The organism is Solibacillus kalamii (assembly GCF_002174535.1).
GTDB classification, from domain to species: domain Bacteria; phylum Bacillota; class Bacilli; order Bacillales_A; family Planococcaceae; genus Solibacillus; species Solibacillus silvestris.
Genome location: NZ_NHNT01000002.1, coordinates 519,043 through 634,385, shown reverse-complemented (window position 1 = coordinate 634,385; position 115,343 = coordinate 519,043). Strand labels below are relative to the sequence as shown.

Below are 115,343 nucleotides of genomic sequence, written 5' to 3'. Positions count from 1 at the left end.
CTTCTTCCTCGTTTTTCACAATCATACAAAGAGTGACTGTGTGCATAATTTATCACCTACAACTTTTGATGAAATTTTCATTTTATAAACTCCCTTAAAGTAATTTGGATATACTGAACAGTGCCAAATAAGGCATAGGCACTGTTCAGTGATTAAAAAACATCAGCGCTATAACATCAAGTTGAAGATGGATAATTTTGTAATTTGTGACTAATCCAATTTTTTAATAACGATAGAAGCGTTTACGTTAGTTTGTGTGCCTCCTGCCAAAGTTTGGAGGGTAACTGCTGCTGCAGAACTATGATTTCTAAGGGTAAGAACATCGCCTGCTGCAAGAGTCAGTATTACCTGACCGTTGTTTTGCTGTGTGCCGGCACCCGACCCGTAGACTGTTCCCGCAACCTGCGCACCATTTAAAAATAGTGCAAATTGGTTGGGTTCTACACCCGACACGGAGAAAGTAACCTCGTAGTCTCCCTGTGTGGTAACTAATATTTGAGAGGTTCCTGGTGCATGCATAATTCCAGGTGTAATTACTCCATTCGAATCAAAAATGACATCAGCCTCTATAGGCACTACTTGAGCACCTAGGTTGTAAATATACCCGTATTCGGCTAACCCTGTTCCTGTTGCTCCTGTTGCTCCAGTGTCACCTGTTGCTCCTGTTGCTCCTGTTGCTCCTGTTGCTCCTGTTGCTCCTGTTGCTCCTGTTGCTCCTGTTGCACCAGTGTCACCTGTTGCTCCCGTTGCTCCTGTTGCACCAGTGTCACCTGTTGCTCCCGTTGCTCCTGTTGCTCCTGTTGCACCAGTGTCACCTGTTGCTCCCGTTGCTCCTGTTGCTCCTGTTGCACCAGTGTCACCTGTTGCTCCCGTTGCTCCTGTTGCACCTGTTGCACCAGTGTCACCTGTTGCTCCCGTTGCTCCTGTTGCACCTGTTGCACCAGTGTCACCCGTTGCTCCCGTTGCTCCTGTTGCTCCTGTTGCACCAGTGTCACCTGTTGCTCCCGTTGCTCCTGTTGCTCCTGTTGCACCAGTGTCACCTGTTGCTCCCGTTGCACCTGTTGCACCAGTGTCACCTGTTGCTCCCGTTGCTCCTGTTGCACCAGTGTCACCTGTTGCTCCCGTTGCTCCTGTTGCTCCTGTTGCACCAGTGTCACCTGTTGCTCCCGTTGCTCCTGTTGCACCTGTTGCACCAGTGTCACCTGTTGCTCCCATTGCTCCTGTTGCACCTGTTGCACCAGTGTCACCTGTTGCTCCCGTTGCTCCTGTTGCACCAGTGTCACCCGTTGCTCCCGTTGCACCTGTTGCACCAGTGTCACCTGTTGCTCCCGTTGCACCTGTTGCACCTGTTGCACCAGTGTCACCTGTTGCTCCGGTTGGGCCGGTTGGGCCGGTTGCTCCCGTTGCTCCTGTTGCTCCAGTGTCACCTGTTGCTCCCGTTGCTCCTGTTGCTCCTGTTGCTCCAGTGTCACCTGTTGCTCCCGTTGCTCCTGTTGCTCCTGTTGCTCCAGTGTCACCTGTTGCTCCCGTTGCTCCTGTTGCTCCTGTTGCTCCAGTGTCACCTGTTGCTCCAGTGTCACCTGTTGCTCCCGTTGCTCCCGTTGCACCTGTTGCACCAGTGTCACCTGTTGCTCCCGTTGCTCCTGTTGCACCAGTGTCACCTGTTGCTCCCGTTGCTCCTGTTGCTCCAGTGTCACCTGTTGCTCCCGTTGCTCCTGTTGCACCAGTGTCACCTGTTGCTCCCGTTGCTCCTGTTGCACCTGTTGCACCTGTTGCTCCCGTTGCACCTGTTGCACCAGTGTCACCTGTTGCTCCCGTTGCTCCTGTTGCACCTGTTGCACCAGTGTCACCTGTTGCTCCCGTTGCTCCGGTTGCACCTGTTGCACCAGTGTCACCTGTTGCTCCGGTTGCTCCTGTTGCACCAGTGTCACCCGTTACTCCCGTTGCACCTGTTGCACCAGTGTCACCTGTTGCTCCTGTTGCACCTGTTGCACCTGTTGCACCAGTGTCACCTGTTGCTCCCGTTGCTCCCGTTGCACCTGTTGCACCAGTGTCACCTGTTGCTCCCGTTGGGCCGGTTGGACCTGTTGCTCCCGTTGCACCTGTTGCACCAGTGTCACCTGTTGCTCCCGTTGCTCCTGTTGCACCAGTGTCACCTGTTGCTCCCGTTGCTCCGGTTGCACCTGTTGCACCAGTGTCACCTGTTGCTCCCGTTGCTCCGGTTGCACCTGTTGCTCCTGTTGCACCAGTGTCACCTGTTGCTCCCGTTGCACCTGTTGCACCAGTGTCACCTGTTGCTCCCGTTGCTCCTGTTGCACCTGTAGCTCCGGCTGGTCCTGTTGCTCCGGCTGGTCCCGTTGCTCCTGTATCTCCCGTTGCTCCTGTATCTCCTGTAGCTCCGGCTGGTCCTGTTGCTCCCGTTGCTCCTGTAGCTCCAGCTGGTCCTGTTGCTCCGGCTGCTCCTGTAGCTCCAGCTGGTCCCGTTGCTCCGGCTGGTCCCGTTGCTCCGGCTGGTCCTGTTGCTCCTGTAGCTCCGGCTGGGCCGGTTGGACCAGTGGCTCCAGTGATACCTATTTGTTGAGTTTGTAATACTTTTACAGTAAGATTCATAACCAGTTTTTCGGTCAACGTGCTAAAAGTTCCCTCAGCAGTTGTCGGTGGCGTTGTGGCAAAATCAAGTTCAAAGAAGTTTGCGGCTACTAACTCACCGAATGGCTGTTCATTGTATTTGACAAGATTTTGAAAGAAATATTTATCCAAGCGAGCATCTAAGTTGGTTTGATCATTAAGGAAATTAGCCTCGGTGGTTTCAGAAATACCTATTATTGGGAAGTCAAGGAAAGTTGTAATATCTGAAAAACCACTAAATGGAACATCGGCAATTCGATCTTGAAGTGGTGCATTACATAAACCCGTAGCATATTCAATATTTTTGCGGATATGCCCTGATACAAATAATTTAGCTCTTGTAACGTTGAATAAGTCAGATCCGTCAATAGGTTCAAATGCAACGGGAACAAGTTTTATCTGATCTAGAAATACATTTTTTTTCACACGCTTTATTTCTGTTGCTGCTGGAGAAAGCGGAATATTAGCTTCTACAACAATTTGCAAGGTTGGTTCTGCTAATACAACTGGTGTTTTAATGGTTCGGGTAACACTTTGTGAAAGTGTAGTGTTTAATGGGATTAGTTCTGTTGATGACAGATTGGAACAAGCTGGGTCAAAATCTTGGTTAGTGCTGTTAGTCTTTTCGTTATCACTCATAAAACTCACTCCTTATTTTATTTTAACTACATGAATATAGTATTCATTCATAGTAAATAAGACAGGGCAACTGTAATAGTCATATTTCTCTTTTTAAAAATTTGTTTCCTTTTTTTAATACTATTAACATATATAACAGGATTCATATTGTATAAGATAGGACGTAAAATCGCGTATAAGAAGACGGGACCATATCAAGTTACCCTTTATAAAACGGCTTTCCATAATCAATCCACAACTTTTACTGTTACTGGATTTTGTAGATATTACTCATAAGAAAAATCGAGAAACATGATTTAACAGTATTTCATGTTTTTGCCGGGTTAGACAAATGTAATTTTTTGTTATATACTGTATATAATAAGAAACAACAATAAATTCACCTATTACAAAATGTATTCGTGTTTTATTTAGTACTTTTTGTAATATGTGAATTTTTTTCTTTTTGAGGAATTGTGATCTTATTAAATTTAATTAAATGGAGGTCATTTAAATGACACAAGGTACAGTAAAATGGTTTAACGCAGAAAAAGGTTTTGGATTTATCGAAGTACAAGGCGGAAACGATGTATTCGCTCACTTCTCAGCAATCCAAGGCGACGGTTTCAAATCTTTAGACGAAGGTCAAAAAGTTGAATTCGGAATCGAAGACGGTCAACGTGGCCCACAAGCTACAAACATCGTAAAACTTTAATTTTAATGATGTAACTATAAAAAAAGAGAGGTATCCTTTTATTAGGATAGCTCTTTTTTTATTTACTGATAACAATTAATTAAATTAGGTAAATGTATGATTCAATTGTTATCTTTGCTAATAAAAAGAAGCAGCCATCATTCCTTTAGGAACAATAAGCTGCCTTTCCTCCATGTATTTTTATTGAAATCTTGTTCTACTTTTCTTTCTCTATAGCCTCTGATTCTGCTTAAAAGTTCTAGAATTTTATTCCCCCACCATACCATCATTATCTCGATCATCCATATAAGGATATAACCAATGATCACTTGTTATTGGCATTTTGAAACCGGCTGCTTTTGCTTCTTTAATTGATACCTGTCCGTTCGTTTGTATCAACACTTGAAATATCATTGTTCGTGTTTGAATTGAACTAGTTGAATTGGATGGTGCACTGCCTGTTAAACCTAGTGATGCGTTTACTTCATCAGGGTTCACATTATCAAAATTATCAATGATTACGTTGCCATTTAAAGTGTAGGTATACTGATAATTTGAAGGAATCTGTGTGTCTGTATTCGGATATGTGATAATTGCTTCAAAATTAGTTGCTCCACCGGCTTTACGGTATTGTCTTCCATATAAGCCTGATTACCGTGTCGGTTAAGCGTACTATTTTGTGGGGTAATATTATAAGCATTCGATACCCCTCCAAGTGAATCAGCAATGACATGTCCTTCATCTAAAACATCACTTTCGACACCAGGAACCTTTGCTTCATCAGGATAATATCTTCCAGACGATAATACAGGTTCGTTATGGTCATCTTGTAGAATGATTTCGTTAGCAATGAGGTTCATCCAAATTAATCCAAAAGCCTTTTAATAATTTACAATAAGTCCTTTGAATTCTTATCCAAGAAAAGCGCCCGATCATGGAATAAGGGATCGTCATATTCGTGTGGTTTCCTACCTTACATACAAAGAAGTTCCCAAATACGATATTGGGAACGGAAATGGACTGTAATTAATGTTACCAAACGACTCTTTGGAAAGGTTATACTTTAACTAATGAAGCAGCTTAATTAAACTAGAATAACGCTAAAGGGTAGATGATTTTTAACATGGAGGTTAAGTTATGTGGAAGAATTATTTGAGCAGTATTATAAAAGACACTCAGTTTAAAGCACCTGCAACAGAAAAAGAGATAATTTCGATAATAAAAGAATTAAACACTGAATTACCAAAGAAATTGACTGAATTATACAAGGAGACAAATGGAGTAGATGGCGAATACTACTCTTATATTTGGTCAACGGATCAAATGGTAAGAGAAAATTTATCTGTTTGGGATATTGAAGAATATGAAAACTATAAGAAGCCAGATAACTTATTATTCTTTGTTGATGCAGGTAATGGCGATTTATTTGGTTATTTAATAGTGGATGGGAAAGTTCAAAATGAGGACATTTATGTTTGGAATCATGAAGATGGTAGTCAGAAAATTATTGCATCTTCATTAGAAGAGTTTATTAAAGGATGGTATAGTGGAGGAATTTCTATCTAAATATACCCTAACGGATGCTTTAGTGTAACAAAATCATTTCCAAACATCGCTTTGGCTGCATTTTCATTATTCTAAAATCGTGCAAGATTGTGGAGCAAAATAAGTAAACGGAGGAAAAAATGAGTACACTCGTATATTTAACAAGACACGGAGAAACCGTGTGGAATACAAAAAAACTCATGCAAGGCTGGAAGGACTCATCTTTAACAGATAAGGGGATAAAACAGGCAAAACAATTAGCTCAAAGCCTGTCTGAAGTACCATTTGACGCTATTTATTCAAGTACGAGTGATAGGGCAGTGAAAACTGCTGAAATAATTAAAGGGAAAAGACCTTTGCAAGTAATTCAAACTGATACTTTAAGAGAACTTTCTTTTGGAAATTGGGAAGGAAAAACATTTGATGAAAACGAAAGGGAAAGCCCGAAAGAATGGAGTGCTTTTTGGGAAACTCCCCATATTTTTTCAAGCAATACAGTAGAATGCTTTAGTAAAGTGCAAGAAAGAATGGTTAAAACAATAAACTACATAGTTAAACAACATCCTAACGAAACCATTTGTGTAGTTTCTCATTCTATTGCCCTGAAATTACTGTTAGACTTCTTTGAAAACAATACGCTTGAAAATTTATGGTCTTCTTCACCTATTCCTCCAACAAGTTTAACTTTGCTTAAAATAGACAGTGTAACAAATGAGATTATATTTAAATGTGATACTTCTCACTATACTGCATAAAGACTTTTTTCAGCAAGCAGGCGCTATTATTAAAGGGTTTCTATTTTCATTAAATACATTTTGCAATATAAATTTAAATAATGTTCCTAAATGAAAGTTGGGGGGCATAAGAAAAATCGGTAAACGTTGTTGTAGCAGCGTTTACCGATTTTTTATTATGGAAATGAAAACCCCCCTGCTATGCGGGGGGTTCTAAAGAACTTTTAGCTATGAACAAAATCAAGGATCAGACACTGCGCTTTTCATAATTCATTTTCTTAGAGCAAAAATCGGTTCTAGTTCAAGTCAGGAACAAAATACCTCTTCCTGCTTTTTGGATAGCTCAATTTCAAAGCCTAAATCCTCTAACATACGATAATCTCTATTTGCTTCTTGCCCTTCTGTCGTTAAATAGTCACCAACAAAAATACTGTTGGCTGCATACATGCCCAGTGGTTGAAGTGAACCAAGATTCACCTCACGACCACCTGAAATACGAATTTCCTTCGTAGGATTCATATAGCGAAATAGCGCTAATACTTTTAGGCAATAGCGAGGATTTAACTCCTTCGTACCTTCTAACTTTGTACCATCAATTGCATTCAGGAAATTGACCGGAATGGAATCTGCATCTAATTTGTTTAGCGCTCTTGCAATATCCACTACATCCTCTTTTGTTTCCTTCATACCAATAATCGCTCCAGAGCAAGGTGAAATACCATGCTTTTTAGCAATTTCCACAGTATTTACACGATCTTCATACTTATGTGATGTTGTAATGTACGAATGGTGGCGCTCGGATGTATTTAAATTATGATTATAACGGTCGACACCTGCCTCTTTTAATTGCTGCGCCTGCTCTTCCTTTAATATTCCTAAACATGCACATACCTTTAAACCATATTTTTCTTTTATTTCTGTCACCGCTTCACTTACTGTATTCACATCTTTCCGTGTTGGGCCACGTCCACTTGCTACGATACAATATGTACCAATCTTGTTTTCAAATGCACGCTTTGCCCCTTCTAGAATCTCATCCTTTGTAATAAAAGGATATTTTTCAATCGGTGCCGTTGATTTTGAAGACTGTGAGCAATAGCCACAATCCTCAGGACAATAGCCACTCTTCGCATTCATAATCATATTCAGCTTTACTTTTTTACCGTAATAATGCTTGCGGATAGCGAAAGCCCCATCCATCAATTTTAATAGCTCATCATCCTCACTATTTAAAATTGCTAGTGCCTCTTCATTATTAAGTATTTTACCTCCAATAACCTCTTGCGCCAATTGTAACCAATTCATTAAATATGCTCCTTTTCTACTCTGACAATTTTTAATGTTCGTGCAGTTTGGAATACCGGGTACAGTCGCTGTGCTAATAGAGCAGCAAGTAGTGATAAGCAAAAATCCGCTACAATACTATTTAAGAAACCTACTACCAAAATATGTGACCAGCTGGCTTTTACATCTAGCCAAAAATTTAATGACACATACAAGTACGGTACAGCAACTGCATAAATCAGAAATAATCCCACAATATTTGCGCCGATAAAATGGTTTTTTGTCGGTGCTTCTACCGTTGCTAATCGGTATCTGTACCGACAATCCAAAAATTTAGCAGCATTACTACCTCTCTTTTACGTTAACCAAACACAAAATTAGGTTAACACATAAAATCTATCTTTGTAAATAAATTTTGAAAATTCAACATAAATGAGAGGTTTCTATACGAGTCTACTAGGTTTTGAGAACCTATAAACATTTCTGGATTACAACACTCATTCGAATGAGATATTAGCGGGGTAACTTCATTTAATTAATGCAAAAGCTTCAGTCTATAATATTATTAACAATAAAAAGGTAAGCCCGAATTATAAATCCGGACAGATATCGTATAAATCTAAGTCGATTGAATTTCGATATGAATACCCCCTCGTAGTTCTTAAATCAGCTCCGATTCTTCAAATATCGTGGCCATTCCTCCACCGATGAATCAAGCCTTATCCGCTTTTACGATGCACTATTATTCCAATAAAGCAAAAAACCAGGTACGCAACAGCACCTGGTCAAGCCTTCAATATAAGAATGGTTTGGTCATCATGAATATCCGATGGCCTCAGTTCGTTTACCCTCTCTAACACTTGCTTGGCGAGCAATTCCCCTGGCAGCGAAAGGTCGGCTTTCATTACTGCTCTATGCAGCAAGTCGATCCCATCGGATGCATCGTCTTCCTTGCACTCGGTCACCCCGTCTGTATAAAGGATAATGAGGTCATTTGGCTCAAGTTCCACACTGTGTGTGGTATAGATGCTGTCCGCCATGATTCCAAGCGCAGGGTTTCTCGTGTGCAAGTTAATAAATTCATCGATGCCAGCCTTGTACCATATAATCGGCTCATGCCCACCGGTAGAATAGGAAAAAAGTCGGGTTGCCTTATTGTAGTTCGCCATCGTCAATGTGACAAAGGAATAGTCGCTCGTATAGTCATGTACAAAGCTGTTCATACTGGTCAGCACATCATGCGGCTCCTCATAGCGGCTATTGAAATCCTCCAGCGCATAGACCATCATCGATTTTTGTATAGCTGCGGGAACACCTTTACCTGAAATATCGGCAATAGCCATCATCAGCAAATCCCCCTGCGGCACGATGCTGTAAAAATCGCCATTCAGTGCACGATAAGGAACGCTCACCGCACCAACATCTTCGAGCAGCTTCCATTTACGTTGCTGCATACTGAGCGATTCCTGGAGTTTAACGGCCAGCTGCAGTTCCAGATCTATTTCCTTTTTCTCCCGCTGCAATGCATCAAAAGCCAATTCCCGAGAAAGATCGTAAAAAGTGATGACCGTCCCCCTCTGCTCTCCATTTTCAAGCATCGGCTCCGTTTTCATCGATACAGGGAACACATGTCCATCCCTATGCTGGAAAAATTGGTCCTTTGAGATGCGCGACTTTCCGTCATAGGACGTTTGCCATGCAAGGCAAGCAGTTTTCGATAAACATTGGCCTTCGGAGGTACAGTGAATGAGATCATGCAAATCCAAGCCCACAATTTCCTCCTGCCTGTAGCCCAACATCTTTATAGCGGAGTCGTTGATGAATGTCACCTTGCCTTCCTTGTCTATGCCATAAATTCCCTCAGCCACCGAATTCAATAAAAGTTTATGCCTTGCACTCAAATTATGCAATTCTGTATAAGGCTTTTCAATTTCACGGTGATATATATGCTTCAGCAAATAGTAATAGCCCAGTACTTTAAAAACATGCCCGGCCATATTCCGATATTCTGTTACAGCCTCATAGGAAGTAAAAAGCCATGAAGACAGGATCAAGTAAAACGAAGCAAAGGAAAAATCCCTGAAATTCATGTCAAATTTGCTCGACATCACTTTTATCAGCACCGCCGCATGAATAATCATCGTCACATATTCAAAGCCGTTCTTCAATGACGTCGGACCCCTTTCCCCGATAAGAAGCGGCAGGTCCGCATGATATTTAAAAATGATGAAGGCCATAGACGCTGCATACAATAGCGCAAGCAGATAAACGTAATTTCGAACAAATAGCTTCACTCTGCTTTTTAATGGAAAAAGTACGACCACCAAGAAAATGATGCTCTCAGTCAAGCGTGCAGCAATCCAGAACCAAGCAGCCACCAACGAATTGCTGTCAATAATAAAATACGGCATCCCTTCAAAAGTGACCGTATGCAGTGCATCCAGCACCGCCACCGCCACAAACATCGCCGAAAACAGCAGCCAGTTTGCCGACATCGTTTCCCTAAAGGAAATCCAGCCATGAAGCGCAATGGCGAGCGCCACAAAAATGCTAGCCACCTCAAGAATGCTGTGAATCGCTACATGGTTGGCGCGAAATGGCTCATAGAGCGTCGTAAAAAAATCGACCTGCAGATTCAGGGCGGTAAAAAAGAAGACAGAAATTAGCACAAGTAATCTTGTAGACAGTGTCAAACTTTGAAAAAAGGCTATCATAGTTGTCCTCCATTTTTTTGGGAAAGCAATTCATTATAATTTTCTTTGGATAATTTAGACCGGTCTGCATTGCATAAACGAATTCGTGCATACTGCAATTATTGAACATTTGTTCGCATTAATTAATCTATTATACTACGCTTTGGAGGGAAAATAATATGGAAAAAGAAGAAAATGGATATATTTTCATAGATAGTTGTATTCTCCTTTCTGCAAGGCATAACACGCTGTAAACGAGACATAAGCCCCCTTCTCCTTTGGAATGAATTCTACCGGCGTTAATTCGCTCCTTCCAGATATGGCCCTATAATTGAATAAAGCACTTTTCTTATTAAAGAAAAATGCCAGATTGTTGAAGGTAGATTTTAAAGTAAGTCCTTTTTTAATTGAAAAGATCATAAATTTTCATAAAAGCCATTATAAAGATTACAACCCAAAGTATTAATATTAGCGAGCCGACTATCCAATTCTTCGGCTTACCCAATTTCATCATTTCCTCTGCCTTTACTTCACAGTCAGAGATTACATCTTTTGGAATCATTTTTAATGAAATCATAACTCCTAATGGAACAACAATAATATCATCTAAATAGCCAAGTATTGGTATAAAATCAGGTATTAAATCTATTGGACTAAACGCGTATGCTACAATACAAGCCGTAAAAATTTTAGCAGACAAAGGTACTCTTTTATCTTTGTAAGCAAAGTAAAGCACAAATATCTGTCGTTTTAAATTTTTCGCCCACGCTTTTATTTTTTTATACATTTTATCTCCTACTCTATCAACTAGAATTTCATTTCATTATAACAAACCTTCTGTTCCTTTAAGTACTTTCCTCCACAATATGGCCCGGTTACTTAATAAGGCACATTTCCTATTCAAGATGGTACGCACCCCAAAAGTTAGAGTAAAAACTACTCTTGAGGTGCGGTAACGAATTGCTCCCAATTGTGGAATAACGATTAGCTTCTATTAGTTGGTTTTGTGGAAAATCGATGTAATTCCTTTTTAGCAGTTTAATTATATTTTTAGCTGCTCGGGCTCAAATGGATTTCATGCATCACAAAAAGCAGACATGCTGAGTATGCCTGCTTTTTAATCTGGTGTGCGGAGTTGGTACTCCATTATTTCATTATATGAATTTAAGTTCGACTGATTTTAAAATAATAACTTCCTTAAACTAAAAGCACCAGCTCTTAGTTTAAGAAAGTGTATAGTTATATACTTACTCTAAAGGGAGAATTGCCTTAAGTCTCAATTGATTCACTTACAATAATTACCTCGGCCCATTTCGATCTAAAATGGCGGATGTATTATCTTCATGTAAGTTGTTCAAAGTAGTTGTAGTACTATCCCTTGCATATACATCATCTTTCTGTAAAGGAATATCCGTAGTTTGAACTTCAGATGCCTGTGCTAATAATGCTTCGCTATCGTTTTTTGACATGCCAAATGCTTCACTTATTAGTTCGACTCCTGTCTTTCCATGATTCGCCTTCGAAACTTTCTTCCCCATATTCACACCTCCTCTATATAGAATGTGTGATGGTTCATTATTTATGTAAAATATCTAGGAGGTTTCATTTGCCAATCATCTGATTTTGAAGCAACTTAAATTTGTAATTTTAAAAATAAACAACTAATGCAGCTTCCCTAGTATATCTGGAATTCCGTAAAAATATAGCTTTATTAAAATATTAGAATCCTTATGGCGATAAAATTTATTTTTTATCTGCTGGTGTTAGATACTTCATTCCTAATATACGTTTCATTTCCTCGCTCACCCAGTTTCGTAAAGCAATGTTCCCATAGCTTCTTGTTTCATCGTATCCCCTAAACAATATAAAATAGTAGGTCATAAAGTCATCAGATTTTTGCTTTTCAATTTTACACCCTTGCTTATATAAAAAATCCCTTAACTTTTTAAATTCATGAAATGTTTCATTGATTTTGGCATCATACCATTCTTCCAAGACGTCCTTCATTTTTAGTTCGGATATGCAATCTCTATCGCGCTCCAGTGTTTTTAAAAATAATTCCAATACGATGTACCGGTGAATATCATCGCTAAGCTTCATGAATTCTTTATGCATTTAGTCCACTCGCTTTACTGATAGCTGGATATATTGTTCGTTTAGGTGGAAAAATAAGATTGTTCTTTACCGCCAAATCAATTTTGTTTATATAAATAATTTCTTTGATATGGTTAAGTTGAATCGCTTTACTCAGTTTCTTTCTCAACTTAATTTCCCCCCATCGTTTTTCTTCACCTATTTGTAAGTGATTTTCGTTAGATATCGTCATAAAGTTTTATCTCTATCTATTCTATACATGAACACTTGTTTGTATACGTACTTTACGTTTGTATATTTGCTGCAAAAATTAGAATCGATTATTCCGCTGGATTTAACTTGTAATAAAGAGCTTTAATTTTGAATTTATCTGGCTGAAGGAAAAACTTTCAACTGAATATCGAGTATTTTTCCTAGCAGTTTAAGCCATTCTAACTTTTGTTAAGGAGGTGAGCAGCTGTGGAAAATAATAACCTTAATATTAAACGTCAGCGTAATAACAATAACAATAACAATAAGAACAATAATAATGAATTTGAATTCGGTGAAGATTTCAACTTCGACAATTTGAATGATCAAAATCAAATTAACCGTAACAACAATAACAACAACACTAACTTTAATAAGAAAAACAACAACAACAACAACAACAATAACAATAATAATAAATAATATTACTAATACAGTCTCCCTTTAAGGGAGATTGTATTTTTCCCTTTCACCACAACACTTATAATCGTAAGTCCAAAATTCAAAAGTGACATTTAATATTCTTCAACATTATGTATTCTAAGTAGCCCTTTACCTTATAACTGGTAAAGGGCTACTTAGTCCTTCAAAAAGTACTCTATATAACTGACGATTGATATATCTATTAAGGGTCTGCTAAATAAAAAATATTAGAAGTAAAAATTCACGTAAACCCTGATGTTATTGAAATACAATTCTTTGAAAGAAATTCTTATATATAGTTGTACGAGTCGCTCTCTTTGAATAAAATGCGAAGACATCATTTTAAGGAGGGCTATTTTTGAACTCAATAGCTGCTTACATTTTTTTAGGTGTATCTTTAGCTGCGCCTATTGGTCCTGTCAACGCAGCGCAGCTAGATACAGGGATTAAAAACGGTTTTTTTCATGCTCTAATTTTTGGCATTGGCGCTTTAACAGCGGATATTTTGTACATGATAATGGTTTATTTCGGGATTGGCCAAGTTATTGAATACTCACCAGTTAAAGTATTTCTCTGGTCATTTGGATGTTTTGTACTTATATATTCCGGTATAGAGAATTTACTATCTCTACATAAAATTGAGACAGCGTTAAAAACAAACAAAAAAACTAATCGTCTAAGACATTCCTTATTAACTGGTTTTCTCATGTCACTATTGAATCCGCTTACTATCCTTTTTTGGCTGGGAATCTATGGTTCGGTTCTTGCGGAAACAAACAAAGTCAGTACAGATAACCAAATATTTATTAATAGCCTTGCCATCATCCTTGGAATTATCCTGTGGGATACGATAATGGCCACTATATCCAGTGGAGCCCGCAGATTATTATCAACCGGGTTCTTAAATATTATTTCCATCATCTCTTCCCTTGCAATGATCGGGTTCGGTATTTATTTTGGGATTCAAGCTTATAACGCATTATTTTGAGGTTCTTCCTTCTTCCATCTTTTTCGCATAAAAAAGACTATACTACCGATAACTGCCAGAAAAACTAAACTGATAAAAAAACCTGGACGACTTGTATGATGAAAAAGAGTTCCACTTACTGCTAAACCGATTAGTATAATTCCAATAATTCTTTTCACTTTATCGGTTGTGGTCGTTTCAATTAACCGCTGGGACATGATTAAAATAAAAAGCCAGTTGTAAAGTAGCATTAGTGCCGCAGCAGTCGTTATATATTCGTACACTTTATCCGGCAGTAATAAAGAGGTAACGATAGAAAGTACAAGCCCCGTTGATGTTAAAGCAATTGCAGGTAATGGCATTTTGAGCTTCTTTTTCTTTTGTTTACTGAAGATTTTAGGAGCATCTCCGTCTTCTGATATTGTCACAAGTATTGTAGTAACCGAAAACAGGGATGCAGACATTGTTGAAAACCCTGCAATAATAATAGCTGCTATAAATACATGCGGGAAAAAATCAATATTATGGACACCTGATAAAGCTTCGACAAACGGGCTCTTGTTCTCCCTGAACTTATCATATGTTTTCAGTAATAGTGCCAACGTAAGCGCAATCACATAAATGATTCCAAGCAGCCCTAACATAACTTTACCTGATTTAGGCGCATCCTCTTTATTTTTAAGATGGATCGCCATTATGCTCATTACTTCGATCCCTCCATGGGCATAAAACGCGAATATAAGAGCGCTCCAAAATCCAATCAAGCCTTTCGGGAAAAATTCATTTGCAGAACGGGGGATATCAGGAGTCGAATTTCCGCCAATAACCCCTGTCAACGCTAAAATTGCAATTACAATAAACATAAAAATAGCTGCAATTTTCATTACAGCAAATACGCTTTCCAATTTCCCAAATGCTTTGGCTCCAATAAAAAGAACTAGGAGACCGAGAACTGCATAAATGGCTGCGAATATCCACAATTTAATATTAGGAAACCAAAACTTTGTTAATAATGAAATTGCGGTGAGTTGACTTCCAATAATTAACATTTCTGAACACCAGTACACCCACCCACTGCTAAATCCTGCCCAACGTCCATATGCTTTTTTTGCATAGGTACGAAAAGACCCTTTCTGTGGATCTGCTGCATTCATTTTAGCAAGAGCCTCAAAAACAATATATGTTGCAGTAGCAGCCATTATAAAGGCTAAGATAACAGAAGGACCTGTCATTTTAATTGCTATACTTGAGGCAAGAAAAAACCCTGTTCCAATGGTGCAACCTACTCCAATAAGAGATAATTGCCACCAGGTAAGATTTGCAGTTTCGTCGTTTGCACCCGACGTTTTTTTTCCCATCTCTACACCTCCACATGAAAATAGCCTTCCACAAAAAAGTGGATTTATGTGCTAAAGAGAAGATGAAAAATTAAAGCAGTTACCTGACTATCTGGCCATTTAATTGAATACAAAATATGTGTAGAAAAGAATGGATTTACAGAATTAGTTCTAATGATTAGAGTAGCAATTGAACAAAAGCATTTAATCCATGATAAAAATATCTATTATAAATAAAACCCTTATTCCGAAAGCCTCCTCTTTAAACAGGAAAAGACACTTTCCTTTAAGAAAGTGCCCAGATGTTGAAGATTCTTTGTTTCAAAATCATTGTACTTAGATTATTTTTTCACTAAATGAACATGCTTAGAAAAGTGCACTATTTTCGCTCTTCATATCAGTGATAGTAATTAAACACTATTGAATTAGGTATGGAAGCCCCTTAATTTTAAGCACCTTGACTTTACCCATTACTGCCACCCTTCACTTCTTCGCCGACTTCTTTCACTTTCCCGCCGATGTCTTTTAAATCAGTTGTAGCTTCTTTGGCATGGGAAAGAATTTCACTTGACTCTTCCTTTACCATAGTAACTGGGAGAATAATGTTCTCATTTACTTTTTCATAAAGATTTTGAGCATCACTTATTGCTTCTTTTAATACGGAAGAAGCGGATTTCAACCGCTCTTGCAAGTCATCCTTCACTTCTGAAGGATTGTTTTTGACTTGACTGTACATATCCATTGTCGAATCTTTCATATTTTTGGTCGTCTCCGTTACTTTGTTTCTTGTGTTTGAGTCAAGCATTGAGAGAGCACCACCAATAACCGCCCCTATCACCATGCCTCTTAAAAGCTTTCCGTTATTATCGTTTTCAGATGTTGTCGATACATTATTATAATTAGTTTGTGTCATAATTAATGGCTCCTTTATATTTGAATTTGTCATCTTACTCATTAGTTGCCCGATATTTTTTTCATTCAAACTATTTAAGCTAATTCTTTTTTAGCTATTCGAACAAGCATTAACAATTTAGAAGCTCCCTTATCTTTTTCCAACATTCTTTAGTAAAGGTCAAAAAAGCGGCAACCCAATAGCTCAATAGGATTGTCGCCTTAAAAATTTGTCATATTAATATTTAAATAACATTGCTACCATTTCGTGACCTGCACCAATAGTCCAGAACAATACAATGTCACCACGTTTTATACGGCCTGTGATGTCGAATCTCCTTTATCTATAACTTAAAATAGTTATTTAGAATTAAAAAATGATTTTACATTAATAATATAGACTCACCATCTGAACGTCCTAACTGCTTACTTGTTTATAAAACAGTAATTATTAACCTGTTCTTTTTCATAATTAATGAACGATAAAATTTGTTGATGCTAGCCTTTACTTAAAGGTAAAAGTGAGGTTAGTCGAATATAATAAACTACTGTTTTGAGGAGAAATACTTTTATGGATAAAACCTCTTTTAAATGAATATTAGATGTTACAGCCAAAATGTCTATAACTTTCATCGATTACCTAAACTGAGGCAATTTTATATTTCTTGTATGCCATTTAATGATAGCCTGTTACATTACTTTGGACTGGACTCACGGTTTTTATCGGTTTGAAGTAACACTTACCTTGTTAAAATTCTCTAGTTGCTGGTCAGAAAATTCATAAAAAGGAGAAATAAAATGAAAACGAAATGGCTTTTGAGTAGTAGCGCTGTATTGATGGGTTTGTCGGGGTTGGCAGGAACCTTTATTCCTGAAGAAATTTCAAATATATTAGGGATTGACCCTTTACCTATTACTCTAATTCTGCTGCAAATTATCGGAGGACTATATTTAGGGTTTGCAATGTTAAATTGGTTTACACGTTCTGCCCTGATCGGTGGCATCTATAACAAACCTGTCATATTAGGAAATCTGATGCATTGCGTCGTTGTCTTTTTTGCCCTAATCCGGCAGTTGGCAGAGCAGTTTCAATTCATATTCGCTATTTTGACATTAGTTTATTTGGGGTTTGCCGTCTGGTTTACATTAGTTATGCGCTCTAATCCTTTAAGCAATCAATCAAAAAGTCTGTATAACACATAATAAAAGGGGTATTACAGGTATCTATAATACATCGCTTATTTATACTTTTGGTACAATTTTTTGTGCTGATTTAAAAAATCTCATTTGTTATGTATTAATTTTATTGTCAATCAAATCTAAATCGAGAGAATTTCATTATGTAAAAATAAACTATATGAAGTAATAAGTCGGTTGGTGGTATCCTTAATACGAAGTTAGACTACTCAACGCCAAAATAATTTGGTCGCCAAGTAGCCTAAATAAAAGTAATTTATGTTTAAAGTTGAATAAATTGTTGTGTCCAATAGTAACCATTTTCAACAAAACCTACACCAATATGCGTGTAATTTGCATTCATGATGTTTTGACGGTGTCCTGGTGATTCCATCCAGGCTTGTACCACTTGTTGTGGTGTTCTTTGACCTTGTGCAATATTTTCACCGGCAGAACGGTATGAAATTCCTGCAGATTTAATTTGATCAAATGGGCTTCCGTAAGTTGGGCTAGTATGTGAAAAATAATTATTTTTCGCCATATCTTCTGATTTTGCCTGAGCTACTTCCATTAAAGGAGAATGCATTTCAAGCGGTTTTAGTCCTTCTTTTGCACGTTCTGCATTTGTTAAGTCTATTACTTGTTTCTCGAATTCAGAAACCGATTGACTAACATTGTTAGAAGGTGTTTTTACAGGTGCCTCTACTTGTTGGTTTTTCGAGTTTGAAGGTGCTTTTGTATTATTGTTATTTGTAACCGGAGTAGCTTTTTCTTTTGCCGGTGTTTGAGGTGCCTTAACCTCTTTTTCTACTTTTTTATTAGTAGATTCTTTTTGTGTTTCTTTATTAGTATTAGTGTTTTCTTTATTAGTTGTAGCCTTTTCTTTATGCACTACTTTGCCTTCAATTACTTTATTATCTTTTGAGTTATTAATCGTTTTGTTAATTAAACCTTTAAATTTATTTAAATCGAACTCTCCATTTGATAAGGCGATTGGATCGATTATTTTTAAACCAAAGCCTTGAATGTTATCCCCTTTAATAACTTGGGCATTTTGAGGATTTGAAACACTCTTCACCTCTATATTTAAACTTGCTGCATCTGCTGCAGTAATAGATGTTGCAAATAATGTCGCTACACATAATGATGTTGCTAACCATTTTTTATTCATTTTGTATTCCTCCTCTACAACACCAATGTTACAGTACAAAAGTTGTAATAAAGGGCCCATAAACTGGGAGGAGTAACAATTCACTACTAAACTCCGTTAAATCAAAGGTTTAATAACTAATAATTTCATAAAATCATCCAGTCTAAAATTATACTACCACTGAAAAACTATTGACAGATTTTAAGCTTATTAAATTAGCGCTTTACTATTACATTTGTTACAAAACAATTACAAAATAATGTAGTGAGCTGAACCTTTTTTATAGCCGTAATTCATCTGTATATAAGAAAGGCTTATCAGTGTTAAGTGTTACAGAATGCTTAAAAAGGAAGAATCCTGAATACAGGTTCCTTCCTTTTTGTTTATTAAAAGAACAAAAATAATGCGTAATCCTTAATATCAGCAGTCAATTTTTTATACTCTTACAGCACTATTACTAAATTCCGTTACAATATACGTTCCCGTTGTATTAAAATTACTCATTTCCTCGAATATATTCGTTACATCCGATAATGCAATTTCTGCAGTGATCATTTTCCCCGGTGTAATTTTCCCTTGCTTAACTAATGGAAGCAACGATTCAAAACGATGATTTGGCATTCCCAATGTCCCGATAAATTGGATTTCTTGCATGACCATTTGATCGATAGGTAAAGCAACTTTTCCGCCTTCCACTTTTGTCGTTACACCTATTTGCAGATGACGACCTCGTTTCGCCAGGCTATTGATTCCATTTAAACAAGTATCGGCAATACCTAATGCATCAATTGAAACGTTCGCACCACCACCAGTAATTTCTCTTACCGCTTCTACTGGATCTACTTCTTTACTGTTAATGACAATGTGTGCACCCATTTGTTTTGCAAGTTCTAAATTCTTAGGGTTGATGTCGACGCCAATTACCGTAGCACCAATGGATGAGGCGATATTAATAGCGTTAAGCCCAACACCACCACACCCATAAACGACTACCCATTCACCAGGCGCCACATTTGCTCGATCAACAATACCATGGAAAGCAGTCATTAAACGACAACCTAATGCTGCACCATCCAAGAAACTAATTTCTTCTGGTAAATGAATGATATTTCGATCTCCTAATGGTACTCCCACATATTCCGCATAGCCGCCATCATAAGTGGAACCAGGAATAAATGAAGTGTTGCAAAGGTTTGAATGACCTTGTTGGCAATATGGACAAGTACCGTCACTGCCGGAGAATGGTACGATTACGTTATCGCCCTTTTTAAAGTTCTTTACATTTTTACCTACTTCTTCGACTATCCCTGTAAATTCATGTCCTAATATTTTTTGTGTGATTGGAATGTCCCCGGCCCAATAGTGCCAGTCACTACGACAAACACCATTTGCTTTTACTTTGACGATGACCCCATTTTCATCGATTGTTGGGTCTGCTACCTCTTTAACAAATGCTTTTTTTACACCCTCTATTACTAATGCTTTCATTTGTGTACACCCCTTATCCTAATTTAATGGCAACACTTTTTACTTTTGTATACGCTTCAATACCTGCTAATCCCAGTTCAGAACCAACCCCACTTTGCTTAAATCCTGTAAGTGGTATATTATCATCCGTTAAATAATATTCGTTGACCCAAACGGAACCTGCATCTAAAGATTCAATCATTGTGTGCGCTGTTTGTAAGTTTGTTGTCCATACACCAGAAGCCAGTCCATATTCTGTTGCATTGGCACGTCCTATTACTTCTTCAATTGAATCAAATGGCAGGATGCAAAGTACTGGACCAAAAATTTCTTCATAAACGGCCTGGCAATTTTCATCTAGTCCTTCGATAATAGTAGGAAGATAGAAGTTCCCTTTTTCTAATTCTGGATTTTCAGGGCGTTTGCCACCTGTTAAGATATTGGCACCATCTTTTTTTGCTTGCTCAACATATTTTTCAACTGTTTCAACTTGTGCTTTTGAAACGAGTGGTCCCATTTGAGCGTTCGGATCTAAAGGATCACCTAAAACAAAGCTTTCAGCAATTTCCACAAGTTTTTCTTTTACTTCGTCATATACAGAACGTTCTACATATAGTCGTGATCCTGCCGCGCATACTTGCCCGGTATTCATCAGAATTGCAGTAATGGCACCAGGAACTGCTTTATCTAAATCTGCATCTGCGAAAATAATATTTGGTGACTTACCACCTAGCTCAAGAGTAATTTTTTTCAATGAATCCGAAGCTTTCTCCATAATCCGTTTGCCGACAACCGTCGAACCAGTAAAACCAATTTTATCGATATCCGGATGAGATGTAATGGCTTCACCAAGTTTACCGCCTGCACCCGTTACAATATTTACAACACCAGGCGGGAATCCAGCTTGCTCTACTAACTTACCAATATATAATGTAGATAAAGACGTTTGTTGGGCAGGCTTTAATACAACGGTATTTCCTGCTGCAAGAGGGGCTGCTAATTTCCAGCATGCAACTAATGCCGGGAAGTTCCATGAAGTAATTTGTCCACATACACCAAGTGGTTCACGCTTTGTATACGCATGAATATTGCCGCCACCCGTTAATTCGACTGTCTGTCCATACAATTTTGTTGCCCAACCTGCATAATAACGCAAATGATGGACTGCATTTTTTGCAAAGCCACCTGCTACAGCGAGTGTCCCACCGTATTCAAGCGAATCCAGTTGTGTAATTTCTTCCAAGTTTTCTTCCACTAGGTCTGCTAATTTGTTTAGTAGTCGAGCGCGTTCTCTCGGTGCCGTTTTTTTCCATCCACCTTCAAATGCACGTCTTGCTGCTTTTACTGCAAGATCAACGTCTTGTTCATCTCCTTCGTAAATTTTCGTTAAGACTTCATTTGTTGTTGGATTAATGGATTCATATAGAGTCCCATTAACTGCAGGAACCCACTTCCCATCGATAAACATTTCTTTAGTACCCTTCAGAAACACTTGCACTTTTTCATTGATCAATAAAGTAGTATTCACCATTCATACTCCCCCTGTTTATGCTTTAATTTCTTCGTACTGTAATTGGTAACCTTTATAGCCATGTTCAGCGACTTCATTGCAAAGTTGACGATAATTATCCAATCCATTTAAGTAAATTAAGAAGTCACGCGATTTCCCATCGATATTAGAACCTGTATACCAGGATTCCGTTTTAGTAAATAATGTACCATTGGCAATCTCTGTACATTGTTTACTCCACTGCACTTCCGCTTCTACTGTTGGCTCAATTGTTTTCACATTGTGTTCTCTTAAATAGTTCAGACAATCCGAAATCCATTCCACGTGTTGTTCGATTGCTGTTGGTACATTTGTTAAAACCGATGGACTTTGTGGACCAGTTATCGTGAAGAAGTTTGGAAATCCTGCTAGCCCAAGCCCTAAATATGTTTCAACTTTTGCCCCATTTTCCCATTTTTCCTGAAGCGATACGCCATTGCGTCCTCTAATATCAAGTTTTAATAAAGTACCTGTCATCGCATCGTAACCTGTAGCAAATACGATAATGTCTAGTGGATATTCTTTTTCTGTAGTCTGTATACCGTTTTCTGTAATACACTCAATTGGCTGTTGTCGTAAGTTCACTAATGTAACATGGTCCTGGTTATACGTATCATGATAATTTGTATCTAAAATTGGACGTTTCGTTGAGTAATAGTAATATGGAAGCAGATGTTCGACTACATCAGATTTTTTCACTTTTTCACGAATCTTGCCTCGAAGGAATTCCGAAACCAACTCATTTGACTTTGGATCAATGACAATATCATAGAAGGCATTATTTAAAATCATGCCTCCTTTTTCCCAAGCATCTTCTAAAATTGCGACACGCTCTTCTTCTGGTGTATCTACTACTGATCTTGTCGATCTTGGAATGGGTAATCCAGAAGGAGAATTTAACATAATTTCTCGCGCATCTAAGAACGCTTCTTTAAATTGAGCGATTTCTTCTTCTGTAAATTGACGATTCCGTGTTGGAACGGAATACTGTGGGGTACGTTGGAATACATATACTTCCTTCGCTTCTTCGGCAATTACAGGAATTGATTGCACACCACTTGAGCCTGTCCCGATCACGCCGACACGCTTCCCATTTAAGTCTACTGGTGTATGTGGCCAATTACCTGTGTGATAGCTCTCCCCTTTAAAGCTTTCGCGACCTTGGAAATTTGGAATACTTGAAGTTGATAAACATCCAACGCCCGAAATCAAGTAAGTAGCTGTAAACTCTTCTCCTTGTGCTGTTATGACAAGCCACTTCGTTTGATCCTCATCCCAAATAGCGGACTTTACTTCTGTATTAAATTGCATTTCTTTTTTCACGTCTAACTCATCAGCAACAAAGTTTAAATAGCTTAAAATTTCATCTTGAGCTGCAAAACGTGATGACCATGACCATTTTTTATATAGTTCCTCTGAGAAAATGTAATTGTAATAAATACTATCAGAGTCGCAACGAGCACCTGGATAACGTGCTAAAAACCATACCCCACCAACACCAGCTGCTTTTTCGAGGGTTTTAACCGTGAAACCTTCTTCCCGTAACTTATACGTCATATAAATTCCAGAAAAACCAGCACCAATAACGATTGCATCAACATGATTTGCCATAAGCATGATCCCCCTTTGTTTATGCTTATTTATAAAGGAAATGAGGAAGTTTTATCCTCCATGAATTCCCATAATCTCGTTTTAAGCTTTTTGTGCGACTTTGTTTATGAAATTGACAATTAGTTGTGCCGTTTGTTTCGTTTCATCCGCAAAGAAATCCATGTTACTGTAATAACCATGAACAACACCTGGGATTAATTCATACTGAACGTTCACACCGTCTTGTTTTAATTTTTCTGCATAAGCGACCCCTTCGTCTTTTAACACATCATTTTCTGCAGCAATAATAATTGCAGGAGGTAATCCCTTTACAGAATCATATTTTAAAGGAGAAACATCTGGCTCATTGTATAGTTTTTCGTTTCCAACATAGTGAATGCCAAACCATTTCATAAGATCGCGATCAAGTCCGAACCCTTGAGCAAATTCATTATATGAATCTGTGTCAAATTCTAAGTTCGTTACTGGATAAATAAGAACTTGAGATTGGATTGCGGGCCCCTTATTATCCAATGCTTTTTTCGCAATAACAGTAGATAGATTTCCTCCTGCACTATCGCCCCCAACTGAAATTTTTGCTGGATCTACATTGATATCCGTTGCATGTTCGGCTACCCATTCAAGTGCAGCGTAACAGTCTTCAATTGGTGTTGGATATGGATTTTCCGGTGCTAAACGGTAATCAACCGATACGACAACAGCATTAGCTTCTGTGGCAACCAATCGGTTTGCAGCTTCAAACATCTCAACAGCACCAATTACCCAGCCACCGCCGTGATAGTATACAAGAGCCGGGAAGGGACCCTCTCCTTCTGGTGTATAAATGCGAAGTCTAATTTCTTCACCATCTTTTGCAATAATAAAACGATCTTCTGTTTGATGAATGCTTGGTAGATTATTTTGAGGGGGTACTGGAGATTGTGCCATAATTGCCTTCAATTCCACCGGATTAAAAGATTCCATTTTCGGCCCACTGTAAAAGCTCTCTAAATATTGTTTTGCTTGTTCAGTTAAATTTGCCATTTTAATTCCTCCCTTTTCATATATAAAAATTTAAGACACTTTTATTTTATTCGCTGCTCGGTTTAATAGATATTCCTACTTTTAGGGAAAATAATATATACTTTTGGGCGAAGAATGGATTTTTTATGATTTTTCGGAGTATGTGAAGCATATATAAAACTAATAAACCGTTTTTATATAAAGGGGTGCTCTTTTTGGTGATTGAAAGGAATAATTGGGAACAAAACTTAGCTAAAATCAATTCCGTAGAAAACGTAGATAAAAAAATTAAAATGATAATAGAATGTTTCCTATCGACCTTTTCAATAGAAGAAACAATGCTTTTCCGATATTCTCCCATTGATCATTTAGCGGAAGGTATTGTCTGTGCTAATACAAATGAATTTAAATGCATTTCATCCATTCGTGATGATGTAACTACGATTCCAGCCATTTTTGAGGCAATCCAAAAGAAAAGTGCGCAATATTTTGAAAGCAATGATTTTCATTTAAATATCCCAAGGAAATATATTATTGCTGAAAACCAAAATTCACTCTTGGTTGTACCGATTACTTTTAATCATGTAGTTGTTGGATACTTTTTGGGTACCCATTTTCATAAAAACTTTGACCCTCAATTATTAATGGAAGCAAATTTATTTAGTAGTCAAGTAGGAGAAATGTTATTTAATCATCCATGCTATGTAGAAAACAATGAAATCAAACTATCCAAAAGAGAATTTGAGGTCATGAAATGCGTTGCGTTTGGCTATAGTTCAAAACAAATCGCCCACCTATTAGAAATTAGTGAAACGACCATTAAACAATATATTAAAAGTGTCATGTCAAAAACAAATACGTCAAATCGAACACATGCAGTGGCGTTTTTATTCCAAAAGAGGATTTTGACTTAGACAATTAGATTTTAATGAACGAACAATTCTCGTATCCATTTGTGAAAATAAGGTCTTTGGTGGGCCAATTTCTATACATTTAAAGTTAATGTGCCAAGCGAAGTACTGAAACCGTTTGTATTCGGTTTTTCAACTCTGATACTATCATAAAGTAAAATCCCCGAACCTGGAGGTCTACCTCTCACATAATATTGGAGCCAATTCCACCTCAGCCCCTTCGAAGGGCTGAGGGCTGAAAAGTTTGAGAGGGCAAGTTTAGTTATTATAATGGAGAAGGTGCAGCAGGTTCAGACGGAGAAAATCTACGTTTTATGTTTGTGTTGTCGGATTTATCTATAGATATCTTTAAAAAGGGACGACTACCTATACCGCTAGCCTAAAATCTGTTACCCCTATTTCAATGGGATTATTGTGCGTTATTAGCCCCTGTAATATTTGATGGGATACGTATAATGAATCATATCTTAAATGTTTGAATTAAACATTGCTCACCATCAATTAATTCTTGTCTTTCATTAATCTTAATATTTAATTCAATATATAAATTTCTCCAAAATGAAACAGCACGTTTATTTTCAATAACTTGTATCACAAAATATTGTCCTTGTTTCGCTTCAAATAATTTTACTGCGGCTTTTGCTGCTACTCCTTTACCCTTGTACTTATTAATTATAAAAAAATCATTTATCCCTAAATCATTCTCCTCAGTCAAAAATGGCCGTTCCAATAGTAATATAAAACCTATAATACTCTCCTCTAATTTAATAAAATACGGTGAAATTCCTTCAATGTCCCAAAATTTATCCAGGCTTTCATATTTGAAAGAACCGTCTATTCCAAGGTCAATCATTGAAGAGAACTTTGAAAGATCATGTAGATACAATGAGTAAAGATTTCTTAAAATAGTTTTTTCTGATTCTAAAATTGGCACTAGAGTAATTGGCATTTTATAAAAACTCCTTCCCTATTTCTATTATTTTTGTACTCATGAAAGTAAATCAATAAAAGCAGCCCAACAAATATTACAATTACGATTCTATTTATAATTTTGATAAAGTCTCTTGGTTTATTAATGAGATTCCTTCAACGTCACATCGTATTTTATAAAAGTCTAAAATTAATGGATGTGTGTCCTCGATGTTAAAATTCAATTTTTTTATCCTTCTTTTGCCTAGCCTTCTATCCAGCATTGCATATGCCCGTATTATTTATTATATTTTCGGAATTTAATGCTTCATCAATGGTCAAAGAACTATATTTCATAAAAGATCCATAAAAGTGATAACTGTTAAAAATATTTTGGTTTATCATCCATTTTTCTACATTATCAGATGCTGTTAACAATTCTTTTCGTTCAGGAGAATTGAACATTACATGCCAATTTTCGTTGAATGGAATGTCTTTTAGGTTTTCTTCCTTTTTGATCTTATGATACAATTCTTCGTGTTTTTTTTCATAAGTAATATCAGATGCACTAATAATTTCTTTGTTATCAAATGTAATCCAGACTCTGCTTGGACTATCATGAAATTTCCGATATACAGTTGCGTATATTTTGATTCTTCCTTGTAACTTATTACTGAGAAAACTTTCAAGTAATGATTTAGTCTTACTCCATTGCATATCAGTCAAACCTTTCTACAGGTAATCAAGAATCCCTGTCGAGACATTGCTAAAAGCCTATAAGCATTGGTTAATAGGCTCTTTTTTTTGAATGGCACAACTACTTCTAAAAAATTGCATCTGAACAAGCTCTTTTTCAAATTCTTATAATAATTCCTCTGTTCTATCTAACCATTCGTTTACTAAAGAACTAAATAGTTGAGGTTGTTCAATTTGTAAATTATGGCCTGCAATATCCAATATTGCAAATGACCCTCTTGGATAATAATCCATTATGTTAATTGCATCTTTGTAACCAACAGAAGAATCTTGTTTTCCTAAAAGAAATAAACTGGGACTGTTAAAAATAGTCCGATTAACATTAAATGAAAATTCGTATTTGTTCTTAATCTTCGCCAAAAATTGTTCATCTACAAGCTTACAACCTGCTAAAATTTCTTTGTTATAACGTATCCAGTTATATTCATCCAGTACAACTTGATTGCTGCTAAAGTCGACTAATTCTACTTTCGACAATTTTTTGATAAATTCATCATCTCTTCTTAATATTCTATGTTTCTCAATCATTCTAACGTCTTGCTGAGGAATGATAACAGGGCAAATAAATGCCGCTCCAATTATTCGTTCCTTTTGCATTTTAATAAGTCCGCTTGCTAAATAGCCACCATAAGATTCTCCTACAATTATGTATTCTTGTTTTGGAAGTACAGCTTCGATAAAATCAGTAAGCGTACTTAACATATCTTCAGAGCTACTAATTTCGTTATAATTCTTTGTTAACCCCATTCCAGGTAGGTCAATATAAATCCTCCGCCATCCTTCCCTTAAAGTAAATATTGGCTCCATACAACCACTCATTAGTCTGTGATCAGGTGTAAATCCGTGTATCATTAAAATAGGTTTACCTTCACCTATTTCTTCATAATAAATCTCTGCCTGACGAACTTTACAATACGGCACTGTTTTCCCCTCTTTCCTCTATCTTAGACCCATACTGCATTGAATATATCCACATTTTTAAACTGTTATCTTTTTTATAATAGTAACTATAAATGCAAGAATAAATACGATAAGACTATTTATTAGTAAGTAACCGGCAAGATTCAAACCGTAAAATATCGCAAAGGCATCCTTAATAATAAATAATGATAGTGCTATTCCCAATCCACCAAATACACCTGCTAGTAGTATCCACTGATTAATCAAAATGTCAACTCTCTATTATTTCAACTAATATTATTCTTAAGATAATCTTCTTGAAGACTTCCCCAAACAGCACAGTCCTTATATTGATTTTTTGAATTACGTATCATAAATGTTCTTATTTGCTCCTTAGTCTACTGGTTATTTTCAGGTTCTAACTTCATCATTGCACCAAAATATTGTGAAGCAGTCGTAAAAGAAATAAATGCACACAACTCACTTATTTCCTCATCACTGAAACATTCTCTCAAAACATTAAAACTTGATTCATCTATTTCACTCTTTTGTTTTAAAAAGACTTCTGCAAATCCTACTGCAATAGAAGTTTTTTCTTCAAAATTTACTGGATTCGGTTTTCCTTTGGCCTTACAATACTCACATCCGTTGCCTTGAGCTAATGTTCTTCTTACTTGTTCCTTTAATTTAGATGTTAGTAGTCCATCTTTTTCAAACACATCACCTAGCTGACTCCATTCCTCCATAACATCCTTGTTATGCCCTAATAGTCTTTGAAAAGGTGTTTCCCCGAATTGAGATTCAATAATTCTTGCCATATAACTCCCTCCTTGTTATTTTTAATTATAGAAAACACAATAACAAAATCACATTAAATTCATAACGAATAGCAAATAAATATCATTTAAAATTAACGATTACTGGGGGAAAACTTTAAAAATGAAAATAGATGAAATTGATAGAAAAATATTAGATGAACTACTTAATAACAGTCGTTTATCGATGAGCGAGCTTGGAAGAAGGATAAATCTGTCTTCCCCATCAGTAACTGAACGAATAAGACAGATGGAGTCATTTGGAATTATAAAGAAAAACACACTAGTGGTCGATTATGAAAAATTAGGTTTACCGATCCAATGTATAATAGAAGCAACCGTTAAGAATGGTGACTATAAGTCTTTTAGGAGCTATATTGAGAAACTTCCTAACGTAGAATTCTGTTATCGGATTGCAGGGAATGCTTGTTACATGATTAAAATGCAGTTTGAAACGTTTGCTAACGCAGAAAAATTTATTGATGAAGTTAGTCCCATCGCACAAACGGTCACTCATTTTATTTTTTCACAGGTTCCAACTAATTTAAAATTGCATAAAAGTTACTCATAAATTTATTGAAATAAAGTACCTATACTTACTTACGTTGAACACAATTCTTGCTATTTTACAAACTGGCTCCTTAGCTAGAGAAAGCTCAGTTCATCTTAAATTACAACAGATTATTGAGTATTAATAATTTCCAAAATTGAATATTAATATTCCCTCATCCCTTTAAAGAAATCTATCTCAGAACATTTTACACCATTTATTACCAAATAATAAATAGCTCTCAATAATATAATGATCCTTTAATAAAAAACATAAAAGAGCACCGAAGGAAATATTTTTCCAAACGGTGCTTCAGTTTCTTTAATCATTTTTACTCAACAAAATGCTCAGAAATATGTATTATATAAATCTCGAATTTAACTCGTCTGTTTATGAGGACCTTCAAATTCACGGCTAAAAATTTCTTTAACATCCAATGGCTTGAATGACGGAACTTCCTTGGAACTTTTAGTCAGCTCTTTATGGATGGCTAATAGCACTTCTTCATTCGCTACGATGCCAAATAAGCTCTCTCGCTTAATCTCACCTGTTGTATAGATTGATAGGTCATCATATACTACAAAATCGATGTAGCGAACAACATTGAGGAAACTGCCCCCATGTGTCATACCAATTTGTAATGGATCCTTTAAAGAAATGATCTTATTTTTAAATCCAAACTGGATGCCCCCAGCCGGAATATAAATGATTTTATTTTTATCTGTTTCTACGATTTTTTCAACTTTTAAGAATTCAAGTTTCATCTTTACTCCCCCTATATTACATATTACATATACCCTGTTTTCGAAATTAATAAATATGATCGGCTATAAAGTTTTTCACTTATGCTCGTTTTTGCCATTTCAACATCACACAAGCAGAATATAGATAATAAGAAATACAAATAATAGGTGAAAATGAAGAAATCTTATATCTAATAATGTATAATTTTTTTGATTTGTTTTACCATACGCAAAAAAAATGACAAGTTCTAGGCAGAAGCTGCTCGGCTGTTGGCTGTTGCATCGCTTCCTCTATTAAGAGCCCGTAAACGTTGAGTACAAACGTTTACGGGCTCTTTCTTTTTGGGAAACTACCCTTTATTTAATTTTGATATATAAGCAGTATAAAATAAGCAATTTTGTAAAAGCTTATCTAAAGATGGAATGTTCGTAACAAGAAAAATTATATCTAGCGAATAAGTATAAAAGGAGAGATTGCGATTCGAGCGGAGAGTGACGTATAGTGAAACGTTTGTTTGATATAAAACGAATGTTGTTGGTCATTATGGTGTTGAATCTCATAGATGGCATATGTACAGCTTGGGGGCTCAGCAACGAATGGATTGAAGAAGCAAATCCCCTGTTGAGTTCGCTTTCGCCCTTAATGATTCTCGGCACAAAAGTTATCTTATCTGGTCTAGTTTGGTTATTATGGAAGTCAAATTTCCCTACAAGGTTAACAAATGTTTGGCGTGTAGTCCTTTCTTTCGTTATGTTCTTATATAGCGGGATATTCGTTCTACACATGACCTGGATAACAATGTTGTTGTAAAAAAGCAGAATTAATTCTGCTTTTTTATTATGGCTAGCCATAATAAGTGCTCCTATAACTCTCTCCCTAATCGCCAATTTCCCTTGATTTGTTATAACAAAAATATAATGGAAATACCCTGTATCCTATTTAGACAAATTTCGACAATTCCAAAAAATAACTTCATTATAAAAAAGCGAATTTTCAACTAAAACCTAGACACTAGTTAAATATATTCAGATACGTCAAAAGGCTTTCTTCCCCCTCAAATTTATCGATAAATTAGTTAAAAATAATATTATTATCACTTAATTGTTCAATCGCCAATAGTCAATTCTTTAACTCGCCTTGATTTCTGAATTTCCCAACAAAATATCGAATGAATATTTACCATCTTTTCTGAATAAAGAATAACAATTAAATATTAGTTAGGTGAACAATAAGTCCCTCTTACAACCTAAAAGAAAAAATTGACCTTTAGACCTATTGCCCTTTTTATAGGTTAAACTAATCTTTTTTCATAAAAGAAGATTAGTTTATTTTTTTTACGAAAACTCAATAATCAGCTAAACCTTACTATTACTGATTTCCACTATTCTCCAACTATGTCTCATTACCCTCTTTCCCCATAAAAAAATAGTCAATTAACTCCAAAAATATTTTTCATCTAAAATCTTCGACATAATACGATAAACAAACCATTTTCCATAATCTAACATAGTACTTACATCTAGAGAATTTAAATTCACAAATTAGTCATTTCTACCCTAAAAAGCATAAAGAAAGGAGGAAAGGTTGTTCTTAAAGTACAACCTACAGCTTCAAATTAACTATTAGAGGGATAAAGTGAATTAAAAATCGAAGGAGGAACACAATTGAGGAAGAAAAAAAATTCTAAAAAAGCACTTAGTATTTTTGCTACTGCAGCGATGACGTTTTCTTTATTGACACCAGGTGTTGCTAGCGCTCAAACAGCTTCCAATCAACTCTATGAATCATTTAGAGATTCGAGTTCGAGCGGTACTTTTAGTTCTGCACGTGAAAAATTGAATAAACGCTTACTTGAAAATTTCAAAGAGGATAACAAAGTAACATTCTTAGTCAAATTTAAAGATAAGGCGAATTCTTCCGAAGTTGCTACGGCTGCTCGCCAAAAGGCGGATGAATCAAACTTATCTGCTCTGAATGCAAAGTTGATGCAACGTTCTGCTGTTGTCTCTGAATTAAAGGCGACCTCTATTGAATCTCAGCAATCAGTAATGCAATTCCTTGATCAAGAAGCGGCTAGTGGCAATGCAACAGATATTACATCCTTTTATATCGTAAATGCAATTGCTGTTACAGCAACTCAGGAAGTGGCAGAAAAAATCGCTACATTCGAAGAAGTGGAGAAAATTTTACCTAATGAAACACGTCAGCTCTTTACAACCAAAACTGAAAATGCTGTAACCCCAAATGCAGAAGTTGCAAACGTTGAGTGGAATATTGAACGGGTCAATGCACCTGAAGTTTGGGAAATGGGCATAGATGGTTCAGGTACAGTAGTTGCAAGTATTGATACGGGCGTTCAATGGGATCATCCAGCTTTAAAAGAAAAATACCGCGGCTATAACAAAGCCACTGGAGAAGTTTCTCATGATTATAGCTGGTATGATTCGACTTCTGCAGGAAGAGCTACTCCATATGACGACGTAGACCATGGAACACATGTTACTGGTACAATGGTCGGTAGTGAACAAAATGGCTCAAATCAAATTGGAGTTGCACCTGGGGCGAAGTATATTGCTGTTAAAGCTTTCACTGCAAGCGGTGGTACAGATGCCGATCTATTAGAGGCAGCTCAGTGGATTTTAGCACCAACAGATGCTAACGGAAACCCGCGCGTTGATATGGCGCCAGATGTCGTGAATAACTCTTGGGGCGGTGGGGCTGGATTAGACGAATGGTACCGTGATGTTGTTATTAACTGGCGTGCAGCAGAAATCTTCCCCGAATTCTCTGCAGGTAATACAACGTTCACAAATCCAGGTGGAGCTGGATCTGTTGCTGCACCAGCCAACTATCCGGAATCTTTTGCTACAGGCGCGACGGACATTAATAACTTAGTTGGTAATTTCTCTCTACGTGGTCCTTCCCCTTATGCTGAAATTAAACCAGATATTTCTGCACCTGGTGTTAACATTCGTTCATCTGTTCCGGGTGGAGGTTATGAAGGCGGTTGGAATGGTACATCGATGGCCGGTCCTGCTGTATCAGGTGTGGCTGCCCTCTTACGTCAAGTGAATGCAAATTTAACAGTAGATGAAATGGAACAGATTCTACTAGACACTGCCAATCCACTAACAGACAGTCAATACCCTACTACACCTAACCATGGATATGGTTATGGGTTGGTGGACGCATATGAAGCGGTTTCTTCAATTATTTCCGGATTAGGTACACTTGAAGGTCAAGTCACAAAAGCAGGAACTGATACTGAAGCACCTCAATTCGATCATACAGCCCCACATGAAACTTATGCAGGGATGGATTTAAATTTAACTGTTGCAGTCAGTGATAACATTAGTGTTTCATCAGTAGTACTTAACTACAAAGATGAAAATAATACATGGCAACAAATCCCGGCTGGACGAAAATCGGGCGATCATAAAGCTGGTGAATTCGCTGTAGTTATACCGGGCGAATTAATCTCTGGTAATTCATTTACGTACAAATGGACAATTAATGACTTTGGTAACAATGAAGTAAATAGTGATGAGTACGTTGTAGAAGTAAAACCAGGGATCACTGTTGGTTATTCTGAAAACTTTGAAACACAACCGATTGGCTGGTACTCATTTGGTACGAATGATAGCTGGGATTGGGGGGTACCAACATCTGGCCCAGTAAATGCAGCTTCAGGTGAAAAGGTTTATGCAACAAACTTATCTGGCACATATGCAAATAGCATGAATGCGACACTTGTTGCACCTCCAATTGACCTGCCTGAAGGAAACTCTTACCTACAATTTAAACAATGGCATAACTTCGAACAAGCTAGTTCTGGTAGAGCGTATGATTATGGACATGTATTTGTTTCAACAGACCAAGAAAACTGGACACAATTATTAATGGTTCAAGGTCAATCAAATGGTTGGTTGGATGCAGAGGTTGATTTATCAGACTATGCTGGACAACGTATCTATATCGGTTTCAATGCATTCTCAGATTCTAGTGTACAACGAGATGGCTGGTATATTGATGATGTGGCATTAACTAACGTATCTCAAACTGGTAAAGTCTCTAAAGGGAAAAACAATAATAATGGAAACGCGAATGGTAAAGGAAATGAAACTGGTAATAAAGGTAATAACAACGGGAATAACGGAAACGGAAAAGATAAAGAGGCATTAAAAGAAGCTGTAGATCCAAAGACAATTAAACCTGATATACTTTCAAAAGAAAAGGTACCTGAAATTGAAGTAATCAACAATCCAACACTTCTTCCATTAGGAGCTCAAGTAAGTGTCCTAGAATCAGGACGTTCGGTATATTCAAGCCCGGCTGACGGTTCATACAAACTCACACATGGTACTGGAACATTTAATGTAAAAGCGGAAGCTTACGGTTTCACATCTGAAGTACAATCAGTCACAATCGAGGCGGATAGCACTTCTACTGCGAATTTCACATTAGATGAAATTGAGCATAATACAATAAGCGGTACAATTACTGATCAATCAACAGGAGAAGCAATCGAAGGTGCAACAGTTATTCTAGTTGAAGACGCAAATATCGCCCCTGTCCAAACAGACGCTAACGGTAATTTTACCCTTACAGCATATGTAGGTACGTACACATTAAAAGTAATTGCTCGTGGCTACCACGGAAAAGAAATCCCTGTAACGCTTACAGGTGAACTATCACCACAAAACATTTCACTTGAGCCGTTCTACACATATCCAGGTGGTGAAATCGGCTATGATGATGGCACTGCTGAAAATGCACGCGCATTCAATGCAGCTGGAAATGCATGGGCCGTAAAAATGACTCTTCCAGAAGGTAAAGAAAACGGTATTGTGACAGATGGTGTATTCCGTTTTTGGACAACTGAATGGCCTAACCCAGGTGGAACTGCCTTTGCAGTTGAAGTTTGGGATGCTACCGGTGCAGACGGTACGCCTGGCAAACAATTAGCTGGCCCGATTGATGCAACTGCTCTTCGAAATGGTGAATGGACAGTTGTAGACCTTACAGAACACAATATTGTTGTCAATGGTGACTTCTATATGATTTACCGTCAAACAGTTGCAAACCCGAATTCGCCAGGTCTTGCAACGGATGAAGATGGCAAAAATGCAGCAAGAAGCTATCAGCATGTTTCAGGGGCTTGGGCTACAGCACCTGCCAGCGAAGGAAACTATATGATTCGCGCACGCGTTAGCTATGAAGTAGTTGGCCCAGTAATCACTTCTCCTGCTACAAATTCCATCACAAATGAAGCTGAAACAACAATTACTGGAACAGCCTCTCCAACAACAACAATTGAGTTAAAACAGAATGGAGAAGTCGTAACAACAGCAGTAGTCGGTGACGATGGCAAATTTGAAATTAAAGCAAACTTAGTTGAGGGTGCTAATGAATTTTCAGTTCTTTCAAAATTAGATGGTCGTGTAACAGGTGAATCAACTCCGGTTCTAGTGACTTTGGATACGGTAGCTCCTGAACTAACAATCGACAAACCATCTAATGGTGAAAAAGTAAATCGTGAAACAGTAACTGTAGAAGGTTTAATTACTGATGAAAATATTGACACAGTAACTGTTAATGGCTTTAACGCAAAGATTAGTAACGGAAAATATTCGCACCGTATTATTCTTGATAATGGAGCGAATGAAATCACAGTAGTAGCTACAGACAAAGCTGGCAACAGTGTTTCTAAGACAGTTACTGTAACTGCTGATTTCGATGCACCAATAATTTCAAACTTAAAACCAGCTACAGACATTACAATTACAACGGGTAAGACAGTTAAAATTGAGTTTGATAGTGAGCCAGGATTAAAACCTACTTTTGTGATCCATATGCCATTAACAAACGTAGTTCAAAATGCAACTGAATTACCAATGATGGAACAAGGAAATGGTCATTATGTGGGCTATTGGACAGTTCCTGCTGATACTGTTGCAAACGGTGCAGTGATTGAAGTAATTGCAATCGATGGTTTCAATAACGAAACTCGTCAAAAAGCTGCAGGTAAATTATATATTAATTTACCAGTAATTACAGAAGGAGCTGGCGATGCAGCAGCTGAGGAACAATCTTCTAAAGAAGAATTAACAGAAACACCGTAATAAAATATGAGTAGCACCCAATTTTAAAGTGACCCATTAAAGTATAACTGGGTTAATTCAATTAGAAATATTTAAACTGAGTTCGGTACTGTACCGGATTCAGTTTTTATTTGCCTTTATTTGTTTCGCGTTGCTCCATCCTTGCATTCCTCTAACACAAACACGGTCTGCAAGAAGATCCTCCATTTTACATCCACCATTTTATTTTTATGACTCACGATATTTCTATAATAAAAACGGGCATGATTCTTTTTACAGAATCACGCCCATTTGTTCGATAAGGTACTATTGACTCTCATCTAAAGATATTTGCTCGAAAAATATGTAATTATTTCCCGCTAACTAATGATTTTTTTATTTTTTTATAAACATTTGTGTCCAGTAGTTCCCATCTTTAACGTAGCCTACACCAATATGCGTAAATTTCGCATCCATAATGTTTGCTCGGTGGCCTGAACTATTCATCCATCCATCCATTACTTGCGCAGCGGATTTTTGACCTTTTGCAATATTTTCACCTGCTGCTTTATAGCTGATACCGAATTGTTTCATCATATCAAATGGTGAGCCGTAAGTTGGGCTTGTATGGCTAAAATAATTTTTGTCGTGCATATCTTGTGACTTATATTTTGCAACCCGTGCTAATTCCCAATCGATTTTAAGTGGTGCTAATCCTTGTTGCGCGCGTTCCTTATTTACTAGGCTAACTACTTGCTCTTCTACTGCTTGTTGTTCATTTTCAGAAATATTAATTTTATCTCCGACATAGATCATATCTGGATTTTTTAATGTAGGGTTTAAAGAAATTAATTCGCTTAGACCGATTTGATTTTTAGAGGCAATCTTCCAAAGCGTGTCCCCACTTTTTACTGTATAAGTAGCTGCAGATGCAGTAGCTGGTAACGCAAATAGCATCATACTAAAGAACAACACGATACTTTTTTTCAACATTATTGAATCAATCCTTTCTAGTTGTCTATTACAAGCTTACTAGAGAGAGACTGTAAAATCATTAGGGAATGAATGGCGCTTCTTTTGCAATTGGATAACGAATGTAACAATTATGACAATTGTTTACTTAAAAACCCAATTGCCGTATTATAAAAAAAGGTGTTTCATTATAAAAAAGCTGTAAGAAAAGCTCCATCGCTTTTCTTACAGCTCTCTTCGAAAATCATCATTGTTTTTAGATAAGAAATTAGGCCATGACATTCACTAGACTCATAGAAAGTTCACTACACTATTTAAATGTCTGTGCCGCCTTTACCGCTTTGCCCCAGCCTGTATATAAAGCTTCGCGCTCTTTTTCGTCCATCTCAGGTTCGAATTTGTGGTCTAAATTCCAGTAGTGAGAGATGTCATCTAATGTCTCCCAATATCCTACTGCTAAACCTGCCAAATAAGCAGCACCTAAAGCCGTTGTTTCATTTACAACCGGGCGATCTACTGGCACATTTAAAAGATCTGACTGGAATTGCATTAAGAAATTATTTTTCACTGCTCCGCCATCTACACGTAATGTGCTTAACGGAATTCCTGAATCCGCTTCCATTGCACCTAATACATCACGTGTTTGATAGGCAAGTGACTCAAGAGTTGCCCGTACGAAATGCTCTTTTTCCGTACCACGTGTTAAGCCAAATACTGCACCGCGCACATCTGAATCCCAGTAAGGAGTACCTAATCCAACGAATGCCGGCACAACATAAACACCTTCTGAAGATGTTACACGAGCTGCATATGCTTCACTTTCCTCAGCTTTACGGAACATACGTAAGCCATCACGAAGCCACTGGATAGCAGAGCCGGCTACGAAAATACTTCCCTCGAGGGCATACGTTACTTTGCCGTCTAGGCCCCATGCAATTGTCGTTAATAAACCATGATCAGATTTTACCGCCTTTTCACCTGTGTTCATTAACATAAAGCAACCAGTGCCATATGTATTTTTCACCATTCCTTGCTCAAAGCAAGCTTGCCCGAATAATGCTGCTTGTTGGTCGCCCGCGATACCTGCGATTGGAATTTCTTGACCGAAAAGATTATCCGCATCTGTATGACCGTAAACTTCTGAAGAAGAACGCACTTCTGGAAGCATCGAAGCTGGAACTGTTAAAATATCAAGAAGCTCTTCATCCCACTTCAAATCGTAAATATTGAACATTAATGTTCGGGATGCGTTTGAATAATCCGTTACGTGCACTTTACCGTTCGTTAATTTCCAAATGATCCAAGTATCGATCGTACCGAATAAAAGATCCCCATTTTCCGCTTTTTCGCGAGCGCCTTCTACATTGTCTAAAATCCATTTCACTTTTGTACCCGAGAAGTACGCATCAATAAGCAAGCCTGTTTTATCTCGGAACATATCATTTAAGCCTCGCGCTTTTAAATCTTCACAAATTTCAGCAGTTTGTCGCGATTGCCAGACAATTGCATTGTAAATCGGATGACCTGTATGTTTATCCCATACAACCGTCGTTTCGCGCTGGTTTGTAATACCAATCCCTGCAATTTGACTTGCGAGTATATTTTTCTCCGATAACACAGCCGCGATACATGAAAGCACAGAAGACCAAATTTGTTCCGGGTTATGCTCTACCCAACCTGATTCCGGGAAATATTGCGGGAACTCCTGCTGTGCTGTATGAAATACCGTGCCATTTTTATCAAATAAAATTGCACGAGAACTTGTTGTACCTTGGTCTAGCGCCATCATAAATTTTTCTGTCATCCTCAAATCCTCCTACTCTTCTACTGTTGATACTGTCATTTGTGCAGCTACGAAAATCGCCGCTACCACTACACTGAAAATCCAGAACAATGTTGCATCTGCTCCATTCCAGATGAAGCTAAAGAATACTGCACCGTAAACACCGCCGATAATTGGGGCAACTACAGGTACCCATGCATACCACCAAGCTGAATCTCCTTTACCTGGAATCGGTAAAAGCGCGTGTGCAATACGTGGACCTAAGTCACGGGCCGGGTTAATCGCATAACCAGTTGGACCACCCAATGCCATACCAATTACAACAATTAAAATACCAACTAAAAATGGATTTAATCCTGCTGTTATTTCGTTTGTCCCTAACGCTAATATCCCCAGCACTAACGCGAATGTGCCGACCATCTCGGCAATCATGTTGGAAGGAATATGCTTTACTGCCGGTGTTGTAGAGAATACGCCCAGTTTTGCGCCTTTGTCTTTTGTGCCTTTCCAGTGCGGTAAATAAACAAAATACACTAACACAGCCCCTAAAAACGCTCCGAGAAGTTGTGCAACGATAAACAATGGTACATCTGCCCATGCAAAGTTGCCAATTGTTGCGAGAGCGATTGTTAATGCCGGATTTAAGTGCGCCCCGCTAATACCTCCTACTGCATAAGCTGCCATCGCTACGGCAAAGCCCCATGCAAATGTGATAACGACCCAACCGCCACCTTGACCTTTTGATTTGTGCAATGAAACTCCCGCTACAACGCCTCCACCGAATAATATTAGTAGCATCGTACCGACTAACTCGGCTGTAAATGTTGACATTCCATAACCTCCTTAGCTCATGTATATTCCGATCATAAAATACTTAGAAGAAAAAAAGTCCGCAAGTAACAATTGTTTTACGTTATCACGTAAAACAAAGCTACATGCGGACTCCTTCACTCAACCACGTATTTATTGACTTAGTAATCATAATAGTTTGAAATTATTCATTAGTCAACAACTTTTTGGAAACGTTTCCACAATTCTTTATTGGATGTAGTAATGGCAATTGCACCTGCATCAAATGCCTGCTTAATTTGATCATCCGTCCGAATTAAGCCCCCTGTAATAACCGGGATGCCTGTATGCGTTGATACTTCTTTTATCATGTCAGGGATAACACCTGGAAGTAACTCAATAAAATCTGGTGCCGTTTGTTCAAGAAGTGAATAGCTTTTTTCAAGTGCAATTGTGTCGATTAAAAAGACACGTTGAATCGCTAAAATACCGCGAGATTTCGCCTTTAAAATCATATTGGAGCGTGTTGAAATAATGCCTGCCGGACGAATATCGTTACATAAAAAATCCGCAGCAAAATTGTCTGTCTTCAAGCCGTGAATTAAATCCGCATGAATAATTAATTTTTTCCCATGACGTTCGGCCTCTTGTTTAAGTGCACGCAAATGACTTAAATGCACTTCAAGCAATACGATATATTCAAATTCACTTTTTACTACTTTATCAAACTGTTTAATTGTTCGGGCAGCAGGTATGATTTTTTGGTCATTAAACGGCATAACATCCTCCTATAATTAGAAATCTGTTTATATTAATATGGCTCATCGGCTGCGTTAATTCAAATCTCTCACGCATTCGATGAGCCAAAATTATATCACAATATTATTTTACATTATTTTGCGGTTGTTGCACGCTTAATTTCAATGTTTAACAGTTCTGTAAACTCCGATAATTGGGCATCCGTCCAATTTAACTGTTGAGCCATATGGGTAATGACTGCCTCTTTGTGTGCCAATACCGATGCGATATTAAAGAACATATTACCAGTACGGCGCACAAAGAAATCGACAGGCGTCGTCACAAGTTCATGCTCAATGCCATATTGCAGCTGTGCAAATAAAGCTTTTGGCATCGTGTCGTTTGCGTTAGCCACATAGCTAAATACTTTTTCAACATTAGAACCGTAATGCTGAGCTAAATAATCCGCATCTTCATGCGTTAAGCCCGCTTTTACACCTACCTCGATCTTTTTCGAAATAAACGTTTGGATATGCTTCGATCCGCCTACTTCACCACCAGAAATCGGGATGTTTTTTGTTATACATGGCTTGCTTGCTACACCAAATTCTGTATTTAAGCTAGCCGCAATTTTATCTACAACAGCTTCCGCCATCTTACGGTAGCCTGTTAATTTACCACCCGCAATTGTAACTAAGCCTGAAACGGATTCCCACACTTCATCGTGGCGGGAGATTTCTGACGGTCCTTTCCCTTCTTCATGAATTAAGGGACGTACACCAGCCCAACTTGATTCAATATCTGCATCCGTTACTTTTACATTAGGAAACATATAGTAAATAGCGTTCATAATGTAATCACGATCAGATTGTTCAATATCCATATTACGAGGATCACCTTCATAAAACGTATCTGTCGTACCAACATACGTTTTACCGTTACGCGGAATCGCAAAAACCATGCGGCCATCTGGTGTATCAAAATAAACTGCCTGCTTTAACGGGAACTTCGATTGATCAAATACGATATGCACACCTTTTGATAAAATTAAGTGTTTACCGCTTGTTTTCCCTTCAATGCTACGTACATCATCCACCCATGGACCTGCTGCGTTCACGACTTTTTTCGCATGAATTTGAATTGTCTCATTAGATAGTAAATCTGTCGCTTCAATGCCGATAATCTTTTTCGCATCATTATATAAAAAACCTGAAGCTTTTGTATAGTTTGCTAAAACGGCACCTTTTTCAATCGCAGATTTTGCCACTTCAATTGTTAAACGTGCATCATCAGTACGGTATTCAACGTAAACCCCGCCGCCTAATAAATCGCCTTGCTTCACTAAAGGTTCTTTTTCTAATGTTTGCGCACTCGTTAACATGTAGCGGCGCTCTGATTTTTTTACACCCGCCAAGAAATCGTACACCCGTAAACCAACAGATGTTGTGAATTTACCGAATGTACCGCCTTTATGGAACGGCAATAACATCCATACTGGTGTCGTTACATGCGGTCCATTTTCATAAACGATTGCCCGTTCTTTTCCCAATTCGGCTACTTCTTTAATTTCAAATTGTTTTAAATAGCGTAAACCGCCATGCACTAATTTTGTTGAGCGACTTGACGTACCTGCCGCAAAATCCTGCATTTCAACTAATGCCACGGATAAACCGCGCGTAATGGCATCAAGTGCGATTCCCACACCTGTAATACCGCCTCCGATAACTAAAACGTCATAGTCTTTGCTCTGTAAATCATTCATGATGACTGAACGTTGTAAAGCTGATGCTGTTGACATAATGATTCCTCCTTAATGTAGACAGAAAAGAGAGACCTCAAAGCATCACACAAATATCGCTTTGTGCGTTCTTTAAGGTCTCTCTTTAACTCAAACCGTTCTATTAACTTGACCTTATCTTAACGCCACACAAGAAAAAATGCAAGACATTTACATCATTAGTTCTGATTTCGTTCATTTAGAATTCGGTAAGTCTAAAAATAAAACTACATTTATTCTTATTAACCAAAAAACAGGTCAAAAATATTTGAGGCTGAAGATGATTTTTTATTATAGAACTCTGAATATCCACAGTTATTGCAGTAAACGACTATAAACTGATTGTGCTGAACATCAAACATTTTGGATAACCCTGTACCAGTCATCGCCACTTCTTTCTTGCTTGCATCCTTACTCCCACATTTTATACAGCCTTTTTCAGACATATATGTTCCCCTCTCCAACTAAACGATTAGTTATACTTTTATACGGAATCGAGTTGAAAAAGTTTCAGTAATTACGATTTAGCACAATAAATGGAGTCCACTCTATCATTAAAATGCTTTCCTAGTCGGTGTCATTATAAATATCGAATTCAAATTCTCCATTTACTTGATTGGCAAATTCAATTACCTTATTATTCATAACAAGCCCACGTGATTGCTGACGATTAAAACAAATAACCGTAACTAATTTACATTTCAAATTGTAGTTATCTTTATATTTTTTAATAATCTCTGTTGAGTTATATAGTGTATTTACAATGGTATGAATTTGTTCCTCTGGATAGGAAGATGTTTATTACTGGTCTTACTTTTATTTCAAATAGAGTTTCTCCAGCCGGTAATCCTCAATCAATTCAATATTTCTTCTATTATTAATATAGTTCTTTATTTGCTGTTTTATATTGGGCAGCAGCAAGATTGAATCCAATTCTTCTATAGGAATCCATTTCACCGCCGTTTGATTAGGATCTGGATATTCGGGTAATTTCGGGATCGAGTGATTCTTTAAAGTACATTCAAAAATAAGGTGGAGTCCATGTTTCACATTCGCATCATAATCTCCTGATTGCTTATGCGGGGGAAACTCATAAATTAATGCTAAAGGTCCAACTTCAACGTCTGCCGTAGTTTCCTCAAACACTTCTCTTGCGACACCCTCTACTATTGTCTCCCCGGGCTCAAGTCCCCCGCCTGGTAAATTATAATGTATCCCATTATCATCATACTCCACTAAAAGTACTGAATTATTTTCGATGATCAATCCTGTACATCGTATTCTTACGTGTGACATTTTCTCACCTCATTTTCTTCTATATATTTAGATATTCACTTGTTTTTCCATAAGGTACATTTTAGCCATCATGTAAGCATGGGCTGTGAACAGTTGTGTATTAATCTGCTTTGACTTTATCAAACGATCCATTTCATTAAAATCAATTAAATTAATAGTAAGCTCTTCAGTATCATCTAAATCTTGTTCAAATTGCTTAAAAGCATCTAGCAAGAGAAAAGTAATTACCTTGTTAGTTTGTGTTGCCGGATTAACCATGAATTCACCCAAAAGAACAGGATTGCTCTCTGAAATAAAACCGGTCTCTTCCCGTACTTCCCGGATTATTGCTTCCTCATATGTTTCATTTTCTTCTATTTTTCCAGCAGGGACTTCAAGGTAAAATTCATTTCCAGCATAACGGTACTGCTCAACAAGAACAATCTCGTTTTCTTTTGTTAGTACAACTGCGTTTACCCAATCAGAATATTCGTTTACATAATAATCATCTATTACAATACCATTAGGAAGCTCGCATTCGTCTTTTCGAATATTGCCGAAAGGACTTTTATGTATATACTCTGATTTTAAAGTTTTCCATTTATCCATAATAACCTCCATAAAATAATGCCAAAATCTGGGCTTTCTAATAAAATTCTCCATTTGCTTTATCTTATCTATATTAACATAATTATCCAAATGTTACTTGTGTATTAGCACTAATATTTAATGTCTAAAAATGAAAAAACAGGTATAGAAACAAGTGAAAATTGCGTAAGAAAAGCTTTCTTTTTCAATAGAGTAAAAAGACATAGGTTAGCCTGAACTAACCTATGTCTTTTCTAATTTATTTAATTTAACTATTTATAGAAAATGGAGCACTTTATACGATAAAAGCAAAGTATAAAAGGAATAACAGGCAAAGCACATACATAATCGGATGCACTTCTTTAGCACGCTTTTGTGCGATTAGGCAAATTGGATAAAGTACAAAGCCTAACCCGATCCCGATTACCACGCTAGAAGTTAGTGGCATCATAATAATTGTTAAAAATGCCGGAATGACAATCTCTAACTTTGTCCAGTTAATTCTGCGAATTTCCATAGCCATTAGTGCACCTACAATAATCAATGCAGCTGATGTTACTTCAACAGAAATAACGCTAACAAGTGGTGAGAAGAATAAGGCAACGACGAAACATGCTGCAATAACTACTGATGTAAAGCCGGTTTTTCCTCCTACAGCAATACCAGCAGAAGATTCAACACTTGTCGCAGGAGTTGATGTCCCTAGAACAGCACCAATTACTCCAGCAGCTGAATCGGCAAGTAACCCTTTTCCGATATTCGGAATTTTATTGTCTTTCATCATGCCCGCTTGGCTTGTTAATCCGATTAATGCTCCCGCTGTATCAAAGAAAGCTACAATTAAGAATGTGAAAATAACTGTCAGGATTTCCGCTGTAAAAATCTCATCTAAATGACCAAACACAACACCAAATGTCGGTTCAAGGCTTGGGATACTCCCAACGATTGAAGATGGTACTTCGATTTTACCGAACAGCATCCCTACAATTGTTGTAATGACCATAGCGTAGAAAATACCGCCGTTAATGCCTTTCACTAACATAATGATTGTAAGGAAAATACCTAGAATTGCTAATAATGTCATCGGTGAAGTTAAATCGCCAATCTTAACAAATGTATCTGGATCCGCTTCCACAATTCCACCGTTTTTCAATCCGACAAATGTGATGAAAAATCCAATACCAGCAGCGATTGCGAACTTTAAATCACTTGGAATAATATTAATAATTTTTTCGCGAATTTTAAATAAACTTAAAATCAAGAAGATGATGCCGGCAACAAAAACACCTGTTAACGTGACTTGCCAATCAATGCCCATCCCAATACAAACTGTAAAAGTAAAGAAGGAGTTTAATCCCATACTCGGTGCAATAGCGATCGGGAAGTTCGCAAGTATGCCCATTAGCAATGTGCCGATAATAGCAGTAAGCGCCGTTGCAGTGAATACAGCTCCGTGATCCATTCCAGATTGACTTAGGATAATAGGATTGACGATCAAAATATAGGCGATCGATAAGAAGGTCGTGATTCCTGCAAGTGTTTCCGTTTTATACGAAGTACCCCGTTCTGCAAATTTGAAAAAGTTTTTCATGTTGTAATCTCCTAGTTGCTATAATGTTAGCAATTATTTATTATCCTAGAACAAAAAAAGCTTTGACCAATAATTGGCCAAAGCTTCTCTACAAAATGGAATAAAATAAATTTAATTACCCATTCCTTGTAGTCAGCTATTATCGGTAGCTGGTAGAAACTTTCAAGCCATCTTCTTGAATTTATACAAGGTATATTATATTTTCTAAAAACAATAGTAGAATAATATCAAGTTAATTTTAAATCGTCAATAGAATTAACAGTAATATTTTTTTGTTTTATCAATAAAAAAATATTCAAAAAAGAGCAAAAAATCAGCACTACCCTAAACTTGTCAATAGAACCATAATACCATTCGTAATACCATGAATTATCACGGATGGCCAAATCGAATTCGTCCGTTCATATGCTAGTGCAAAAATAATCCCGCTAAAAAAATTTACTGGCATTACATTATAGGCAGGAATATGTACAATCGTAAAAATTGTGGAGCTGATTAAAATCGCTCCAAAAAATCCAATGCGCGTACGTAACCATCGATATAAAAAACCACGGTAAAATATCTCCTCATAAATTGGTGATATAACAGCAGCAGAAACAAAAGCGATAAGAACTGTCAGGAAAGTCACATTCTGTTGTAAGGATTCTGTTTTGCTATTCTCCCAGGTATTCCCGATAAAACTAGTAAGTATAACAATGATGACCGCACCAACGAGTAAAATGACAGAATAACCAACGATAATTTTCCAGTCTTTCACTTTCATTCTCGTTAGTCCTACTTCACGCCAAGAAAGCGCTTTTGGACGGAGGGCAACAATATAAACACCCATTATTAAAATAATCGCTATCGTTAGCCCCATTAAGGTCCCAGCGTATAAATCATTATTGAGCCATTGTGAATACATCGGTGAAACAACGCCCTTTAAAAAGCCAATAACGAAAATAAACTCCAGTAACAATAATATAATAAATTCTTTACTACCCCAAGGATCCTGTACTTTCCAACTGTTTTGATTATTTTCCATCCCTTTCCCCTCTTCCTTTAAATGGTATAATGACACTATATTGGATTACGTAACGTAACCTGCAAGCTTTTTTAAGGAGGACTGACATGAAACGATGGACTACAGGGGAAGTTAGTAAACAAAGAAATATATCGATTCGGACATTACGCTATTACGATCAGATCAAACTTCTTACACCTAGTTTTAAAGATGAACACGGAAAACGATACTACTCGGAAGAAGACTTGTTCCAATTAGAGAAAATTATTATTTTAAAGTCCCTTTCACTTCCTTTAGAGGAAATTCGACTTCTTTTAGATCAATTAACGTATAAACAAATTCTTATTTCACACTACAATTATTTGCAGGAACAATCATCAAAGCTTCAAACAAGTATAGCGAATACGACATCTTTAATTAATATGATAGACGTAGAACAAGATTTATCATGGGACCATATTTCCAAACTTGTTCAACAATCACAAAGTACGACAAAAAAGTGGATCGATTATTTTCAAGATGACGAAAAAGTTCTTTTACTAAATACGATTCCAAGCCTTAGTAACAATGATGAGATGACCCACCAATATATTTTATTATTAAATCAAGTTGAATCCTATATAGACGAAGGTATTCAGGCAGAATCCCTGCAAGGTATTGAAATTGCCAGTAAGCTTATTGAGTTATCAAATGATACGTTTCAAGGGGATGACAATTTAATAGAAAAGTTCTGGAAGGTAAGAAAACTGCCTGCTGAAGAAACTGGACTATATCCAATTTCCACAGATGTCTTGGAGTTTGTGGAACGCTGTATTATTTATGTGTCAACTAGATAAACGGAAAATTAATCTAGGCTCGGTTACCATAAGTGGATCGAGCCCTTTTTATCTTGTTAGCAGGTTATAGTAACCCCTTATATTATTTAAATGTGGTTAACTGGTGTGAAACGGCATTTAAAAAATCCTTTTCAAACCGGTAAATATGTTTGCCTTCGGATTTGCTTATTGTAATTGCATCATCTATCATTCCACCACTTAAAGATAACGATGTTACTGATTTAAATTCAATTTGATTATCTAGTAATTGATCAATAGAAATGTTAGTTTCTATTTGAGCAAACCGTTCTTTTATTTGTATTGGTGAAATTTCATTTTCCGTTTTATCCATTACAGCATCGATAAGCGTTAAAAGAGTACCCTCATCCAATTTATTTGACTCTGTAGCAGCTATCATCAGTGCTACGACCTCTTCTCCATTTAAATGATTTACTCCCTTTTTAAATTCCAAAGCCACTTGTGTTATCCCTCTTACTGTAATATCATCCTGCAAATCATACTCAATACCATTCATGGTTTCAATGAGTGTTGAAAAAGTGTCGAGATCGATCACCGCAAAATAATCAATTGGTAAATCAAATAATTTTGATACAGTTGTTCGTACATTCTCAGCGCCTCCAAAATTATATGCAAATAACAATTTATCATTTATTAAAGTCCCATCCGAGTTTTCTCCTATGGGTGCATATGTATCATAAGGGAGCGATACAACCTTCATCTTTTTTTTATCTCTACTGTACGATAGTAATAAATTGAGATAGATTCGATTATCCATTTCTTTAGACTTAATCGTAATTAGAGTGGTTAACACTTTTGCATCTTCTATTCCTTTAGTACTTGGAACAGTTGTATTGGGTTCTGTATTAAGATCGCTGCTGTTAGTGTTTTCATTGACATCTCCCTGAAGCATCGATGGTAGAAACAAAAATAAACAAAGACCTGCCACTAAAAAAGAAACTGTAAACGGAATACTTTTGTTAGGAGAACTAAAAGATTTCTTTTGTCTGTAATTATCCGTCTGTGATTTGTGGATTTGTTCGAATACTTTATTACGGTCCTCTTTTGTGAAATTTAACTCTTGATCCGTCATATATTTTTCTCTGAATCGATTATCTTCCATTAAGTTCTGCCTCCTTGATCATCGGACCTAACCTTTGTTTTGCTCTTCTTAATCGAGTTTTCACTGTATTTACAGAAACCCCTAAAACTTCGGCAATTTCCTCTGTGCTTAATGAATCATAATAATACAGATAAACAACTTCTCGATATATTTTTGAAAGTGCAAAAATGATGTCTTTTATTTCTTCCTCCTTATATTTATCGATAACTGTTTTTTCTATTGATGGTAATACAGCCTTAGTTGTTTCATTAATAAAACTTTTCACCTGGACCATTTTGTAATGCCAGCTTTTTAAATAATCCTTGCATTCATTAATTGTTATCCGGTAAAGCCATGTTTTGATTTGTGCTTCAAATCGGAACGAATCCAGATTGTTGTAGCATTTAATAAACGTATTTTGAACAAGGTCTTTCGCGATTTCTTTATCTTTCACATAGGAAAATGCAAGCCGGACCAGTTCATTCCCATATTCAATCATAATTTTTTCTAATAAATAATCCTTTTCTTCACTATCCAATATACTGCCCTCCTTACAATTCAATTTCAATTCTGCTATTAGACGATTGTCATTTCAATACAGGTTCAAATTCCATAATATATATAATTATAAAAAACTTGAAAAACCCGTATCTAAGATTATGGACTAATCAAAGATACAGGCCTGAAGTATTTAATATTTTTATTTCCCACTGTAACAATTAAAAATCATCGTTCTTGAAGTTCATTCACTGTTACAAATTGATACCCTTCGCTCGTAAGTTCCTTTAAAATCTCTTCAACTACTTGTATTGTCCCACCGGTTTGATCATACATTGGATGAAGCAAAATAATTGAGCCCGGTTTAATGTTTTCCAGTACATAATCTACTTTATCATCAACGCTTGTGTAATACGTTTCCGGTTCTAAAGAACACATAATAGTCTCCCTGTTGTGCTGATTTAAATAATACGGTAACCCGACAAATTTTTTCCCGTATGGTGGGCGAAAGTCGATTTCTCCCTTATACCCAATCTTTCTAATCAGCTCGTCTGTTTTTTCTATTTCCTCTTTAATAAAAGAAGGCGATTTTAAAACCATTCTTTTATGTGAATAAGTGTGATTTCCAATTTGATGCTCTGCTTCTACTATTTTTTTAGCTTCTTCAGGATGTTTTTCAATTTCATTTCCGATAAGGAAAAACGTAGCTTTAGCCTTGTATTCATCCAATAAAGGCAAAAGCTGATCCACATTCTTGGTCGGACCGTCATCAAATGTTAAAGCAATAACCTTGTCTTTTGTTTCCGCTTGGTAGGTCAACCCTCCAAAAAATTGAAACGTTCTTAATTTCGTAACTTTGAACATCCCTGCAAATAAAAGAGCCATTAATATAACTGCAATTATTAATTTCTTTTTCATCTTCGGTTCCTTTCTTTAATAACCTTTAAGCAAAACTACTCTAGTAATATACGCTACTTTAGTAAAACAAGCACTTACTACCATGCCAATAAGCCAAAAAAGTCTGTCGAAAACACTGCGAGTAAAAACACCGAGATGACCACTAATTGTACAGCCGTAAAAATGTAATCATTTTTGTTTTTTGCATATCTCTTCTCCATAACAATTCTCACTAGTTCAGTTGCAATAATAAAACCGAACATAAGAATATGCGTTTGCAAAAACCAAATATGCTTTGAAGGATCGCGGTTGACATTAATGAAAAAACCGAATAACACAAAGACAATAAAAGTAATTCTGATGGCCCAATCTATTTTTTTATGTTGTTCATTTACATGGTTATAAGAGAAGAACTCTTTCTTTTCAACGTTAAGTCGTTTTCTTAAAAACTTATTAATAAAAAATAGTACAAGTCCAAAAATTGACGATATTAAAATTAAATTCACAAAAAAATTCTCTATGATTCATCACCTCCTATTTTTCTTTCCGCCCGCAGTTGCATTATATTGAAGTGATGTAGTTTTATCCCTTACTTCGAATTTATATAGTAAATAAGATGATCTATCCACACTTCAAATTCGTAAATAAATCCTTTTCTTATACATTCAAATTGCAGGCCAACACTTTCTGCTAACTTAATGGAAGGAAAGTTATCCAGGTTTATGTGTGCTTCGATCCGATGATAATTCAGTTTATCAAAAGCTAGTGTAATCGCAGCTTTTACAGCTTCCTTTCCATATCCTTGTAACCAAAATTGGTTGTGGATGGTGTAACCAAATCTTGCCCATTGAAATTCATCCCTCATTATTGTGGAAAAATCAATTGAACCGATATTTGCAAGATCTACTTTTCGGAAAACCCCAAACACATATACTTTATCTTCGGAAGCAAGCCTTTGATGACGATCTACCAAATCTACAAACCAATCCTTTGTACAAATGCTCATATCGATTTTACCTTCATCGTATTGATGCTGTGAAGGCAATCTATTTTCAAATGCGGATAACCATGATGTGTAATCTACTTCTTCAAGCGGTCTTATTACTAGTCTATCCGTTTCTATGGAGACATTAAATTTCCTCAAAAAAACACCTCAACTTCTCAATCTTCATTTACATTCTTATAAGTTTCTAATTTAATTTATATTTTGGATTATTTATTATTTCACTTATCGCATATGAAATTTCATCAAGCGAATTATTGCTTGTATCAAAAATGTGTTTTTCATTTAATCCTGATTCTATGAACTCATCTACTAATATCACACATCGTTCACCCATTCTGTCGCTTGGTAACCTCATATTATCCCTAGTCAATAAAGTCTTCTTATCAGTCCATAAAACTACGTAAATTACTTCCACATTTAAACTTTTAAGATTGTCGCTAATCCATTCTGCTTCTTTAGGGAAGGTTACATAGTCCACGATGACGTCATTGCCATACTTAATAAAATTCTTTGTGAGACTTAATATATTATCCCAAATCAGCGACACTTCTTCCGAGCTTTCCCACGGCTTTTTTCTCCCGTTAATGTGCATATGGCTAATATAATCACCAGAAATATAGGCACTGTTCTTAAATGTTTTAGTCAGTTCTTTTGAAGTTGTAGATTTTCCTACCCCTGCCGGTCCTGAAATGATGTAGACCTTATGTGCTGCTTTTTTACTCATTCGTTCAACTCCTTAAAATTAGAAGTAATACTCAATAATGTTTCCCAATAAATCCATTTAAGTTATAATTTTCTTACTATTCTACTAGAATGAGGTGCAAAATGTTATCTTTATTTAAATACAATTGGCAAGTACGTGAAGATTGGTTCACTTGGTGTGAATCATTACCTGAAGGAGAATTTCATAAAGAGCGGGTTGGTGGTATGAAAAGTTTACGGGAAACACTGACACATATAATAGACTGTGAACTGCTGTGGTTAAATTCATTTATGGATGAAAAAATAGTTTTTGAAAAGCGGCATTCTCTTACTTTATTGAGTGAGATAAAAGACTACTCTACCTTTGTTCAAACGTATACTGAATCCTTAATTGAGCAACTTCCATCAGATTATGAAAATCAAATTATAGAAATACAGCGACGTGACGGCACCATTTTAGAATTTACGCAAAAAAAGATCCTCGCTCATATGATAACGCATGAGATTCATCACATTGGCCAGCTATCGGTTTGGGCAAGAGAAATGCAGCGAAAGCCGGTTTCTTCGGATTTAATCATAAGGAATTTCGAATAATCCATATTCTCCGGCAAGCATTTCCCTGTTATTCTTAAAGAAATGGAAAATTTACGTTAAAATATTTAGGGAATATTCTTTTTGGTGTGTTAACAATCAGTTCAGGTTGTGGAAAACATAACAGGGGGTAATTAAGTGGATGTTTTGATGTTGGACGGATGGACTCCTATATTATTGTGCGGAATTTTATTTGTATTTATGATGTTTTTTATTGCACGTAAGGTTTCAAGAAATGTTTTACTTTTAACCTCTGCTATATTGAGTCTAATTTGCTTCGGTTTATTACTTTTCAGCATAATTGTTGTTGGTGGTTGGGAAGGTATGGGTTTAGGCTTCTTTGCCATTACTATTTTTATAGGAGTTTGGTTAGGTACGGTTTTTGGGCTTGTTTTTAGGAATTCAAATTCAGGGCATTAATTGAAGAAGCATATTAAACGCTCAGATACTTTGTTTTATTTAAAAACTGAGCGTTTTTGCTTATTTTATACATCTCTTATTACACCATAGATATAATTGTCTCTTCTTCAACCTTGATTTTACATTACCATATTTAAAATTTCTGTTACCCACTCTGAATTCTCATCGATCCCGTATTGCTCACATAATTTCTTATGAATTGGAATGAATTCCGGAATGATACTTTTCATTACATTTAAAATATCATCTTGTTCCCTGCTACACTGCCACTGAATTAACAGTGATAATTGACGTTCATTGAGCTTACTTCTATCCCCTTCTAATTTTGCCCAATCGCCAAATGTATTTGGTTGTATTCCTGCTTCCATATACCAACCAGTTATCATGGATAATCTTAAATTATCTATATTGTGAAGCGCATAATAGATTTCATTTCTCATCATTCTTCGGTAAGCTTCATGAAGATAAGCGAAAAATTTTGTTCTCCAATGCTCAATTTCATGAACAGATGGCCTATACTTTAAAGCCGCTGATTTGGTTAATACATCTTGGATTAATCTTGTTGGGTCATGGACAATTTTTAATTTCTGAAGCCAGATAGAAGGCTTAATATCCACCGATTTATAATAAAAGCTGTCTACTTTTATAAATGTCCTGTAATGTGCCGTACTGTAATTTGCCCAATTGAAATCTTCAAAAAATAGAACCTTTCCCCAGTTATTGGCCCGTTGCTTTTTGTTCAACCTGTATTCCTCATACACTTCATCTTTTACAACAATCCGGAGATCGATGTCAGAATATAAATCCGTTTCCCCACTCCCGATAGACCCTCCGTAAAAAATGGCCAAAACATTTTCATCACGGATTAAATCGAGTTCGATTGCTTCCATTATTTCCTGACGATGCTTTGGTAGACAAAAATCTCGTTCTTTATTTTTAGTTACTAATCCCACACATTCTAAACAGCTCCTTCGTTTTTACGTCCTATTATTTAGATTCTTAAATGGGATTCAATAGTCCTCTTTTTATAATGTAGTTTTTCACAGCAATCGAGGAATTAGCCACCATACAACTAGAAAAATACTCAATACTCCCCACGCTGCGGTTCCTATTATCCACCCAATGATTACTCGAGTAGCTGAACTATCATGAATCTTATCTTTTAAACTTCTCATTTTAAAAGCACACACTAAAAATCCGATGATGATTAGTCCAATAGCTAGCCCGGATAATGCATCCATTATTCCACCCCCATTCTCCCTTTTCAAAGAAGTTTATATGAAGACACCATGCTTATTTAAACTTTTCTGATATCTACTTTTTTAAAACTCATAATTTGAATGAAGGCAATAACATACAATGGTGTCATTAACAAAGAGAAAGTCTCATAATTTAAGTTTAATAAATAGTTTATTCCAAATAGCGGTGTAGTATATATCAAATAAAACGGATACTGAATGGACGCTATGATATCTAAAATGGTGTAATTTATCATAGTGCTTTCTAATTTTTTAGTGCTATAGACAATTAAGCCCGAGATAGAACCAAATAGGAATAATATCTTTAATCCGCTCTTAGATTTGCTACTATAAGAGACTTCTTTAATTAATATTAGTAAAGCGATCAGAAATAATGCTGTAGCAAACAAATTAAAAATATTCATCGTTGAATCTGGATGCTTAAATGATGGGATTAAATTTGCTGAAAAAGCAATGACATATGAAAACACAAGAAAAATAAACAATTTTAACCTCATTTTATCCTCCTAAAGTAAAAAAACTACCGAACAAACTCCTTTTCCATGAAAAATCTACGTGAAAATAATCTAACAAATAACTGTCCTATTAAGAATACAACTGAACAAAATATTACTGCCATATCTCTGCCAACAGGTTTAAACCAACCACCATCATCTGCTATAAAATAAGATGCCAAAAAAACAGACAACACTGTTGATACGATATTTGCTAACAAAACATGTCGGAATTTTACACTCCCAGCTAAAACACCTGCAACTAGTACGAACAGTATAGACCCCTGGAGGAGAAATTTTGCTTCTTCATGTTTAATGTGTTGTCCATATTCATAATAGTGAAATAAGAATGCGGTAGGTACTAAAGAAATAATTAACCAAAAATTTCTCATAAAATCCCCCTAATAAACAAAACCCTTTTTGTGTAATTTTACACTTAACGTGTCATTTGTCAACATTAATTACTTTCCCCTCATACTATATAAAGCTTTTACTATTAATATAAATGGGTTAAGGAGTGCTAAATATATGGGAAGCAAATTAATTTTTTCTTTCTTTTCATTGTAAAAAAAGCGACAATCACGTATTGCATAATGATTGTCGCTGAATGTAATTTGTGTAGAATCATTAATTATAATTGATGTTTTCGTTATGATTTTACTTTAGATTCAACAAATTGGCTGAAGAATGAAAGGATTTTTTGGTAAACCGCAATTTCATTTTCTTTTTTAGAGAATCCATGACCCTCATCTTCAAGAAGCATATATTCGACTTCACGGTCTTTATCTTTTAACGCCTGTACAATTTGATCCGATTCTTCCTTTACAACTCGTGGATCATTTGCTCCTTGAATAACGAGCATTGGTTTTGTCATCGTCTCTAAATACGTAATCGGAGAATATTCGATAAACTTTTCTTTGTCTCTTTCAGGATTTCCTACCCACTGATCCATCATCGGTTTCCAGTCTTCCGGAACCGAATCGACAAATGAAAACAAATCAGACGGCCCAAAGATATCGACTACAGCTTTGAAATAATCCGCATGTCGTCCGTGAAGCAACAATGCCATATAGCCACCATAGCTTCCACCCATCAATAATATATTCCCCTTTTCTGCATAACCGTTGTCAATAAGCCAATCGAGACCTGCGACATTATCAAGACGCGGACCGTACCCCCAATCTCCGTCCACCATTTTCATGAAAGCTAATCCATAACCCGTTGACCCACGGAAATTTGGTGCAAATATACTATAGCCATTATTTAAAAAGAATTGGAATGAAGCTCTAAAGAATTTTCGCTCTGCAGCTTGCGGACCACCGTGTGGCCAAAGGATGATTTCCCCATTATCATTTTCGTTATTAGCTTTGAAGAATAAAGATTCAATCTCCAGCCCATCAAAAGAAGCATACGAAATGACATCCGGCTCCACTAATTCGCTATGGTCGACACCCGGAACTGTATATTGTGTAAGAGAAGTCCATTCATTATCTGTAAATCGGTAAATATTATCCGGTTTAGTAGCAGTTCCGCCTAACATATATAAATTTCCTGACTTTGTCACAACTAACTTATCGATAGTACTACATGGCGTTTGTATTTTCTCCCATTCATCTGAGCCCAAATCATACATGTATACAGTATCTTCTACACCCTTTTCACTAACTATATATAGGTGCTGCTTGTGCTGGTCATATTTCAGGGTAGTGAAGCTTTCATTCTCTATATCTTTCACTTTAGTAAATTCATTTGTCTCTAAATTATACGAGGCCAAGTATGTAAAATCTGCGTCGTAGTTCGTTAAAAAATAAATGAGATCATTTGTTGCGAAACAAGCGTCACTAACTGTGTGCTGACAATCGGTAGACGGTGTTAACAAAGTATTTTCGTTCCCCCGTTTTGCATACAACAGCGAATGCGTATTTGAATACCCCATCATATAAAGCAGGGTTTCTTCATTCGGGCTTAAACCAATAGATAATGTAGGAGTAGTTTTTCCTTCTAAAATCAATTCTTCCGCCCCTGTCTCCAGGTCATGTTTATACGTATTCAAAAAAGAGGGATTTCCTTTTGATGAAGTGTAATAAAGCTTTTTCCCGTCTTCGGAAAGAATCATTCCCGTATTGCGCGTTCCTTCTTCATTAATAATCGGTTTTAATGTACCCCCATGAAGAGGCAAACCATAAAATTGTGTATTTTCATTGCCATCGTCATCAAAACCTGCCATGATGAATCGTCCTTGTTTATCATATAGAAGCCCATGACAGCTCTGATTATTGAATGTCAGCTGTGTAGGGAATGTACTTGGCAGATTCATTGCCCATAAATTATACTTTCCGCTTAAATTTGTACTGAAAACAAGTTGATTTTCATCCGGACTCACCGCAAAATCTCTAATTGAAAATGTCCTTAAAAACTGCTCTGCCCCTGGTTTAGGAAATGATACCATATTGAATACTCCTCCTTAATGTTTAAATTGTAAAAAATGTATTATTACTAAATTACCATAAATATACTTTTAATTGAAATAAAATAATTGAATATACGAAAAATTGTATACAATTACTAAACCATTCGTAAAATAGTATTACAAATTAACTCAAATTAACTGAATTCACATATATTCATTTATAGATTATAAAAAACAAAAAAAGAGTAATACAGAACACCACCTGTTTACTCTTTTGCTCATATAAATCTTTACAAAGGTATATTTGAAACCTTCATACGCACATATACCATTATTTTTATTCATAACTCTCCATTTAAGCTGTAAAATGATTTTCTATAATTTTTTCATTAATGAGTGCAGTTTTTTCCTCTTTTTTTATTCCATTTAATATTATATCCATGTAGGTATTCACTAACTCTTCTTCTGACACTTCCCCATCCGGATCATACCAATTATACGAACGGTTAACCATGCCTAGAATTCCAAAAATGACAATATCACATCTAAGGTCATCCCTGAATTCCCCTTTTTCTATTCCTTCACCTAAGAGTTTTTGGAGTTTAATCCGAAACTCTTTACGATAATCATTGATTAACTTTAATTGATTATCATCGAGATGCCGAAACTCACGATTAAATACTCTTGCACTCTTCCCATGTATTTTAATATTTTTTATAATTAAAGAGATTAAATTATTCAATTTTTCTTTATTACTAAGATATTCATCATTAAATATTACTTCTTGTTCGGCTAATAACTCTTTAATATAATTTAAGTGAATATCCATTAATAATTCTTGTTTACTTTTAAAGTAATAATAAAAGGTACCCTTTGTCACACCGATTGTATCAATAATATCTTGAATGGAAGTTTTGCTGAATCCCTTTTTATCAAAGAGGTCTATACTTTCTTTTAGAATTCTTCCGCGCATTTAATTTACTCCTCAAGTCATTATTTTTTTACAATTTTAGTTCACTCCCTTTCGATTACTAAAGAGATTCCTTGGCCTCCACCGATACAAGCTGTAATGAGGGCAAATTTCCCAGCCGATCGTTTCAATTCATATACAGCTTTTGTTATTAAAATTGCGCCTGTTGCACCTAATGGATGCCCCTGTGCAATTGCTCCGCCATTAACATTTAGTTTTTCCGGATCGATTCCCAATTCCCGGTCACAGGCGATTACCTGTGCAGCAAACGCCTCGTTCAATTCGATAATGTCCATATCGGATAAAGAAAGATTCAACTTCTCTAATAATTTTTTCGTTGCCGGTACGGGACCAATTCCCATGATATTAGGGTCTACTCCTGCAACGGTTGATCCTTTAATCGTGGCTAATGGTTGAATTCCTAATTCTTCAGCCTTCTCTCGAGACATAATGACCATTGCTGATGCCGCATCATTAAGTCCGGAACTACTGCCTGCTGTGACAGTTCCATCTCTTTGGAAAGCCGGAGATAGCTTTGCTAATGCAGCTAACGTTGTATTCGGACGTGGATGCTCATCTTTGTTAAAAAGAATCGGCTCACCTTTACGAACAGGGATACTAATTGGAACTATTTGTTCATCAAAACGACCTTCATTAATTGCAGTTGCCATTCTTAGTTGACTTCTTAAGGAATACTCATCTTGTTCCTTTCTTGTAATATCATATTTTTTTGCAAGGTTTTCTGCAGTAGTTCCCATGCCCGGGTTACCGATTTCTTCAGGAGCAAGTAACGTTTTACGATACCTTGGCGGGATTGAACTGTATGCTTGTTCTGGACGCTCATATTGATATGGTGCACGGCTCATGCTTTCAATCCCCCCGGCAACATATATATCACCTGCCCCAGATTGTATCGCTTGGGCAGCTAATGCAGCTGCATTAATACCTGAACCACATTGCCTGTCTATTGTTAACCCCGGTATGTTGACAGATAAACCGCCCTGTAAAGCTGTCAATCTAGCAATATTGCCGCCACCACTTAAAACATTTCCTAAAATTACATCATCTATCATTTCAGGATTAAGATTCACTCTCTTGATTGCTTCTTTAATAACTTCCCCTCCATACAGATGAGCAGGAAGACTTGCTAATGCCCCACCTTGTTTTCCAATCGCCGTACGAACAGCTGATACAATGACAGCATCTCTTTTCATATATGGTCTCCTCATTATCAGTTTATATTTAAAGGATTTGCCCCTATCCTATTTGAAATCGAGACAAACCCTTTTTAATTAATAACGTTCAAATATTAATTTTCCCTTAACCACAGCTTTTTGATGCTGGTTTATAGCTTTCACATCAAAGATTAGTGATTGATCCACTTTGTCAACTAATTCGGCCTTTAAAGTAAGAACATCATTTAAAAACACCATTCCTGAAAATCGAATATTATAATCTTTTATATAGCCCTCTTCATAATAAGCCGTAAACAGCTTGGAAAGATTGCCCATCGTCCACATACCATGAGCAATAATTCCTGGTAGACCAGCTTTTTTAGCTTCTTCATCAATTGTATGAATCGGATTAAAATCACCGGAAGAACCTGAGTACTTGATTAAATCCATTCTCGATACAGGTTCTAGTATCGTTTCAAGAGATTCACCTTTTCTTATATCTGCTAAAACTGTCATACGTTTAAGGACCTCCTTACCGTTTCCGTGATGATTGTGATCGACTCTTCAGTGAAAATTAATCTTCCATCTCTGTCTTCACCATACCGTGTCATCTTCAGGAGGCCCATTTTTCCGGTGCTGCCTTCTTTTTCATAGTAATCTTCTATTTTCGAGTAGCAATAGACTTCCTCTCCAACCAAAAGAGGTCGTTCATAATGATAAATTTGTTCACCATGTATTAATCCTTTTAACGGTAATTTGAGTCCATCGATATAGCCGGATCTTAGCACCCTTGGAAATGTAGGGGGAGCAATATTTGTACCATATCGTGATTGTTTACCAATCTCTTCATCAGTATAGATTGGATGATTATCTCCAATGGATTCAGCAAATCTTCTTACAAGCTCTCTTTCAATTACATTTCTCACTTTATTAGAAGTTAGTCCAATATACTCTGTATACAAAACTTCATCCCTCCTCTTTAATTTGTCGGCCCGCCAGCTACATAGAGTACTTGCCCGTTTACAAATGAGGAATTTTCATCGGCAAAGAAAGCAACTGCATTTGCGATATCTCTAGGCTTTCCAACTCTGCCAACAGGTATTTTACTGGCACCTGCCTTCAGGAAATCTTCAAAAGGTACGCCGATTCGCTCTGCAGTAGATTTTGTCATATCTGTCTCAATGAAACCAGGTGCAACTGCATTTGTAGTAATGCCAAATTTCCCGAATTCTCTCGCCAGTGTTTTTGTCAGACCTTGCAACCCGGCTTTAACCGTTGAATAATTTGCTTGGCCGGGGTTCCCTAATGCTGAAGTTGAAGAAATATTAATAATTCTTCCATACTTCTGCTGAACCATGTATTTTTGTGCTGCACGCGTTGTATTAAAGGCACCTTTTAAGTGAACATCGATTACCTGATCCCAGTCATTATCTGTCATTTTAAATAGTAAGTTATCACGGATAATGCCTGCATTGTTAACCAAAATATCAATTGATCCATATTCCTTCATAACCTGTTCCATCGCGGCATCAACTTCATGTGAATTCACAACATTTGCCTGTAGGGCTAAAATGTCGAATCCTTTTTCTTTAAATTCAGACTGTACATTTTGTAATGCTTCCGTATCAATATCAATTATGGCTATTTTTGCTCCTTCTTCAGTAAAAGTTTCTGCAATGCTTTTCCCTATACCGCGACTACCGCCAGTTATAAATGCAACTCTATTTTCAAATCTTCCAGTCAAATAAATTCCTCCTGCCTTATCTACTAAAATTTTGTGTCTTAACATTTTATTAGTAGTTTTAAAGAATTATTCAGTCAAACGAAACATTATGCTTTTTCCACTAATTATTTACTAATCGGTACTTAAATACTCCATTTTGTTTTTCTGAAATGACAATATTCCGTTCTTCTAATAAATCCAGTACACTTATAATTTCAAACAAAAATGTAATTACAGCTTTCTCATACCTTCCCCGGTACATGTCTTGTATAATTTCAAATCCGGTTGCAGCACCATTTGCTTTTTTTAATGTATTGATCACTCGACTTACACGATGTTCTATATTGCTTATATGTCCGTCAATTGCTTCATCTAAATCGGAAATAATGGGGCCATGTCCTGAAAAAGTAAAGTTAGCAGAAAGTTTTCTGCACTTTTCTAAATTCTTTAGATATTGGATTAAGGGTTTTGCACGCGTATTTCCGGGTTTAGGTGCATCCATCCACATCCCTCCATGGACCCCTTTGATAATGTGATCTCCACAAATGAACAGCTGCTCATCCGCGGAATAAAAAGAAATATGATCCTGTGAATGACCTAACGTTTCTATTACTTGAAATGAAGGTAAACCCGGTACAATATCTCCCTCCTCTAGTACCTCATCAACAGATGCAGTTTGGAAGTAATCCCGGTGTCCCTTTCGAAACGCTGACTTGATAGCCATATCTTCTGTTAAACCAAATTCAATGAATAAGTTGTGAAAAAATTCAGAGCTCCATTCTATATAGCTTTCATCTTTTAAAATCATTTCAGTATCTTTATGAGCAAAAATCTTAATAGTAGGATTCTTCTCTAAAATCCAGTCGACAAGACCTGTATGATCATTATGGTGATGTGTTAATACAATTTGTTCAAGATCGGTTAATTCAACACCTAGACGATGCAGGCCATTATTGAGATCAACCCAACCCTGTTTATTTTTTAGGCCGGCATCAATAAGGGTTAACTTTTCTCCAAACACAACATATGAATTTACTGGACCAATCGGGAAGTTGGTTGTTAACTCTATTTTTTCTATCCTTTGCAAAGTACTCAATCCTTTTTTTGTCGGAATTTTTCTCACATACCTTCCATGTGACGATAAATTTTTACACAATTAGTATCCAACACTCTATAATGATGAATTTTTTATTTATCGTACCAAACATCTTTTAAATATCCGTATCCGTATGAAGCATGTGGATATGAATCTCTTACATAAGGCTGTATCGGAGTCTTCGTATAATAAGTTGTGATTGGAATCGGATTGACTACATTTTCTAAAACATAACGTTGAATTTCATAGATATATTCTTTTCTTTTTTCTACATCCAGTATTGTTCTCTGCTCATCAAGCAATTTGTCTAATTCCGGGTCACTGATGTTATACCAGTTTCTGGAACCATTCGTGTGTAATTGCGTACGAAGCCATTCATCAGGCTCCTGGAAATAAGTTTGGTAGCCTACACCCATGTCATAATCGACATTCGGCCATTTTTCCGAGAAGTATGCAGCATATTCAACCACCTCTATTTCGACATTAATGCCCACGTTTCTTAAATCTTCCGCAACCCATTGTGCGACACGCACAAGTTGTTCTCCGTAGCCATTCGTTACCATCATGGTCGTATCAAAACCATTTGGATACCCAGCCTCTGCCAGTAGCTTTTTTGCCTCTTCTGGGTTATATGATAATAATTTTTCTCGCTCTTCTAAAGGTAAGGCCCAATCACCTAATGAAGGATTGACTGGTCCACTCGTTTCACCGCCGCCGTAGATAGCCTTAACCATTGATTTTCGGTCAACAGCCATACTAATGGCTTTCCGTACCCGTAAATCCGTAAAAGGTTCTCTTTCCATATTCATATACAACTGTTCCTGCGTAGCAAACAGGGCTTCAAAAATTTTGATATTTGGATTTGTTTTTTGTAATTGTGTTATTTCTTCAGGGGATAGCCCACCTATAGAATCTGCCTGACCTGTACGAAATGCTGCTATCCGAGATCCCTGTTCCGGTACGACTTTATAAATAATTTCATCTAAATACGGTTTGCCTTCTTCATAATAATTCGGATTTTTTTTGTAAGTAGCCTGCACATTATCTTCCCATTTTTCTAATACAAATGGACCTGTTCCAATGGCGTCAGTTGCTAAATCAACTTTCCCATCAATCGCTTCCTTAGGTAAAATCCACATGAAATGGTTTGCCATGAAATTTAAAAACGGAGCAAATGGCTGTTTTAATGTAAAGACTACTGTTTGATCATCTTGCGCCACGATACTTTCTACTACAGATAATAATGCTGCTTGATGACCAGGCAAATTGATGATTCTTTCCATTGTCGATACAACGTCCTCTGCCGTTAACTGTCTGCCATTTACCGGCTCTACATCATGCCAATATGCCTCTCGAAGATGGAACGTATAGGTCTTTGCATCATCAGATACTTCCCAACGCTCTGCAAGATCCGGCACAACATTATAATCTGTATAAGCAGCATCCGGTCCTGTTTCATAAGTAACTAGCTTGTTATAAACTAATCCTGCAAGCATATGTGTATAAATTGATGACTGACGATGAGGATCGAGCATATCAGGATCTGCAGGTGTAAGAATGGTATAGGTTCCACCACTTTTCGGTGCAGTAGTTCCTCCATCCTTATCGTCTGGCCCTTCATCTGATGATTCGTCACCGGAGCAAGCACTAATTACTAGTACTAATAATCCTAAAACGAACACATAGATTATGGATTTCAGTTTTTTATCCATAAGTATTTCCTCCTAAGGGAAAATTGTTATTAACTGCCTAAGACATTTTGGGATCAAGGAAATCCCGAAGTGCATCCCCAAATAAGTTAAATGCCAAAACTAGTATACATAAGGCTAAACCAGGGAAAAGCACAAGCCATGGTGCACTTTCCATGTATCTACTCGCATCACTCAACATTAACCCCCAGGATGGATTCGGTGGTGGAGTTCCTATTCCAAGAAAACTAAGTGATGCTTCAGCAATAATTGTTTGACCAAAAGCAAGACTTGCCATGACAATGATTGGTGCCATCATATTTGGCAATCCATGTCTCATAATGATTCGAAATGAACCTGCACCGACCGAACGGGATGCTTCAACATAATTAGATTCACGGATTCTCATCATTTCCCCTCGAACAATCCTAGCAAAACGAGGTATCTCGATAATCACCAATGCTATAATTACATTATGGATGGCAGGTCCCAACAAAGCTGCAATAAACAAAGCAAGAATTAAAGCTGGAATTGACATAATTGCATCCATTATTCTTTGAAATACTAAATCGATTACCCCACCAAAATATCCAGAAATCATTCCAATTAATGTTCCTAATACGATTGAAATAACGACTGTTACAATTCCAACAAGTAACGATATTTGTGAACCAAAAATTAGACGACTAAACACATCACGTCCTAAATCATCAGTGCCCATCACATGTTGTGAGTTTGGTGCTGCCAAAAATGCTGTACGATCTTGACTAATTGGGTCAAACGGTGCAATGAAGGGTGCAAATACAGCGACGGCGAAAACTAAAAGAATAATTAAAAGAGATATAAAGCCGATTTTTTGCGTATGAATAAAGCGTTTACAATCCTCTTTAAATTTTTTCAAGTGTATGTTCCTGCTCGCCTTTATACTCTCTTTTGGCAACTCAGAGTCTATTTGTATTTGAGACAAATGAATCACTTCCTTTTCTTGAAACAAGAATATTGAGGCATTTTTTATTTAGTTCTAATTCGTGGATCTACCCAACCGTACATCACATCCACCATCAAATTTACTAATAAAAACATCGCTCCAAAGACCAGTACGGTTGACTGAACAACTGGATAATCTCTCACTAATACAGTTTCAAAAATCAAACTGCCTAGTCCTGGGAGTGCAAAAATTGATTCAAGTACTACAGTTCCTCCAAGCAGATATCCAATTTGTAAACCAATTAATGTAATAACTGAAATCAACGAGTTTCTAAGGGCATGTTTGAATATTACAACCGCTTCTTTCGCACCTTTTGCCCGTACCGTTCTGATAAACTCCGAATGCAGTACTTCAAGGACAGCAGATCTTGTCATACGAACAATACTGGCACTTAGTGTAATTGCTAGACAAATTGCGGGTAAGAACATTTGCTGTAGATTAACAATAGGATTTTCTGCGAATGATTGATAACCAAGTGGTGGAATCCAATTGAAAGACAGTGATAATACAGTTAATAAGATTAGTCCCAGCCAGAAGCTTGGAATAGATAATCCTCCAATTGAAATTACTTTTAAAAAATGATCTATAAATGTATTTTGTTTAACAGCGGAAATAACTCCTATCGGAATACCGATAATGATGGCTAAAATAATTGCCATTAGTGCTAGTTGTATAGTTACGGGAAGTCTGTCTAATATAATCTGGGATACTTCCTTACCTGACCAAAGAGAACTACCTAAATCTCCTTGAAGCGCATTTTTACCCCAATCTATTAGTTGACCGAAAACACTTTTATCTAGACCCATTTCAGCTTTCAATGCAGCCATTTGTTCAGGAGTTGCACCAGAGTTAGCCAACTGAAGGGTCACAACGTCACCAGGTACCGCTCTCATAATGATAAAAATGAAGGTTGTCATAATTAATAGTACGAATATCCCAAAAATTAAGCGCCTAACAATATAGTCAATCATATGTGTGACACCTCCTTATAAAAATGACAGGCAACAGTATGACCTTCTGTAATTTCCATTAGTTCAGGTTTTTCTTTTTTACAAAGATCCATTGCAAAAGGACATCTCGTATGAAATTTACAGCCACTTGGAGGGTTTGATGGACTTGGTACTTCACCACTTAGGATAATTCGGTCTGGTTGAATATTAGGATTAGGAATTGGCACAGCGGAAATAAGTGCCTTTGAATATGGATGGAGCGGTTCTGTAAATAAAGTTTGTGAATCGGTTACTTCTACTATTTCTCCTAAATACATGACAGCTATTCTATCTGAAATATATTTGACTACCGTTAAATCATGAGAGATAAATAAATAAGATAACCCTAGTTTCAACTGAAGATCTTTTAATAAATTTAAAATTTGGGCTTGAACAGAAACATCTAATGCGGACACTGCCTCATCACAAATCAGAAGCTCTGGTTCAGTAGCCAAAGCTCTTGCTATACCAATTCTTTGCCTTTGACCTCCTGAAAATTGATGAGGAAATTTATGCATATCGTTTTTAGATAGCCCTACGATTTCAAGCAGCTCTCCTACCCGTTGACGCTTTAAACTTCCTTTTGCTAGATTGTGCACTTCTAATGGTTCACCAATAATATCGAGAATGGTCATCCTCGGATTTAGAGAACTATAGGGATCTTGAAAAACAAATTGAACCCGCTTCCTTAAAACTTTTTTCTCTTTTCTATTAATATTTGATAATTGTTTTCCATCAAAACTTACTTCCCCATTCGTTGAGTCAATAAGACCTGTTATTAATCTTCCAACAGTTGATTTACCACAGCCGGATTCACCTACAAGACCAAGAACTTCGCCTTTGTGAATATTCAGTGTTACCCCATCCACTGCCTTAACGTGTCCGATTGTTCTTGACAGTATTCCTTTTGTGATAGGAAAGTATTTTTTTAAGTCTGTTACTTCCAATAAATTCTTTTTACTGATTAAATGTTGATTGAGCTCAAAGACAGGCTCATTTTCTTCTGTTAAAATTGGTCCCTCCCAATTTCCTGTCAGGTTGGGATCTGCAATCCAACATTTGCTTTCTCGACCATTTGCTAATTCAAAAAGTGGTGGTTCCTCACTTCTGCACTTATCAGTAGCAAAAGGACATCTTGGATGAAAACGGCAACCAGCTGGAATTTCTATTAAACTTGGAACATTTCCCTTTATCGTGAGCAGTTTACGTTCTTTACTTGTATCAATTTTTGGAATACTTTTCATTAATGCTTCTGTATACGGGTGTTGAGGTTTATTAAACAAATCCTTCACATTCGACTGTTCTACAACCTGCCCCGCATAGACAACAACTACTTTATCCGCCATTTCCGCTACAACACCTAAATCATGTGTAACAAGGATAATCGCTGTTCCAAACTGGGTTTGCAAATCTTTCAGTAATTGCAGAATCTGTGCCTGGACAGTCACATCAAGAGCTGTTGTAGGTTCATCTGCAATAATTAAACTAGGTCTGCATGCAAGAGCTATGGCAATCATTACTCTTTGTCTTTGACCACCCGATAATTGATGCGGGTAGGCATTAATACGGCTCTCAGGGTCCGGAAGTCCAACTAACCTTAATAATTCTAGTGCACGTTCCTGCAATTCATTTTTACTAAGTGTTTCGTGAATTTTAATCGTTTCGGTAATCTGATCACCGATTGTGTATACAGGGTCTAAGCATGTCATCGGATCCTGAAAAATCATGGCAATTTCATTTCCTCGAATTTTTCGGATTTCATCATTACTAATATCTTTTAAATTTAAATTATTAAACAGGATTTTCCCGGAAGTGACTTCTCCATTACTGTCCAACAAACGTAAAATCGAAAGTGCTGATACGCTTTTACCAGAGCCTGATTCACCTACAATCGCTACTGTTTCACCTTTAGAAATACTAAATGAAATACCATCAACAGCTTCTAGGTTACCTTTTCTGGTCTTAAAAACCGTCTTCATTTCCTCTACTTGGAGTAGTGTGTCATTTTTTCCAGTCATTCGAATGCCTCCTTTCAAGTATATTAAACTACTTATATTAATCTAATATCAGGTTAGCAAATTGTTCTCTCAGCTTGATTTTCATGATTTTCCCAACACCATTTTTCGGAAGTTCCTGAATGAATTCAATATGACGAGGTGTCTTATATTTAGCTAAATTTTGTTGGCAGTATCCGATTAATTCACTTGCACTTACTTCTGCATCCGGCTTTTTCACAATACACGCAACAATTTCTTCACTCATTTTTTCGGAAGGAACACCAATCACCGCAGCTTCCAATACAGCTTCATGTTTAACTAGCAATTCCTCTAAATCCCTCGGATAAATATTAAATCCGCCTCGAATAATTAAATCTTTTTTACGATCTACAATGTACAGATAGCCTTCATCATCCACTTTTGCCATATCCCCTGTATGAAGCCATCCATTTTGTAGTGCCTTTTTTGTTTCTTCTTCATTCTTAAAATAACCAGGCGTTACATTATCGCCTTGTACTAATAATTCACCGACATCCCCAACAGGTACCTCATACCCATCTTCATCCACGATTTTAATGTTTACACCTGGCATTGGTACTCCTACAGAACCTTCTTTAATCGGCATATCATTACGTTGTGTAGCAACTCCTGGCGATGCTTCAGAAAGTCCATACGCATCTCTTACCTCGGCCCCAAATTTTTCTTTAAACTTATGACGTAAGCTAATCGCTAGTGCAGCAGCCCCCGATCCAACTGTTTCTAAACTAGATAAGTCATATTTATAGGCATTCGGATGATAATACATCGCATGTACCATAGCCGGGACAGCAGCAAAGGATTTTACTTTAAATTTTTCAATAACCTTAAATACCTCTTCGGCATCGAATTTATCAAAAATAACAACTGAGCTTCCTAGCAAAAACATACTGTTCATAATGCCAAAACCATAAATATGGGCTAGAGGAAGAACACCTAGAGTAGTACTTCTTATTTCGTCCTCCGCTCTAAGTTTTAATCCTGACATTGAATTTGAGTAGAGATTTTTATGCGTTAACATAACTCCCTTCGGTATACCCGTAGTGCCGGATGTATAAAGGATGACGGCTACATCTGATTCTTTTAACTCTAAAGGAGCATTTTCATAAATTGATATATTAGAAAGAGCCTTTTCCCATTCAATGATTTCGAACTCTTCTTGTATATCTTCCTCTCTTGGTTGATCAATGCAAATAATCTTCGGTTTAACAGATAAATCACTGGATGCATTTTTTAATTTTTGCAATAGAACAGATGATGTAATAATAACTTTTGCTTCAGAATTTTTTAAAATAAAGTTGATTTCATTTTCATGTAAAAGATACATAGCTGGTACAATGATGCCACCAACTCCTAATACTCCTTGGTAAGAGAAAATAACTTCGGGACAATTTGGCATACAAATTAACACCCGATCTCCTTTTTCCACTCCCAGAGAATGGACAAGACTAGAAACTTTCTTACAAATAATTTCCGTTTCACTATTTGTATAAGTTTTATCATAGAAATACAGAAGGTTATACTCACCAAAATTCTCAATATTTCCACTCAATAATTCAGTTAGTAACATGTTACCCTCCTAACTTTAATTTACTATTTTCATAGTATTTTTCGCATTAAAGCGCTTACATTTTAAGGCCAATCGTTCCGATTATGAGTTACTAGTATCTTTGTGTAGAGATATTTCAATTTTTTGTTGGGAAGTAATTAAAAATGCAATACCTAATAGAATTACTGTTATAACAGCAGAAGTTATAAATGGAGCCGATACGAGATATATGAATACCCAGCCCCCCCAAAGAGGTCCAAGTATTCTCCCTAAACTATCCATTGATTCTTGGAGGCCTAATGTAATACCTCGCCCCATCTCAGTGCGTTTTGATAACATCGCTATAGTAGTCGGCCGAACCAATGATTGCCCAAAACCAGTAAAAACACATCCTAAAATTGCTACCCATATTAATGGCGCAAAACTAATTAAACAATAGCCAATTGCCGTAAAGGATAAGCCAATTTTTGTAATCGTATCTTCATTCCATAATTCATAACATTTTTTTAGTAAAAAGAATTGTACCAAGACAGAAGTTCCCGCTTGTGCGCTAAAGGCCATACTTACAAAGATTGGGGTAGCTTCAAATTTTGCTATTAGATAATATCCAAGTAGACCGAAGAAACTCGAAGCTGCAATGGACAATCCAAGTATGATCATATAATGATTCCAATATCCGGTTTTCGTAACCATTGTAATGGATTTCCAAAAAGAAACTGTTTCATTATTTCCAGCAAACGTATTCTGAGTTTCTTTATTATCATTATTTATCGAATCTCGGATGTAAAAATGGGCAAAAGGTAGAGTTATTAATGCTAGAGATCCTGCAATAATAAAAGGTACTACGACTCCAAATGGAGAAAATAACCCTCCAATAGCTGGACCACACAAAAAGCCAAGTCCATTCACTGCCCCCATTTTCGCGATGGTTTGATTTCTAAACTCTTTTCTAGTGTGATCAGCTACCATCGAAAAAGCTGCAGTTTGAGTACCAGATGATATTGCTGCACCAATTAATCGAACTAAAAGCAATTGCCAATAATTTTGAGCCAAAATTAGTAAAAGGAAAGCTACACCAAAGCCAAATACGCCAATCATTAGAACGGGTTTTCTCCCTATTTTGTCAGCTAAACGACCCCATATAGGTGCAGTAATTAACTGGGAAACTGCCCAAATTATGATTAACGATGACATTTGAACTGATGAAAGCCCCAAATCATCTGCTAAGAATGGTAATGTAGGAAGTACTATTCCATAACCTGTCATCGTTAAAAACATTATGAATCCTAGTAGAAAGAACGCCTTCCTTTCCATCATCTATATTCATCTTCTTTCAATTTAATAGAAAAGCGGGGAACGCTCGCTTAGCCCTGACACAAGTTGGAGACTCTGACATGGAGGCGGTTTTGCCTCCATCGGAAGAGCCGAAGCGCATGGCGGTGCTGGCATTTACTATAAATATAGTAAAGATAATTGATGTTCTACCCACACTATTTCGGATTAAATTTTTGATTTGGCAAACTAACTATTCATCTAGAGCCACACTTATTAACTAACCGGTTAGTATTACTACCGCATAATAACTGACTAGTTAGTATGTTAAAGAAATAAATGAGTAAAAGCTGCCTTAATTAAAGTAACTCTCCAACTTTTGCATGACCTTTTAATAAATTTCTTGCAATCGTTCTGCGCTGAATTTCATCTGTTCCTTCGAAAATTCGGTATAATCTTAATTCTCTATACCATCGTTCAATCGGTAATTCCTTTGTATATCCCATTCCACCATGGATCTGAAGAACACGATCGACCACTTGATTTGCCATAATTGCGCCATTTAGTTTTGCCATAGATGATTGATGACGTGGATCCATACCATTTTCAGCCATCCATGCAGCTCTAAATACGATCCATTTTGCTGCTTCAATTTCAACTGCTGAATCTGCAATCATCCATTGGATTGCTTGACGTTCTGCAATAGGTTTACCAAAAGTAACTCGTGTTTTTGAATAGTCGATGGCCATTTGTAATAAGCGTTCTGCAGCACCGATTGCACCAGCAGGAATCATATATCTCCCTTGACCTATCCACTGCATGCCTAAATTAAAACCCTGACCCAGTTCTCCTAAAATATTTTCTTCAGGAACACGAACGTTATCAAATACTAATGTTGCTGGTCCCCATTCGCCCATTGTGTAAATATATTCCGACTTCCAACCCATTTCTTTATCTACAAGGAAACAAGTTACTCCGCCATTCGCGCCTTTTTCTTTATCTGTCACTGCAAATACCATGGCAAAGTCTGCTTCATTTCCATTTGTAATAAATACTTTCTCACCATTTAACACCCAATGGTCGCCATCTTTAACCGCTCTCATTTGAATACCTCTTGCATCTGATCCCGCATCAGGCTCGGTTAAAGCAAAGCAAGAACGTCTTTCACCATTAATAGTAGGGATTAAATATTTCTGTTTCTGTTCCTCGTTACCTAAATAAAGGATATTATCAGCAGAACCACCAAAGTTGAACGGTACAAAAGTTCTTCCTAATTCCATTGCAATTAACACTGACATAATTGGTCCTAAATTTGCTCCACCGTATTCCTCCGGCGTATTAATGCCCCAAAATCCAATTGCCTTTGCCTTTTCTCTTAATTCTTTTATTTTTTCATTAGAGATACCAGGTCTGCCTTCCCTTTCATTTTTTAATACTTCTTGCTCCAAAGGCTTCAGTTCTTTATTCACAAAATCTCTTACTGTTTTTTGAATCATTTTTTGTTCATCATTTAGCGTAAAATCCATTAATAACATCTCCTTGTAAATGAAATTATTTGAGTACGAAATTGTTAAATAATATTCACAATTTTATAGAATACTCAGTTACAACACGTTATGAATCTAACAGTTTATATATGCGAAAAATTTTGAAGCGCTTTCATTTTATAAAGAATGGTCTTTTAATAAAAAAAAGAAACCCAAAAGAATGAAAACATTCGGGTTTCTTAACAGCATTCGTATCAAATTATTTTGTTCGAATCTTTGGAAATTTGTTCTTTCAATACGTGTAAATATTTATTTAAACTTCACAATCCAAGGTAATGTATCTTCACCAAAGTCCGTCATTGTGTATAAATAATTTTCCTTTTGCCACTTCGCCATTGTTCCAGTTTGCTCAGTATCGACATGTAAAGAACCATAATCTTTTGGTATTGGAAGCATGTTCGTTTCTAAAAATTCGACTGTTTCCTTTGCTGTGTTCAAGCTTTCCTCAGCCTTTTCCGTCAATGACCGGGCAATAATTGCCCAACGCCCTTCATTCCAGCTTGTAAATAGAGAGCCCGCCCCGCCATCCTGATAGCCTGTAATTTCGTGCCCTAAATCAACAGCTTGTCCACTATCGAAAATAGTTTGATCAATTTCTTCACTCGCCAATTCCTTTGAATCATATTTGGTAATTGTTAATTGACCTGTATACGTGCCGCTTTGCTTTATAGCGTTATCATTTATTGCCAGTTTAGATGGAGTTTCATAGAAATTAAATGTTATGACATTATTATTTGTCGTTGTAATCGCAGTTAAATAGCTGTCCTTTGAAACAGGAAAGTCAGTTGGCATGTTGACATCCCAATTACTTGGAATAATACTTTGAAAATCTTCCGCCGTAGCAGTTTTGCCTGCCGGTTGATTAGAATCCGTCTCATCATTATTTGGAGAATTTGTTGTTTCTACTTCATTAGACTTTGTATCTGCTCCAGAATCCTGATCGGCTGTCGTGTTATTATTCGTCTCGTTACACGCTGCTAGAAGAAGAAAGCTTAAGACAAATGGGACATATTTTTTCAAGATCTCACTCCTCAAGTTTGGCTTGTATAAATTATCATACATGTTTCAAAATACATGTTCAAATGATGGATAGCACTTCACCCGTACAAAAAAGCGCTGATCCTAATAAAAGAATCGCGCGGTTTTTATATCAAAGAGCTTAGTTGGGTTACGTAAGCTTCGTTCTAGTGAAATCAATATATCTTGTTCCTTGGAAAGTTAACGTGCCAATATCCCCTTCTGCGAGCATACCATATTCCTTGCCTGAAACATGAAACTCAGACCGGTCACCACTCTCAAATTCAAATGTTATAAAGTACTTTGTAGAGGTACTGTGCGAGTGGTGGTTGTTATCATGATGGTGATGATTATGTCTCGTTACACTTGTTCGTTTAACTTTTACTATGGCCGGAACAGTCAGGCGAGGTGAGTTTTCATTTTCCCTCCATTGTCTTAAACCACTGAATATATTGCCAATTATTAAAATAACTATGATAACAAAAATAAGTGCCATAAATATTGGCCCGAAGTTGAATAACCAATCCCCACTTCCCGGCATTTCATACATGATTTCCCCCCCTTGCTCTGATAACTAAATTATACGGATAAAATGGAAGAAAGTTTCAGATTGATGACATATATTTACCAAATAAATTCAATAGCCCTATAATTATAAAAAAACGAGCGCTGATTCATTTTACAGAATCGCACCCGCCTACTTATACAATATTAAAATGAAGATAATCATACTAATGAAAACGTCGCAATTGGTTCATATTTCGGTGTGTTTTCTATATTCGATTTATAAAGGACGATTTCAGTGATTTGAAATGATAAAGGCTTTTCTTTAAATGGGTTATGCGTAACAAAGTTGTCCACATTGAAATCTTCATTGCCTCCCCATTTTCGTGCCAATGTAATATGCGGATGATAAGGCCGTGTTTCTAGTGTAAAGCCTTCATCTAGACAAGTTTGATGGACAATTTCCTGAAGTTTATACAAAGGGGCTGCTTCACTCACCGCTCCCCAAAATATACGAGGTGAACTTTGAGCCCCGAATACACCCAGTCCTTTAATGTCTAACATAAATGCTTTTTGATTTTGTATGGCGTTCCTGACTGATTCAATAACGGATGAAAGTTGCTGCGGTTTTACAGCGCCGAGAAAGGCAAGCGTTATATGATAATCATTTAAATCTACCCAACGCTTAAACTGGAATATTGGTTTACTTCGTGTGAGTTCCTCGTGAATGGTTTGTTTAATTCCATCCGGAATCCGAACCGCCCAAAAATAGTGCGCCACTCTCTCCATATTCTTTCACCTCTTTTTATAAAAGAATGGACATTATTATTAAAACTAATACAAAAATATCTTATCGATCGTATTTCCCTTAGATTCCTTCTGAAAGGCATATTTTAACTAACATATACTGGCTTCAATCATCTCGAGTTCGCCTTTTTTATTAACACTATCTTTCCCACGTTCGCAGTTATCTTTTATTTCCCACGCAATGAAGTATTTATTATTTTTCAATTCAACAGATCGTATTTCAGTTTTACTATTATGGTTAAAATGATGATCCAAGACCATTTGTTTTGCTTCATCTTCAGATATGACATTTTGAATAGATGAACAGCCTGCTAATAAAAAGACTGCAATTATTAAATATATTCTAAAATAGATTTTTACACTTTTATGATTTTGCTGCCACATTTCATACGTCCCTTTTATATTTCATTATTTTGTCAGGCCTTATAAAAAACGCATTCCTTATTATTGAACTACGCCTGTTGATTGTTTAATAAAAAATTCCCACTATATACTTTTCTCCTTCAGATTTATGGACTTTTAATGAAAATAAGCGCTGATCCTTACTACAGAATCGCGCTTGCATTCAACCATCTCGACCTATCCACTTCTATTTTAAAATGGATTTATAGTCAACTTCTCTTTTCGTGAAACTGACGATGGAGTTGATGAACTTCCTCCGCTAGCTCTGGAACAGGACCATCGAAAGTAATATCGTTAATAACCTCTTGAATGGAAAGATTCCGTACACGTGAAGGAGCTTGGCCCAATTCAGCTAGCCATTCTACCAATTGTTTAGATGAACTTGCATAAACAATCCGGCCTAAACCAACCCAACCGTGTGCTGCAGCGCACATCGGACAATGTTCCCCGGAAGTATATACTGTCGCTTTGATTCTTTCTTCAGGTTTCATATTATTTGCTGCCCATCGCGCTATTGCAAATTCCGGATGTTGGGTATGGTCACCACCTGCCACGTGATTATGATCTTCAAAAAGTACCTCTCCATCGTCGGAAACAAGTACTGAACCAAATGGTTCGTCACCTTTCTCAAGCGCAATTTTTGCTAATTCAACACAACGTTGTAAGTGCTTCAAATCTAGATTATTTATCATATTCGTATCCTCCTTATCCAGTAAGTAGAAACTTTTACAATCATAATTATAACAGAATTATCCGACTCCTTAAGTGAATATTCATTCGTACTCTGATCCTTATATTTTCAGACAAAATTCTTCTGACCTTATCGTTTAATTAATAATTGGCTATTTTAATACGGTCAATTTTCATTATACTAAGTATCATTACAGGAATGGAGGTTATTTACATGGTACAAGTTGGAACTGATCGAATAAAACGTGGAATGGCAGAAATGCAAAAGGGCGGCGTTATTATGGATGTCATTAACGCTGAACAGGCAAAAATTGCGGAAGCTGCAGGAGCAGTAGCTGTGATGGCGCTGGAACGTGTGCCCTCTGATATTCGGAAAGCTGGCGGTGTTGCTCGTATGGCGGATCCGCGAATTGTTGAGGAAGTGATGAATGCCGTTACGATCCCTGTTATGGCAAAAGCACGAATTGGTCACATTGTAGAAGCACGGGTTTTAGAGTCAATGGGTGTTGACTATATCGATGAAAGTGAAGTTTTAACACCGGCTGATGAAGAATACCATTTACTGAAGAGTGATTATACAGTGCCATTTGTTTGTGGTTGCCGTGACTTAGGAGAAGCAGCTCGACGTATTGGCGAAGGGGCTTCTATGCTCCGTACTAAAGGTGAACCGGGGACAGGCAACATTGTAGAAGCAGTTCGTCATCTTCGCAAAGTCAATGCTCAAGTACGTCGTATTATAGGAATGAATGTGGATGAATTAATGACAGAGGCAAAAAATTTAGGAGCCCCATTCGAATTACTATTGGAAATTAAACGTTTAGGACGTTTACCAGTTGTGAACTTTGCTGCGGGTGGCGTAGCTACACCTGCAGATGCCGCGTTAATGATGGAACTTGGTGCAGATGGCGTATTTGTTGGCTCTGGTATTTTCAAATCCGAGAATCCCGAGAAATTTGCACGTGCCATTGTGGAAGCAACAACTCATTTTAAAGACTACAAACTGATTGCTGAAATCTCGAAGGAACTTGGAACACCGATGAAAGGAATTGAAATTGCTACACTTCATGTTAATGAACGGATGCAGGAGCGTGGCTGGTAGTATGTCAAAAATAGGAGTACTTGCATTACAAGGTGCAGTAGGTGAGCATATGCATCAAATTAAACTTCTTGGTCATGAAGCTGTGGCAGTAAAAACAAGCAATGATTTACGTGGTATTGATGGTCTTATTTTGCCTGGTGGAGAAAGTACAGCTATCGGTAAGCTTTTAGAACGCAATGACTTATTAGCACCTATACAAGCATTGGCACAGCAAGGGGTTCCCATGTTCGGGACATGTGCCGGTCTCATACTATTGGCAAAAAAGATTAAGGATTCCATTACCCCTCACCTTTGTTTAATGGATGTTGAAGTAGAAAGAAATTCTTTCGGCCGACAAGTAGACAGTTTTGAAGTTGCTTTATCAATTCCATCAATTGGTGATGACATAACAGCAGTTTTTATTCGAGCTCCGCATATTGTAACCATTGGTGAACAGGTCGAAATACTTGCTACATATGAAGAACGGATTGTATTAGCTAGAGATGGACAATTTTTAGGCTGCTCTTTTCATCCCGAACTGACGGATGATGTTCGAATACTTCAATTTTTTATTGGTATGGTAAATGAATTTACAAAGGTTCCTAGATAAATCAAAAAAGAAGCACAATTCAGTGCTTCTTTTTTATGTTCGATTATTTGTTTAAGCCTTTTTCATGTATTCGATAAATCATAGCTGCCATTTGTGCTCTAGTTGTAGGATTATTCGGACCAAATCGGCTTGCATTATAGCCGGCCATAATTCCTTCTTGTTTCATCGTTTCAATCGCAAGTAATGCCCAAAAATTTTGTTCCACATCTTTAAATGAATTTACACGATTATTTACAGATTGGCTATAAAATCCGGCATTATAAAAGATTTGAGCCATTTGCGCTCTAGTTAAAAAAGTATTTGGTGAAAAACGTCCATCACCGATACCATTGATTATTTTATGTTGTGCTACTAAATGAATAGATTCTGAAGCCCAAAAGCTCTTTACCACATCACTAAAGTAGATGTTTTTATTTATTGTTGTTGACGTCAATGCTAAAAAGTTACTTATAATAGCAGCTGCTTGAGCTCTTGTTATCAAATGATTCGGTTTATATGTACCATCAGGATAGCCAGAGATCCAACCTTTTTCAGTTAAGAAAAGAATCTGTTCTTCGGCCCAATGACAATCTATGTCTTTTAATTTCCTATCATCATATTGATATAAATCATATTCGTCCATGATGGAGCCTACTTTATTTCGATAGTATTCCCCACCCAAATGGATATAGCCGGCATTGGCAATATCGTATAGATATTCTTTGGAAGCTCGCTCATAACTCCATCCCTTTTTCATTCTTTCTTCATAATTGGTTTTTGCGAAACGATACCTTTCGTTTAACAACAAGTTCCCTGCTAAATAATCAACCGCTTCTTTATAGGAAGTAAAAGCCCGATACCAGTTATCTCTTCTTTTGCTTTCATCATATATTTTGCGGTCATTTCCGTAATCGATTAGAACAGGTACCGGTTCATAATCTTCATCAGGTTGGCCCTTCAGCTGCCAGGCGTTCTTCGGATTATATCCCCAAACCTTTATTCCGAAAAGATTATTTGCATTCACTGCTATTCTTGTTGTTCCATAGCCGCTTTCCAGAATGGCCATTCCAATTATCGCACTAGCAGGGATTCCCCACTTTTCATTTGCTCTCATTGCATATGTATAAATTTCATTAATAAAGTCTTCCTTCATTTTGGTTGAAGGAAATTCGTATGTAGATAAATAAGCGTTACTATTTCTTCCTGACTTCTCATCTTCATAAGGTAAAGGATTCACGCTGTTTGCACTCGAGGTCAACGGGCCACTATTTAAAACTAGTAAAGAAAGTAAAATTAATAGTGATACTCTGATTAATTTTATCAAATTTGCAACTCCTTTAATATTCAAATAATAGACTTAAACACTATCATCATAGCAGTTTTTTATTAGAACTAGTGCATAAAATCTCATTTTATTACTACTAATTCATGGTTATACTTCCGGACTTTACCTATCTCGAACCCCCTTTCCAAACAAAAAACGACTATTCATCCAGCTGGACAAATGGTCGTTTGAAAAATTAATTTAATAAAAGCAATTGAATTCCCCTGCATTTTATACTAATTACTCAAATAATTAATAAGAATATAAATTTCATATTAGGGTAGAAGTAAAAAAGTAAAGTAAATTTTTAAAGAAAGAGGGGATTTCATGCAGGAGATAATCCTAATCCTGGTCATACAGCTCGTTTACGTGCCGTTAATGACATTACGAACAATTTTCTTAGTCAAAGATATGAGACTTCTTGCTTCAATTTTTGGGTTTTTAGAAGTTTTAATTAACGTATTTGCACTTTCTATCATTTTTAGTGGTGATCAGAACTTTATCGCAATGATTGTGTATGCACTCGGATTTAGTATTGGGATACCAATAGGAACAATGATTGAAAACAAACTGGCTATTGGTTTTGTCTCAGTTACAATCAATACTCAGCAAAAAAATCAGGAATTGATCGAAACATTAAGAAACAGCGGCTTTGCCATCACGACATCTGTCAGTGAAGGTCGTGACAGTGAACGTTATAAATATGAGATTTTGGCTAAACGAAACCGAGAAAAAGAATTATTCGCCCTTGTTGAATCGATTGAACCAAAGGCATTTATCATTTCATATGAGCCAAAATCATTCAAAGGCGGTTTCTTAGTCGATCGTATGCGTAAATTTAAACTTAGACGTTAAAATAAAAATGAGCTAGATTCAATGATTCTAGCTCATTTTTTATGCATCTTCAGTTTTAGTCCTTCTTTAATTGCCCAATACTGATGTTCATGTATTAAGAGATCTTGGGTTTTGTCCGTCTCAATCCATTTTATAAAGTGGTCGTCATCAATGGGATCTTGGATTTTATTTAATAATTGTGCGAAGTAGAAATAGCCATCATTTAGAATTGGCTCTTTTTTGGTTGAGAGAAAAAAGCACTTTGCGTTCCCTATATAAGTCCCGATCACTACGTTATATCCTGTTTCTTCAAGTATTTCTCTTTCCAGGCATTGCGAATGGTTTTCATGATCTTCAATCCCGCCACCGGCAAAAAGTAATCCCCTCTTGTAGTTTGGACTGTTAAGACACGAGTCATTGTTGAATTAAAAATTACTGCTTAAATCCCTTTTCTTATTTCATAATTAAGGCCATTTAATTTCTCTCCAAATACTTTCACTATTTTCACCTACCGCTAAAAGTTTTGTTAGCTTTTTTTAGCATCTACTGCTATATATGTATTGCTATAGGGAAGCATATGAATTCTCTTTACATTCCATAGCATTTTAAATTCTTCAATCGGCACCTTTCGATTATAGTTCTGCTGTTTTTCTTCACAATTCACTAAATGACTTAATGACTCTGAAAGGTAAATATGCTCTTTGTCATAACCTACTACTGGAACAAAATGCAGATTTTTGAGATCCTTCTGTACTTTAATAAAAACAATTACGGGCGTTCCTTTACTGACTTCGTACTTTAATGTATCAATAGTTCCTTTATAATAATTTGTCTTAAATCCGTTATTTCTTAACACAGTACGGATTCCTTTTGGATATACATTGCCCGCTTTTGTTTTATTGGGAAAATGTTTATATAACGCTTCTCCTTCAGCATCCTTACCAAAATGACGTAGCAGGTAAGCTGTTGAAAATGCCGCGCATTCCGTATCTTTTTGGAAATCGATTCGATTCTTTTGAGGAATCATGTAGGTAGTCGGAAAATCCTTTTTTCTTATAACCGGAATAGGTAAAGTCATTAAATAATTGTTAATCGTCATTGAGATAATTACCCATAAAGCAACTGTATTAATTATAAACATGCTACTCCCCCAATATATGAAATCAACGTGTGTCTACTTTTCTTTTTTTACTATAATTCGTAATAACGTTTTCATTCTCTCTTCAAAATCTGAATGTCCCCAATAAAGCATTGCATTTTCAATACCTTCTTCACCTGCTAAACGTTTTACTAAAAGATAAGCAATATAATAACCAATCCGACTGTAGCCAAAAGTTTGACCCCCATTAATCGAGAACCATTCTTTAAATATTTCTGCTGATGTTCTTTGAATTAAATCTTTTTGAAAAGCATTGATAATGGTTACTATATTTTTTTCACAGAATGAAAGCCACTCCGGATCACGTTTATATGCAAAATAAATATCTTGGTCTACATTTACTACTAAAGTTGATAAAAAAGTTGCTACACCCTCTTGCAATAGCCATGTCAACGGATTAGACCATTGAATATCTTTTGCTTCGATCCCATTATGTGTTGTGTAAAGATGATGGGCTGCATGGCCAAATTCATGCGCAATTATTACGTTAAGGCCCTCTTCATATGGTTCAAATTTTTCAACACAATAAGCAATATGAGGGTCCATGGAACGATAAGTATAAGCATTGGAACCACCTAGACCAACAAAAATATAAACATCTTTTGAAAATATTATCGGAAACCGCTTTTCATATTCTTTTGTAATCTGGGGTGTGAGCGATTTTAATTTCTTTGCAACCCAGTTCATTTGCTCAATCATATTTGGATGCGCTTTTAAAGCATTTTCAAGTTTCAGTTCTTTATTGTGACAGTGATTTTCAAAATAATAACTAAAGATTTCTGGATGATGATTAAAGTAACTTTCGTAGTACTCTTTTGAAGGCTCATATTGATTTAGAAATGGACTTGCTAGATTGTATATTTTCATGAAAATTTCTCCAATCATTTTTAATTATTATTTTCCATCAACGAAGTTACTCAAATTCAATTAAATCCCCAACTTTATATTCTTCTGTCACGACTTCTCCTATCTGGTCTATGCTTACTTCAAAAATAATTGTATTCAATGCCTCTCTCATTGATACTTCGTTGTTTAATCCTTTAGAATAAAAGACAAATTCTTGCACATACGAGGCGACATTCTCACCTTCATTATTTTGTTCACTTCCGCCTCCAAACCAATAACGGTCAGTAGCATCAAATGAATCGATCGCATCTTTCCAACTATCACTAAATGAAAATTCCACTTTCTGTCCAGCTACATTGTCTACTTCCACGTTGAATGTAAATTTCTTAAAATCATCTATTTGAGGATTTTTTAACTCATGAGTACCGACACTTTCAAATTCTTCCTCTGTCAACTGTGAAATTGCGGCTTCAATTGTTGTAATAGGTTCATCTTGGTTACTGCAAGCAGTCGTGATGTGCAAAATGGAAAACAAACAGAATAAAAACAATAATTTTTTCATCCTTATCCCCCTTATAAATCTTGCGATAACCTAATCATATCGATACACTGAATGCTATTCTCGTAAATTTCTTCTGAATAGTGCTTAATAAAATAGTTATGATCAACTGAAACGATTCGAAAACCGCATTTTTGATATAAAGCCAATTGCCCAATACTTGAATTTCCCGTACCAATTTCAATCGTTTTATACCCCTGTGTTTTGGCTACACGAATCGCATGACTTACTAATAATTTTCCGATTCCTTTTCCCTGATAATTTTCAGCTACTGCTACATTGACAATTTCTACAGTTTGCGGTCTTGTCGGTAACAGTACATAGACGCCAATGGTTTGCTCTTCATTTTCGGCTATAAAACATTCGCCCTTTGCTACATAATCTTCAACGATAATTTTTGAAGGGTCCGCCAATAATAACAATTCCAAAGGCACCTTTTCCTGGTTTTCCAGCCTTTTAATCTCCACACTTATCCCCCTATATTTCTCGATTAGTTTTATTAATTGATATCTTTTTCTAACTCTTTTTCAATGTCGTCATTACTCAAGTTAGGCATTTCTTCTTCAATCTTATATTTCTTTTTTATTAAAATTCCAAGTTCCGAATAATTAATCCCATGCTTGACTCCCAAAAATACAACGATGTAAAGCAAAAATCCTAAAAAGGCAAATGATAATAAATCCATGAAATCCTCTCCTTATATTTTAAATTTTACCATAATTGTAGAGTCGAACCTGATAAAACCAAAAAACCAGATGGCTAAATTCCATCCGGTACATTGAAATAATCCTTATTAATTGCTGATTAGTTTTTACTTTCTTACAGCTGGCAGACCAAATCCACCTAGCTGTAAATCACGGAACGCTTCTTTAATTTCTTCTTTTGTATTCATCACAAAAGGTCCGCCTAGAGGAAAATGTACTCTTAAGTTGAAATATTTCCAATTTAAGATTATCGCATTGTCTCAGCTAACTCTAAAATTATGCCTTCTGGTCCCTGAACAAAGCATAATTTATATATATTATTGTAGTTTTGAGTTTCGCTAATAATTTCCGCGCCTTTCTTTTTCAATTTAACAACGACCGTTTCAATATCTTCAACTGCAAAGGCAATATGATTTTTAAAAGATTGCTGAATACTTTCTATTTCTACGTCTGTATGAAACTTGACCAGCTCCAAATTTGCCTGGCCATTTGACATCCCTAAAAGGACAATGGTTGCTTTCACATCAGTAAGCCCGATGATCCGCTCTGCCCATTTTCCATCCACTTCCCCTTCACCAAGCACTTCAAGCCCAAATTCGATGAAAAACTCTTTAACTGCAGTAAGATCGTTTACTATGATACCTACATGATCTATTCTATGAATTGCCATATATAGTCCCCCTTAGTCCTGTAACACTCTATCTTAATAATTCTGCTTAATCTCACTCTATTTGCTTCTATCTTTCTTATCATGCCAAGATATCGCTGGTCTTGAAACAGGGTATCCATTTTTCTCCCGATATTGTTTCCGTTCATCCGTAAAATGCCACCAACTTTTTTGGCTGCCTGAATGGTTAGCATGATGTACGATACATCTTAACGAATCCTCTACACACGGGTCTTCCCAATAACCGAAGTGTTCCTCTAGACGATTAGTCAAATCAGCACCATCTTCGTTTTTCAACTCTTCCAAAGAATAATAACCCAATTCAGTAACCCATTGAGCCAACTTTGGTCCAATCGAAGGGATAGTTTGGAATTGAGCTAGTGCGCAAAGGTATTTAGCACGTTCGGAAGTTGATTGTATACATTCAGTTAATTGTGGTATATGCATAAGCGCGATCTCATTCAATTTCACTTTGCACTTTCTTAAATTAATTCTTTCTTCAGATGTTAAAGGCAACTTTGGAGAGGACTTTTTCATATATTCACCTAACTTTTACTTATTTTTCTTTCTTACTCTTCTAACTCAATTAGTTATTAACCTAGTTCTGCAATTTAAAACAAAGGAAGGGCGAAGTATACCCTTCCTTTCTTCTTATTTTGTTCCGACTACACGAATCCTTTTATAATCTGCCATCCAAGTTCCTTTATAATACAAAACTTCTTTTAAATTCATTTCGACAATATCGATAAGATCATCTTTGGACTGTTCGGGTATACCATCAAATAACACACTGCCAAACATGTCAATCCAATTTCTCAATCCATTTTCCCCGTCTAAAGGCGTTGGTCGATCATATAATTGGGCAAAAGTCACGTTGAACCCTGCCTCTTCCATCAGCTTCGAGTACTCCGCAATACTTGGATAATACCAGGGAAATTGTACTGCGTTATATTCAAAGCCTGCATTATTTATTTGTTTAATAATCTCACTTGTAATCGTTTTTACATTGCCTTTCCCTCCAAATTCAGCAACCAATCTACCACCATGTTTTAAACTTTGGTAAATAGATTGCACGGCCTCATTCGGCGGGTGCACCCAATGGAGTGTTGCGTTAGAAAATACCGCATCAAATTCATTTTGGTACGTTAATTGGGTAGCATCTCGAACGGTAAATGGTATGTGCGGGTATTTACTAGTCGCTAGTTTCACCATATTTTCAGATTTGTCGACACCTACTACTTCCACGCCATACTCAAATAAAGTATTTGCTATATCTCCTGTTCCACAACCAAGATCAAGTATTCGCTCTCCTTCCTTTGGATTTAATAATTCCACCAAATTATTGCCGTATTTTGAGACAAACGAGTGCTTACCATCATATAAACTTGCATTCCATTGATCTTCTGTACTTTTTATAATTTCCATATTATTCCTTTCTCTGTATAAATTTGTTAGTTTCATTATAATGGAAAATAATGTTATTATGTTACCGTAAATAAAAAGAGGATTTCCTTATTACAACGAAACCCTCCCACTAATTAATCGATATTCTCTTGTAGTTTGACCATGTTATACCAGCTAACACCGCCATGCTGTGATTCAGAAATGCCGTGGTTTACAAACCCGAGTTTCTCATAAAAAGAAACCAATTCCTGTTTGCATGTTAATGTAATTCCTTGTCGTTCATTTTCTTTTACTAGCTGCTCCATTTTATTAATCAAGATACGAGCGATTCCCTGATTTCTCGCCTTTTTAGAAACAGCTACCCCTAATATACTTTGATAGCCTCCACTTTTAGGATTTTCATTAATTTCTTCAAAAAGGTCATCGGTTATGTAAAGTTGAGGAATTACAGGGCCGTTAATATAACCTACAATTTCTCTATCTTTTTCAGCGACAATAAATGTATCAGCGATCAGCTGAATTCTTCCTATAAATGCTTCCCTTGTGGCAGCCTCTTCTTTTGTAAAGCCCTCGTTTTCAATAACGACCAGCTCCTCTAAATCTGTCTTTTGCACATTCCTTAAAGTAACCATATTATTCTCAACTCCTTGATAGATCCATTACTTGTTATTTAATTTTCTTTCAAGTTCCTCAACTCGTTTTTCTAATGTATACAACTGGATTTTTAATGCTGCATCACTTCTGTTTGTTGACCTTAATGTAGATATAAATAATTACTTTTATCTTCGTCCGACAAAGTGTTCATATCAGCTGTATCGCCTAAGTGAATCGTACCAACTAACAAAATCTCCATACTAAAGCCCTTTCAATTAAACATTTATATAATTACAGACTATACTTTCATAATAGAAGTTTTATTTCTATTTATTTGCCTACTTAATAAAAGTAATATTAGATTATATGTGGTGAAACCAACGATTAAAAAAATGGCCTCTTTCGACAAACTAATCGGTTCATATCCACTGTGATTATTAATATGATTTTCTAATCCTTTGTATATAAACCAAATAGATAAAGATATTAACCCATATAATACAATCAAGAAAACATAGTGACCGTAAAAAATAATTTTATTGTTGGAAGAACCTAATCGTGCGGTGTATAAAAAAAGACCTCCATAAACAAGCATCATGATAATGATTTCAGAGACCGCCATTTATGCCCTCCCTTTAATCTCTGCAAGCTTTTTCAATTCTATTGCTCGATTAATAATGAAGCTTTCCATATATCTGTACAAAAACAATTTGTCAGCAATTATGCCTAATGGACCAAATGGCGACTTATATTCAAATATATCAATCATTAAAGTTCCGTCTTTTACTTCTACAAATCGGTGTGTATGGGTGAATGATTTAAAAGCACCTTCTACCATTATGTCTACAAACTCTGTAGGTTGTTGCATGTAGATTACTTTTGCTGTTAGTTTTTGTCTGATGGCAAAGTGAGCAGCTTCCCAAGTAACGGAGTCCCCCTCTTTTAATAAGCCATGTGTAACCCCACCTACCGCTTTTTCCTTCGTCTTAGCAGTAGTCATTAAATGAGTCTCTACGTTTCTGGCAAGATCGAAACAAATTTCTATAGGTGCTTTTACAAACTGCTTGTGTTTAATAGTCGGCATTTGATCACCCCTTAGGCTATTAAGAATAAATACATTGGCTATTTCCAACTATATTTATCCACAGTAATTTGAATGAAATAAAGAATCCACAGGCTGTTATCGTCCAGAATGAAAAGAATAAGGCATTCCGACAATTAGTTTCCTGGAATGCTTCGTAATTAATATATAATCGAATCAAAAATGACAGAATAAATATGATGAGCAGTAAAAAGAGCATCTATTTGTGCTTTATATTTTTTCACTCCTCTCCCATGCTGCAAACTTCAATCAGATTATAATTTCTTCTCAAAATAGGTTAAGGATAAATGTTCATTTAGTTTGATTTCCTTCGTCATCTGAAACCCATTCTTCTTATAAAAAGTAACCGCTGGCGTATTTTTGGATCCAGTTGCTACTATGAATGTTTTTTTATTGTACTTACCTTCAATAAAAGTTAACAGTTTCTGTGCGATTCCTTTTCTGAATTGGTTCGGATGAACGATTAGTCTATGTATATCTACTTCATTATCGATAACTTTCACGGATATGGCCGCGCATAGTTCTTCATTTATATAATAACCAAAAAAAGTTTCTCCGCATTTTTTCAAAGTATTTACTGTATCTTTCAGTGGTGGAATGTCATCATAACCGATAATTTCTGCCTCTACTTTATAGGATGGTATTTGAATCTCTAAGAGCTTTTCCGCATTTTTTGTAATGCGAATGTCAAGTTGTTTTATCATGGAAACACCTCATTCATTGTTATTATTAAATTAACGTTACTAAATATAACTAAATATTAACATAAATTTCCCAGTTGATTTTACATTAATAAAAAAAGCGCTGATTCTTAGAGAAACGCGCTCGTCAAATTGATTATTAATTGATTTTTTCTTCTAAATCTAATTCTTTAACAATAGAAGACACGAATGTTTTTAACGGATTCGTGATTGATCTACCTGTCTTCGCTTCAACAAGCTGAGCTGCATCCACCATCGATAATTGAGCAACAGAAATTATTTTATCATCGTAAATAAGTTGTTCTAACATCCTTGCTACTTCCTGATCGTATTCTTTTTTACGTCCTTGCATGATTAAGTCAAACATGTTGTTTAGAACAACAACCTCGATGTTTAACGATTTTTGATAGGTATCAGCAAAAAGTCTAAGACGTTCCATTGTTCCTTCAACGGTTGCCGGATTGGTAAAAAGTAAAGTATGGGGCTGCTGAATATTGCAGATGAAATCAAAGAACGGTTCATCCAATTTAATAATTGGTACTGGTATGGAAAGTTGATCATCCTTTAAAATAGCAATATAGTTTGTACAAGTAATTAAAATAGCATCAACATTCGTTTGGGCAATCCATTCCAATTGCTCTTTCACTTTTTGTTGCGCATCTACTTCATTGAATTTCTGATCTGAGGTTAGTCGATTCATTAATCCTGGATCAACAAAATGGACTAATTCAATGTTAAATGGAGCAAGTACATTTTCTATGTATTCAATATTTGAATAATGGGCGTGTAGACAACCTAGTCTTTTTCTCAATTTTATTCCACCTGTAATTTATTTCTAATTATTTTATCAGTTTGTGAATACTATTGTCTATTTAAATATAAAAACGTAAATCAGCTTGAAAATACCAAGCCGATTTACACCATTAATTCTCCATCTGTTTTTCATTCACATAATCCAAAACAGCACGAGCCTTTAAAAATTCTTCCTGTGAACCGGCCGGAATCATCTCAATTTTTGGTGGTGAAGAGACACCTAATTGTGCCATAACTGTTTCATAGGTTAATAAAGCCTGAATATATTGCTCATATTCTTCTGCTGTTAAAATCTCTTTACTAGATGGTTGATCGTTTAATCTGTCAAAGTAAGGTTGGATTTCATATATGGCCGCTTTAATTTCCTCCACTTTATCTTGAGGAACATGGGAATAATCGATATTTCCATTTTTATCGCCAAATTCAAGTTTTGCATTTGTAATTACATATAAAACTTCTTTAAATTGTTCAAATTGTTCTTTTCCTAAATCACCTTTTGCTTGGGACAATTTAGCATCAAATAATAAATAACTTTTCATTGTGATATTTGCTATATGTTTTTTTACATTATCAAACGATCCATATAAATCATCTGCAAGTAGCGATTGATACGCAAATGCCCCAGTTGGAACCATTAAACAGGCGGCCATAATTGTAATAGCTATACGTCTTTTCACAAAACGTTTCACATTCCCCCCCATTTCCGATTTAGCTTCCTGGATACCTTTCTTACTTCTTTCATGAAGCTGAAATGGGATTTCAATTTTTTCTAGATCTTGTTTAAGATTATTTTCCATAGTTCTCTACCTCCTTTAAATTTTGGCGAAGTTTATTTAAAGCACGATATAAAATGGACTTTGCTGTTCCAAGTGGGATTTCTAGGATATCTGATATTTCCTTTAACGTACGGTCATTATAATACTTTAGTAAAATCACGCTTTTCTCATCTTCCTGCAAAGTATCCATTAGTTCTCGTCAAGATAAAGAAGTTGCAATATCTTCAACTTCCGCCCCTGTATGTACTTCAAACTGAGGAATTAGTTGAACCACTTTTTTATTTTTATTAATTACGTTCAATGCACAATTAATCGTAATTTTTATAAGCCATGTCTTGAAATATTCCGGTTTATTTAAAGTGCTAATATATTTAAATGACTGATAAGCTACTTCTTGAACTACATCTAAAGCATCGTTTTTATTTTTTACATAGACATAGGCCATTCGATAAATATCTGCTTCATACTGTTGGAAAAGCTCTAAATACGCTTTATCATTTCCTTTTTGAGCTTTTTTTACTAAACGTTCAATATTCATCGCAATTCCTCCCTTCATTTTCGTTTTACATTTATTAGACATACGAGAAGAACATTTGGCTTAAAAATTTTAAATTTAATTTTGCTCAAATTTGGCCCTATTCATAAAAAAACGCTTCCCTTATTACGGAAAGCGCATTAAATTTTATAAGCTATTAACTTTTTGGTTTCTTTAAAAAAAATAAAAATATAAGTTGGATGATGGCAACTAAAATAAATACTACACCTAATAGCGCTAAAGAAAGCCATCTTAGCTCTGGTGTTTGAACTGCACCAGCACCGTCTACTTCTCTTAAATAAATAAATGTAGCTAACCCGCCAAATAAGACAATCCAAAACACATTAATCGCCCACCATATTTTTTTCATTCAGTTCCCTCCATAAATAAACCTACGAAAGGAAATCAAATAAGTTTCATAAATTTTACATACAAAAATTAATTTCCATTTTATTTCTTTTAAGCTTTATTAAACAAATAAATCCCTACAAACATCAAAGCAAGGGCAATGAGTTTCGTCATATTTATCGGATAGACAACCCCACCAAAAAGTCCAAAATGATCAATAACTGCACCGACTAAAATCTGACCGATGATAACAGCCATAAAGGTTGCGGCAACTCCAATAAGATTTACAGAAAAAATATTTATGACAATAAAGAAGGCACCTAATAATCCTCCGATTAATTGCCATTTTGGAACAGTAAATACATTTTAAAAATTTCCCTTTCCAAAAAAGAAAGCCAAAAAGAATAAAGCAAGTGCTCCTACTGTGAAGGAAACTGTTGCGCTTTCTAATATGCCTACTTTCTTACTAAATAAGGTATTGATTTGACTTTGTATCGCAACTGCTGAACCGCCGTTCAGCGCTAAAAAAGCAATTATTAATTTCATCACCAATATTTCCTCCAATATGAATACCACAAAACCTGTAAATATTGATTTCTATTAAATTATTCCTTCTTCCATCTGTTAATCGTATCTTTTTAGTAATAATTAGGGATAATATGAGTTCAAATAAAGCACCACTCGTTATAAATTCTTAAAGCACCTAACTCTCTTTTTTTTCAAAAAGAAAAACTAATATGAAAGCTCCGATGGATATATAAAGAAGTACAAAAAAGCTATCAATTAATATTAATGTGTTTAATAGTATCTGATCTTCGCCATCCATAATCCCAATCACATTGAACACAGGCGGAAAGACCCATAAAATCCATTTAAAAAACAATGAGATTTCGGCAATAGATTTGGAGGCAAGTGAAACTACGATTATAAATACAGCCGAAAGCCAGGCATATTTTTTGTAGCAAGTTTAGTAGCCGAAAATAGGGTTCCTACTAATATCCCGAATACTATAAAGGACAAGTGGCTGTATAATGCATAAGTATATAGCATGAGTGACATATGCCCTTTAAAACTTTCTGTAATGATCGGGAAAAAAATTGCAAATAAAAGTAAAGGTGTCATTACTACTAGAATAGTTAGCCACTTGCCAAATAGGTAACTTACTTTTCCTTTTAAATGAAAGATTAAAATATGTTTTTCTGCTTCTTCTTCCAAAGTAAAAATGGCCATTGTAATCCATGTCATGATTAGGTACATGGCAATTGAAGATGCTGCATAACTGCTTAGTATCGGTACATTTTTATAGGCATATAAAATAAACACCCATACGAAAAAAATAACAACAGGTGGAATAAACTTTAATGAAAGAACATAGCTTGTTAATTGGTAACGGATAAAAGCTGACAACTTACTACCTCTTCTCTGTTAATTCAATTATTGAACATCCTCTTTTAAGCAACATGGCCAATATTTTATCGGACTCTTCAGCTGAAACAACTATTTCAACAAAATCACTTCCTATAAATTTATATTTAAGAGAAGGTATCTCGGCCATTATTTCTCTAGTAGGAATCTTTGCCGTTATACATTTAAATTCTTCCTTCTTGTTTTTTATAGAATCTTGAACAATTATCCCGCTTTCCACAGTTATAACCCTATCGGCTAATCCCTCAATTAGTAGTGGTTCATGTGCAGTAAAAATAATTGTTTTATCCCCTTGGAGAGAATTCAGCAGATTCAAAAGTTTGATTTTTGAATTGTCATCTAACCCGGTTAGTGGCTCGTCCAATAATAATAGGTTAGGGTTCTTCAACAATGCTTGAATAATTCCGGCTTTCTGCTTTGTACCTTTTGAACATTGATGCAAAGGGGTGTTTAGAAAGCCTGTAATTGCAAATCGCTCCGCATAATTCCGAATTTCTTTTATAATATCTTTATCCGACCTACAAGTCATTTTACCTATTAGCATTAAATAATCTTGTAATTTGAATCGGATACTTTCCGGAAAATGTTCAGGCACATACCCTATGTTAATTTGTGATCTCTTCACTTGCCCTGCAGTTTCTTCGAATATCCCCCCGATGAGTTTTAAAAGGCTGCTTTTTCCGGATCCATTATTTCCAGTGATCGCCACTTTTTCACCTTGTGAGATGCTTAAAGAAACTTCTTTAAGAACCATTATTCCATCAATCTCTTTGAAAGCTTGATTGGCCTCAAATATTTTCATGAAAACCACTTCCGTCTTCCTTATTTTTACTTTTTAAATAAGAACATTTCGATTCGTATCTCCATTTTTTTAAATCTTTATCTGGTTGATATGATGAATATCGTGTTCCTTTAAACCTTTTAAGTACTCGTAAAATGTTAAATTGGACTGGTTAATCTGTATTTTAATCAACCAGTCATCTTCAGGTATTTGCTTTAACTGACTTAATAATTCTTCCCGGATCTGAATGCATTTTTCCAATGTATTTTCAACCGCTTCGGTTCTGGCAAGTAAAGAAGAATGCTTGTTTAAATCTTCGACACTTGGGCCTTTCGGTAAGCGTTTGCATTTTAATAAATATGGAATTCTGTGTTGTAAAACAAATTCATCCCAAGGGCAAAAGTGTCCTACTATTTCTATAACAGACCACTTTCCATCCTCAATCGGTTTTCTTAATAGATTTTCATCAAAAGATTTCAAACTATGAATAAAAGTTATAAAGTTTTGATGATGTGCTAATATTTCCGATTTCTCCTTCAGCAAATGAACCACCTCGAAGTTTTTATTCGGTACTGAACACACAAAATCCCTACTACTGCGATTTAATAATCATTGTCTGTTTTAAAGATAAACCGGGTATCGGGATTCCACACATGCAAGTTGTCAGCAACATATCCGCGCAGCCATAATACGCCGTCAACTTTTCTAACATAAAACCCTTTTGGAAAACTATCCTCATCACTGATTATTTCTGATGCGATGGTGATAGATCCAGAAGGTGCCTCATTTTTCTGTGAAGGATTTCCTGAATTCTCCTCAACTTGATCTACATATTCCAGTCTTAAGTAAGGCCCTAGTTCAGGTGGGCATAACTTTAAGCGAAGTTCGTTCGCCTGTTTATAGATTTCAGGTAATGTTGCGCCGTTCGGAAAGCCCAGATCTCTAACTGATAGTTCAACTATTTCCAAGGTATACTTTATTTCTGAAGTGGTAAACCGATCATCATATAATAACTTCTCTCCATATTGGTTCAATGAAATTGAAGACTGTTGCAGCCTTTGAATAAGTTCTGCTTTGGATAGCCCGCCTACCTCTATCGTTTTTTTAATTACAGAACAATCCGGATATATTCGCATTTGTTCCCCTCCTAACATACGGTTCTAGTAATGCCTTTTGCGACAGACTGGAGCTACTGAACCTGTACTAATGATTTCTATTAAACTCATTAATACTCCTTCATCCCTTTTAAAACAGGAAACGCTAGTGAATTATGACCAGCTTAAATTGATAGGCTACAGGGTATTCAAAGGATGATAGGAGAGTGTATATAGATGATTACAGCAATTACTATTAAAATCATTGCAGGTTTTATAGCGCTTATGGTTGTTATCCGCTTTATCGGGAAAAAGGAACTCGCGGAAGTTACCCCATTCGACTTTGTATTTATCGTTATTCTTGGAGGAACGCTTGAAGAGGGTGTATACGATGAAAAAGTACGAGTTTGGGATGTCCTCTATACGATTGGATTATGGACTGCGCTGTATCTTTTAACTGATTTTCTTGTCAGGAACTTTGAAAGGCTTCGTCCGATTATTAAAGGAGAACCGTCTTTTCTTGTAAATAATGGGCTGCTGGATATTAAAGAGTTAAAGAAAAATAAAATAGAATCTGAACAGCTACGTTCCTTACTGCGGATGCAAGGGGTTTTTTCTATTAGTGAAGTAAAATATGTCCTTCTTGAACCAGGTGGGCAAATTAGTATATTGAAAAAGAATTCATCCGATGAAGATACCGGTGGCGTGCTAACCCACTTGCTTATCGACGAGGGGCAAATTGAGGAAAGGATTCTTGCTCAAATCGGAAAAGATAAGCAATGGATCATTCATCAGTTAAAAGAGGAAGGTTATGAGGATATTAATAAAATATATTATGCAGAATGGTCTGAGGAAAATGGACTTTACGTTCAGACTTATGATTAATTATTTTAAAGTAAGTAATAATTATTGGCTCGGTTTCGATAAGTGGAACCGAGCCTGTTTACAATCTAATTTAGACCAATTTAAGCGGCTTAGTAGTCTCTTTGACAAAATCCAGAAATGCTTTTTCTTCTTCAACAAATGGGTTGTGATTAGAATGGTCAAATATTATTAATTCAGAAGTAGGGATGAGGTCAGCAATTTCAATACTAAATTCAATTGGACACTGCGCGTCATACTTTCCGCCAAACACATATGTATCTATTTGAATTGTCGGCAGCTCTTCTCGTAAATCGAATGACTTTACTGCTACTTTTCTAAAGTAATCCAGTGCACGACCAACAGTCCGTCCACTATTCGGTATTGTCAGGGCATGTTTTAATTTTTCTTCACTAGCAAATGACATCATTGACCATTCAAAACCTAAATCTTTTCGTTTCTCTTGCGGCGTGTCTGGATTATTTAGACTTTCCATGATTTCGATAATTCTATTGAAATTTTTATTATCAGCACAGTAAATACTATTTGGATGACTTGCGTATGCTTTACTTGCTGCGCTGCAACCGCAAATACATTTTGTAAGAGATTGTTGTTTTAATACAGCATATTGCAATGCAAGCATCCCACCTGTTGAATGGCCTGCAAAAGCCCATTTCGGAATATGTAATGCTTCTCGAATTGCTTCTAAGTCTAATATGATTTCTTGTAAATTCATTTGGTCATCCATTTCGATGGCAGGTGAATTACCCGCCCCACGGACATTAATTAGATAGACTTGATAATGTTCTGTGAATGGGTTAGCAAACCAATTCCCTTTTTCATTAAATGCCATATAAAAATGCGTAATAGCAAGTGGCTGACCACTTCCCTTTACAAAATATTCGAAAGTTCCTCTTGGTGTTTCAATAAATTTTTGTTCCCACATCTTAGACACATCCTTTTCAGAAAAATGTAATATTCTAACAAATACTATTATACTCTTCTGAAATTGATAAAGAGTAAAATTTCCCCAAAATAAAACCACAATGGATAATTTCCACTGTGGTTATTTCTAATCATTATTTATATCACGAATAATCCAATGGGCTGCTTCTTTTAAATTTTGAAAAACTGCATCTGCCAATGGATCCTGCTCACCTATAAAAACTGTTTTAGTACCTGCTTTTTTACCTGCCTGAATATCTGTATCTGTATCACCGACCATATAGGATTTTTCCAGATCTATTTTGTATTTTTCACCTAAATCCAAAATCATTTTGCTATTTGGTTTTCTGCATTCACACCCAGCCTTAGGTTTATGCGGACAATAGGCAACTTCATGAATCGTTGCTCCCTTTTTCTTCAGTTCAGCTACCATGTGGTCATGAACTTTCTGTAACTGCTTTTCCTTCATATAACCTAATCCAATACCACCTTGATTCGTCACAACAAATACATAATCAAAATGATCATTTAAACTTTTAATGGCTTCTTCTGCACCAGGTAAAAAATAAAATTGTTTCGGATTGTTTACAAATTTCACTCGCTTAGTTAGCACTTCATTTATTACGCCATCTCGATCTAAAAATACTGCTCTTTTCAATCCATCCACACCTTTAATTTTAATCTTACTTTTAGTATGTTAAAAATTATCGGCTTTAAGCAGTCTTAATTCGAGTATTCAATAATTCTCTTAACGAAATCCATCAACTGAAAAAGGCACAATTCTTCATTAAGAATCGCACCCTATTAGGAAGACTTACATTAACTTTAGCAGAAACTTTTAATTTGGTTTTCAGTAATCCCTTTAATTAATCCCAGTTCGCTAATCAAAAATTGATGCGCGTTATTTAACATTTCTTTTTCACTTGTATTAAGTGCTTTTTCTTCTTTCATACGCATCAAATCACGTACAACTTCAGCACATTCCAGTATTTTACCCGTTTTTACTTTGTCCGTGTTCACTTTATACCTTTGTCTCCACGGCAATACTTCATCTGATTCTCCATGCTGAAAAATATGAAGGATGTGTTTCAATTCAATTATATCAGTCACTGGACGTATACTTGAACTCAATATTTTATCCATAGGGATTGTAATTTGCATATTACCGACTGACATTTTTATAATATAACACTGTTGTTTTTCACCTAATATTTCCTTTTCTTCTACGGCTTTAATTATACCTGCTCCGTGCATTGGATAAATAATATTTTCACCAATTTGAAACAAATAATCCACCTCCATATGGCAACCTTAAGGTAACCTTCTTAACCTTAACACGTTTATGGATTTTTAACAAATTTTTAATAATATCATAAAAATTATTAAAGTGTCAATTATTTTTTATTTGATATTTAAAAAGCATAAACAATAAGAATCGTGTCGGATTAAATAAAGTGGAGGTTAGTTTGCCTATGTAACATTGAATAAATGTGTTATTAAATAGTCAGCTTCAAACGATTTATACTAGTTTATAGTCAGCACTATCTAGTACAATTTGAATCAAGCTTTTAAATAAATTTTGTTGAGAAGATTTTTGCCAGTCCTCTTCATACTCAGCGATTAACCACATTACTTCATCCAGAAAGACATGCTGCTTCGCCATTTCCCAATATCTTTTTTCTTCATCGGTAATGTCGATATATTCTTTGTATCCAGCTAAAAATAAATCCCATTCATCTATTGTGAAAACCCGGTCCGGGGCTTCTTCATGTTCATTATGAAAAAGTAGTAACGCGAGTGCTAGATCAAATAATTTCGGTATCCAAGCAGCATTATCTGGATCAATTAGAAATGGCTCGGGGATTAATATTAAATTATTTGCTTTAAAATCATGTGGCGTTGCAATATGTGGTAAATTTGCACGGTAAAGTTTCTGTTGATTCGCTACACTTTCCAGCAACTTTGTTTTTAACGCCGCATCAATTTCTATTCCAGCTTTGTTAGCATGTTGGATAATTGCCTCCATACTCTCTTCCACTTCTTCCTCATTAAAATCATAGACATCGTAGTCAAGGAGTTTATAACTATTTGAAACAGGTGAATAGCTGTGAATCTGTCCTAACATTTTACCAGCTTCATAAATTTCATTGTCTTTACCCGAGTATTTTTGACCTTCTATAAATGGATAAACAACAAAATTTGTATCTTCAAATTTTTGTGGGTTTTCAACTTGTAATTTAACTGGTGTTACAACATTTATCCCCTTATCTTTTAGCATGTTGATATAAGACATAACACTTTCTGCTCTGCTTTGCGTACGTTTTACAACAACATTCTGATCACCATATTTCACCCGATAGACTGGTGAATATGGATAAATACTTGTAGGCTCTTCTTTCACTTCAAACCCAAAAATATTTAATATTTCAGTTCCATTCATTACTATAACCACCTTATGTTTTAGAACTAAAAAACTTTAAAGCAATCTCCACTAATAATTTAACATTTATATCCAATTTATTTTGTTAATTCTTTCATAAATTTTACTTTTAATAAAAATAAGCGCTACTTCTTTTTATAGAATCGCGCCTGATTATTATATACTATAGTTTCTATGCATCTAATCCAAACAAGTTAAGGTTATAAATTCCTCAGCATCTTTCACACAGATTTCCATTCCCTTTACCCAGAAGTCCTTAGATGTAATGTCTTCTCCTAAATGTTTCATTACTAAATCTTCTACAGTCATACTACCTGAGTCTCTAAGTAAATTCAGGTAATCCTTTTCAAATTCTTTTCCTTTCTCCTTTGCCTTTGCAAAAATCCCCAATGCCAATAAATACCCAAAAGTATAAGGAAAATTATAAAAAGGAGAATGTGTTATGTAATAATGGGGAGTCCACACCCAAGAATAAGTAGATGGTTCTTCAAGGGAGCCATTATATGCTTCTTGTATGGCCTCATTCATTAATTGATTTAGACGCTTGGCTGAAACAAGCCCCTTTTTACGCTCTTCATAAAATCTCTGCTCAAATAAAAATCTAGAATGGATATTCATAAAATTCATGACACTTCGTTTTAATTTCTCATCTAATATAAGCAATTTTTCTTCTGTTGATTGTGCTTTTTCCAATGCAGCATCAAAAATAATCATTTCTGCAAAGGTTGAAGCGGTTTCGGCAATGCTCATCGGATACTGTTTATTTAGTCCATCCACAGATTTCATCGCATAATTGTGGAAAGCATGACCCAATTCATGCACAAGCGTTAACACATTTAAAAACGTCCCCCCAAAGGTCATAAAAATTCTTGATTCACCGGTAAGCGGAAAACTCGCACAAAATGGGAAAGCCGATTTATTGGCACGGTCTTCCGCTTCAATCCAGCCTTCATTAAAAGCATGCTTAGCAAATGCTTCTAATTCGTTTCCGAACTGACTAAAATGAGTCGTTATTAGTACCACTGCATCATCATAGTGAATCTTAGTACTTTTATTCGTAATTGGAGCCCAAAAATTATAAGCTTTCATAGTAGGATTCCCTGTAAATTCAGCTTTTCTTTTTAAATAATTCGAGAATGGTTTTTTATATTGCTCGACTACTGACCACATCGCATTCATTGTATTTTCCGTTATTCTATTTTCTTTTAAAGGGATTTCTAATACATTTTCAATTCTTGAATATTGATATATTTGTAACCGGAAGCCCGCAATATGGTTTAATATTTTGGCAAACAGCTCTTCTTTTTCTTCATATAATGCTTCTAATGCCTGATGAGCTTCATTTCGAACCTTCTCATCAGGATTAGATCTTAAGTTGATAGCTTGCCCTATCGATAGCTGATTTTCATTTCCATCCACTTCAATATTAACTGTCATACTACTTACAAGTGCATTATAAAAATGACCCCAAGAATGATAGCCATCAACCATTAAATCAGCTATTATCGATTGCTCATCTTCCGATAAATGTATATGCGTATTTTCACGCCATTCATTTAAAATGAATTTATAATCTGCTAATTCTTTAGCTTCTATTAAACTTACCCAAATCTCCTGTTTAGTATTTGCTAAAACAACCTTTACTTTAGATAATTCATTTTTAAAATCAGATTCTAATTTGAGTATTTTTCCTCGTAAAGTTGCTGCATCTTGATCTTTTGGATTTTGAGAAAGGAGACAAGTAACAAAAGAATTGGCTTGCGATAAATGGATGCGGGTTTCTCCAATTTTGCTCACTAGTTCTGCTATATTAGCCCCTTCACCTGTTGCGGGCGGTGCATTAAAAGAGGCAACAGACCTTTTAAAATTATGTATATGAACTTCCAATTCATTTAAGTGATTTAGAAATTGGTTTGACTTGCTTCCACCTAGAAAAATGCTATCTAAGTTCCAATTCATTTCATACGGCATTTTTAACTTCCCCCCTACTGTGAACAATCGTCTTTTGGCATAATTTATACAAAATCATTTATTTAATTCTTTTTTTAATAAGTCGATTGCTGTCGTTACTTCTTCAATATTTTCAGTATCATTCATTTGGTTGCGGGCGTGAAGTAGCGCAGGTCGAACCGACTCTATTGAGCGGCCAAACTCATACATCCACTCATATCTTGGAACCATCCAAGTGTGGAAATGGTGAAAAGTATCTTCGTTATAAAAGTAATAAACATACTCAATATTTAAAATTTCTCTCTGAGCCTGTCTAATTTTGGTCAAAACATGAATATAATCTGTTTTTTCTTCTTCGGTTAATTCATCGAAAGACTTGATATGTCTTTTAGAAGCTAATATGATTAACCCCTTGATTGGATAAGCAACATCTTGATGGGCATGGAAATACTTCGTTTCAAATACAACCCCGCCATCTGGTTCTATCAAACCACTTGTTAATGCACAACTCAAACACTCAACTTCAATTGTTTTTCCATTTGATAATGTTATTTTCTTAATACAATTACCTCCAACTCTGTTTCCTTATGAAAAACTCTTATTAAGAGTTCACATGGATTATTTATAATACACAAGTTTTAACTTATTTAAATTGTGGTTTTTCATAAAAAACTATAGTGATCTTTTCATTTATTTTTCTGGTTTTGCCTGTTTTTCTATAACCTATCTTTTCATACAGGTGACAAAGCCCTTCTTCTTGCAGAATGGTGTCCAACTCCCATAATCTTGCGTCATGATATATTTTCTCTATGATTGCAAAGACATTTTGAGCAATTCCCTTTCCTTGATGTTCTGGCAAAATAAATATAGGGCTGACACGATAAGATTTATTGTCCATTTTAATAACTCTAATACCACCAATTGTTTCTTCAAGATTTTTAATTAAATAATAATCTGTAAATGGTTGATTAAATCGAGTTATAACTTTTTCTAAGGATTCATTAGCTGGATTAGTTTCGTAGTCCTGATATTTTTCTAGCAATGGCATAAATGCTTTCACTTGCATCTCATGAAGCTTAGCCGTATCATCTAAAGTTGCTTTACACAATGAGACGCCCATAAAATAAAAACCTCCTTTCTAAAACCTCAATCAATATTAACATATTTATCCAAATCAAAATAATCACTGTTAAAGTTTCATTAGTATTAATATCATTTACACTTTATTTTAAACACATCAATCTTATTATATTTTTCATCAGAAACAGTCTCAAGGTAGGTCCACCCTCTATTCCTATAATAGTCAGAAGCATCTTCTGTTCTCAAATATAGCTCATCATATCCCAGTTCACTTACTACGCTAATAGCCTTGTCTATTAACATTTTTCCTACCCCTCTACCACGGTTCTCTGGTTTTGTATAAAGAGATGCAAGCCAAGGTTTATACATTCTTCTTATCTTTAGATCATTTTCAAATATTGATACAGTACCGAAACAATCCTCATTTTCAAAAGCTACTAGAGTAATGGGAAATGAATAATCCTTTGTATTAGAAAAGTAATGAACTACATCTTCAAACTTCATTCCACTACCTGCTTTTACAACAAATTCTTTATAAACCATTTCAGAAACTTCATTGATAAATTCCGGTTGGTTCGATAGTAAATCTATTTTCATATTAATCATCCTTTCTAAAGAATAATTCTTTAAAAATTCTCGAATTGCTTATACAACCCGTGTGTTTACGTTTTAACATTAATCCTTTTATCTCTAAATAAAAAACTGATTCTATTTATAAAACCACGCACTTTAATTAAGTATTATTAAGTTTCTAAATATATCATCCTTAAGATTGATTTAATCCATAATAAATAACCCATATACACATTGAGGTGATAAACATGACAGATTAAAAAACTAATGACAGCCGACATTAAGTTTAAGAATATTTAATCCTTCTTTATAGAAAACCCTGTAAAGATAAAACACGAAATAAACGCTACTGTTGTCACTACAATACCCATAACTAATCCAATCGCTCTCATAAAAGTATCCTCACCTGGATAGGAAGGCTCTAGTGTTACTAGCATATAAATCAACATAAGAGACAGGATCATATAAAAACTACTCCCGACTGCTCCTATCTTCAAACGATTTTTTCTCGTACCTTGCCAAGCTTTATTAATTATTATCCATAAAAAGATACTTCCAATTACAGCAAGAGTCATTACAAGCAAATGTACATATTGAATTATGAAATAAGTCAACGCATACAGAAGAAGCGCAGTTGAAAAAAATAGGATCGCATTTATGAAAAATAGGAATATGCCAGCCAACCAATAATTTTGAAACCACCCAGCATTTTTTAACTTAAATAGTAGAATATTATTTTCTCCAAATAAGTTTATTAATGGCCTTTTATGAAATGTGATAAAGAATACAGCAAAAAGTCCAATAAATATAAATAAAGTTAAGGACATAGCTTTCCCCCAATAGTATGTCTATTGCTTATATATTATTAAGAACAACAAAATACAGCTTTATCAAAATCCTTCTCATTTACTAAAACACTACCATTATCATCAATTATAAAATCTATTTCTGCATTAGTAAGTCTTTCTTTTGCTGCATGAATAAGTTCTGCGTCCTGGGATGATTCAACCCAAACACTATAACTTTTTTCTTGAGAACACCCAACTAACAAAAAACTACTTACAGTAAATAAAATAAGTGTATTTTTCAAAAGATCACCTCTTTTAGATAATTTAACGCCATTAATGGAATAAAGTTCCTATACCGGATTTCCTCATACTAGAAGTAGGCATTAAAAAAAGCATCGTTACGGTTTAAACGATGCTTCTTTTAAATGATAAAACTGGGGTCTTTCGTTATTCAGTCAAATTTATTTTAAGCTCAACGTCTGTTGCTATCGGGTTATCAATGTAATTGATCCATAGTTTTGCTCTGCCATTGTATGGCTCGTAGTACTCTCTATAATTAAAGCCTTCGTAGGCAGACGTAGAGAAACTGCTTCCTTCAGATTCAAGCGACGTACCATCCTCTTTTCCAGCAGGAAACAAGTGCTGGCGGCCGTGATCGTCTTTGACTGGTGCGTTTAAGTATACATCGTTGCCGACAACTTTAATATCCCAGTCAATGAAGTCTGGTTTGTAAAGTACTTCCTTTGTTGTGAAGTCAACTTCGATATAATCTTCGCCTTTTGGAACTGCTTGTATTTCGCCGATGCGGACGATGAGTTCATCCGAATCGTAGAAGTAATTGCTTTGTAAGTATAACGTGTACCGACCTTCGCGGAACGAACCACTACCAACTAAACCGTTGCGAATAAGTTCACGTTTACTACCGTTTTTAAGCTCAAGTGAGATGTCATCGAGAGCGACAATTTGCATCGTATTTGATGGATCTGGCTTTACTTCAATATGAATGCGTAGCGGTGTCCGAATGATTTTATTGATTGATAGACGTTGACCTTGTGCTGTAATACTCGCATTCGGTTCTACTATTTTAGCTTTAGCAATCGGTTTTTCAAGTGTGAATGGAATCGAAATCGTTTGTTTATCACCATCTCGCATTTCAAATTCAACCCGGAAATTACGGTTTGCCGTATCGAGCGGTTGGTCAAGCGTCATTTCAAGTATATGATTACTGTGTGCAACCGGCTCGTTTAGGCCGTCCATCGTACCGTAAGATAAACTATTTTCAAGCAGTTGATCACCTTGGTATATGTTCACGGAATAGTTATGATGATCTTTTTTTTCTTTCGGATAATCAAAATCATACATGAGCATAACACCGTATTCATCAATGATCGCCCCTTGCAATGTTATCGTAACATCCTTGTCTTGCACAAGGATGCCAAATTCCTCGTAATATTCATTGGCTATGGCATCTTTTATCCCCTCATTTTCCTGTACGAGTTCAACAATAACGCTAAGGCCAGGAATTTTAGCGGCATAGCTAGCAATCGTCGGCGAGACGCGGATCGTTAATAAAAAACTTAGGAAGATGATAGCCACTGCAGTGATTGCCTGCCATTGCTTCTTATGGCGGCGTTGTTTTTTTACTTTTGTAAATGCCTCAATTCGACCTTGGCGTAGCTTATCTTTTGGAATGTCAATCATAACCAATCCTCCTTATGTCCAGCGGCTTTACGCAATTTTTTTAAAATGGCGTGCAACCTTGATTTGACGGTGCCTTCCGGAATATTTTGCAGTTCGGCAATTTCATTGTTTTTCAGCTGTTGAAAATATTTTGCGTAAACGAGCTGTTGTTCTGTGAGGGTAAGTAAGTTAAGAAGACGACTGATATCGGAATAAATAGGTGCTTCGCTAAGGCAGGTCTCTTCAATTTCCACGGTTTGGATACGTTTATTCAGCATATCTTTACAGCAGTTGATGAGTACTCGGACTAGCCAAGTACGCGCAAATTCAGGCTGTTTAACAGTATGCATTTTTTTCAGTGCCTTATAAGTCATTTCTTGCATGGCGTCGAGTGCGTCCTGCTCATTTTTTAAGTATGTATAAGCAATTGGATAAAGTACTTCCTCGTCTTTTTCAATCAATTCTAGGATTGCTAGTTGGTCTCCAGTGGTAGCTTTTTCGAGTAAGTTTTCCAATCTGTGCCACCTCCTTATTTATTAGACTGTAAATAATTAAATTTCGTTCGAGTCGAATGAAAAAAATTTTGGAAGTTATGATGGGATGGATAGGGTATATTTTATCTTTAACTACTAACAAGCACTAGTGAAGGTATAGAGGAGATCGATGGCATTGGTTTATGCGGATTACGACTATGAAGCGCTATATAAAGACGCAATTCTTTTTCAAGAATGCGCCCGATTGTTGTAAATTTTTATTCCATTAAAGTCCCTATAATTTTAAGTGCTTTCCTTCTGAAAACACTTCTTTTGCAATTAGTTCATAGGAGCGGATTCGATCTTCCGGTAAGTATGTGATTGTATTAATCATCATTTCATCTGCTTGGTATTTTGTCTTTAATTCAAATAATTTCTGTTTTACTTCATGAGGATTGCCAATAATCATACTTTGTCTAACTTTATCTAACTTTTCTATTTCTTTTTCAGTCAGCTTATATTGCTCAGCTTCATTTATAGAAGGAATGCCTTGATGACCTTCCCCTTTGTCCATTTGTAGAGACCAGATGAGAAAGCTTGCTGCAACTTCTTCGGCTTTTTCTGTTGTTTCACCACAAATAACATTAACAGTTACGATGACTTGTGGTGTTTGCCCTTCTCTTCTTGGTTTAAAAGTATCAATATATTCCCTAATGATAGCAGCTCCATCATGATCGCTCATAAAATGACCAAAAGTATACGGCAATCCATTTTCCGCTGCTAGTAAAGCACTTTTTTTACCCGTGCCAAGTAGCCAAGGTACTGGCGGGTTTTCAGGTATGGGAGACGCCGATAGCTTTGAATATTCGGTATCTGTTGGAAAATCATCATTTAAAAAATGAAGTAAGTCTCTCAATAAGGCAGGAAAGTTCCCCACATTTTTGATAAAGTTATCAGACAAAGCAGTCATCGCTTCAGCAGACCCACCTGGCGCTCGTCCGATTCCTAAATCAATACGATTAGGAAATAATGTCGCTAACGTATTAAAGAGTTCAGCAACTTTGTATGGTCGGTAATGAGGCAATAAAACCGCGCCAGATCCTATACGAATTCGATTCGTGTTAGCGCCAATGTAGCTTAACATGACTTCAGGTGCAGGACATGCCAGTCCAGATAAATCATGGTGTTCGGCAATCCAGTATCTTGTATATCCTAGTTCCTCCCCAGCCTGTGCTAATTTCATTGACCAGTTTAGTGCATCCTGAGGCGTTTGATTTGAAGAAATAGGGGATTGATCCAATATGCTTAATCTCATTAAATTTCAGTCCTTTTCTTCTACTAAAGTCAATGTATACTGTCCTACCTGATTTTCTTCATACAAATTTGTAACAGAAGTGGAGTAGTTATAAATCGTTCCTCTAAACATTAATTCTTTCTCAGGAATCTTAACGTCAAATGTTCCGTTGTAAAGTAAAGTCGCAATGTCATGATATTCTTTACTTGTCACATCAAAAATGACCGAGACTTTATAAAACCCATTTACTTTTTCTTCTTCATAGCTTCTCAATTGAATTACTCTATCATTTAAAATTATTTTACTGACCAAAAAATCACTCCCTTTTAGATTGTTGTTGCATCATTCTTTACAAAAATCTACAAATTTTTTTGCCTGTATTAACGACATATCTGTTTGTTCTCTTACAAACTTCACCGCTTTAACTTCACCGACTGAGTTAATTTTCTCTTTTACTAAGGCAATCAGTTCCTCATGGTAGATTTTAGTATAATCCATTTGTTTCGCCCCCTCATATATTTAAAGTATAACATTCCCAAATCATCGTTTGGCAACACTTCATAGACTCGTAAGTCCATCATCAGAATCACCCACTTTAAAAGGAGTTGAAGGCAAATTGATCATCTATCTTTTCTTTTCCAAACATGTGGGGTTTTCGCCCAATTAATAATTGCTAATGATAAACAGAGAACAATAAGAGCAATTACTGTCAGAGATAAATTTTCCCTCCATTTAATATTACCATTAGCAAAATATTGACCAGCTGTTACTAAAATAAAATAAGTAATAGGAAAAATAAGATAATATAATTGATTTTTTCTCATATGATACCCTTTCTTACTTCATTGAATGTTATTAATAATATGGCCTTTAAATTAATAAAGCACTTTTCTTACTCAAGAAAAGCACTCTTTTACAACCTTATACTCCTTGAATTCTGAATTACCAGAGGAAGATCCGACTAATAATTTTCAATGACTCCACCTATTGATGAAGCTTTTATGAACGGTTCTTTTAAAATTTCTACTATTTCTTCCTTCGTTCCATAAACGACTGCTCCTAATAATTCTACATCCTCTAACTTAACATCCTTCATCTTGTTAAAAGTATTTCGATGATCACGGGAAATACTCATTTGCAGTAATTCCAGAAATTGTTCATACTCGACCTCTAAATCATGGATTGAAATAAAAGGCGTGTTTATTGAAAAGCCTAGCGCATCATGCTCCCTTATAAATGTTGAAGTCCAATCGTTTTCTTTTGCCTCTTGTTGAAAATCGTTTAATTGTTCACCACTATAAGTGTCTACCCAAAACCATGTCATTTCGGGAAGCTGTATGAAAAGTTCATTTGGTTTATACGGCTGATCAAAGGAAATCGCCACTTCATAAATTTTATCCCCTTGCATTAGCTCAATCTGATCTTCATCATCTTTATATTTTTTATAGGATACATTCGGATGGAAAAACATCATTTCTCGCCAACCATTTTCTTTGTAGCCAAATTGCCAATCTTCACCTGTCATACCGATTTTGCCACCTGAGCCTCTAGATACTAAAACAGATGGGATCAGGCCAAATGAGTATTGTTTTCGTTCGATCACAACCGACTTGATTTTAAAGTCTTTCGAAATTTCATAGTTGCTTTCTCCGCCTAATAAGCCTCTGGAGTCTACGGTTTCACTTATGTAACCGTTTGGCGTGCTAAGACGGACATAAGCATCCCACTGCTTAAAGGCCTTTTCACTATAGTTTGTCGATATTGCAGAATTAGCTATGTTTAAAACTACGAATACCACGATAGAAATAATAATAACCGTAATGATTGTCTTCAATTTCCCTCTTCTTACTGCTTTCTTGATTTTCTTTTCATCAAAAAGATCATCCGAAAAATCATTCATGTAGCTCCCTCCACTTCTTTTGAAATTCTTTTCTTGCCCGAAATAAATAAGTCCTTACCGTTTCTTCCTTTATCCCCAGCAACAAAGCAATCTCTTTATAACTAAGTTCCAGCTCATATTTTAATAGTAAAAGCTGCTTAAAGATTTCTTGAATACGGTTTAAAACAAATGCAATTTCATGATTCATTTCGATTGTTAATACACTCATTTCTGTATCCTGGTCATTAGCAAAATTGTTCCAGAAATTATCATCGTCGATCGAAATAGATCGTTCCTTACCCTGTTTCCTTAACAGTTTTTTAAATTCATTCATGGAAATCGTAAATATATAGGAAAGTGCTTTATCGGAAGGAACACCACTGCTATAAGCAATAAATTTCGTATAGCTTTCTTGAACAATATCTTCTGCATCCTCATGACTACAGCCGTTCTTTTTTAAATAAAAATAAATCATCTTTGCTTGCTTCTTGTATAACTCCAACAAAAGATGCGAATCCATAGGTACTCCTTTCTAAAGCCTTCACTACTAAAGAGTCTCTTTTGATTAAAAAGTTTACAAAAAAATCAAAGAATTTTTTCCATTTGAAAGAACCACTCCTTAAAATATGATTAAAACAGAATGAAAGATTATGTATTGATACAAGCATACGTATTTTAATTAAATAAAAAAAGCTACTCTTCTATTGAAGAATAACCTTCGTTAATTGTAATGGACTTATTCAATAATCGCGCCGGATTGTTGAAGATCTTTTTTCAATTACTGTTATCATAAAATGCCGTACATACAATATTCAAAGGAAACCCATGAAATGATACTTTAGCATTTTTTAGGCTAATTATTTCTGCCTAACTTTTATCTGGAAACGTTATTTAAATTGGTGTGTATAATTCTTTATGTTTCAAAGAGTTTATTTTCTAACGCTGCAATGTATCGGTTTGCTGAATTTTGAACACGTTCTTTAGCGTCCTTTTCAATTACTCGATGGAATGCGTCAAATAACTTTTCGAAATTAAATGTATCAAGTTGACTTGCTATTCGTTTCACAGTATTAGTTGGCAATGGAATAAAGTTAGGGTAGCTGTACATAAAAGTTACCCATCTACGATCTGCGACCACACGAATGATATCTCCAACAAATAAAATGCCCTCTTTTTTATTGTTTTGCCATTCTAAAATTGTTGCTCCTTTAAAATGACCTCCTACACGATGTAATACAATTCCTTCTTGTAAATTCAATTCTTCACCTGACCAAAAAATGATATGCTCACTTGGTCTAGTTACCCACTCTTTATCATCTTCATGAATATAGATTGGTGCATCGAATGCTTCTGCCCACTCTACTTGACTTGAATAATAATGGGGGTGAGATAACGCAATTGCATTAATTCCACCTAATTCATTAATTTTGGTAATAGTTTCAATATCAATATATGTAATACAATCCCATAACAAGTTAAAATGACTATTCTGAACTAAGTAAGCAGTCTGTCCAATACCGAATGTAGGGACAGTTTTAACACTATGTAATCCATCTTCTTCAAAAGTAATCTTATTTTTATACTTACTAGACGCCACTAATTGATCTAAAGTTGTCCAATTTTGCCCATCTATACTAACGTATTGTCTTTCCTCAGTACAAATTTTACATTCACTAGGTTCAACAATAGATTTTTCATATTGAACTCCACACGTTTCACAAACATGATAATTCATCTCAAACAAACTCCCTTATTTTAGTTTTATGTATACTTTTTCATCCATAAACCTAAAGTTTCTATTAGTATTTAGGTGCATATCTTTCTTTGCAATTCTCAAACCGGTATTTAGGGACATAGTTGGGACATACCAAACATTCCCCTACAAATGGAATTTTTCCTTAACTATCTTAGCTACTTCTTCAGCACTTAATTTTGTATTGTCAATCTTGATATAGTTTTTGAATACTATTTCACCTTCTAATGAATTTAGTCTATGTTTCTCCATTGTGCATTTTATGTCATTCTCAGACCATTCAATATCTCTTTTTTTAGGCTTGTGTTCAAGCCTATTGGGGGTTTTATTTCGCTCCAGTCTCTCTTCTAAGTCAGCCTCTAATTCTACATAGTAAACAGTGCCTCCTCTAGATTCGAAAAGCTGGGAGAGTCGCTTAACATAATCCCAATCCGATTCCAGATTAAACATCCAGACATAAGTAAAAATCATTCCATACAGATTACTCTTAGAAACCTCTTCAAAGATCTCTTGACGAAATAAATTCACTAATCTTTTCCCTTCATTTGTACTGTAATCAAAAAATTGACTTACTAAATCGATTGTCATATGGTTGTGAAAAAGTTTTAAATCTGTTATTTTAGCTAACTCCTGCCCAACTGTCATTTTACCAACCGCTTGTGGGCCAAATAAATGAACAAATTTCATAAACAACCTCCTAATTCAATATTAAATAATTTCAGTACTCCTATGGTATTTATTAAATCCCTACAGGAATAATTATTTACTTATTCTGTAACCTTACCATATAATGTAATTTTAGAAAATGGTCCTATTATTAAATAAAGCACCTTTCTTATTCAAGCAAGGTAGTGCCCGATTGTTGTATAACATATGTATTTGAGTAACTCTGCAACATCTTTCAAACATTAATATTATTGTATTGTTTAATTTATAGCACATTTATAAACAGTATCTCCAAAAGACCGAATGTCACTTAAATAATCGTATCCTTCAGGTGAACCATAACGGTTGAACATTCTCACTGCTACTAAGTTTTCCTCTGGAATGACAAGCAGAGCTACATTGGTGTAGCCAAGTAATTGAAAGGAACCTTTTGGAACTGTATCGCCTATTTGGTTAAAACTATGGTTTGTGTCTTTTACAAACCATAAAAATCCGTTTTTCTGAATAGGGAGTGCTACGTTAGGTGTTTGAACGGATCTAGCCATTTGAATGATTTCTCTAGGAATAATCTGTTTCCCTCCCCACTTCCCCTCTGTTAAATGAATGTAACCCCATAAAGCAAGCTCTTTTGCAGACACATACATATTCATTCCAGAACCATCTACAACATTCGTCTCATTCCAAAATGGGTTATCTGCATCTCGAATAGTGTCTGCAATTTTTGAATGAGGCTTACTCATCCTAATCCATTCTGTCGATTGAAAGCCTAGTGGTTCAATAACTTTCAATTTAATAATTTCAGCAACAGACAATCCCGTTGTTTGTTGGATAATCATTGTCAATAGATCAATACTTGGACCTCTATATGCCCATGATTCACCAGGATTATATTCACTTACTAGTTTATTATCATCACTAATTTTTAGCCCATGTGTGTGAGTTAATAAGTGACGAATGGTCACCCCTTCATACGCGAATAGATGTGAATCTTCTACAAACTGTTGAACTGGATCATCAATAGAAAAGTAGTCATTGTAGATAGCGTAAGCCGCAGCAAAACCGATATAAGCCTTTCTTACAGATGCAATATGGAATTGAGTGTCTACTTGAACATTTCGAGCGTGTTTGCCATTAGACTGTTTACCAAAATACGATTCTGTCACGACTTTGTCATTACGGATAATAAAAAGGGCACCACCACTTGCACCCAACTTATCAGCACTTTCCATTACATGGGTACGTACATCTTCAAATAAATTTGTGTAATCATTCCCGTTCTTTAAAATCACTTTTTTCACTCTCCTTAGAAATTGCAAAATGCCCCCAATATGGTTGGAGGCATTTTGCAACATTATTGTTTTTAACCATTAAGGACACCAACAAAAGTTATCTCACTTATGTGACCTGTCTAATTATTATAATTGTAATTTAACAATTTTAGCAATAATCAGTTTTTTATCACAAACATCATTTATACTTTAATCTATTTATTCATAACCAGCCCTTTTGTGGGTGGTGGTTTATACCTTATGAAACGCGAATTTTACATCTTAAGAATGTTGTTCAACAATCTGGCCATTAGTTGAATAAGAAATCTAAAACTTTTTGTTTTAAATAGGTGTATTGACCTTCATTGGTATCTGCATATGCTTCATCTCTATTAGAGGTAATGTCCATATATAAAATTCTCTCTCTAAATTGAGAAACTGTGAAATCATATCTTTTGTTTTTGATAAAATTATAAAAGTGCCATCCATCAGGTAGTTTAGTTTTTTTTATTTCACCGCCCAATAAATCATTTACAACTAATGCAGTAACTCCACATTGCCCCGCGGAGGGATTATCTTTGCTCCATTTTGTACTTGATTCTGCAGACCAAGATTTAGACAAAGCCTTCGAAATTCGTTCTATCTCCATATTATTTCTCCTTCCCTTTCATAAAACACTTATATTTCTCCCCTTACCGTATATAGAGAGCGACTATTCATGTTCAACAAACACGCCCAATTTTTGCATAAGGTTGGCATTAGATTTAAACATTTACAATGTTAAGCAAAATCCCAAAATTTTTAAAATATTATATTTATTATATCGTACTATAAGTTAAAGAAATAAAAGGAGGATTATGAATATTTCCAAAAAAATAATTGACTTTCTTAACAAAATTGAAAAAAATTGAAAATTTGGGAGATACAGATGTGGAATTAACAGAGAAACAAATAAAGCATATTCGAAAACAAAATTCTTAGGGCATGGGCTTGATCACTAATTTGTATTCAAACTCAAGTTACAAATTTCATTTGAAAATAGCTCACTTATACTGCAATCGGAATAAAACTGCTGAAAAAATAGCTATACCAAAAATTGAAATGCAAATATACAATACACTTGATTGGGTCCCTAAAACACTGCTACCTATTTCGTAAACAACTCCGTAAGTTAACATATAGGAATCCATTGCCTCATTCGCATTTCCAAACACCGTATTCAAAGAATCTTCCATCAAAAGCTGACGTAATAATACAGCGACGTGACTGACAGGAAATAAATGAATGACCGTTTGGATTGCTTTCGGCAGTACCCCCATCGGAACATAGACTGCGCATAAAAAGCCAATTAGTGTACCAACCAATGAATTTACAGTGGAAAATGCTTTAGCTGATTTCGCCAAAAGTACGATCACTAAATTAATCATTGCGCTCAGCAACACACCAAGGATAATCACTCCGAAAAATTGCATCAGCTTCCAAACACTCGGCAATTCCGCACCAAGCGTCAATAAATATACTTCACATACAATGAATGCAATAGTGGTCATGATAAACCCGATCATGACCGAGCTAATGACATAGCTTAGCTGAATCGAATACCGGGATGCGGAGGTAACAAGAAAATCCGCTGTACGCTTGGATTCCTGATCACTAACGAATATAGCAAATACAGCTAATGTTGATGTCATGGCTGTCATTGTTAAAATACCAGCAATCATCCATTCACTTACAACTAATTCAACTGCCGGCGTCACTTCAATAACCTGACGAATTGCATCGAGTTGCAGCTTCTGCAAAAAGACAATAAATAATCCAATTGAAATCAAGACAGACAGCAGTGAGAAAAAAACGAGCATTCTGTCACGGAAGAAAATTTTATTATTGCGTACAATTAAGCTCATCATCATATTATTTCTCCTCCCTAGATTCATTCGTTTCGATAAATACTTGGTCGAGCGAACCTTTTATTACTTCAAATGATGAAATATAGGGTTCTAGTTGAGCCAAAATCGGAATCGTGGAAATTGTAGACGACACCTCCACCTTCCACCCATCTTGATGCTTTTCAGGTAGCATAGGCAAAATAGCGGTTACATCTTCAATTGCATTAGATGGTTTTAAAACAAATTGCAAATAGTCCTTTGCATAAAGCGCTTTCAATTCATTCGGCGTTCCTTGTGCAATAATTTCACCATTTTTCATAATGACAATATCATCTGCATTTGCTGCCTCTTCCATATAATGTGTTGTCAAAAATATCGTCATGCCTACTTCCTTACGTAATCGGTCAATAGTAGCCCACACAAATTGACGTGTGAATGGATCCAGTCCCGTCGTCGGCTCATCTAAAAATAACAGCTTGGGCTTATGAATAATTGCCCGCGCAATATCTGCTCTGCGACGCTGTCCACCTGAAAGCGAACCGTATTTTTTATATTCGATGTCTGCAAGCTGTAAATACTGCTGCACAAAATCATAATTTTCCTGTAACATTGACTTCGGTAAACGATAAAAACGGCCGCGATGCAGAATATTTTCCTTCACCGTCAATTGATGATCTAAAATACTTTCCTGAAATACAATACCAATCGTTCTGCGGATAGCTTCATTGCCTTTCAGATTACCAAGTGTATGTCCATCGATTGAAACCGTTCCGCTCGTTTTCTCTAAAAGCGTACATAACATTTCAATTGTTGTGGATTTACCAGCACCATTACTTCCAAGAAATGCGAATAGTGCCCCCTTTTGCACTGAAAAGCTTATCCCTTTTACGGCTTCAACTTCTCCGTACCGCTTTGTTAACTTTTGGACATCAATCAATACTTGCATGTTACTCACCTCGATGTTGAAGTTGACTGTTCATTTTTCGAATTGCACGCTTTTCTTCGGTATAATAATACAGCCAAACGATGAGATAAATAACCGAAGCGCGGGCGTATAATAAAAAGACTGATTTACCATTATCAAGATCAAACCAGCTGCCATAATACCCTATGATAAAGACTGCAGTTACAGTAATAGCATAATGAATTAAAAGAACAACGAACATTGACCAGTCCAATTTATACAGTTGATTTGCTACTGCAATGACAGTTCCTAAAATGACTGCATAGAAAAACTGATCTACAATCGTTTCACTCATCCAGTAATCATGTGGAGATTTTAATGAAATGAGCATGATGATAAAATAGGATGAACATAAACTTATTGAAATGCTTTGTATTAAATTTTTCACTTGCTATTTCCCCCTAACCCGAATGCCTCTTTTAACGCTTTGAAATAATTGCGGCTTATTGGAATTGTGACCCCATTTTCGAGCGTCAGTTGCGGGTTGCCAAGTACCTTCGACTGGATAGAAGCAATTTTTTCAAAATGAACAAGTGTCGCCTTATTGACACGTAGCAACTGCGATGAAAAACGTTCCTCCAGCTCATAAAGCTTTTGTTTCACTTCCAGTTCCTGCTCATCCGTTTGGATAAATACTTTACCCTGCTCGCTGTAAACGCTGTACACATCCTGCAATTTAATCAAATGAATATCCCCATCGCAATAGCCTGCAATCGTATCATTAGTCGTTGATTGGTTAAGCTTTTTCATCAGTTGCCCCACTTGCTCATTATATTCAGGCGCATGCACGTGAACTTCGACTTCCATAAGCTGATGCTCGATATGTAAATGAATTTTCATAAGGCCCTCCTTCATGGTTTGTAGTATAGCACCTCTTTTTGTACGGATTTTATATTTGGCGCTAACACGTATAAAGCTGTATGTAAGTTGTAAAATTTGGCTTGTAACATGCAATTTTATTATAAGTATTATTTTCCAACAATTGTTAGTAAAATTTTAATTTTAAAATTTAAAGTATTTATAAAAATAAAATAAAAAAGCAACCTCCCGTATAATCAGGAGATTGCTTTTAATAGTGTCATATCACGTTGTTCGGGAGCTATTTTGAAACCCTTATAAGTCGATCGGTTCGCCGCCCGTCACACCGTAAATCTGTCCGGTAATGTAACTTCCTTCATCGGATGCTAGAAGGACATATACTGGGGCAAGCTCTACTGGCTGTCCTGCACGACCAAGTGGTGCATTTTGGCCAAATTCAGGGATTTTGCCATCAGGTTGTCCATTATCCAACTGCAGCGGTGTCCAAATCGGGCCTGGCGCAACCCCGTTCACACGTACCCCTTTAGAAGCAAAGTACGAAGAAAGGTTTACTGTAAAGTTGCTAATCGCACCTTTTGTAGAAGCATAGTCCATTAAAAATGTGGATGGATTGTACGATTGAACCGATGTCGTCGTAATAATCGCACTTCCCGGTTCCAGATGTTCTTCAGCTGCTTTAACGGCTTCGAACATGCTGATAATGTTTACTTTGAACGTATCCTCAACTTGTTTGATTGTTAAATCACTTAGTGTTGGCTGTGCAATCTGCTGCCCTGCATTCAGGACGAGTGTGTCCAATTCGCCAAATGCTTCCACTGTTTTTTTTACCATTTCTGTCGCGGCGCCATCTTCACGCAAGTCATATGGCAGCAGCAATGCTTTTGTTCCGGCTTCTTCAATTAATGCTTTCACTTCACTTGCATCTTCTTCTTCACCTGGGAAGAACTGAATGGCTACATTTGCGCCTTCGCGTGCATAAGCAATCGCGGCAGCACGGCCAATTCCGGAATCGCCACCGGTAATTAAAGCATTACGTCCTTCCAAACGATTATGCCCTTTATATGATTCTTCTCCACAATCAGGTTTTGGACTCATTTCATTTTGTAGCGCTGGAGTATTCTGTTCTTGATCCGGGAATTTCTCCGTATGAAATTTTTTTCGTGGATCGTTTAGATTTGGGTTTCCCATCAAAAATCATCTCCTATATAGTTAGTACAAAATTGCAAGGATAAATCCTGTAAGGTTTAAAACTGCTTAACAGATTTTCCTTCACAAAAATTGTTACATTTTTTGAATACCCTGTATGATTTACTTTAAACAGTTTCAGACTTTATTCTTCAATTAAATCAATTGTGCTCATTTTTTATTGTGTTTCCGGGAAAAATACTTGGGCTGTGCTGATATCCACCAGTGTAGGTCCCTTCGTATTAAGTGCTTCTTCCATCACAGACTCCAGCTCGGAATCTGAAGTAGGTCGTAATCCTTTCCAACCGCAAGCTTCTGCCAATTTCACAAAATCAGGGTTGGTTAAATCAACACCTACTTCTTCCTTCTTGGCAACTTTCAGCTTATCTCTTTCCATTTGCAGACTCTCATTATTTAAGACAACGACTGTAATATCAAGTTCATATCGTGTAGCTGTCAATAAATCTGCCAGCACCATTTGAAGCCCTCCGTCGCCCACAATCGCCACTACTTGCTTTTCTGGCTTGATAAGCTTGGCGGCCATCGCTGCT

Annotated in this window: 128 protein-coding genes, 4 pseudogenes and 1 riboswitch (2 of these 133 only partly in view); of the genes and pseudogenes, 17 read left to right on the top strand and 115 right to left on the bottom strand. The window is 36.0% G+C overall.

What is annotated here, in order from left to right; translation table 11 throughout:
• Positions 1–46, bottom strand: the start of a protein-coding gene (locus CBM15_RS06930) for a glycosyltransferase (protein WP_087616560.1). 1,049 nt of this gene lie to the left of the window's left edge; 46 of the gene's 1,095 nt are visible here — the first part of the coding sequence; it begins with the start codon at positions 44–46; its stop codon lies off the left edge, out of view.
• 164 nt (positions 47–210) lie between these two features.
• A complete protein-coding gene (locus tag CBM15_RS19710) occupies positions 211–3,267 on the bottom strand; it encodes a CsxC family protein (protein WP_476712819.1) in 3,057 nt (1,018 codons plus the stop codon).
• Positions 3,268–3,760: 493 nt separating this feature from the next.
• Between CBM15_RS19710 and CBM15_RS06920 the strand changes: the two genes are divergently transcribed.
• Positions 3,761–3,961, top strand: a complete 201-nt coding sequence (locus CBM15_RS06920) for a cold-shock protein (protein WP_087616558.1) — start codon at positions 3,761–3,763, stop codon at positions 3,959–3,961.
• 246 nt (positions 3,962–4,207) lie between these two features.
• Here CBM15_RS06920 and CBM15_RS19680 read toward each other — a convergent pair.
• A pseudogene (locus CBM15_RS19680) lies at positions 4,208–4,794 on the bottom strand (DNA/RNA non-specific endonuclease); the annotation flags it as partial.
• Between the two features lie 283 nt (positions 4,795–5,077).
• Here CBM15_RS19680 and CBM15_RS06910 point away from each other — a divergent pair.
• Positions 5,078–5,506 (top strand): SMI1/KNR4 family protein, encoded by a 429-nt coding sequence (locus CBM15_RS06910; RefSeq protein ID WP_087616556.1) that lies wholly within the window; start codon positions 5,078–5,080, stop codon positions 5,504–5,506.
• A gap of 119 nt (positions 5,507–5,625) precedes the next feature.
• The gene (locus CBM15_RS06905; protein ID WP_087616554.1) at positions 5,626–6,240 is read left to right on the top strand and encodes a histidine phosphatase family protein; all 615 of its coding nucleotides are present in this window, start codon (positions 5,626–5,628) and stop codon (positions 6,238–6,240) included.
• A gap of 285 nt (positions 6,241–6,525) precedes the next feature.
• Here the strand turns inward: CBM15_RS06905 and bioB are convergent, their stop codons facing one another.
• The 7 genes from bioB to CBM15_RS19245 form a co-directional block, all read right to left on the bottom strand.
• On the bottom strand, positions 6,526–7,524 hold the full coding sequence (bioB, locus tag CBM15_RS06900) for a biotin synthase BioB (protein WP_087616551.1): 999 nt from the start codon (positions 7,522–7,524) through the stop codon (positions 6,526–6,528).
• Positions 7,524–7,832 carry a biotin transporter BioY gene (locus tag CBM15_RS06895; RefSeq protein WP_239534675.1) on the bottom strand — a complete coding sequence of 103 codons (309 nt, stop codon included), beginning with the start codon at positions 7,830–7,832 and terminating at the stop codon, positions 7,524–7,526. The genes bioB and CBM15_RS06895 overlap by 1 nt, the downstream gene beginning before the upstream one ends.
• 456 nt (positions 7,833–8,288) lie before the next feature.
• Positions 8,289–10,217, bottom strand: a complete 1,929-nt coding sequence (locus CBM15_RS06890; RefSeq protein ID WP_087616548.1) for an MASE3 domain-containing protein — start codon at positions 10,215–10,217, stop codon at positions 8,289–8,291.
• A gap of 382 nt (positions 10,218–10,599) precedes the next feature.
• Positions 10,600–10,983, bottom strand: coding sequence for a YkvA family protein (locus tag CBM15_RS06885; RefSeq protein WP_087616546.1), 384 nt, complete (start codon positions 10,981–10,983; stop codon positions 10,600–10,602).
• Positions 10,984–11,494: 511 nt separating this feature from the next.
• Positions 11,495–11,734, bottom strand: coding sequence for a cAMP-binding protein (locus CBM15_RS06880; RefSeq protein ID WP_065215824.1), 240 nt, complete (start codon positions 11,732–11,734; stop codon positions 11,495–11,497).
• Between the two features lie 205 nt (positions 11,735–11,939).
• Positions 11,940–12,311 carry a YhjD family protein gene (locus CBM15_RS06875; RefSeq protein ID WP_087616544.1) on the bottom strand — a complete coding sequence of 124 codons (372 nt, stop codon included), beginning with the start codon at positions 12,309–12,311 and terminating at the stop codon, positions 11,940–11,942.
• Positions 12,304–12,459 carry a hypothetical protein gene (locus CBM15_RS19245; RefSeq protein WP_158100190.1) on the bottom strand — a complete coding sequence of 52 codons (156 nt, stop codon included), beginning with the start codon at positions 12,457–12,459 and terminating at the stop codon, positions 12,304–12,306. Before CBM15_RS19245 ends, CBM15_RS06875 begins: the two co-directional genes overlap by 8 nt.
• 290 nt (positions 12,460–12,749) lie before the next feature.
• Between CBM15_RS19245 and CBM15_RS06865 the strand changes: the two genes are divergently transcribed.
• Positions 12,750–12,962: a histidinol-phosphatase gene (locus CBM15_RS06865; RefSeq protein ID WP_087616540.1), complete on the top strand. Its 213-nt coding sequence runs from the start codon at positions 12,750–12,752 to the stop codon at positions 12,960–12,962.
• A 358-nt stretch (positions 12,963–13,320) separates the two neighbouring features.
• Positions 13,321–13,950, top strand: a complete 630-nt coding sequence (locus CBM15_RS06860) for a LysE family transporter (RefSeq protein ID WP_087616538.1) — start codon at positions 13,321–13,323, stop codon at positions 13,948–13,950.
• On the opposite strand, the gene CBM15_RS06855 is transcribed toward CBM15_RS06860, so the two are convergent.
• Positions 13,932–15,287 carry an amino acid permease gene (locus tag CBM15_RS06855; protein ID WP_087616536.1) on the bottom strand — a complete coding sequence of 452 codons (1,356 nt, stop codon included), beginning with the start codon at positions 15,285–15,287 and terminating at the stop codon, positions 13,932–13,934. The two genes, CBM15_RS06860 and CBM15_RS06855, sit on opposite strands and share 19 nt — an antisense overlap.
• A 442-nt stretch (positions 15,288–15,729) precedes the next feature.
• Positions 15,730–16,179: a YtxH domain-containing protein gene (locus CBM15_RS06850; RefSeq protein ID WP_087616534.1), complete on the bottom strand. Its 450-nt coding sequence runs from the start codon at positions 16,177–16,179 to the stop codon at positions 15,730–15,732.
• A 776-nt stretch (positions 16,180–16,955) separates the two neighbouring features.
• Here CBM15_RS06850 and CBM15_RS06845 point away from each other — a divergent pair.
• Positions 16,956–17,360, top strand: a complete 405-nt coding sequence (locus CBM15_RS06845; protein ID WP_087616532.1) for a multidrug DMT transporter permease — start codon at positions 16,956–16,958, stop codon at positions 17,358–17,360.
• A gap of 256 nt (positions 17,361–17,616) precedes the next feature.
• Here CBM15_RS06845 and CBM15_RS06840 read toward each other — a convergent pair whose 3' ends face one another.
• The 5 genes from CBM15_RS06840 to CBM15_RS06820 all read right to left on the bottom strand — a co-directional run bounded on the left by CBM15_RS06840 (position 17,617) and on the right by CBM15_RS06820 (position 24,133).
• Entirely contained in the window at positions 17,617–18,504 is an 888-nt protein-coding gene (locus CBM15_RS06840; RefSeq protein WP_087616530.1) for a CAP domain-containing protein, read from the bottom strand.
• A 414-nt stretch (positions 18,505–18,918) separates the two neighbouring features.
• Positions 18,919–19,971 carry a zinc-binding dehydrogenase gene (locus CBM15_RS06835; RefSeq protein WP_087616528.1) on the bottom strand — a complete coding sequence of 351 codons (1,053 nt, stop codon included), beginning with the start codon at positions 19,969–19,971 and terminating at the stop codon, positions 18,919–18,921.
• Between the two features lie 13 nt (positions 19,972–19,984).
• Positions 19,985–21,481: an aldehyde dehydrogenase family protein gene (locus CBM15_RS06830; protein ID WP_087616525.1), complete on the bottom strand. Its 1,497-nt coding sequence runs from the start codon at positions 21,479–21,481 to the stop codon at positions 19,985–19,987.
• Positions 21,482–21,496: 15 nt separating this feature from the next.
• Complete coding sequence (locus CBM15_RS06825) at positions 21,497–23,110, bottom strand: flavin-containing monooxygenase (protein ID WP_087616523.1); 1,614 nt, start codon at positions 23,108–23,110, stop codon at positions 21,497–21,499.
• Positions 23,111–23,191: 81 nt separating this feature from the next.
• On the bottom strand, positions 23,192–24,133 hold the full coding sequence (locus CBM15_RS06820; RefSeq protein ID WP_087616520.1) for an alpha/beta hydrolase: 942 nt from the start codon (positions 24,131–24,133) through the stop codon (positions 23,192–23,194).
• A gap of 197 nt (positions 24,134–24,330) precedes the next feature.
• Here CBM15_RS06820 and CBM15_RS06815 point away from each other — a divergent pair, with 197 nt between their 5' ends.
• The gene (locus CBM15_RS06815) at positions 24,331–25,026 is read left to right on the top strand and encodes a response regulator transcription factor (protein ID WP_239835827.1); all 696 of its coding nucleotides are present in this window, start codon (positions 24,331–24,333) and stop codon (positions 25,024–25,026) included.
• Positions 25,027–25,483: 457 nt separating this feature from the next.
• Here CBM15_RS06815 and CBM15_RS06810 read toward each other — a convergent pair whose 3' ends face one another.
• From CBM15_RS06810 to CBM15_RS06790, 5 genes and pseudogenes are all read right to left on the bottom strand, one after another.
• A complete protein-coding gene (locus CBM15_RS06810; protein WP_087616515.1) occupies positions 25,484–25,972 on the bottom strand; it encodes a GNAT family N-acetyltransferase in 489 nt (162 codons plus the stop codon).
• Between the two features lie 94 nt (positions 25,973–26,066).
• Positions 26,067–26,649 (bottom strand): annotated as a pseudogene (locus tag CBM15_RS06805) (SF0329 family protein).
• A 144-nt stretch (positions 26,650–26,793) separates the two neighbouring features.
• A complete protein-coding gene (locus CBM15_RS06800; protein WP_087616513.1) occupies positions 26,794–27,609 on the bottom strand; it encodes an alpha/beta fold hydrolase in 816 nt (271 codons plus the stop codon).
• A gap of 57 nt (positions 27,610–27,666) precedes the next feature.
• Entirely contained in the window at positions 27,667–27,855 is a 189-nt protein-coding gene (locus CBM15_RS06795; RefSeq protein WP_239534677.1) for a hypothetical protein, read from the bottom strand.
• A 131-nt stretch (positions 27,856–27,986) separates the two neighbouring features.
• Entirely contained in the window at positions 27,987–28,406 is a 420-nt protein-coding gene (locus CBM15_RS06790) for a carboxymuconolactone decarboxylase family protein (RefSeq protein WP_087616510.1), read from the bottom strand.
• 121 nt (positions 28,407–28,527) lie between these two features.
• Here CBM15_RS06790 and CBM15_RS06785 point away from each other — a divergent pair, with 121 nt between their 5' ends.
• Positions 28,528–28,974: an Lrp/AsnC family transcriptional regulator gene (locus tag CBM15_RS06785; RefSeq protein WP_087616508.1), complete on the top strand. Its 447-nt coding sequence runs from the start codon at positions 28,528–28,530 to the stop codon at positions 28,972–28,974.
• Between the two features lie 356 nt (positions 28,975–29,330).
• Here the strand turns inward: CBM15_RS06785 and CBM15_RS06780 are convergent, their stop codons facing one another.
• A complete protein-coding gene (locus CBM15_RS06780) occupies positions 29,331–29,717 on the bottom strand; it encodes a molecular chaperone (protein WP_087616506.1) in 387 nt (128 codons plus the stop codon).
• A 508-nt stretch (positions 29,718–30,225) separates the two neighbouring features.
• On the opposite strand from CBM15_RS06780, the gene CBM15_RS19675 reads away from it, so the two are divergent.
• Positions 30,226–30,507, top strand: coding sequence for a DUF5658 family protein (locus CBM15_RS19675; protein ID WP_420820142.1), 282 nt, complete (start codon positions 30,226–30,228; stop codon positions 30,505–30,507).
• 854 nt (positions 30,508–31,361) lie between these two features.
• On the top strand, positions 31,362–35,819 hold the full coding sequence (locus CBM15_RS06770; RefSeq protein ID WP_087616502.1) for a S8 family peptidase: 4,458 nt from the start codon (positions 31,362–31,364) through the stop codon (positions 35,817–35,819).
• A 354-nt stretch (positions 35,820–36,173) separates the two neighbouring features.
• Here the strand turns inward: CBM15_RS06770 and CBM15_RS06765 are convergent, their stop codons facing one another.
• The 11 genes from CBM15_RS06765 to CBM15_RS06715 all read right to left on the bottom strand — a co-directional run bounded on the left by CBM15_RS06765 (position 36,174) and on the right by CBM15_RS06715 (position 46,314).
• Positions 36,174–36,770 carry a CAP domain-containing protein gene (locus CBM15_RS06765; RefSeq protein ID WP_087616500.1) on the bottom strand — a complete coding sequence of 199 codons (597 nt, stop codon included), beginning with the start codon at positions 36,768–36,770 and terminating at the stop codon, positions 36,174–36,176.
• A 289-nt stretch (positions 36,771–37,059) separates the two neighbouring features.
• Positions 37,060–38,553, bottom strand: a complete 1,494-nt coding sequence (gene glpK, locus CBM15_RS06760) for a glycerol kinase GlpK (RefSeq protein ID WP_087616498.1) — start codon at positions 38,551–38,553, stop codon at positions 37,060–37,062.
• Positions 38,554–38,565: 12 nt separating this feature from the next.
• Positions 38,566–39,363 (bottom strand): MIP/aquaporin family protein, encoded by a 798-nt coding sequence (locus CBM15_RS06755; protein WP_087616496.1) that lies wholly within the window; start codon positions 39,361–39,363, stop codon positions 38,566–38,568.
• Between the two features lie 170 nt (positions 39,364–39,533).
• Entirely contained in the window at positions 39,534–40,100 is a 567-nt protein-coding gene (locus CBM15_RS06750; RefSeq protein WP_087616493.1) for a glycerol-3-phosphate responsive antiterminator, read from the bottom strand.
• Between the two features lie 113 nt (positions 40,101–40,213).
• On the bottom strand, positions 40,214–41,857 hold the full coding sequence (locus CBM15_RS06745; RefSeq protein WP_087616491.1) for a glycerol-3-phosphate dehydrogenase/oxidase: 1,644 nt from the start codon (positions 41,855–41,857) through the stop codon (positions 40,214–40,216).
• A gap of 221 nt (positions 41,858–42,078) precedes the next feature.
• Positions 42,079–42,282 (bottom strand): zinc ribbon domain-containing protein, encoded by a 204-nt coding sequence (locus tag CBM15_RS06740; RefSeq protein WP_008403962.1) that lies wholly within the window; start codon positions 42,280–42,282, stop codon positions 42,079–42,081.
• A 121-nt stretch (positions 42,283–42,403) separates the two neighbouring features.
• Positions 42,404–42,610 carry a DUF4279 domain-containing protein gene (locus CBM15_RS06735; protein ID WP_087616488.1) on the bottom strand — a complete coding sequence of 69 codons (207 nt, stop codon included), beginning with the start codon at positions 42,608–42,610 and terminating at the stop codon, positions 42,404–42,406.
• Between the two features lie 42 nt (positions 42,611–42,652).
• Entirely contained in the window at positions 42,653–43,132 is a 480-nt protein-coding gene (locus tag CBM15_RS06730; protein WP_087616485.1) for an NUDIX domain-containing protein, read from the bottom strand.
• 27 nt (positions 43,133–43,159) lie between these two features.
• The gene (locus CBM15_RS06725; RefSeq protein ID WP_239534678.1) at positions 43,160–43,720 is read right to left on the bottom strand and encodes an NUDIX hydrolase; all 561 of its coding nucleotides are present in this window, start codon (positions 43,718–43,720) and stop codon (positions 43,160–43,162) included.
• A gap of 274 nt (positions 43,721–43,994) precedes the next feature.
• Entirely contained in the window at positions 43,995–45,290 is a 1,296-nt protein-coding gene (locus CBM15_RS06720; protein ID WP_087616480.1) for an NCS2 family permease, read from the bottom strand.
• 109 nt (positions 45,291–45,399) lie between these two features.
• Positions 45,400–45,499, bottom strand: a riboswitch (purine riboswitch).
• A gap of 110 nt (positions 45,500–45,609) precedes the next feature.
• The gene (locus tag CBM15_RS06715; RefSeq protein WP_087616478.1) at positions 45,610–46,314 is read right to left on the bottom strand and encodes a CPBP family intramembrane glutamic endopeptidase; all 705 of its coding nucleotides are present in this window, start codon (positions 46,312–46,314) and stop codon (positions 45,610–45,612) included.
• An 86-nt stretch (positions 46,315–46,400) separates the two neighbouring features.
• On the opposite strand from CBM15_RS06715, the gene CBM15_RS06710 reads away from it, so the two are divergent.
• Complete coding sequence (locus CBM15_RS06710) at positions 46,401–47,129, top strand: MerR family transcriptional regulator (RefSeq protein WP_087616476.1); 729 nt, start codon at positions 46,401–46,403, stop codon at positions 47,127–47,129.
• An 82-nt stretch (positions 47,130–47,211) separates the two neighbouring features.
• Here CBM15_RS06710 and CBM15_RS06705 read toward each other — a convergent pair whose 3' ends face one another.
• From CBM15_RS06705 to CBM15_RS06680, 6 genes are all read right to left on the bottom strand, one after another.
• Entirely contained in the window at positions 47,212–48,249 is a 1,038-nt protein-coding gene (locus tag CBM15_RS06705; RefSeq protein ID WP_087616474.1) for an LCP family protein, read from the bottom strand.
• The gene (locus CBM15_RS06700; RefSeq protein ID WP_087616472.1) at positions 48,239–48,766 is read right to left on the bottom strand and encodes a sigma-70 family RNA polymerase sigma factor; all 528 of its coding nucleotides are present in this window, start codon (positions 48,764–48,766) and stop codon (positions 48,239–48,241) included. Before CBM15_RS06700 ends, CBM15_RS06705 begins: the two co-directional genes overlap by 11 nt.
• Positions 48,767–48,954: 188 nt before the next feature.
• Complete coding sequence (locus CBM15_RS06695; protein WP_087616470.1) at positions 48,955–49,644, bottom strand: polysaccharide deacetylase family protein; 690 nt, start codon at positions 49,642–49,644, stop codon at positions 48,955–48,957.
• Between the two features lie 77 nt (positions 49,645–49,721).
• Positions 49,722–50,129 carry a DUF4181 domain-containing protein gene (locus CBM15_RS06690; protein ID WP_239835819.1) on the bottom strand — a complete coding sequence of 136 codons (408 nt, stop codon included), beginning with the start codon at positions 50,127–50,129 and terminating at the stop codon, positions 49,722–49,724.
• Positions 50,130–50,212: 83 nt separating this feature from the next.
• Positions 50,213–50,767 (bottom strand): GNAT family N-acetyltransferase, encoded by a 555-nt coding sequence (locus CBM15_RS06685; RefSeq protein ID WP_087616466.1) that lies wholly within the window; start codon positions 50,765–50,767, stop codon positions 50,213–50,215.
• 46 nt (positions 50,768–50,813) lie between these two features.
• Entirely contained in the window at positions 50,814–51,353 is a 540-nt protein-coding gene (locus tag CBM15_RS06680; RefSeq protein WP_087616464.1) for a P-loop nucleotide/nucleoside kinase family protein, read from the bottom strand.
• Positions 51,354–51,454: 101 nt separating this feature from the next.
• On the opposite strand from CBM15_RS06680, the gene CBM15_RS06675 reads away from it, so the two are divergent.
• Together CBM15_RS06675 and CBM15_RS06670 are read left to right on the top strand one after the other, a co-directional pair.
• Positions 51,455–51,925: a DinB family protein gene (locus tag CBM15_RS06675; RefSeq protein WP_087616462.1), complete on the top strand. Its 471-nt coding sequence runs from the start codon at positions 51,455–51,457 to the stop codon at positions 51,923–51,925.
• A 135-nt stretch (positions 51,926–52,060) separates the two neighbouring features.
• Positions 52,061–52,342 carry a YesK family protein gene (locus CBM15_RS06670; RefSeq protein WP_087616460.1) on the top strand — a complete coding sequence of 94 codons (282 nt, stop codon included), beginning with the start codon at positions 52,061–52,063 and terminating at the stop codon, positions 52,340–52,342.
• Positions 52,343–52,461: 119 nt separating this feature from the next.
• On the opposite strand, the gene CBM15_RS06665 is transcribed toward CBM15_RS06670, so the two are convergent.
• The 23 genes from CBM15_RS06665 to CBM15_RS06555 form a co-directional block, all read right to left on the bottom strand.
• Complete coding sequence (locus CBM15_RS06665; protein WP_087616458.1) at positions 52,462–53,295, bottom strand: nucleotidyltransferase domain-containing protein; 834 nt, start codon at positions 53,293–53,295, stop codon at positions 52,462–52,464.
• Between the two features lie 87 nt (positions 53,296–53,382).
• The gene (locus tag CBM15_RS06660; protein ID WP_087616456.1) at positions 53,383–53,583 is read right to left on the bottom strand and encodes a phosphate starvation-inducible protein PhoH; all 201 of its coding nucleotides are present in this window, start codon (positions 53,581–53,583) and stop codon (positions 53,383–53,385) included.
• A gap of 56 nt (positions 53,584–53,639) precedes the next feature.
• The gene (locus CBM15_RS06655) at positions 53,640–54,098 is read right to left on the bottom strand and encodes a hypothetical protein (RefSeq protein ID WP_087616454.1); all 459 of its coding nucleotides are present in this window, start codon (positions 54,096–54,098) and stop codon (positions 53,640–53,642) included.
• A 23-nt stretch (positions 54,099–54,121) separates the two neighbouring features.
• Positions 54,122–54,487 carry a hypothetical protein gene (locus CBM15_RS06650; RefSeq protein WP_087616452.1) on the bottom strand — a complete coding sequence of 122 codons (366 nt, stop codon included), beginning with the start codon at positions 54,485–54,487 and terminating at the stop codon, positions 54,122–54,124.
• Positions 54,488–54,744: 257 nt separating this feature from the next.
• Complete coding sequence (locus CBM15_RS06645; RefSeq protein ID WP_087616450.1) at positions 54,745–56,544, bottom strand: S9 family peptidase; 1,800 nt, start codon at positions 56,542–56,544, stop codon at positions 54,745–54,747.
• Positions 56,545–56,860: 316 nt separating this feature from the next.
• On the bottom strand, positions 56,861–57,478 hold the full coding sequence (locus CBM15_RS06640) for a TetR/AcrR family transcriptional regulator (RefSeq protein ID WP_087616448.1): 618 nt from the start codon (positions 57,476–57,478) through the stop codon (positions 56,861–56,863).
• Between the two features lie 41 nt (positions 57,479–57,519).
• On the bottom strand, positions 57,520–58,689 hold the full coding sequence (locus CBM15_RS06635; protein WP_087616446.1) for a thiolase family protein: 1,170 nt from the start codon (positions 58,687–58,689) through the stop codon (positions 57,520–57,522).
• Positions 58,690–58,767: 78 nt separating this feature from the next.
• Positions 58,768–59,166 carry a MaoC/PaaZ C-terminal domain-containing protein gene (locus tag CBM15_RS06630; RefSeq protein WP_087616444.1) on the bottom strand — a complete coding sequence of 133 codons (399 nt, stop codon included), beginning with the start codon at positions 59,164–59,166 and terminating at the stop codon, positions 58,768–58,770.
• Complete coding sequence (locus CBM15_RS06625; protein ID WP_087616442.1) at positions 59,163–59,612, bottom strand: MaoC family dehydratase N-terminal domain-containing protein; 450 nt, start codon at positions 59,610–59,612, stop codon at positions 59,163–59,165. Before CBM15_RS06625 ends, CBM15_RS06630 begins: the two co-directional genes overlap by 4 nt.
• A gap of 17 nt (positions 59,613–59,629) precedes the next feature.
• Entirely contained in the window at positions 59,630–60,394 is a 765-nt protein-coding gene (locus tag CBM15_RS06620) for a beta-ketoacyl-ACP reductase (protein ID WP_087616440.1), read from the bottom strand.
• A gap of 100 nt (positions 60,395–60,494) precedes the next feature.
• Positions 60,495–61,460, bottom strand: coding sequence for an MBL fold metallo-hydrolase (locus CBM15_RS06615; RefSeq protein ID WP_239534679.1), 966 nt, complete (start codon positions 61,458–61,460; stop codon positions 60,495–60,497).
• Positions 61,461–61,561: 101 nt separating this feature from the next.
• Positions 61,562–63,181 carry an ABC transporter substrate-binding protein gene (locus tag CBM15_RS06610; RefSeq protein WP_087616436.1) on the bottom strand — a complete coding sequence of 540 codons (1,620 nt, stop codon included), beginning with the start codon at positions 63,179–63,181 and terminating at the stop codon, positions 61,562–61,564.
• Positions 63,182–63,218: 37 nt separating this feature from the next.
• On the bottom strand, positions 63,219–64,058 hold the full coding sequence (locus CBM15_RS06605) for an ABC transporter permease (RefSeq protein WP_087616435.1): 840 nt from the start codon (positions 64,056–64,058) through the stop codon (positions 63,219–63,221).
• 110 nt (positions 64,059–64,168) lie between these two features.
• The gene (locus CBM15_RS06600) at positions 64,169–65,116 is read right to left on the bottom strand and encodes an ABC transporter permease (RefSeq protein WP_087616433.1); all 948 of its coding nucleotides are present in this window, start codon (positions 65,114–65,116) and stop codon (positions 64,169–64,171) included.
• Positions 65,113–67,152, bottom strand: a complete 2,040-nt coding sequence (locus CBM15_RS19610) for an ABC transporter ATP-binding protein (RefSeq protein WP_087616431.1) — start codon at positions 67,150–67,152, stop codon at positions 65,113–65,115. Before CBM15_RS19610 ends, CBM15_RS06600 begins: the two co-directional genes overlap by 4 nt.
• Positions 67,153–67,189: 37 nt before the next feature.
• Positions 67,190–68,737, bottom strand: a complete 1,548-nt coding sequence (locus tag CBM15_RS06590; protein ID WP_087616429.1) for a class I adenylate-forming enzyme family protein — start codon at positions 68,735–68,737, stop codon at positions 67,190–67,192.
• Positions 68,738–68,818: 81 nt separating this feature from the next.
• Positions 68,819–70,030, bottom strand: a complete 1,212-nt coding sequence (locus CBM15_RS06585; protein WP_275656654.1) for an MFS transporter — start codon at positions 70,028–70,030, stop codon at positions 68,819–68,821.
• Positions 70,031–70,347: 317 nt separating this feature from the next.
• Positions 70,348–71,514 carry an acyl-CoA dehydrogenase family protein gene (locus tag CBM15_RS06580; protein ID WP_008404007.1) on the bottom strand — a complete coding sequence of 389 codons (1,167 nt, stop codon included), beginning with the start codon at positions 71,512–71,514 and terminating at the stop codon, positions 70,348–70,350.
• Between the two features lie 270 nt (positions 71,515–71,784).
• A complete protein-coding gene (locus CBM15_RS06575) occupies positions 71,785–72,555 on the bottom strand; it encodes a hypothetical protein (protein WP_087616425.1) in 771 nt (256 codons plus the stop codon).
• A gap of 148 nt (positions 72,556–72,703) precedes the next feature.
• A complete protein-coding gene (locus tag CBM15_RS06570) occupies positions 72,704–73,102 on the bottom strand; it encodes a DUF2500 domain-containing protein (protein WP_087616424.1) in 399 nt (132 codons plus the stop codon).
• A gap of 176 nt (positions 73,103–73,278) precedes the next feature.
• Positions 73,279–73,845: an RNA 2',3'-cyclic phosphodiesterase gene (thpR, locus tag CBM15_RS06565; protein WP_087616422.1), complete on the bottom strand. Its 567-nt coding sequence runs from the start codon at positions 73,843–73,845 to the stop codon at positions 73,279–73,281.
• Between the two features lie 108 nt (positions 73,846–73,953).
• On the bottom strand, positions 73,954–74,247 hold the full coding sequence (locus CBM15_RS06560; protein WP_087616420.1) for a hypothetical protein: 294 nt from the start codon (positions 74,245–74,247) through the stop codon (positions 73,954–73,956).
• Between the two features lie 227 nt (positions 74,248–74,474).
• Positions 74,475–74,957, bottom strand: coding sequence for a nucleoside deaminase (locus CBM15_RS06555; RefSeq protein WP_087616418.1), 483 nt, complete (start codon positions 74,955–74,957; stop codon positions 74,475–74,477).
• Positions 74,958–75,169: 212 nt separating this feature from the next.
• On the opposite strand from CBM15_RS06555, the gene pdxS reads away from it, so the two are divergent.
• Together pdxS and pdxT are read left to right on the top strand one after the other, a co-directional pair.
• On the top strand, positions 75,170–76,054 hold the full coding sequence (gene pdxS / locus CBM15_RS06550) for a pyridoxal 5'-phosphate synthase lyase subunit PdxS (protein WP_087616417.1): 885 nt from the start codon (positions 75,170–75,172) through the stop codon (positions 76,052–76,054).
• 1 nt (position 76,055) lies between these two features.
• Positions 76,056–76,643, top strand: a complete 588-nt coding sequence (pdxT, locus tag CBM15_RS06545) for a pyridoxal 5'-phosphate synthase glutaminase subunit PdxT (RefSeq protein ID WP_087616415.1) — start codon at positions 76,056–76,058, stop codon at positions 76,641–76,643.
• A 43-nt stretch (positions 76,644–76,686) separates the two neighbouring features.
• Here the strand turns inward: pdxT and CBM15_RS06540 are convergent, their stop codons facing one another.
• Positions 76,687–77,946 carry an S-layer homology domain-containing protein gene (locus CBM15_RS06540; RefSeq protein WP_087616413.1) on the bottom strand — a complete coding sequence of 420 codons (1,260 nt, stop codon included), beginning with the start codon at positions 77,944–77,946 and terminating at the stop codon, positions 76,687–76,689.
• Positions 77,947–78,273: 327 nt separating this feature from the next.
• On the opposite strand from CBM15_RS06540, the gene CBM15_RS06535 reads away from it, so the two are divergent.
• On the top strand, positions 78,274–78,801 hold the full coding sequence (locus tag CBM15_RS06535) for a DUF2179 domain-containing protein (protein WP_008404026.1): 528 nt from the start codon (positions 78,274–78,276) through the stop codon (positions 78,799–78,801).
• Positions 78,802–78,833: 32 nt separating this feature from the next.
• Here CBM15_RS06535 and CBM15_RS19475 read toward each other — a convergent pair whose 3' ends face one another.
• The 23 genes and pseudogenes from CBM15_RS19475 to CBM15_RS06420 all read right to left on the bottom strand — a co-directional run bounded on the left by CBM15_RS19475 (position 78,834) and on the right by CBM15_RS06420 (position 92,330).
• A complete protein-coding gene (locus CBM15_RS19475; RefSeq protein ID WP_239534711.1) occupies positions 78,834–79,109 on the bottom strand; it encodes an NUDIX hydrolase in 276 nt (91 codons plus the stop codon).
• Between the two features lie 197 nt (positions 79,110–79,306).
• Positions 79,307–79,921, bottom strand: a complete 615-nt coding sequence (locus tag CBM15_RS06525) for a C39 family peptidase (RefSeq protein WP_087616411.1) — start codon at positions 79,919–79,921, stop codon at positions 79,307–79,309.
• 33 nt (positions 79,922–79,954) lie between these two features.
• Positions 79,955–80,806: a hypothetical protein gene (locus CBM15_RS06520; protein ID WP_087616409.1), complete on the bottom strand. Its 852-nt coding sequence runs from the start codon at positions 80,804–80,806 to the stop codon at positions 79,955–79,957.
• Positions 80,807–80,852: 46 nt separating this feature from the next.
• The gene (locus tag CBM15_RS06515) at positions 80,853–81,347 is read right to left on the bottom strand and encodes a fructose-bisphosphate aldolase (protein ID WP_087616407.1); all 495 of its coding nucleotides are present in this window, start codon (positions 81,345–81,347) and stop codon (positions 80,853–80,855) included.
• 11 nt (positions 81,348–81,358) lie between these two features.
• Positions 81,359–81,811, bottom strand: a complete 453-nt coding sequence (locus tag CBM15_RS06510; RefSeq protein WP_087616405.1) for a GNAT family N-acetyltransferase — start codon at positions 81,809–81,811, stop codon at positions 81,359–81,361.
• 32 nt (positions 81,812–81,843) lie between these two features.
• A complete protein-coding gene (locus CBM15_RS06505) occupies positions 81,844–82,029 on the bottom strand; it encodes a hypothetical protein (protein WP_087616403.1) in 186 nt (61 codons plus the stop codon).
• Between the two features lie 126 nt (positions 82,030–82,155).
• Positions 82,156–82,296 (bottom strand): pirin-like C-terminal cupin domain-containing protein, encoded by a 141-nt coding sequence (locus tag CBM15_RS19640; protein ID WP_338057543.1) that lies wholly within the window; start codon positions 82,294–82,296, stop codon positions 82,156–82,158.
• Positions 82,296–82,718 (bottom strand): VOC family protein, encoded by a 423-nt coding sequence (locus CBM15_RS06495; RefSeq protein ID WP_087616401.1) that lies wholly within the window; start codon positions 82,716–82,718, stop codon positions 82,296–82,298. Before CBM15_RS06495 ends, CBM15_RS19640 begins: the two co-directional genes overlap by 1 nt.
• A gap of 57 nt (positions 82,719–82,775) precedes the next feature.
• On the bottom strand, positions 82,776–83,252 hold the full coding sequence (locus CBM15_RS06490; RefSeq protein WP_087616399.1) for a helix-hairpin-helix domain-containing protein: 477 nt from the start codon (positions 83,250–83,252) through the stop codon (positions 82,776–82,778).
• Between the two features lie 114 nt (positions 83,253–83,366).
• Positions 83,367–84,140, bottom strand: a complete 774-nt coding sequence (locus tag CBM15_RS06485) for a class I SAM-dependent methyltransferase (RefSeq protein ID WP_087616397.1) — start codon at positions 84,138–84,140, stop codon at positions 83,367–83,369.
• A 113-nt stretch (positions 84,141–84,253) separates the two neighbouring features.
• Positions 84,254–84,751: a GNAT family N-acetyltransferase gene (locus CBM15_RS06480; RefSeq protein WP_087616396.1), complete on the bottom strand. Its 498-nt coding sequence runs from the start codon at positions 84,749–84,751 to the stop codon at positions 84,254–84,256.
• Between the two features lie 260 nt (positions 84,752–85,011).
• A complete protein-coding gene (locus tag CBM15_RS06475) occupies positions 85,012–85,335 on the bottom strand; it encodes a peptide ABC transporter permease (RefSeq protein WP_087616394.1) in 324 nt (107 codons plus the stop codon).
• Positions 85,336–85,797 carry an SRPBCC family protein gene (locus CBM15_RS06470; RefSeq protein WP_087616392.1) on the bottom strand — a complete coding sequence of 154 codons (462 nt, stop codon included), beginning with the start codon at positions 85,795–85,797 and terminating at the stop codon, positions 85,336–85,338.
• 272 nt (positions 85,798–86,069) lie between these two features.
• Positions 86,070–86,519, bottom strand: a complete 450-nt coding sequence (locus tag CBM15_RS06465) for a GNAT family N-acetyltransferase (RefSeq protein WP_087616390.1) — start codon at positions 86,517–86,519, stop codon at positions 86,070–86,072.
• 136 nt (positions 86,520–86,655) lie between these two features.
• A complete protein-coding gene (locus CBM15_RS06460) occupies positions 86,656–87,333 on the bottom strand; it encodes a hypothetical protein (protein WP_193433766.1) in 678 nt (225 codons plus the stop codon).
• Positions 87,334–87,439: 106 nt separating this feature from the next.
• Positions 87,440–88,126 (bottom strand): DUF3600 domain-containing protein, encoded by a 687-nt coding sequence (locus CBM15_RS06455; protein WP_087616387.1) that lies wholly within the window; start codon positions 88,124–88,126, stop codon positions 87,440–87,442.
• A pseudogene (locus CBM15_RS06450) lies at positions 88,116–88,643 on the bottom strand (sigma-70 family RNA polymerase sigma factor). The gene CBM15_RS06455 and the pseudogene CBM15_RS06450 overlap by 11 nt, the downstream one beginning before the upstream one ends.
• A 154-nt stretch (positions 88,644–88,797) precedes the next feature.
• Entirely contained in the window at positions 88,798–89,010 is a 213-nt protein-coding gene (locus tag CBM15_RS06445; protein ID WP_008404063.1) for a DUF3923 family protein, read from the bottom strand.
• Positions 89,011–89,099: 89 nt separating this feature from the next.
• Positions 89,100–89,534 (bottom strand): annotated as a pseudogene (locus CBM15_RS06440) (DMT family transporter).
• A 378-nt stretch (positions 89,535–89,912) separates the two neighbouring features.
• Positions 89,913–90,395, bottom strand: coding sequence for a hypothetical protein (locus CBM15_RS06435; protein ID WP_087616384.1), 483 nt, complete (start codon positions 90,393–90,395; stop codon positions 89,913–89,915).
• A gap of 4 nt (positions 90,396–90,399) precedes the next feature.
• A complete protein-coding gene (locus CBM15_RS06430) occupies positions 90,400–91,215 on the bottom strand; it encodes an ATP-binding cassette domain-containing protein (protein ID WP_140405553.1) in 816 nt (271 codons plus the stop codon).
• Between the two features lie 69 nt (positions 91,216–91,284).
• On the bottom strand, positions 91,285–91,737 hold the full coding sequence (locus CBM15_RS06425; RefSeq protein WP_158100189.1) for a DinB family protein: 453 nt from the start codon (positions 91,735–91,737) through the stop codon (positions 91,285–91,287).
• A gap of 59 nt (positions 91,738–91,796) precedes the next feature.
• The gene (locus CBM15_RS06420; protein ID WP_087616378.1) at positions 91,797–92,330 is read right to left on the bottom strand and encodes a helicase; all 534 of its coding nucleotides are present in this window, start codon (positions 92,328–92,330) and stop codon (positions 91,797–91,799) included.
• 195 nt (positions 92,331–92,525) lie between these two features.
• On the opposite strand from CBM15_RS06420, the gene CBM15_RS06415 reads away from it, so the two are divergent.
• A complete protein-coding gene (locus CBM15_RS06415; protein WP_087616376.1) occupies positions 92,526–93,173 on the top strand; it encodes a DUF421 domain-containing protein in 648 nt (215 codons plus the stop codon).
• Between the two features lie 70 nt (positions 93,174–93,243).
• Here CBM15_RS06415 and CBM15_RS06410 read toward each other — a convergent pair whose 3' ends face one another.
• The 28 genes from CBM15_RS06410 to CBM15_RS06280 form a co-directional block, all read right to left on the bottom strand.
• A complete protein-coding gene (locus CBM15_RS06410) occupies positions 93,244–94,095 on the bottom strand; it encodes an alpha/beta fold hydrolase (RefSeq protein WP_087616374.1) in 852 nt (283 codons plus the stop codon).
• A gap of 126 nt (positions 94,096–94,221) precedes the next feature.
• Positions 94,222–94,752, bottom strand: a complete 531-nt coding sequence (locus CBM15_RS06405; protein WP_087616372.1) for a D-glycero-alpha-D-manno-heptose-1,7-bisphosphate 7-phosphatase — start codon at positions 94,750–94,752, stop codon at positions 94,222–94,224.
• A gap of 167 nt (positions 94,753–94,919) precedes the next feature.
• Complete coding sequence (locus tag CBM15_RS06400) at positions 94,920–95,396, bottom strand: CarD family transcriptional regulator (RefSeq protein WP_087616370.1); 477 nt, start codon at positions 95,394–95,396, stop codon at positions 94,920–94,922.
• 217 nt (positions 95,397–95,613) lie between these two features.
• Positions 95,614–96,534 (bottom strand): phosphotransferase, encoded by a 921-nt coding sequence (locus CBM15_RS06395; RefSeq protein ID WP_087616368.1) that lies wholly within the window; start codon positions 96,532–96,534, stop codon positions 95,614–95,616.
• A gap of 180 nt (positions 96,535–96,714) precedes the next feature.
• Positions 96,715–98,505: a M3 family oligoendopeptidase gene (locus CBM15_RS06390; RefSeq protein ID WP_087616366.1), complete on the bottom strand. Its 1,791-nt coding sequence runs from the start codon at positions 98,503–98,505 to the stop codon at positions 96,715–96,717.
• 54 nt (positions 98,506–98,559) lie between these two features.
• The gene (locus tag CBM15_RS06385; RefSeq protein ID WP_239534681.1) at positions 98,560–98,997 is read right to left on the bottom strand and encodes an HIT family protein; all 438 of its coding nucleotides are present in this window, start codon (positions 98,995–98,997) and stop codon (positions 98,560–98,562) included.
• Positions 98,998–99,127: 130 nt separating this feature from the next.
• Positions 99,128–99,604 carry a GNAT family N-acetyltransferase gene (locus CBM15_RS06380; RefSeq protein WP_087616362.1) on the bottom strand — a complete coding sequence of 159 codons (477 nt, stop codon included), beginning with the start codon at positions 99,602–99,604 and terminating at the stop codon, positions 99,128–99,130.
• A 92-nt stretch (positions 99,605–99,696) separates the two neighbouring features.
• Complete coding sequence (locus CBM15_RS06375; RefSeq protein ID WP_087616360.1) at positions 99,697–100,161, bottom strand: GNAT family N-acetyltransferase; 465 nt, start codon at positions 100,159–100,161, stop codon at positions 99,697–99,699.
• A gap of 272 nt (positions 100,162–100,433) precedes the next feature.
• On the bottom strand, positions 100,434–100,964 hold the full coding sequence (locus tag CBM15_RS06370) for a hypothetical protein (protein WP_087616358.1): 531 nt from the start codon (positions 100,962–100,964) through the stop codon (positions 100,434–100,436).
• Positions 100,965–101,002: 38 nt separating this feature from the next.
• Positions 101,003–101,227, bottom strand: a complete 225-nt coding sequence (locus CBM15_RS06365) for a putative signal transducing protein (protein WP_065215767.1) — start codon at positions 101,225–101,227, stop codon at positions 101,003–101,005.
• A gap of 145 nt (positions 101,228–101,372) precedes the next feature.
• Positions 101,373–102,626 carry a DUF4179 domain-containing protein gene (locus CBM15_RS06360; protein WP_087616356.1) on the bottom strand — a complete coding sequence of 418 codons (1,254 nt, stop codon included), beginning with the start codon at positions 102,624–102,626 and terminating at the stop codon, positions 101,373–101,375.
• Positions 102,623–103,120: a sigma-70 family RNA polymerase sigma factor gene (locus CBM15_RS06355; protein ID WP_087616354.1), complete on the bottom strand. Its 498-nt coding sequence runs from the start codon at positions 103,118–103,120 to the stop codon at positions 102,623–102,625. The genes CBM15_RS06360 and CBM15_RS06355 overlap by 4 nt, the downstream gene beginning before the upstream one ends.
• Positions 103,121–103,373: 253 nt before the next feature.
• A complete protein-coding gene (locus tag CBM15_RS06350) occupies positions 103,374–104,393 on the bottom strand; it encodes an LLM class flavin-dependent oxidoreductase (protein ID WP_087616353.1) in 1,020 nt (339 codons plus the stop codon).
• A gap of 6 nt (positions 104,394–104,399) precedes the next feature.
• A complete protein-coding gene (locus CBM15_RS06345) occupies positions 104,400–104,684 on the bottom strand; it encodes a DUF3219 family protein (RefSeq protein ID WP_087616350.1) in 285 nt (94 codons plus the stop codon).
• 30 nt (positions 104,685–104,714) lie between these two features.
• A complete protein-coding gene (locus tag CBM15_RS19335) occupies positions 104,715–104,870 on the bottom strand; it encodes a hypothetical protein (protein ID WP_193433756.1) in 156 nt (51 codons plus the stop codon).
• A 122-nt stretch (positions 104,871–104,992) separates the two neighbouring features.
• The gene (locus CBM15_RS06340; RefSeq protein WP_087616347.1) at positions 104,993–105,196 is read right to left on the bottom strand and encodes a hypothetical protein; all 204 of its coding nucleotides are present in this window, start codon (positions 105,194–105,196) and stop codon (positions 104,993–104,995) included.
• Positions 105,197–105,333: 137 nt separating this feature from the next.
• Positions 105,334–106,272: an anti sigma factor C-terminal domain-containing protein gene (locus CBM15_RS06335; protein WP_087616345.1), complete on the bottom strand. Its 939-nt coding sequence runs from the start codon at positions 106,270–106,272 to the stop codon at positions 105,334–105,336.
• Entirely contained in the window at positions 106,265–106,726 is a 462-nt protein-coding gene (locus CBM15_RS06330; RefSeq protein ID WP_239534682.1) for an RNA polymerase sigma factor, read from the bottom strand. Before CBM15_RS06330 ends, CBM15_RS06335 begins: the two co-directional genes overlap by 8 nt.
• A 438-nt stretch (positions 106,727–107,164) precedes the next feature.
• On the bottom strand, positions 107,165–107,986 hold the full coding sequence (locus tag CBM15_RS06325) for an MBL fold metallo-hydrolase (RefSeq protein WP_087616340.1): 822 nt from the start codon (positions 107,984–107,986) through the stop codon (positions 107,165–107,167).
• Positions 107,987–108,130: 144 nt separating this feature from the next.
• Positions 108,131–108,691 carry an AAA family ATPase gene (locus CBM15_RS06320; protein WP_087616338.1) on the bottom strand — a complete coding sequence of 187 codons (561 nt, stop codon included), beginning with the start codon at positions 108,689–108,691 and terminating at the stop codon, positions 108,131–108,133.
• A 239-nt stretch (positions 108,692–108,930) separates the two neighbouring features.
• Complete coding sequence (locus tag CBM15_RS06315; RefSeq protein WP_239835817.1) at positions 108,931–109,968, bottom strand: serine hydrolase domain-containing protein; 1,038 nt, start codon at positions 109,966–109,968, stop codon at positions 108,931–108,933.
• A gap of 280 nt (positions 109,969–110,248) precedes the next feature.
• On the bottom strand, positions 110,249–110,587 hold the full coding sequence (locus CBM15_RS06310) for a YunG family protein (RefSeq protein ID WP_087616333.1): 339 nt from the start codon (positions 110,585–110,587) through the stop codon (positions 110,249–110,251).
• 394 nt (positions 110,588–110,981) lie between these two features.
• A complete protein-coding gene (locus CBM15_RS06305) occupies positions 110,982–111,848 on the bottom strand; it encodes an ABC transporter permease (protein ID WP_087616331.1) in 867 nt (288 codons plus the stop codon).
• A gap of 1 nt (position 111,849) precedes the next feature.
• A complete protein-coding gene (locus tag CBM15_RS06300) occupies positions 111,850–112,770 on the bottom strand; it encodes an ABC transporter ATP-binding protein (protein WP_087616329.1) in 921 nt (306 codons plus the stop codon).
• Position 112,771: 1 nt separating this feature from the next.
• Entirely contained in the window at positions 112,772–113,176 is a 405-nt protein-coding gene (locus CBM15_RS06295; RefSeq protein ID WP_087616327.1) for a DUF3021 domain-containing protein, read from the bottom strand.
• Positions 113,173–113,628: a LytTR family DNA-binding domain-containing protein gene (locus CBM15_RS06290; protein WP_087616325.1), complete on the bottom strand. Its 456-nt coding sequence runs from the start codon at positions 113,626–113,628 to the stop codon at positions 113,173–113,175. The genes CBM15_RS06295 and CBM15_RS06290 overlap by 4 nt, the downstream gene beginning before the upstream one ends.
• Before the next feature lie 273 nt (positions 113,629–113,901).
• Positions 113,902–114,795 (bottom strand): SDR family oxidoreductase, encoded by an 894-nt coding sequence (locus CBM15_RS06285; RefSeq protein ID WP_087616324.1) that lies wholly within the window; start codon positions 114,793–114,795, stop codon positions 113,902–113,904.
• Positions 114,796–114,970: 175 nt separating this feature from the next.
• On the bottom strand, positions 114,971–115,343 hold the final stretch of the coding sequence (locus tag CBM15_RS06280) for a thiamine pyrophosphate-binding protein (protein WP_087616322.1). 1,244 nt of this gene lie beyond the right edge of the window; the window shows 373 of its 1,617 coding nt (coding positions 1,245–1,617); its start codon lies off the right edge, out of view — the gene reads right to left on this strand; it ends in the stop codon at positions 114,971–114,973.

What these genes read in the sequence shown, in the direction of transcription:
- CBM15_RS06630 (WP_087616444.1), bottom strand. Translation starts at nt 59,166, where the DNA reads ATGACAGTTTTAGCAGATATAAGAAAAGGTGAATCTCTTGAAACGATA.
- CBM15_RS06485 (WP_087616397.1), bottom strand. Translation starts at nt 84,140, where the DNA reads ATGGAAATTATAAAAAGTACAGAAGATCAATGGAATGCAAGTTTATAT.
- CBM15_RS06515 (WP_087616407.1), bottom strand. Translation starts at nt 81,347, where the DNA reads ATGAAAAAATTATTGTTTTTATTCTGTTTGTTTTCCATTTTGCACATC.
- CBM15_RS06305 (WP_087616331.1), bottom strand. Translation starts at nt 111,848, where the DNA reads ATGATGATGAGCTTAATTGTACGCAATAATAAAATTTTCTTCCGTGAC.
- CBM15_RS06480 (WP_087616396.1), bottom strand. Translation starts at nt 84,751, where the DNA reads ATGGTTACTTTAAGGAATGTGCAAAAGACAGATTTAGAGGAGCTGGTC.
- CBM15_RS06335 (WP_087616345.1), bottom strand. Translation starts at nt 106,272, where the DNA reads ATGAATGATTTTTCGGATGATCTTTTTGATGAAAAGAAAATCAAGAAA.
- CBM15_RS06505 (WP_087616403.1), bottom strand. Translation starts at nt 82,029, where the DNA reads ATGGATTTATTATCATTTGCCTTTTTAGGATTTTTGCTTTACATCGTT.
- CBM15_RS06660 (WP_087616456.1), bottom strand. Translation starts at nt 53,583, where the DNA reads ATGGATGCATTATCCGGGCTAGCTATTGGACTAATCATCATCGGATTT.
- CBM15_RS06590 (WP_087616429.1), bottom strand. Translation starts at nt 68,737, where the DNA reads ATGTTACTAACTGAATTATTGAGTGGAAATATTGAGAATTTTGGTGAG.
- CBM15_RS06370 (WP_087616358.1), bottom strand. Translation starts at nt 100,964, where the DNA reads ATGTCCTTAACTTTATTTATATTTATTGGACTTTTTGCTGTATTCTTT.
- CBM15_RS06420 (WP_087616378.1), bottom strand. Translation starts at nt 92,330, where the DNA reads ATGCGAATATATCCGGATTGTTCTGTAATTAAAAAAACGATAGAGGTA.
- CBM15_RS06320 (WP_087616338.1), bottom strand. Translation starts at nt 108,691, where the DNA reads ATGAAATTTGTTCATTTATTTGGCCCACAAGCGGTTGGTAAAATGACA.
- CBM15_RS06340 (WP_087616347.1), bottom strand. Translation starts at nt 105,196, where the DNA reads ATGAGAAAAAATCAATTATATTATCTTATTTTTCCTATTACTTATTTT.
- CBM15_RS06360 (WP_087616356.1), bottom strand. Translation starts at nt 102,626, where the DNA reads ATGATTGACATTCCAAAAGATAAGCTACGCCAAGGTCGAATTGAGGCA.
- CBM15_RS06310 (WP_087616333.1), bottom strand. Translation starts at nt 110,587, where the DNA reads ATGGAGATAGAACGAATTTCGAAGGCTTTGTCTAAATCTTGGTCTGCA.
- thpR (WP_087616422.1), bottom strand. Translation starts at nt 73,845, where the DNA reads ATGGAGAGAGTGGCGCACTATTTTTGGGCGGTTCGGATTCCGGATGGA.
- CBM15_RS06380 (WP_087616362.1), bottom strand. Translation starts at nt 99,604, where the DNA reads ATGGGCGTCTCATTGTGTAAAGCAACTTTAGATGATACGGCTAAGCTT.
- CBM15_RS06840 (WP_087616530.1), bottom strand. Translation starts at nt 18,504, where the DNA reads ATGAATAAAAAATGGTTAGCAACATCATTATGTGTAGCGACATTATTT.
- CBM15_RS06570 (WP_087616424.1), bottom strand. Translation starts at nt 73,102, where the DNA reads ATGTATGAAATGCCGGGAAGTGGGGATTGGTTATTCAACTTCGGGCCA.
- CBM15_RS06495 (WP_087616401.1), bottom strand. Translation starts at nt 82,718, where the DNA reads ATGGCAATTCATAGAATAGATCATGTAGGTATCATAGTAAACGATCTT.
- CBM15_RS06390 (WP_087616366.1), bottom strand. Translation starts at nt 98,505, where the DNA reads ATGCCGTATGAAATGAATTGGAACTTAGATAGCATTTTTCTAGGTGGA.
- CBM15_RS06825 (WP_087616523.1), bottom strand. Translation starts at nt 23,110, where the DNA reads ATGGCAAATCATGTTGATGCAATCGTTATTGGTGCTGGTTTTTCTGGA.
- CBM15_RS06445 (WP_008404063.1), bottom strand. Translation starts at nt 89,010, where the DNA reads ATGAAAAAAATATGGTGGGCGATTAATGTGTTTTGGATTGTCTTATTT.
- CBM15_RS06785 (WP_087616508.1), top strand. Translation starts at nt 28,528, where the DNA reads ATGAAAATAGATGAAATTGATAGAAAAATATTAGATGAACTACTTAAT.
- CBM15_RS06730 (WP_087616485.1), bottom strand. Translation starts at nt 43,132, where the DNA reads ATGTCACACGTAAGAATACGATGTACAGGATTGATCATCGAAAATAAT.
- CBM15_RS06830 (WP_087616525.1), bottom strand. Translation starts at nt 21,481, where the DNA reads ATGGTGAATACTACTTTATTGATCAATGAAAAAGTGCAAGTGTTTCTG.
- CBM15_RS06290 (WP_087616325.1), bottom strand. Translation starts at nt 113,628, where the DNA reads ATGAAAATTCATTTACATATCGAGCATCAGCTTATGGAAGTCGAAGTT.
- CBM15_RS06835 (WP_087616528.1), bottom strand. Translation starts at nt 19,971, where the DNA reads ATGAAAGCATTAGTAATAGAGGGTGTAAAAAAAGCATTTGTTAAAGAG.
- CBM15_RS06585 (WP_275656654.1), bottom strand. Translation starts at nt 70,030, where the DNA reads ATGGAAAGGAAGGCGTTCTTTCTACTAGGATTCATAATGTTTTTAACG.
- CBM15_RS06465 (WP_087616390.1), bottom strand. Translation starts at nt 86,519, where the DNA reads ATGATAAAACAACTTGACATTCGCATTACAAAAAATGCGGAAAAGCTC.
- bioB (WP_087616551.1), bottom strand. Translation starts at nt 7,524, where the DNA reads ATGAATTGGTTACAATTGGCGCAAGAGGTTATTGGAGGTAAAATACTT.
- CBM15_RS06675 (WP_087616462.1), top strand. Translation starts at nt 51,455, where the DNA reads ATGTTATCTTTATTTAAATACAATTGGCAAGTACGTGAAGATTGGTTC.
- CBM15_RS06375 (WP_087616360.1), bottom strand. Translation starts at nt 100,161, where the DNA reads ATGAAAATAGATTTACTATCGAACCAACCGGAATTTATCAATGAAGTT.
- CBM15_RS06855 (WP_087616536.1), bottom strand. Translation starts at nt 15,287, where the DNA reads ATGGGAAAAAAAACGTCGGGTGCAAACGACGAAACTGCAAATCTTACC.
- CBM15_RS06535 (WP_008404026.1), top strand. Translation starts at nt 78,274, where the DNA reads ATGCAGGAGATAATCCTAATCCTGGTCATACAGCTCGTTTACGTGCCG.
- glpK (WP_087616498.1), bottom strand. Translation starts at nt 38,553, where the DNA reads ATGACAGAAAAATTTATGATGGCGCTAGACCAAGGTACAACAAGTTCT.
- CBM15_RS06470 (WP_087616392.1), bottom strand. Translation starts at nt 85,797, where the DNA reads ATGCCGACTATTAAACACAAGCAGTTTGTAAAAGCACCTATAGAAATT.
- CBM15_RS06650 (WP_087616452.1), bottom strand. Translation starts at nt 54,487, where the DNA reads ATGAGAAATTTTTGGTTAATTATTTCTTTAGTACCTACCGCATTCTTA.
- pdxT (WP_087616415.1), top strand. Translation starts at nt 76,056, where the DNA reads ATGTCAAAAATAGGAGTACTTGCATTACAAGGTGCAGTAGGTGAGCAT.
- CBM15_RS06430 (WP_140405553.1), bottom strand. Translation starts at nt 91,215, where the DNA reads ATGAAAATATTTGAGGCCAATCAAGCTTTCAAAGAGATTGATGGAATA.
- CBM15_RS06525 (WP_087616411.1), bottom strand. Translation starts at nt 79,921, where the DNA reads ATGTTTATAATTAATACAGTTGCTTTATGGGTAATTATCTCAATGACG.
- CBM15_RS06410 (WP_087616374.1), bottom strand. Translation starts at nt 94,095, where the DNA reads ATGTGGGAACAAAAATTTATTGAAACACCAAGAGGAACTTTCGAATAT.
- CBM15_RS06520 (WP_087616409.1), bottom strand. Translation starts at nt 80,806, where the DNA reads ATGAAAATATACAATCTAGCAAGTCCATTTCTAAATCAATATGAGCCT.
- CBM15_RS06635 (WP_087616446.1), bottom strand. Translation starts at nt 58,689, where the DNA reads ATGAAAAGAGATGCTGTCATTGTATCAGCTGTTCGTACGGCGATTGGA.
- CBM15_RS06330 (WP_239534682.1), bottom strand. Translation starts at nt 106,726, where the DNA reads ATGATTTATTTTTATTTAAAAAAGAACGGCTGTAGTCATGAGGATGCA.
- CBM15_RS06655 (WP_087616454.1), bottom strand. Translation starts at nt 54,098, where the DNA reads ATGAGGTTAAAATTGTTTATTTTTCTTGTGTTTTCATATGTCATTGCT.
- CBM15_RS06910 (WP_087616556.1), top strand. Translation starts at nt 5,078, where the DNA reads ATGTGGAAGAATTATTTGAGCAGTATTATAAAAGACACTCAGTTTAAA.
- CBM15_RS06710 (WP_087616476.1), top strand. Translation starts at nt 46,401, where the DNA reads ATGAAACGATGGACTACAGGGGAAGTTAGTAAACAAAGAAATATATCG.
- CBM15_RS06810 (WP_087616515.1), bottom strand. Translation starts at nt 25,972, where the DNA reads ATGCCAATTACTCTAGTGCCAATTTTAGAATCAGAAAAAACTATTTTA.
- CBM15_RS06395 (WP_087616368.1), bottom strand. Translation starts at nt 96,534, where the DNA reads ATGAATGGAACTGAAATATTAAATATTTTTGGGTTTGAAGTGAAAGAA.
- CBM15_RS06850 (WP_087616534.1), bottom strand. Translation starts at nt 16,179, where the DNA reads ATGACACAAACTAATTATAATAATGTATCGACAACATCTGAAAACGAT.
- CBM15_RS06875 (WP_087616544.1), bottom strand. Translation starts at nt 12,311, where the DNA reads ATGCATAAAGAATTCATGAAGCTTAGCGATGATATTCACCGGTACATC.
- CBM15_RS06745 (WP_087616491.1), bottom strand. Translation starts at nt 41,857, where the DNA reads ATGTCAACAGCATCAGCTTTACAACGTTCAGTCATCATGAATGATTTA.
- CBM15_RS06755 (WP_087616496.1), bottom strand. Translation starts at nt 39,363, where the DNA reads ATGTCAACATTTACAGCCGAGTTAGTCGGTACGATGCTACTAATATTA.
- CBM15_RS06890 (WP_087616548.1), bottom strand. Translation starts at nt 10,217, where the DNA reads ATGATAGCCTTTTTTCAAAGTTTGACACTGTCTACAAGATTACTTGTG.
- CBM15_RS19610 (WP_087616431.1), bottom strand. Translation starts at nt 67,152, where the DNA reads ATGACTGGAAAAAATGACACACTACTCCAAGTAGAGGAAATGAAGACG.
- CBM15_RS06705 (WP_087616474.1), bottom strand. Translation starts at nt 48,249, where the DNA reads ATGGAAGATAATCGATTCAGAGAAAAATATATGACGGATCAAGAGTTA.
- CBM15_RS06300 (WP_087616329.1), bottom strand. Translation starts at nt 112,770, where the DNA reads ATGCAAGTATTGATTGATGTCCAAAAGTTAACAAAGCGGTACGGAGAA.
- CBM15_RS06610 (WP_087616436.1), bottom strand. Translation starts at nt 63,181, where the DNA reads ATGGATAAAAAACTGAAATCCATAATCTATGTGTTCGTTTTAGGATTA.
- CBM15_RS06640 (WP_087616448.1), bottom strand. Translation starts at nt 57,478, where the DNA reads ATGCGCGGAAGAATTCTAAAAGAAAGTATAGACCTCTTTGATAAAAAG.
- pdxS (WP_087616417.1), top strand. Translation starts at nt 75,170, where the DNA reads ATGGTACAAGTTGGAACTGATCGAATAAAACGTGGAATGGCAGAAATG.
- CBM15_RS06680 (WP_087616464.1), bottom strand. Translation starts at nt 51,353, where the DNA reads ATGAGTAAAAAAGCAGCACATAAGGTCTACATCATTTCAGGACCGGCA.
- CBM15_RS06285 (WP_087616324.1), bottom strand. Translation starts at nt 114,795, where the DNA reads ATGGGAAACCCAAATCTAAACGATCCACGAAAAAAATTTCATACGGAG.
- CBM15_RS19710 (WP_476712819.1), bottom strand. Translation starts at nt 3,267, where the DNA reads ATGAGTGATAACGAAAAGACTAACAGCACTAACCAAGATTTTGACCCA.
- CBM15_RS06580 (WP_008404007.1), bottom strand. Translation starts at nt 71,514, where the DNA reads ATGGATTTTACGCTAAATGATGAACAAAAAATGATTCAAAAAACAGTA.
- CBM15_RS06740 (WP_008403962.1), bottom strand. Translation starts at nt 42,282, where the DNA reads ATGTCTGAAAAAGGCTGTATAAAATGTGGGAGTAAGGATGCAAGCAAG.
- CBM15_RS06325 (WP_087616340.1), bottom strand. Translation starts at nt 107,986, where the DNA reads ATGAATTATCATGTTTGTGAAACGTGTGGAGTTCAATATGAAAAATCT.
- CBM15_RS06645 (WP_087616450.1), bottom strand. Translation starts at nt 56,544, where the DNA reads ATGGTATCATTTCCTAAACCAGGGGCAGAGCAGTTTTTAAGGACATTT.
- CBM15_RS06885 (WP_087616546.1), bottom strand. Translation starts at nt 10,983, where the DNA reads ATGTATAAAAAAATAAAAGCGTGGGCGAAAAATTTAAAACGACAGATA.
- CBM15_RS19675 (WP_420820142.1), top strand. Translation starts at nt 30,226, where the DNA reads ATGTTGTTGGTCATTATGGTGTTGAATCTCATAGATGGCATATGTACA.
- CBM15_RS06555 (WP_087616418.1), bottom strand. Translation starts at nt 74,957, where the DNA reads ATGATAAATAATCTAGATTTGAAGCACTTACAACGTTGTGTTGAATTA.
- CBM15_RS06790 (WP_087616510.1), bottom strand. Translation starts at nt 28,406, where the DNA reads ATGGCAAGAATTATTGAATCTCAATTCGGGGAAACACCTTTTCAAAGA.
- CBM15_RS06845 (WP_087616532.1), top strand. Translation starts at nt 16,956, where the DNA reads ATGAAAACGAAATGGCTTTTGAGTAGTAGCGCTGTATTGATGGGTTTG.
- CBM15_RS06475 (WP_087616394.1), bottom strand. Translation starts at nt 85,335, where the DNA reads ATGGCGGTCTCTGAAATCATTATCATGATGCTTGTTTATGGAGGTCTT.
- CBM15_RS06820 (WP_087616520.1), bottom strand. Translation starts at nt 24,133, where the DNA reads ATGGCAAATTTAACTGAACAAGCAAAACAATATTTAGAGAGCTTTTAC.
- CBM15_RS19335 (WP_193433756.1), bottom strand. Translation starts at nt 104,870, where the DNA reads ATGGATTATACTAAAATCTACCATGAGGAACTGATTGCCTTAGTAAAA.
- CBM15_RS06715 (WP_087616478.1), bottom strand. Translation starts at nt 46,314, where the DNA reads ATGGAAAATAATCAAAACAGTTGGAAAGTACAGGATCCTTGGGGTAGT.
- CBM15_RS06400 (WP_087616370.1), bottom strand. Translation starts at nt 95,396, where the DNA reads ATGGAGGTGGATTATTTGTTTCAAATTGGTGAAAATATTATTTATCCA.
- CBM15_RS06880 (WP_065215824.1), bottom strand. Translation starts at nt 11,734, where the DNA reads ATGGGGAAGAAAGTTTCGAAGGCGAATCATGGAAAGACAGGAGTCGAA.
- CBM15_RS06600 (WP_087616433.1), bottom strand. Translation starts at nt 65,116, where the DNA reads ATGATTGACTATATTGTTAGGCGCTTAATTTTTGGGATATTCGTACTA.
- CBM15_RS06415 (WP_087616376.1), top strand. Translation starts at nt 92,526, where the DNA reads ATGATTACAGCAATTACTATTAAAATCATTGCAGGTTTTATAGCGCTT.
- CBM15_RS06780 (WP_087616506.1), bottom strand. Translation starts at nt 29,717, where the DNA reads ATGAAACTTGAATTCTTAAAAGTTGAAAAAATCGTAGAAACAGATAAA.
- CBM15_RS06725 (WP_239534678.1), bottom strand. Translation starts at nt 43,720, where the DNA reads ATGGATAAATGGAAAACTTTAAAATCAGAGTATATACATAAAAGTCCT.
- CBM15_RS06720 (WP_087616480.1), bottom strand. Translation starts at nt 45,290, where the DNA reads ATGAAAAACTTTTTCAAATTTGCAGAACGGGGTACTTCGTATAAAACG.
- CBM15_RS06455 (WP_087616387.1), bottom strand. Translation starts at nt 88,126, where the DNA reads ATGGAAAATAATCTTAAACAAGATCTAGAAAAAATTGAAATCCCATTT.
- CBM15_RS06695 (WP_087616470.1), bottom strand. Translation starts at nt 49,644, where the DNA reads ATGAAAAAGAAATTAATAATTGCAGTTATATTAATGGCTCTTTTATTT.
- CBM15_RS06490 (WP_087616399.1), bottom strand. Translation starts at nt 83,252, where the DNA reads ATGAAAAAGTCCTCTCCAAAGTTGCCTTTAACATCTGAAGAAAGAATT.
- CBM15_RS06750 (WP_087616493.1), bottom strand. Translation starts at nt 40,100, where the DNA reads ATGCCGTTTAATGACCAAAAAATCATACCTGCTGCCCGAACAATTAAA.
- CBM15_RS06765 (WP_087616500.1), bottom strand. Translation starts at nt 36,770, where the DNA reads ATGTTGAAAAAAAGTATCGTGTTGTTCTTTAGTATGATGCTATTTGCG.
- CBM15_RS06905 (WP_087616554.1), top strand. Translation starts at nt 5,626, where the DNA reads ATGAGTACACTCGTATATTTAACAAGACACGGAGAAACCGTGTGGAAT.
- CBM15_RS06350 (WP_087616353.1), bottom strand. Translation starts at nt 104,393, where the DNA reads ATGAGATTAAGCATATTGGATCAATCCCCTATTTCTTCAAATCAAACG.
- CBM15_RS06560 (WP_087616420.1), bottom strand. Translation starts at nt 74,247, where the DNA reads ATGTGGCAGCAAAATCATAAAAGTGTAAAAATCTATTTTAGAATATAT.
- CBM15_RS06920 (WP_087616558.1), top strand. Translation starts at nt 3,761, where the DNA reads ATGACACAAGGTACAGTAAAATGGTTTAACGCAGAAAAAGGTTTTGGA.